General features: G+C 33.1%; 111 protein-coding genes and 1 tRNA gene (2 of these 112 only partly in view). 58 read left to right on the forward strand and 54 right to left on the reverse strand.

Annotated elements, in window-relative coordinates:
- The 5 genes in view from DFQ02_RS06495 to DFQ02_RS06515 are tightly spaced (at most 14 nt apart) and all read left to right on the forward strand, a layout consistent with a single transcriptional unit that may run on beyond the window.
- A protein-coding gene (locus tag DFQ02_RS06495) for a hypothetical protein (protein WP_116040190.1) crosses the window boundary here: on the forward strand, positions 1-277 show its end. The gene continues 347 nt to the left of window position 1, outside the view; only the last 277 of its 624 coding nucleotides appear in the window; its start codon lies beyond the left edge, outside the window; the stop codon is at positions 275-277.
- Positions 278-291: 14 nt separating this feature from the next.
- The gene (locus DFQ02_RS06500; protein ID WP_116040191.1) at positions 292-1,086 is read left to right on the forward strand and encodes a hypothetical protein; all 795 of its coding nucleotides are present in this window, start codon (positions 292-294) and stop codon (positions 1,084-1,086) included.
- Entirely contained in the window at positions 1,083-1,475 is a 393-nt protein-coding gene (locus tag DFQ02_RS06505) for a DoxX-like family protein (protein WP_116040192.1), read from the forward strand. The genes DFQ02_RS06500 and DFQ02_RS06505 overlap by 4 nt, the downstream gene beginning before the upstream one ends.
- A 1-nt stretch (position 1,476) precedes the next feature.
- A complete protein-coding gene (locus DFQ02_RS06510; RefSeq protein ID WP_116040193.1) occupies positions 1,477-2,214 on the forward strand; it encodes a DUF2071 domain-containing protein in 738 nt (245 codons plus the stop codon).
- Positions 2,211-2,957 (forward strand): class I SAM-dependent methyltransferase, encoded by a 747-nt coding sequence (locus DFQ02_RS06515; RefSeq protein WP_116040194.1) that lies wholly within the window; start codon positions 2,211-2,213, stop codon positions 2,955-2,957. Before DFQ02_RS06510 ends, DFQ02_RS06515 begins: the two co-directional genes overlap by 4 nt.
- Before the next feature lie 434 nt (positions 2,958-3,391).
- Here the strand turns inward: DFQ02_RS06515 and DFQ02_RS06525 are convergent, their stop codons facing one another.
- Together DFQ02_RS06525 and DFQ02_RS06530 are read right to left on the reverse strand one after the other, a co-directional pair.
- Positions 3,392-4,108 (reverse strand): phosphodiester glycosidase family protein, encoded by a 717-nt coding sequence (locus DFQ02_RS06525; protein ID WP_116040196.1) that lies wholly within the window; start codon positions 4,106-4,108, stop codon positions 3,392-3,394.
- Positions 4,108-7,329 (reverse strand): VIT domain-containing protein, encoded by a 3,222-nt coding sequence (locus DFQ02_RS06530; protein ID WP_116040197.1) that lies wholly within the window; start codon positions 7,327-7,329, stop codon positions 4,108-4,110. Before DFQ02_RS06530 ends, DFQ02_RS06525 begins: the two co-directional genes overlap by 1 nt.
- 252 nt (positions 7,330-7,581) lie before the next feature.
- Here DFQ02_RS06530 and DFQ02_RS06535 point away from each other — a divergent pair, with 252 nt between their 5' ends.
- The 4 genes from DFQ02_RS06535 to DFQ02_RS06550 all read left to right on the forward strand — a co-directional run bounded on the left by DFQ02_RS06535 (position 7,582) and on the right by DFQ02_RS06550 (position 9,665).
- Entirely contained in the window at positions 7,582-8,220 is a 639-nt protein-coding gene (locus DFQ02_RS06535; RefSeq protein ID WP_116040198.1) for a hypothetical protein, read from the forward strand.
- A 2-nt stretch (positions 8,221-8,222) separates the two neighbouring features.
- On the forward strand, positions 8,223-8,642 hold the full coding sequence (locus DFQ02_RS06540) for a hypothetical protein (protein WP_116040199.1): 420 nt from the start codon (positions 8,223-8,225) through the stop codon (positions 8,640-8,642).
- A gap of 21 nt (positions 8,643-8,663) precedes the next feature.
- Positions 8,664-9,149 (forward strand): hypothetical protein, encoded by a 486-nt coding sequence (locus DFQ02_RS06545; RefSeq protein WP_147297739.1) that lies wholly within the window; start codon positions 8,664-8,666, stop codon positions 9,147-9,149.
- Positions 9,150-9,377: 228 nt separating this feature from the next.
- A complete protein-coding gene (locus DFQ02_RS06550) occupies positions 9,378-9,665 on the forward strand; it encodes a helix-turn-helix domain-containing protein (protein ID WP_116040201.1) in 288 nt (95 codons plus the stop codon).
- An 87-nt stretch (positions 9,666-9,752) separates the two neighbouring features.
- Here the strand turns inward: DFQ02_RS06550 and DFQ02_RS06555 are convergent.
- Both DFQ02_RS06555 and rseP read right to left on the reverse strand, forming a co-directional pair.
- A tRNA-Asn gene (locus DFQ02_RS06555) sits at positions 9,753-9,826 on the reverse strand.
- Positions 9,827-9,899: 73 nt separating this feature from the next.
- Positions 9,900-11,243: an RIP metalloprotease RseP gene (rseP, locus tag DFQ02_RS06560; protein ID WP_116040202.1), complete on the reverse strand. Its 1,344-nt coding sequence runs from the start codon at positions 11,241-11,243 to the stop codon at positions 9,900-9,902.
- 167 nt (positions 11,244-11,410) lie between these two features.
- On the opposite strand from rseP, the gene DFQ02_RS06565 reads away from it, so the two are divergent.
- From DFQ02_RS06565 to DFQ02_RS06620, 11 genes are all read left to right on the forward strand, one after another.
- On the forward strand, positions 11,411-12,085 hold the full coding sequence (locus DFQ02_RS06565; protein ID WP_116040203.1) for an SCO family protein: 675 nt from the start codon (positions 11,411-11,413) through the stop codon (positions 12,083-12,085).
- Positions 12,086-12,210: 125 nt separating this feature from the next.
- Complete coding sequence (locus tag DFQ02_RS06570) at positions 12,211-12,447, forward strand: FeoA family protein (protein WP_116040204.1); 237 nt, start codon at positions 12,211-12,213, stop codon at positions 12,445-12,447.
- A complete protein-coding gene (gene feoB, locus DFQ02_RS06575) occupies positions 12,440-14,539 on the forward strand; it encodes a ferrous iron transport protein B (protein ID WP_116040205.1) in 2,100 nt (699 codons plus the stop codon). The genes DFQ02_RS06570 and feoB overlap by 8 nt, the downstream gene beginning before the upstream one ends.
- Positions 14,540-14,771: 232 nt before the next feature.
- A complete protein-coding gene (locus DFQ02_RS06585) occupies positions 14,772-15,656 on the forward strand; it encodes a 3-keto-disaccharide hydrolase (RefSeq protein ID WP_116040207.1) in 885 nt (294 codons plus the stop codon).
- A gap of 141 nt (positions 15,657-15,797) precedes the next feature.
- A complete protein-coding gene (locus DFQ02_RS06590) occupies positions 15,798-16,457 on the forward strand; it encodes a metal-dependent transcriptional regulator (RefSeq protein WP_116040208.1) in 660 nt (219 codons plus the stop codon).
- Positions 16,444-18,696 (forward strand): TonB-dependent receptor, encoded by a 2,253-nt coding sequence (locus DFQ02_RS06595; RefSeq protein WP_116040209.1) that lies wholly within the window; start codon positions 16,444-16,446, stop codon positions 18,694-18,696. The genes DFQ02_RS06590 and DFQ02_RS06595 overlap by 14 nt, the downstream gene beginning before the upstream one ends.
- Positions 18,697-18,706: 10 nt before the next feature.
- Positions 18,707-19,612 carry a metal ABC transporter solute-binding protein, Zn/Mn family gene (locus tag DFQ02_RS06600; protein WP_116040210.1) on the forward strand — a complete coding sequence of 302 codons (906 nt, stop codon included), beginning with the start codon at positions 18,707-18,709 and terminating at the stop codon, positions 19,610-19,612.
- On the forward strand, positions 19,612-20,349 hold the full coding sequence (locus DFQ02_RS06605; RefSeq protein WP_116040211.1) for a metal ABC transporter ATP-binding protein: 738 nt from the start codon (positions 19,612-19,614) through the stop codon (positions 20,347-20,349). Before DFQ02_RS06600 ends, DFQ02_RS06605 begins: the two co-directional genes overlap by 1 nt.
- A 283-nt stretch (positions 20,350-20,632) precedes the next feature.
- Positions 20,633-21,757 carry a metal ABC transporter permease gene (locus DFQ02_RS06610; RefSeq protein ID WP_116040212.1) on the forward strand — a complete coding sequence of 375 codons (1,125 nt, stop codon included), beginning with the start codon at positions 20,633-20,635 and terminating at the stop codon, positions 21,755-21,757.
- Entirely contained in the window at positions 21,750-22,910 is a 1,161-nt protein-coding gene (locus tag DFQ02_RS06615; protein WP_116523818.1) for a metal ABC transporter permease, read from the forward strand. The genes DFQ02_RS06610 and DFQ02_RS06615 overlap by 8 nt, the downstream gene beginning before the upstream one ends.
- Before the next feature lie 18 nt (positions 22,911-22,928).
- Positions 22,929-23,288 carry a YraN family protein gene (locus DFQ02_RS06620; protein WP_116040213.1) on the forward strand — a complete coding sequence of 120 codons (360 nt, stop codon included), beginning with the start codon at positions 22,929-22,931 and terminating at the stop codon, positions 23,286-23,288.
- A 158-nt stretch (positions 23,289-23,446) separates the two neighbouring features.
- On the opposite strand, the gene DFQ02_RS06625 is transcribed toward DFQ02_RS06620, so the two are convergent.
- Together DFQ02_RS06625 and mfd are read right to left on the reverse strand one after the other, a co-directional pair.
- On the reverse strand, positions 23,447-24,775 hold the full coding sequence (locus DFQ02_RS06625) for a TlpA family protein disulfide reductase (RefSeq protein WP_116040214.1): 1,329 nt from the start codon (positions 24,773-24,775) through the stop codon (positions 23,447-23,449).
- Positions 24,776-24,795: 20 nt separating this feature from the next.
- On the reverse strand, positions 24,796-28,167 hold the full coding sequence (gene mfd, locus DFQ02_RS06630) for a transcription-repair coupling factor (protein ID WP_116040215.1): 3,372 nt from the start codon (positions 28,165-28,167) through the stop codon (positions 24,796-24,798).
- Between the two features lie 278 nt (positions 28,168-28,445).
- Here mfd and DFQ02_RS06635 point away from each other — a divergent pair, with 278 nt between their 5' ends.
- From DFQ02_RS06635 to DFQ02_RS06645, 3 genes are all read left to right on the forward strand, one after another.
- Positions 28,446-28,877 (forward strand): TerB family tellurite resistance protein, encoded by a 432-nt coding sequence (locus tag DFQ02_RS06635; protein ID WP_116040216.1) that lies wholly within the window; start codon positions 28,446-28,448, stop codon positions 28,875-28,877.
- A 603-nt stretch (positions 28,878-29,480) separates the two neighbouring features.
- On the forward strand, positions 29,481-30,062 hold the full coding sequence (locus DFQ02_RS06640) for a tetratricopeptide repeat protein (RefSeq protein ID WP_116040217.1): 582 nt from the start codon (positions 29,481-29,483) through the stop codon (positions 30,060-30,062).
- A 161-nt stretch (positions 30,063-30,223) separates the two neighbouring features.
- Positions 30,224-31,519, forward strand: a complete 1,296-nt coding sequence (locus DFQ02_RS06645; protein ID WP_116040218.1) for an enolase C-terminal domain-like protein — start codon at positions 30,224-30,226, stop codon at positions 31,517-31,519.
- A gap of 76 nt (positions 31,520-31,595) precedes the next feature.
- On the opposite strand, the gene DFQ02_RS15180 is transcribed toward DFQ02_RS06645, so the two are convergent.
- The 7 genes from DFQ02_RS15180 to metG form a co-directional block, all read right to left on the reverse strand.
- Entirely contained in the window at positions 31,596-31,760 is a 165-nt protein-coding gene (locus DFQ02_RS15180) for a hypothetical protein (protein ID WP_181896366.1), read from the reverse strand.
- Positions 31,761-31,834: 74 nt separating this feature from the next.
- A complete protein-coding gene (locus DFQ02_RS06650) occupies positions 31,835-32,362 on the reverse strand; it encodes a ferritin (RefSeq protein ID WP_116040219.1) in 528 nt (175 codons plus the stop codon).
- 115 nt (positions 32,363-32,477) lie between these two features.
- Positions 32,478-32,867 (reverse strand): hypothetical protein, encoded by a 390-nt coding sequence (locus tag DFQ02_RS06655; protein WP_116040220.1) that lies wholly within the window; start codon positions 32,865-32,867, stop codon positions 32,478-32,480.
- A 52-nt stretch (positions 32,868-32,919) separates the two neighbouring features.
- Positions 32,920-33,468 carry a carboxymuconolactone decarboxylase family protein gene (locus DFQ02_RS06660; RefSeq protein ID WP_116040221.1) on the reverse strand — a complete coding sequence of 183 codons (549 nt, stop codon included), beginning with the start codon at positions 33,466-33,468 and terminating at the stop codon, positions 32,920-32,922.
- A gap of 125 nt (positions 33,469-33,593) precedes the next feature.
- Positions 33,594-33,746: a hypothetical protein gene (locus DFQ02_RS15185; protein ID WP_181896367.1), complete on the reverse strand. Its 153-nt coding sequence runs from the start codon at positions 33,744-33,746 to the stop codon at positions 33,594-33,596.
- 145 nt (positions 33,747-33,891) lie between these two features.
- Entirely contained in the window at positions 33,892-34,734 is an 843-nt protein-coding gene (locus tag DFQ02_RS06665) for a helix-turn-helix domain-containing protein (RefSeq protein ID WP_116040222.1), read from the reverse strand.
- Positions 34,735-35,139: 405 nt separating this feature from the next.
- Positions 35,140-37,206, reverse strand: a complete 2,067-nt coding sequence (gene metG / locus DFQ02_RS06670; RefSeq protein WP_116040223.1) for a methionine--tRNA ligase — start codon at positions 37,204-37,206, stop codon at positions 35,140-35,142.
- A gap of 78 nt (positions 37,207-37,284) precedes the next feature.
- Here metG and DFQ02_RS06675 point away from each other — a divergent pair, with 78 nt between their 5' ends.
- Complete coding sequence (locus DFQ02_RS06675) at positions 37,285-38,307, forward strand: S66 peptidase family protein (RefSeq protein ID WP_116040224.1); 1,023 nt, start codon at positions 37,285-37,287, stop codon at positions 38,305-38,307.
- A 39-nt stretch (positions 38,308-38,346) separates the two neighbouring features.
- Positions 38,347-38,601, forward strand: a complete 255-nt coding sequence (locus tag DFQ02_RS06680) for a hypothetical protein (protein ID WP_147297740.1) — start codon at positions 38,347-38,349, stop codon at positions 38,599-38,601.
- Positions 38,602-38,713: 112 nt separating this feature from the next.
- Here DFQ02_RS06680 and DFQ02_RS06685 read toward each other — a convergent pair whose 3' ends face one another.
- Complete coding sequence (locus tag DFQ02_RS06685; protein WP_116040226.1) at positions 38,714-39,481, reverse strand: TerB family tellurite resistance protein; 768 nt, start codon at positions 39,479-39,481, stop codon at positions 38,714-38,716.
- A 121-nt stretch (positions 39,482-39,602) separates the two neighbouring features.
- Here DFQ02_RS06685 and DFQ02_RS06690 point away from each other — a divergent pair, with 121 nt between their 5' ends.
- The 4 genes from DFQ02_RS06690 (at position 39,603) to DFQ02_RS06705 (ending at position 42,005) form a co-directional block, all read left to right on the forward strand.
- Positions 39,603-40,013 (forward strand): BrxA/BrxB family bacilliredoxin, encoded by a 411-nt coding sequence (locus DFQ02_RS06690; protein WP_116040227.1) that lies wholly within the window; start codon positions 39,603-39,605, stop codon positions 40,011-40,013.
- A gap of 106 nt (positions 40,014-40,119) precedes the next feature.
- Entirely contained in the window at positions 40,120-40,515 is a 396-nt protein-coding gene (locus DFQ02_RS06695) for a hypothetical protein (protein ID WP_116040228.1), read from the forward strand.
- A gap of 95 nt (positions 40,516-40,610) precedes the next feature.
- Entirely contained in the window at positions 40,611-41,348 is a 738-nt protein-coding gene (locus DFQ02_RS06700) for a lysophospholipid acyltransferase family protein (protein WP_116523819.1), read from the forward strand.
- Between the two features lie 9 nt (positions 41,349-41,357).
- Positions 41,358-42,005, forward strand: a complete 648-nt coding sequence (locus DFQ02_RS06705; RefSeq protein ID WP_394342996.1) for an HD domain-containing protein — start codon at positions 41,358-41,360, stop codon at positions 42,003-42,005.
- A 3-nt stretch (positions 42,006-42,008) separates the two neighbouring features.
- On the opposite strand, the gene DFQ02_RS06710 is transcribed toward DFQ02_RS06705, so the two are convergent.
- Positions 42,009-44,981 carry a carboxypeptidase-like regulatory domain-containing protein gene (locus DFQ02_RS06710; protein ID WP_116040230.1) on the reverse strand — a complete coding sequence of 991 codons (2,973 nt, stop codon included), beginning with the start codon at positions 44,979-44,981 and terminating at the stop codon, positions 42,009-42,011.
- Between the two features lie 170 nt (positions 44,982-45,151).
- On the reverse strand, positions 45,152-46,027 hold the full coding sequence (locus DFQ02_RS06715) for an AraC family transcriptional regulator (protein ID WP_116040231.1): 876 nt from the start codon (positions 46,025-46,027) through the stop codon (positions 45,152-45,154).
- Between the two features lie 649 nt (positions 46,028-46,676).
- Here DFQ02_RS06715 and DFQ02_RS06720 point away from each other — a divergent pair.
- On the forward strand, positions 46,677-47,261 hold the full coding sequence (locus DFQ02_RS06720) for a hypothetical protein (RefSeq protein ID WP_116040232.1): 585 nt from the start codon (positions 46,677-46,679) through the stop codon (positions 47,259-47,261).
- Positions 47,262-47,668: 407 nt separating this feature from the next.
- Positions 47,669-48,265: a hypothetical protein gene (locus DFQ02_RS06725; protein ID WP_116040233.1), complete on the forward strand. Its 597-nt coding sequence runs from the start codon at positions 47,669-47,671 to the stop codon at positions 48,263-48,265.
- Between the two features lie 68 nt (positions 48,266-48,333).
- On the opposite strand, the gene DFQ02_RS06730 is transcribed toward DFQ02_RS06725, so the two are convergent.
- Positions 48,334-49,407, reverse strand: coding sequence for a PA0069 family radical SAM protein (locus DFQ02_RS06730; RefSeq protein ID WP_116040234.1), 1,074 nt, complete (start codon positions 49,405-49,407; stop codon positions 48,334-48,336).
- A gap of 186 nt (positions 49,408-49,593) precedes the next feature.
- On the opposite strand from DFQ02_RS06730, the gene DFQ02_RS06735 reads away from it, so the two are divergent.
- Positions 49,594-51,045, forward strand: a complete 1,452-nt coding sequence (locus DFQ02_RS06735) for a TlpA family protein disulfide reductase (protein ID WP_116040235.1) — start codon at positions 49,594-49,596, stop codon at positions 51,043-51,045.
- Positions 51,046-51,182: 137 nt separating this feature from the next.
- Here DFQ02_RS06735 and DFQ02_RS06740 read toward each other — a convergent pair whose 3' ends face one another.
- The 6 genes from DFQ02_RS06740 to DFQ02_RS06760 form a co-directional block, all read right to left on the reverse strand.
- Entirely contained in the window at positions 51,183-51,965 is a 783-nt protein-coding gene (locus tag DFQ02_RS06740) for an enoyl-CoA hydratase/isomerase family protein (RefSeq protein WP_116040236.1), read from the reverse strand.
- Between the two features lie 38 nt (positions 51,966-52,003).
- Positions 52,004-53,488: a sensor histidine kinase gene (locus tag DFQ02_RS06745; protein WP_116040237.1), complete on the reverse strand. Its 1,485-nt coding sequence runs from the start codon at positions 53,486-53,488 to the stop codon at positions 52,004-52,006.
- Positions 53,489-53,621: 133 nt separating this feature from the next.
- Positions 53,622-54,170, reverse strand: a complete 549-nt coding sequence (locus DFQ02_RS06750; RefSeq protein WP_116040238.1) for a CopD family protein — start codon at positions 54,168-54,170, stop codon at positions 53,622-53,624.
- Between the two features lie 5 nt (positions 54,171-54,175).
- Entirely contained in the window at positions 54,176-55,195 is a 1,020-nt protein-coding gene (hemH, locus tag DFQ02_RS06755) for a ferrochelatase (protein ID WP_116040239.1), read from the reverse strand.
- A 188-nt stretch (positions 55,196-55,383) separates the two neighbouring features.
- Positions 55,384-55,551 (reverse strand): hypothetical protein, encoded by a 168-nt coding sequence (locus DFQ02_RS15190; protein ID WP_181896368.1) that lies wholly within the window; start codon positions 55,549-55,551, stop codon positions 55,384-55,386.
- Positions 55,552-55,648: 97 nt separating this feature from the next.
- Positions 55,649-56,533 carry a helix-turn-helix transcriptional regulator gene (locus tag DFQ02_RS06760; protein ID WP_116040240.1) on the reverse strand — a complete coding sequence of 295 codons (885 nt, stop codon included), beginning with the start codon at positions 56,531-56,533 and terminating at the stop codon, positions 55,649-55,651.
- 203 nt (positions 56,534-56,736) lie between these two features.
- Between DFQ02_RS06760 and hemA the strand changes: the two genes are divergently transcribed.
- The 10 genes from hemA (at position 56,737) to hemB (ending at position 66,386) form a co-directional block, all read left to right on the forward strand.
- A complete protein-coding gene (hemA, locus tag DFQ02_RS06765) occupies positions 56,737-58,002 on the forward strand; it encodes a glutamyl-tRNA reductase (RefSeq protein WP_116040241.1) in 1,266 nt (421 codons plus the stop codon).
- Positions 57,995-59,572, forward strand: coding sequence for a hydroxymethylbilane synthase (gene hemC, locus DFQ02_RS06770; RefSeq protein WP_116040242.1), 1,578 nt, complete (start codon positions 57,995-57,997; stop codon positions 59,570-59,572). The genes hemA and hemC overlap by 8 nt, the downstream gene beginning before the upstream one ends.
- 91 nt (positions 59,573-59,663) lie before the next feature.
- Complete coding sequence (locus DFQ02_RS06775) at positions 59,664-59,939, forward strand: four helix bundle protein (protein WP_317124691.1); 276 nt, start codon at positions 59,664-59,666, stop codon at positions 59,937-59,939.
- A 125-nt stretch (positions 59,940-60,064) separates the two neighbouring features.
- A complete protein-coding gene (gene hemE, locus DFQ02_RS06780; RefSeq protein ID WP_116040243.1) occupies positions 60,065-61,090 on the forward strand; it encodes a uroporphyrinogen decarboxylase in 1,026 nt (341 codons plus the stop codon).
- Between the two features lie 4 nt (positions 61,091-61,094).
- Complete coding sequence (locus DFQ02_RS06785) at positions 61,095-62,453, forward strand: TrkH family potassium uptake protein (RefSeq protein WP_116040244.1); 1,359 nt, start codon at positions 61,095-61,097, stop codon at positions 62,451-62,453.
- Positions 62,454-62,456: 3 nt separating this feature from the next.
- A complete protein-coding gene (locus DFQ02_RS06790; protein WP_116040245.1) occupies positions 62,457-63,215 on the forward strand; it encodes an EI24 domain-containing protein in 759 nt (252 codons plus the stop codon).
- Positions 63,205-63,747 (forward strand): GNAT family N-acetyltransferase, encoded by a 543-nt coding sequence (locus DFQ02_RS06795; protein ID WP_116040246.1) that lies wholly within the window; start codon positions 63,205-63,207, stop codon positions 63,745-63,747. The genes DFQ02_RS06790 and DFQ02_RS06795 overlap by 11 nt, the downstream gene beginning before the upstream one ends.
- Before the next feature lie 73 nt (positions 63,748-63,820).
- Positions 63,821-64,450, forward strand: coding sequence for a transposase (locus tag DFQ02_RS06800; protein ID WP_116040247.1), 630 nt, complete (start codon positions 63,821-63,823; stop codon positions 64,448-64,450).
- Entirely contained in the window at positions 64,440-65,369 is a 930-nt protein-coding gene (hemF, locus tag DFQ02_RS06805) for an oxygen-dependent coproporphyrinogen oxidase (RefSeq protein ID WP_116040248.1), read from the forward strand. Before DFQ02_RS06800 ends, hemF begins: the two co-directional genes overlap by 11 nt.
- A gap of 27 nt (positions 65,370-65,396) precedes the next feature.
- A complete protein-coding gene (gene hemB / locus DFQ02_RS06810; RefSeq protein WP_116040249.1) occupies positions 65,397-66,386 on the forward strand; it encodes a porphobilinogen synthase in 990 nt (329 codons plus the stop codon).
- 87 nt (positions 66,387-66,473) lie between these two features.
- Here the strand turns inward: hemB and DFQ02_RS06815 are convergent, their stop codons facing one another.
- Positions 66,474-69,308 (reverse strand): hypothetical protein, encoded by a 2,835-nt coding sequence (locus DFQ02_RS06815; RefSeq protein WP_116040250.1) that lies wholly within the window; start codon positions 69,306-69,308, stop codon positions 66,474-66,476.
- Between the two features lie 104 nt (positions 69,309-69,412).
- On the opposite strand from DFQ02_RS06815, the gene DFQ02_RS06820 reads away from it, so the two are divergent.
- Genes DFQ02_RS06820 through DFQ02_RS06845 form a run of 6 tightly spaced genes read left to right on the forward strand, consistent with a single transcriptional unit; the run spans position 69,413 to position 76,179 of the window.
- Positions 69,413-70,489, forward strand: coding sequence for a CNNM domain-containing protein (locus tag DFQ02_RS06820; protein WP_116040251.1), 1,077 nt, complete (start codon positions 69,413-69,415; stop codon positions 70,487-70,489).
- Positions 70,489-71,019 (forward strand): methylated-DNA--[protein]-cysteine S-methyltransferase, encoded by a 531-nt coding sequence (locus DFQ02_RS06825; RefSeq protein WP_116040252.1) that lies wholly within the window; start codon positions 70,489-70,491, stop codon positions 71,017-71,019. The genes DFQ02_RS06820 and DFQ02_RS06825 overlap by 1 nt, the downstream gene beginning before the upstream one ends.
- Complete coding sequence (locus DFQ02_RS06830; protein ID WP_116040253.1) at positions 71,020-73,431, forward strand: penicillin acylase family protein; 2,412 nt, start codon at positions 71,020-71,022, stop codon at positions 73,429-73,431. It begins immediately after the preceding gene.
- Complete coding sequence (locus DFQ02_RS06835) at positions 73,428-73,787, forward strand: hypothetical protein (RefSeq protein ID WP_116040254.1); 360 nt, start codon at positions 73,428-73,430, stop codon at positions 73,785-73,787. The genes DFQ02_RS06830 and DFQ02_RS06835 overlap by 4 nt, the downstream gene beginning before the upstream one ends.
- On the forward strand, positions 73,784-74,497 hold the full coding sequence (locus tag DFQ02_RS06840) for a 3'-5' exonuclease (RefSeq protein WP_116040255.1): 714 nt from the start codon (positions 73,784-73,786) through the stop codon (positions 74,495-74,497). The genes DFQ02_RS06835 and DFQ02_RS06840 overlap by 4 nt, the downstream gene beginning before the upstream one ends.
- Positions 74,497-76,179 (forward strand): ABC transporter ATP-binding protein, encoded by a 1,683-nt coding sequence (locus DFQ02_RS06845; protein ID WP_181896369.1) that lies wholly within the window; start codon positions 74,497-74,499, stop codon positions 76,177-76,179. The genes DFQ02_RS06840 and DFQ02_RS06845 overlap by 1 nt, the downstream gene beginning before the upstream one ends.
- Here the strand turns inward: DFQ02_RS06845 and DFQ02_RS15255 are convergent.
- Positions 76,174-76,326 carry a hypothetical protein gene (locus tag DFQ02_RS15255; RefSeq protein WP_220340231.1) on the reverse strand — a complete coding sequence of 51 codons (153 nt, stop codon included), beginning with the start codon at positions 76,324-76,326 and terminating at the stop codon, positions 76,174-76,176. The two genes, DFQ02_RS06845 and DFQ02_RS15255, sit on opposite strands and share 6 nt — an antisense overlap.
- A gap of 246 nt (positions 76,327-76,572) precedes the next feature.
- Between DFQ02_RS15255 and DFQ02_RS06850 the strand changes: the two genes are divergently transcribed.
- A complete protein-coding gene (locus tag DFQ02_RS06850) occupies positions 76,573-78,531 on the forward strand; it encodes an acetoacetate--CoA ligase (RefSeq protein WP_116040256.1) in 1,959 nt (652 codons plus the stop codon).
- 3 nt (positions 78,532-78,534) lie between these two features.
- Here the strand turns inward: DFQ02_RS06850 and DFQ02_RS06855 are convergent, their stop codons facing one another.
- From DFQ02_RS06855 to trhO, 6 genes are all read right to left on the reverse strand, one after another.
- Positions 78,535-80,874: a penicillin-binding protein 1A gene (locus DFQ02_RS06855; RefSeq protein ID WP_116040257.1), complete on the reverse strand. Its 2,340-nt coding sequence runs from the start codon at positions 80,872-80,874 to the stop codon at positions 78,535-78,537.
- Positions 80,875-80,926: 52 nt separating this feature from the next.
- Positions 80,927-81,421, reverse strand: a complete 495-nt coding sequence (locus DFQ02_RS06860) for a gliding motility lipoprotein GldH (protein WP_116040258.1) — start codon at positions 81,419-81,421, stop codon at positions 80,927-80,929.
- Positions 81,408-82,592: a PSP1 domain-containing protein gene (locus tag DFQ02_RS06865; protein ID WP_116040259.1), complete on the reverse strand. Its 1,185-nt coding sequence runs from the start codon at positions 82,590-82,592 to the stop codon at positions 81,408-81,410. Before DFQ02_RS06865 ends, DFQ02_RS06860 begins: the two co-directional genes overlap by 14 nt.
- 121 nt (positions 82,593-82,713) lie before the next feature.
- Entirely contained in the window at positions 82,714-82,944 is a 231-nt protein-coding gene (locus DFQ02_RS06870) for a ferredoxin (protein ID WP_116040260.1), read from the reverse strand.
- Complete coding sequence (locus DFQ02_RS06875) at positions 82,944-84,188, reverse strand: peptidase U32 family protein (protein ID WP_116040261.1); 1,245 nt, start codon at positions 84,186-84,188, stop codon at positions 82,944-82,946. Before DFQ02_RS06875 ends, DFQ02_RS06870 begins: the two co-directional genes overlap by 1 nt.
- Positions 84,189-84,192: 4 nt before the next feature.
- Positions 84,193-85,266 carry an oxygen-dependent tRNA uridine(34) hydroxylase TrhO gene (gene trhO, locus DFQ02_RS06880; protein ID WP_116040262.1) on the reverse strand — a complete coding sequence of 358 codons (1,074 nt, stop codon included), beginning with the start codon at positions 85,264-85,266 and terminating at the stop codon, positions 84,193-84,195.
- Positions 85,267-85,546: 280 nt separating this feature from the next.
- Between trhO and recA the strand changes: the two genes are divergently transcribed.
- The 4 genes from recA to DFQ02_RS06900 all read left to right on the forward strand — a co-directional run bounded on the left by recA (position 85,547) and on the right by DFQ02_RS06900 (position 89,163).
- Positions 85,547-86,545, forward strand: a complete 999-nt coding sequence (recA, locus tag DFQ02_RS06885) for a recombinase RecA (protein WP_116040263.1) — start codon at positions 85,547-85,549, stop codon at positions 86,543-86,545.
- Positions 86,546-86,656: 111 nt separating this feature from the next.
- Positions 86,657-87,067 carry a hypothetical protein gene (locus DFQ02_RS06890; protein WP_116040264.1) on the forward strand — a complete coding sequence of 137 codons (411 nt, stop codon included), beginning with the start codon at positions 86,657-86,659 and terminating at the stop codon, positions 87,065-87,067.
- Between the two features lie 32 nt (positions 87,068-87,099).
- The gene (locus DFQ02_RS06895; RefSeq protein ID WP_116040265.1) at positions 87,100-87,642 is read left to right on the forward strand and encodes an RNA polymerase sigma factor; all 543 of its coding nucleotides are present in this window, start codon (positions 87,100-87,102) and stop codon (positions 87,640-87,642) included.
- The gene (locus tag DFQ02_RS06900) at positions 87,643-89,163 is read left to right on the forward strand and encodes a porin family protein (protein WP_116040266.1); all 1,521 of its coding nucleotides are present in this window, start codon (positions 87,643-87,645) and stop codon (positions 89,161-89,163) included.
- An 82-nt stretch (positions 89,164-89,245) separates the two neighbouring features.
- Here the strand turns inward: DFQ02_RS06900 and DFQ02_RS06905 are convergent, their stop codons facing one another.
- Positions 89,246-89,983, reverse strand: a complete 738-nt coding sequence (locus tag DFQ02_RS06905) for a lysophospholipid acyltransferase family protein (protein ID WP_116040267.1) — start codon at positions 89,981-89,983, stop codon at positions 89,246-89,248.
- A 75-nt stretch (positions 89,984-90,058) separates the two neighbouring features.
- Here DFQ02_RS06905 and trpS point away from each other — a divergent pair, with 75 nt between their 5' ends.
- Complete coding sequence (gene trpS / locus DFQ02_RS06910) at positions 90,059-91,027, forward strand: tryptophan--tRNA ligase (RefSeq protein WP_116040268.1); 969 nt, start codon at positions 90,059-90,061, stop codon at positions 91,025-91,027.
- Here trpS and dprA read toward each other — a convergent pair.
- Complete coding sequence (gene dprA, locus DFQ02_RS06915) at positions 91,024-92,127, reverse strand: DNA-processing protein DprA (protein ID WP_116040269.1); 1,104 nt, start codon at positions 92,125-92,127, stop codon at positions 91,024-91,026. The genes trpS and dprA overlap by 4 nt on opposite strands.
- Before the next feature lie 167 nt (positions 92,128-92,294).
- Here dprA and DFQ02_RS06920 point away from each other — a divergent pair, with 167 nt between their 5' ends.
- Together DFQ02_RS06920 and DFQ02_RS06925 are read left to right on the forward strand one after the other, a co-directional pair.
- Positions 92,295-93,638 (forward strand): HU domain-containing protein, encoded by a 1,344-nt coding sequence (locus DFQ02_RS06920; RefSeq protein WP_116040270.1) that lies wholly within the window; start codon positions 92,295-92,297, stop codon positions 93,636-93,638.
- Between the two features lie 75 nt (positions 93,639-93,713).
- The gene (locus DFQ02_RS06925; protein WP_116040271.1) at positions 93,714-94,223 is read left to right on the forward strand and encodes an acyl-CoA thioesterase; all 510 of its coding nucleotides are present in this window, start codon (positions 93,714-93,716) and stop codon (positions 94,221-94,223) included.
- Positions 94,224-94,339: 116 nt separating this feature from the next.
- Here the strand turns inward: DFQ02_RS06925 and DFQ02_RS06930 are convergent, their stop codons facing one another.
- From DFQ02_RS06930 to DFQ02_RS07020, 19 genes are all read right to left on the reverse strand, one after another.
- Positions 94,340-95,569 carry a murein hydrolase activator EnvC family protein gene (locus DFQ02_RS06930; protein WP_116040272.1) on the reverse strand — a complete coding sequence of 410 codons (1,230 nt, stop codon included), beginning with the start codon at positions 95,567-95,569 and terminating at the stop codon, positions 94,340-94,342.
- Positions 95,569-96,336, reverse strand: a complete 768-nt coding sequence (locus DFQ02_RS06935; protein WP_116040273.1) for a DUF4292 domain-containing protein — start codon at positions 96,334-96,336, stop codon at positions 95,569-95,571. Before DFQ02_RS06935 ends, DFQ02_RS06930 begins: the two co-directional genes overlap by 1 nt.
- A complete protein-coding gene (locus DFQ02_RS06940) occupies positions 96,336-97,697 on the reverse strand; it encodes a tetratricopeptide repeat protein (RefSeq protein WP_116523821.1) in 1,362 nt (453 codons plus the stop codon). Before DFQ02_RS06940 ends, DFQ02_RS06935 begins: the two co-directional genes overlap by 1 nt.
- Before the next feature lie 65 nt (positions 97,698-97,762).
- On the reverse strand, positions 97,763-98,782 hold the full coding sequence (locus tag DFQ02_RS06945) for a sugar phosphate nucleotidyltransferase (RefSeq protein ID WP_116040274.1): 1,020 nt from the start codon (positions 98,780-98,782) through the stop codon (positions 97,763-97,765).
- Between the two features lie 22 nt (positions 98,783-98,804).
- Positions 98,805-99,239, reverse strand: coding sequence for a dUTP diphosphatase (dut, locus tag DFQ02_RS06950; RefSeq protein ID WP_116040275.1), 435 nt, complete (start codon positions 99,237-99,239; stop codon positions 98,805-98,807).
- Position 99,240: 1 nt separating this feature from the next.
- A complete protein-coding gene (locus DFQ02_RS06955) occupies positions 99,241-100,695 on the reverse strand; it encodes an oligosaccharide flippase family protein (protein ID WP_116040276.1) in 1,455 nt (484 codons plus the stop codon).
- Positions 100,696-100,842: 147 nt separating this feature from the next.
- Positions 100,843-101,703 (reverse strand): ATP synthase F1 subunit gamma, encoded by an 861-nt coding sequence (gene atpG, locus DFQ02_RS06960; protein ID WP_116040277.1) that lies wholly within the window; start codon positions 101,701-101,703, stop codon positions 100,843-100,845.
- A gap of 90 nt (positions 101,704-101,793) precedes the next feature.
- Positions 101,794-103,374, reverse strand: a complete 1,581-nt coding sequence (gene atpA / locus DFQ02_RS06965) for a F0F1 ATP synthase subunit alpha (RefSeq protein WP_116040278.1) — start codon at positions 103,372-103,374, stop codon at positions 101,794-101,796.
- Positions 103,375-103,402: 28 nt separating this feature from the next.
- Positions 103,403-103,939 carry an ATP synthase F1 subunit delta gene (gene atpH / locus DFQ02_RS06970; protein ID WP_116040279.1) on the reverse strand — a complete coding sequence of 179 codons (537 nt, stop codon included), beginning with the start codon at positions 103,937-103,939 and terminating at the stop codon, positions 103,403-103,405.
- 8 nt (positions 103,940-103,947) lie between these two features.
- Positions 103,948-104,448: a F0F1 ATP synthase subunit B gene (locus tag DFQ02_RS06975; RefSeq protein WP_116040280.1), complete on the reverse strand. Its 501-nt coding sequence runs from the start codon at positions 104,446-104,448 to the stop codon at positions 103,948-103,950.
- Positions 104,449-104,533: 85 nt separating this feature from the next.
- On the reverse strand, positions 104,534-104,725 hold the full coding sequence (gene atpE, locus DFQ02_RS06980) for an ATP synthase F0 subunit C (protein WP_076698954.1): 192 nt from the start codon (positions 104,723-104,725) through the stop codon (positions 104,534-104,536).
- A 42-nt stretch (positions 104,726-104,767) separates the two neighbouring features.
- Positions 104,768-105,844 (reverse strand): F0F1 ATP synthase subunit A, encoded by a 1,077-nt coding sequence (atpB, locus tag DFQ02_RS06985; RefSeq protein WP_116040281.1) that lies wholly within the window; start codon positions 105,842-105,844, stop codon positions 104,768-104,770.
- A 104-nt stretch (positions 105,845-105,948) separates the two neighbouring features.
- Complete coding sequence (locus DFQ02_RS06990; RefSeq protein ID WP_116040282.1) at positions 105,949-106,347, reverse strand: hypothetical protein; 399 nt, start codon at positions 106,345-106,347, stop codon at positions 105,949-105,951.
- Complete coding sequence (locus DFQ02_RS06995; protein ID WP_116040283.1) at positions 106,340-106,573, reverse strand: AtpZ/AtpI family protein; 234 nt, start codon at positions 106,571-106,573, stop codon at positions 106,340-106,342. The genes DFQ02_RS06990 and DFQ02_RS06995 overlap by 8 nt, the downstream gene beginning before the upstream one ends.
- Positions 106,533-106,946: a bactofilin family protein gene (locus DFQ02_RS07000; RefSeq protein ID WP_116040284.1), complete on the reverse strand. Its 414-nt coding sequence runs from the start codon at positions 106,944-106,946 to the stop codon at positions 106,533-106,535. Before DFQ02_RS07000 ends, DFQ02_RS06995 begins: the two co-directional genes overlap by 41 nt.
- A 15-nt stretch (positions 106,947-106,961) precedes the next feature.
- The gene (gene porW, locus DFQ02_RS07005) at positions 106,962-109,532 is read right to left on the reverse strand and encodes a type IX secretion system periplasmic lipoprotein PorW/SprE (protein ID WP_245940217.1); all 2,571 of its coding nucleotides are present in this window, start codon (positions 109,530-109,532) and stop codon (positions 106,962-106,964) included.
- Positions 109,533-109,650: 118 nt separating this feature from the next.
- Positions 109,651-110,346: an ABC transporter ATP-binding protein gene (locus DFQ02_RS07010; RefSeq protein ID WP_116040285.1), complete on the reverse strand. Its 696-nt coding sequence runs from the start codon at positions 110,344-110,346 to the stop codon at positions 109,651-109,653.
- Between the two features lie 12 nt (positions 110,347-110,358).
- On the reverse strand, positions 110,359-111,840 hold the full coding sequence (locus DFQ02_RS07015) for a DUF5687 family protein (protein ID WP_116040286.1): 1,482 nt from the start codon (positions 111,838-111,840) through the stop codon (positions 110,359-110,361).
- An 8-nt stretch (positions 111,841-111,848) separates the two neighbouring features.
- The gene (locus DFQ02_RS07020) at positions 111,849-112,250 is read right to left on the reverse strand and encodes a DUF2059 domain-containing protein (RefSeq protein WP_116040287.1); all 402 of its coding nucleotides are present in this window, start codon (positions 112,248-112,250) and stop codon (positions 111,849-111,851) included.
- A 122-nt stretch (positions 112,251-112,372) separates the two neighbouring features.
- On the opposite strand from DFQ02_RS07020, the gene DFQ02_RS07025 reads away from it, so the two are divergent.
- Entirely contained in the window at positions 112,373-113,431 is a 1,059-nt protein-coding gene (locus DFQ02_RS07025; RefSeq protein ID WP_116040288.1) for a ferredoxin--NADP reductase, read from the forward strand.
- 18 nt (positions 113,432-113,449) lie between these two features.
- Here DFQ02_RS07025 and DFQ02_RS07030 read toward each other — a convergent pair whose 3' ends face one another.
- Both DFQ02_RS07030 and DFQ02_RS07035 read right to left on the reverse strand, forming a co-directional pair.
- Positions 113,450-114,472, reverse strand: a complete 1,023-nt coding sequence (locus DFQ02_RS07030; RefSeq protein ID WP_245940218.1) for a glycosyltransferase family 9 protein — start codon at positions 114,470-114,472, stop codon at positions 113,450-113,452.
- Between the two features lie 45 nt (positions 114,473-114,517).
- Positions 114,518-115,123 (reverse strand): DUF4254 domain-containing protein, encoded by a 606-nt coding sequence (locus tag DFQ02_RS07035; RefSeq protein ID WP_116040289.1) that lies wholly within the window; start codon positions 115,121-115,123, stop codon positions 114,518-114,520.
- Positions 115,124-115,193: 70 nt separating this feature from the next.
- Here DFQ02_RS07035 and upp point away from each other — a divergent pair, with 70 nt between their 5' ends.
- Positions 115,194-115,343, forward strand: the start of a protein-coding gene (gene upp / locus DFQ02_RS07040) for a uracil phosphoribosyltransferase (protein ID WP_116040290.1). The gene runs 510 nt beyond the window's last position; only the first 150 of its 660 coding nucleotides appear in the window; it begins with the start codon at positions 115,194-115,196; its stop codon lies beyond the right edge, outside the window.

The raw sequence follows: 115,343 nt of genomic DNA on the forward strand, positions 1-115,343 counted from the left end.
GAAAGGATTAGTAGGTCATTATTCATTAGGAGCCTCTTATAAACCTGAAGTTAAAGATTCGTTTTTGGATTATAATATTGAAGGCTATACTAATATAGAACCTACATTCAATTTTTGGACGGACAAGGACCCATTGTTATCTAAAATATATTTTAAGCCCCATAAGTTTAAAAAGTTTAAGGCTTTATTCTTTTTTGCAATCATAAAGGACGCACCTATTCCAAATTTAGCTTTGTATTATGGAGATAATAAAGTAACGGACATAAGGGTTAAATAAATTGTTATTAGACATTGAAGAACCTTCTCCATATAGTAATCATTTTAATACTTACGGTTTTGACCCAAATAGGTGGGTTAGTTTATTTGATTGCATTACTCCTTATTAAAAAGTCTGTAAATCAGAGACGATTAAAGGGAATTTGTGTTTTTGTTTTTCTGTATTTACTTGTAACGTTTTTAATCGTACCATTTGTTGCTCCAATCTTTGGGCGTGAAAGAATAAAAGAAACTGAATTTGTTCAGGCACATTCATTCTTTTTTAAACTAGCTAATAGAAATTATGTAAAGTCAGAATTAAACAATGCCATTGAAGAAATTGCAAAGGGTTTTGAAAAGCAAAACGCAGGTATTAAGATAGTCTATTTGGATGCCAACTTCCCCTTTATTGACCAATTTCCTTTATTGCCACATTTAAGCCATAATGATGGAAAGAAAATTGACATTTCCTTAATCTATGAAAACCCAAACGGAAAGTTGACCAATAAGAAGCCTTCCACAAGTGGTTACGGAGTCTATGAAGATCCAAAACCAAGCGAATATGATCAAGTATCTGTTTGCCAGAGTAAAGGAAATTGGCAATACGATTTCCCAAAGTATTTAACTTTTGGCAGAATTAATAAAGACATTAAATTTTCGGAGAGAGGAACACGCAATTTGATAAACCTCATTGTAAAGCAACCTGAAATTGGGAAATTATTCATTGAACCCCACCTTAAAACGAGGCTGAATTTAACAAATAACAAAATACGTTTTCATGGTTGCCGGGCAGTTAGACATGACGACCATATACATTTACAGTTGAAATGATATCCAAGAGCAGAGCCCATAAAATGTTCAATTACCTTATTGCCTTGGTTTGGCTCGCAAATGGACTTTTCTGTAAAGTCTTAAACCTTGTTCCGAGACATGAACAAGTTGTAGGTAGAATTTTAAGTCATCAGTATTCAGGGGAATTAATATTTATAATTGGCATATTGGAAATTGGTATGGCAATTTGGATTATAGGTCGTATTAAAACAAAACTAAATGCAATCACACAGATTGTAATTGTCATGACCATGAATATTCTTGAATTTCTGCTGGTTCCTGAATTACTGCTATGGGGTAAAGCTAATATCCTATTTGCAATGCTTTTTGTTATATTGATTTACTATAATGAATTTGTTTTGGGCAAGAAATTAAACCAACAAAACTGATATGTTCAACACCTTAAAGAACCATCCCTTTGCCGTCGAAGCTTTTTTTAAAAGCTCTATTGTATTGACATTTGCCGTTCCTAAAAAACAACTCGAACATCTTATTCCGGAATGTTTGGAGTTGGATGCCTTTAATGATAAATGGGCATTTGTAGCTATGGCCATGGTACAAACCAAAGCTTTACGCCCCAAAGGTTTTCCTGAATTTACTGGTAATGATTTTTTCCTAATTGGCTATCGTGTGTTTGTGAGATATACCAATAATAAGGGAAAGAGGTTGAGAGGCTTATATATTCTTAAATCCGAAACCGATAAAAAGAAAATGGAATTTTTTGGTAATATATTTACTCATTATAATTATACCACAACAGACATTTTGCAAACCAAAAATGACAATATACAGACCATTGCATCTACACTTTCTAATTTCTGTATTCAATTAGAAGAAGTTGACGAAGATATTACATTGCCTTTAGGCTCCCCTTTTAAAGATTGGAAAGAAGCTAGACGGTTTGCAGGTCCGTTACCTTTTACGTTTACATATAATGAAGAAAACAAGGAGATCTTAATCATTGAAGGTGTAAGACAAAATTGGAAACCAAAGCCAATCAAGGTCATAGGTTATGATATTTCATTTTTAAAAGATTTAAGTCTCGAAAATGCTACTTTGGCAAATGCGTTTATAATCAAAGACATTCCATACTATTGGAAAAAAGGCAATATTGAACAGTTAAAATGAAACGAAGAAAATTCCAAGGAGTTTTAAATATTTTGAGCTTTAACAGGCACTTTTACTATTCTGGATTAGGGGTTTTAGCTTTAATCATTAGCAGTAAGTTGTTTTTTGATTGGCCAGATGTATTATTTTGGACAATTATTTTAGCGTTTCTCTACGGGCTTATAATGCCCTTAATAGTTTCTGCATATGTGTATGATTTTTCAGGATATTATAATTTTCTGTGGTTAAAAAACCTTGACATTGCCGATTCAAATGAAAACCAATTTATAAATATAAATGCCGGTTTTGATGAAACAAGCTTTATCATAAAAGACAAGTTTCCCCTTTCTAATTTAAAAGTATATGACTTTTACAATGCCAAACAGCATACCGAGGCTGCAATTATAAGAGCTAGAAAGGTAAGCCTGATATATCCTAACACGGAGCAAATAACTACAAATTTAATTCCTCTTGGTAACAAAAGTGTTGATGTTATTTTTCTGTTATCTGCTGTACATGAAATAAGGAATCATGAAGAAAAAATTCAATTTTTAAAGGAATGTAATCGCGTTTGTAAACCCGATGGAAAAGTTATCATGGTAGAGCATTTAAGGGATTTTCCAAACTTCTTGGCATTCTCGATTGGCTTTACCCACTTTTTCTCTTTAAACACATGGAGGCGTGCGTTTAAAAGTGCAGGTTTCTCTTCATTTGAAGAAACCAAGTTTACCTCATTTATGTCTATTATTAAATGCAAACTTTAACTTAAATCTCCTCTTTTAATATGCAAATACATTTAAAAATAATTGGTTCGCTTTTAATAGTTCTTTCTTTGATCCATATTATTTTTCCAAAGTATTTTAAATGGAAAGAAGAACTTAATTCGTTAAGCCTGATGAATCGGCAAATGACCTATATCCATACGCTATTCATTGCTGTAACGGTCTTGCTCATGGGTGTTTTGTGCCTGACATCTACAGATGATTTGATAAAAACCGAATTGGGCAATAAAATAGCTTTAGGCCTTGGGGTATTTTGGACGTTGAGGTTGTTCATTCAGTTTTTTGGGTACTCGTCTAAATTATGGAAAGGCAAAGTGTTTGAAACAGTTGTTCATGTATTGTTTTCAATATTGTGGGTATATATAAGTTTTGTTTTTCTGTGGATCTATTTGAATAGTATAAAAAGCTAAAACCTTTTATTTAGTCTCCCCTATGATTACCCCAAAGTTTCCATCTAATTGCTGCCAGTTTTTTGAAGGCAAATAGGTTTTTGATACAAATCCATCTAAATAAAGAGCATTCTTACACCCCATTTGTTTGAAGAAAGTTGCAAAGTCATAGAAATTAATCTTTGTTTTAGACATTGCAAAAAGAAGTTTACCGTTGGGTAGAACCCCAACCCCATTTCTAATATTTAGGTTTTTTGAACCTTGCCTAAATTTAGGGTGAATTTTTCCTTCTATCAGTAGTAACGGTCCTGATTGTGTGGCATATTTAATATTATCATTTCTAAAATCTTCGGTTTTACATACGACACCTTTGTTTTGGTTAGTAATGTAAAATATACCATTGGGTTGTAAATAAAAATTACCATAGCCATTTTTCATTGTATCGATTTCAGACAATGTTAGGCCTTCTTCAATATATAACCCTTGTGGGGATAGATTCTTATCATACATCCCTCCATTCATTGCGAAAACTAAAGTTTTATTCTTTGACACCAACCAATCCTTTAGATGTTTAAAATTCTTGAAATTTTCACCCAAATCATTTTTCCAATAGAACTTCAAATCTTGTTCTTTCCAGTTTACTTCATGAAAAAGTATATTGTCATTTTTGTTATGGTCTATATTGTTATAGGCAAGAAAGCCTAAAACTATTAAGACTAATAAAATTATTTTTGGAAACTTCATTATATACTCAATTTAGCAATCATTTCCTCATTATCCTTTTTAGTGAGACGAATTATTGTAATTTTCTTTTCCTCATTTTTAGTTCCATAATTTTTATACATGGTAACTTTCATGAAAGTAGGGTTCTCCTCTTTTTGATACCTGTCCCCGTAATATTTGATTTTAATATAATAATCCCCTTTTATGGCATTAATCAATGTGAACTCCTCTGGACCAAATCCTTGGGTCATATCTGGTGAAATATGTCCCCCAATATTAGTGGAAGTATGCTTATAAAAACACTCTTCAAGATTAGGGTCTATAACATGTAAGTCTATGTCCGTATCATTGTGATTCCAATCTACAACAACCCTTACATCATACACCACTTCATCTAACAATCGCTTATCCACTCTACTCAAATCTAAATCGTTTCTATATTTTTTGATGAGGTGTTTTATTTCATTTTCAGCTATTAATGCCACCCCTTTAAAAATACGTCTATAAGCATTCTCATATATCTTTCCGGTAATAATATCATTATATAAATCTAATGCTCTTTGACACTTACCAACGGCCTCATAAGCCAAAGCTAAATCTCTGTATGATTGGGAATCTTCAGGTCTTAAATCTAAAATGCGTTTAAAAATGAATAAGGCTAAACCATCATACTTGTTTTCTTGTAAATGATATCCATATACTTTTAAAAGCTCATAATTATCAAAGTCAGTTTCAGCAATATTAGAAGCTATTATCGATGAATATTTATGATCTTTAAATCGATTTTGAAAATAATTTGACACATCGATATAATATGCAGGGACATCTAAATAATTGTTTCGCTGTTTTAAATATAAAAGATAGGCTTCATCTTTATTATTAGCATGTTTTAATTGCGAAATATATTCTGCTTTAACCTTTCGATCACGCACCTCCAACTTTCCAGAATATTTCTTATAATCTATTACGGAAACAACAATACTGGTATCTATTGCTATACTTCCTCTTTCTCCTTTTAACTCAAACATTATAGGTAGTGAATAACGGACGTCCACAGGTTTCCCTCGTTGCTCACCTGGTTTCATCTTTGGAAGTAATCTAATCACTCTCATAATTTCATCGGTTATATCCGGGTGTGGAGATCTTACCCGAATATCGCCTATTTCGCCTTCTGCAGTAATATCAAATAAAACACTTACTCGCTGCCGACCTGAAAGCCCCAAATCATTGGCAAGTTCTAAATTGAATTTATCTCTAACATGATTACTAACATTTTCAGAAAGACACTTTTTCAAGGCTTCATTGTTACCCTGACATCCTGGAAATACTGGTGATTTTTCAATTGTCACAAAAGGAATTTGTTCTTCATATCTGGTAATATTATTTGATGGAATATATGCCCTATCCTCCGTTTCAACTACTTCATCTGAAACTTCAGAAGCAAGTATTCCAAATTGATGAACATTACCTACAACTTCCATTTCCTCAACCTCAACTATTTCAGAATCCATCTCAAATTGTGTTTCATCCCCAGCATTAAGCATTAGTGGGGATTCCAAAAAACCCTGATGCGCTGATTCGTAGCGCTTACTTTTCTCTGATTCAATTCTAGCCAACAAAGCATTATACTCATCCTTTAGTTCATCAGGCGGTGTTATTCTATAGGTAATATAATCCATGACATTCTCTAAAACTATAAGAGAAGTATAATCTGAAACCAAATCATATAGTACCCCATGTTTTTTTATTTGATTCTTGTTTGCCTTAGAATCTATTTCAAGATGGTCCAATTTCTTTTGAGCCCAAATACGCCTAACTTGATCACTTTGATTATTTGATTTATCAATACTTATTGCTATGCTTTCCTGAACTTGGTTGCCATATCCAAAATTCAACCTAATGGTTTCATTATTTTTTAAATATTTGCCCGAAATAGAGAAATCATTAGTTACACTTACAGGTGCTTTTGGATATACTTCTAAATTTTTTGATTGACTTTCATATCCTAAAAACTTATAATTCTCATATTTCAAAGAAGCCATAACATCCTCATTGGATTTAGTATTCAAATTAAGATAAGCTCCATTAGAAGATTCCGCTAAATGATTTAAAGCCGAATGATTGGATTTAGTAAGGCTATTAACAATAAATAATGGTTTACTTAAATCTAAAGAAGTAGTGCTTAACGATGTGATTCCTTCTGAAAACAAAAGTTTAGAATCTACATTGTTTTTACGATTATAGATAATATCATAATTCGTTCCTCCATCATAGATAGTTTCTATTATTACTTTTCTAAGATCATCCCATGCTCCATTTACAATTTCAAATTGTTCATCATGGATAACCACATTACTAAAGGACACATAATGAACCGTAACATTATTCAAGTGCTTAAAATAATTATCTAGTACCTCTGTTTCCTTTTTAATATCCCTATCCTTCATCGAGAGCGAAGCATCCCAAAACAGGGCAATATCCTTTGGTTTAGCTCTCAATCTCTTTTTAGGGTTTAGTGTTTTATAGATATAGAAATAGTTATCATATGTAAGTGTTTTTTCGGAATTTATTGGAACTGGAATTTTGATCAAAATATTCTTATTAGCCTTAAAATTCTTTTTAATCACCTTGGTACTATAGTTCTTATTCCATGTAGAAAATTCAAGACCAGAAATTTGACCTTCAGCAATAATAGGTTTGGATTTCTGATCGAATACTGTTATCTCCAAACTGAAATGTTCCAATACATTTTTGAAGCCTAATGGTAAATTATAAAAATGATCTCCCTTTCTATATACTAATTCCTGTTCATATGCCAATACCACTCTTTTATGACCAGTAGCAGGAATAGGATAAATTCGTGCCTTATAATTATTTCCAGTTCCTTTTTCCAATAAAGCTGGATCTACACGACGTCTAACAACTTGTTCAAAAGCAATTCTCCCTAACTCTTTATCAACAACAACAGCCTCTCTAAGTTTACCATTAACATCTAAAGCGAACCGAGATACATCATGTCCTTCACCTAATGGAAAAGAAAGCTCTCCCTCCAATACATTTTTGGTAGGATTATAAAATAGCATATCATAAGTTGTAGTAGCAATGTTTCCTACTACATCCACTTTTATATCCAGAGAGGTTAGACCCAATGGTTTGTCTTTTACTTTAACCGTTGGAATGTTTTGAGTGTATCCAAATGTCATTATCAATAACACAAGAATAAGGGGGAGTCTTGTTTTCATGAAGAGTTGTTTGTTAAATTAATAGCTGTAAGATATTTGATACAAATTTTATGCCATTAACAGGATTACTTAAAGCCTTAATTAGTTAACGACCTTGTTCTTCAATTATTCTTAATTACGCTTTCTCATAGCACATACTATATAACCCCCGCCCCATAGTTCATTTTTGGGGTAGGGGGCATCATATATATAAACTTCAAAAGAGAGTCTTTAAAAATTAATCAAAAAAGCCCTGGAAACAGGCAATTCATTATGGAAACAAATCAAGATGGACACATCGTAATTGTACTGTCCAACAAAGGCTATGTAGCCGTTGAAAACAATCAAATGTTCCAACTCTGGAAAAACAAATGTCTAAAGGATATCTACCAAGAGTTAAAAACAAGATATCCAAAATTCAAAATTTCATTGGGAAGCTTAGAAAAAATACACTTCAATAAAGTCGTTGAGGTATGTAATAAATATCTAAATAAAACTCCTGAAACAGAACTTATTACTGAAACAACAGAAGTTTCATCACAAAAATCAAATACTAATTCTAATAAAGACCTGGAAACAGGCAACAACAAAATGAAAGCAAATCAAAAAGTAAAAATCAAAGCAGCAACAGTTATCGGTATAAACATCACGGCCGGTGTATTCCATTTAGGGTTTCAATCCATGGCAGACCTCATTTGCTACGGTGAAGCTAAACTCATTGACCAACTTAATGTCTTCGATAAAACTGTAGAAGAAATCATGAAAGCCAGAAAAGATAAAACACTGGAAACGCAACAATATCTTCTAAAGACACCCGAAAAGGCAAAACAAAAAGCCAGTCAATTCTATTGTCGCATAAAAGAGATTAAGGACAATGCAAAATCAGAATATAATCAATTTCAAACCTCATAACTATGATACTATTTAAAGAAGAATTAAAGGAACTAATGAAGGCTCCTTCTAAAGAGAAGAAATCCAAAAAGAAATCAAGGCTAAAATTTAAGAAGGCTCCTAAGGTAAAACCAATATCATATACTAAAGGAGCTTTATTATTTATAGGTCTGTCGTGGTTTGGCATGTTACTAAGTGCTGCTATTGCTACCTATGTATTCTTTGGTATTGCAACCTTAGCTGGATTAATAGCAATCTCTGAAAACAGTACTTATATAAGGCATTGCATCATTAAGAGCAATAGATTAATAGACATCTTAATTTTTCTATTGACTATATACTCCACTTTAACATTAGGAGTGACCATTACGGCTTCATTAACCATTGCAGGCCTAGGCTATTCTTTAGTTTACGCTCCTTGGTTGAGGTCGAGATTTAAATAATTCATGTTAATTCAAATTATTATGGAAACAAATAATGAAACACAAGTTCTCTACTTGTTGGAATCTGTAGATCTTGTTAAGAAAACAGGTGTCCTCAAAATAAAGGAGGATAGAAAGTATGCCCATTGGATAAGACTAAAGGTGTCCATTTCCCCACTTTTACTCTATAGAATAAGAAAGAAGAGTTACAAAGGCTTAGGGAGAAATAAAACGTTTATAGGTACCGAATTCAAGAGTACACTAAATAGCCCCAAGTATTCTAAAAACCCCTTTAGATTGGTTGAATTTGTACCAGATGAGCATTCAGACATCCCTTTAAACTATCGTTTGGAATTAGTCTTTGAAATGTTCTCTGAAAGGATTGAAAAACTCAATGCTTTTCATAAACCGGTATTAATCGGTTATAGAAACAGGGTTTTAGAACCTTCAAAGTATATTAGGTTTATTCAAATAACAGTAACAAAGAAAAAGTCAGAGTGCAAACGCAAATTATCGTTTTCGAGTTAAAAGAACCTTTTATTATCCCTCTCGATTAGCTAATTTTCAGACACAACTTTACTGTCTAAAACAGGTAAATTTAGGCTTAAATACAGTAAACCATTCCTACAGTAGGGGATGTTTTTAGGATCTTCATGAAATATACTGTTTTAACTATCATGAAAACGCTCAAAAAATAACAATCTCTCATACATGATTTTAGGACGAACGATTTAAATAACTTAAAAACCATTAATTATGATAACAAAAACCATTCAAATCAACGAAATAACTTTTGATGAATTAGCAGAGAAAGTAGCTGACAAACTTTTAATTAAAATTGAAGATTATTTAAAGCAACTTAGCGAAAGTGAAGCTGATGTTTATTTAACCAGACATGAGACTGCTGCCCTATTTAAAGTTGATATTTCAACAATTCATAATTGGCGAGTAAAGGGAAAATTAAAATCTTATGGATTCGGAAATAGAATTTACTATAATAAGCAAGAACTACTCGATCAGTTAAGAGCAAATAGATTAAGTTAAAATCCATTTGCTGGATAAATGGTTGGATAAAACTTATCCATGATAAATGAAAAACCCTAACAAATCTATGTTAGGGTTTATTACTTGCTCCTCAGGTTGGGCTCGAACCAACGACCCTCTGATTAACAGTCAGATGCTCTAACCAACTGAGCTACTGAGGAAGGTTATCTTTCGCTTTTGCGAGCGCAAATATATATATATTTTTAATTACTGCAATGTAATTTTTAAAAATTTTTAATTGAAAATGGCTTTATAAATGTCGTTACCATTGGCAAATAAAACCAAAGCAATAAGGATAAAAAAACCAACCAATTGAGCATACTCCATAAACTTATCTCCTGGTTTTCTTCCAGATACCATTTCATAAAGTAAGAACATAACATGGCCCCCGTCTAAAGCTGGTATTGGTAATAAGTTTAAAATAGCTAACATAATAGATAAAAAGGCTGTTAAATTCCAGAAATCTTGCCAAATCCATTGGTCTGGAAAAATATCAAAAATAGCCTTAAAACCACCCACGCCTTTGTAAGCTCCTGTTTCAGGAGAAAATATTTTCCCTAATTGCTCCCAATAACTCGCAATTTGTTCAATGAACTTATTTAAACCACCACCAAAACTCTCCAAAAAGGTGTACTCTTTTCTGGTTATCTCAAAATAACCAAGTTCATCAAAACGCTCAGGGTGGCTGGCAGGTGCTATTCCAAATTTACCATTGGCATCAACTTTTAATTCTCTCGTAATCTTATCTGAACCTCTTAGAAATACAGAGGAAACGGTTTGGTTTTTATACTTCTCCAGTGTAGAGGATAATTGGTCAAAGTATCTAACCTCATCATCGTTAACTGTTAACAAAATATCGCCTTTTTCTAAATCTACGCCAGCGTTATGTAAGGTGTCAATAACATTATTTACCATAAAAGGTATCCTTAGTTTAAATAAACTACCTTTAATTTTTTTTGAAGATAACTGTCCCAAAAAGTCAACAGGCATTTCTATGGTTTCTGTAACACCATTTTTTTCTACCATGTACTTTTCACCACTAATAATCTTTTTTACTACATCAGAGTGGCTATGAACAGTTACATCATCAATAGCAATAATTTTATCTCCTGTTTCAAAGCCCAATTCGTTTAACAAGGGGTTGTCTATCCAGTAACCATCTTTTAAACTTTCACTTGAAAAATCGGTATCACCGTATACGAATGAAATCATTACGTATATGATGTAGGCCAAAACAAAATTAACAGTAACACCACCAAGCATAATAATTAAACGCTGCCATGCAGGTTTAGAACGAAACTCCCAAGGTTGCGGCTCTTTAGCCATTTGCTCGGTATCCATACTTTCATCTATCATCCCCGAAATTTTCACGTAACCACCTAAAGGCAACCAACCAATACCGTAAACAGTCTCGCCTATCTTCTTTTTAAATAGTGAAAACTTAACATCAAAAAACAAATAAAACTTTTCTACTCTAGTTTTAAAGGCTTTGGCGGGTACAAAGTGCCCAAGCTCATGTAATACAATTAGTAGTGAAAGACTCAATAAAAACTGAGATATTTTTATAACAAACTCCATAAATTTTCAATCAAAATTTTTGATAACCGCACAAAAGTAAACTTTTAAAACAAGTATAAAAAGACATTTATTCTTTGTACGGCTATTTAACACTAATTTAAGGGTATAAGCATCTGTAGATATTCTAATTTCGTTGTATTTTTGCTAAAATTTTCGCCTAATTTTTCATGTTGTCATTTTTTAAAGATTACAAGTTATTTGCTATTGTTTTTGTTGTTATTTCAATTATTATAATTGGCATTATTTATAACACCTTAAATGTATATCAGCCGCTTCCAGTATATCAACCGTCTATGGTTAGTACAGAGTTGGTAGATAGTACGCTTCAATACAAAAAAAAATATCATAAAATAGCCGATTTCTCCTTAATCAATCAAAACGGAAAAACAATTACCCAAAAAGACTATGAAAACAAAATTTATGTAGCTGATTTCTTTTTTACAACCTGTCCTACCATTTGCCCTATTATGACTAAAAATATGACGCTTATTCAAAAGGAAATTTTAAATGATGACGAGGTTATGCTACTATCTCATTCCGTAACTCCTGAAATTGACACCGTAGCACAGCTAAAAAAGTATGCCATCAAAAAAGGGGTAAACGACAAAAAATGGAATTTGGTAACAGGTGACAAAAAGCAAATTTATGCGTTAGCGAGAAAAAGCTATTTGGCAGTAAAAGACAATGGCGATGGTGGCCCTTTTGATATAATACATACCGAAAATTTTATGCTCATTGATAAAAAACGCCAAATTAGAGGGTTTTATGATGGCACCAATACTGAGGAAATAAAACGCTTGCTTGACGATATTACCATATTAAAAGAAGAGTACAATCAATAAATATCAAGGTGTTTACTACTAATTAGTAGCCTATTTATTATTAAACTCAAAACTTTGAACTTGAAACTTTTTTACTTAAAAACTTTTACACTACTTTTGCTTCTTTAAAATCAATCTAAATAAGCTTGCACGATACTTTAGCACATTTAAAAAAGGGTGAACGCGCAGTAATCATGGATGTTTCCTCTAACCTCATTCCGTTAAAACTTCTTGAAATGGGGTGCCTTCCAGGTAATTCTGTAGAGCTTGTTCAAGTAGCTCCTTTTTCAGATCCTATGTATTTAAATATAAATGGATCGCATTTAGCTATAAGAAAGGAAACCGCTATTCATATTTTAATTGAAAAAGTAGCCAATGAGTAAACAAATAAATGTAGCTCTAATAGGCAACCCTAACACAGGTAAAACTTCGGTTTTCAATGCGCTTACCGGTTTAAATCAAAAAGTAGGCAACTATCCAGGGATTACTGTTGAAAAAAAGGAAGGTATTTGCAAGTTACCTCGTGGTGTAAAAGCCCACATTATTGACTTACCCGGCACCTATAGCTTAAATGCATCGTCTCTTGATGAGAATGTAGTTATTGAATTGCTGTTAAACAAGAACGATAAAGATTTTCCAGATATAGCCGTTGTAGTTACAGACGTTGAAAACTTAAAACGGAACCTACTACTTTTTACTCAAATAAAAGACTTAGAAATACCAACCATATTGGTAATTAACATGGCCGATAGGATGTCTAGAAAAGGGATTTCATTAGATATTGCATATTTAGAAACACATTTAAAAACTAAAATAGCCTTAACAAGCACACGTAAAAAAGAAGGCATCGACAATTTGAAGGAGCTTATCTCAAATTATAAAGAAATTTCTACGCAACCTTGCTTAGATACTACAACCATAGACCTAAGCTACTTTGATAGTTTAAAAAAGGCATTCCCAAACCAATTACTTTATAAATTATGGTTGGTAATCACACAAGATGTTAACTTTGGAAAAACTGATAGAAAGGAAATTAATGCTGTTAATGATTTTAAAACGAAAAGTAAAACTGATTTAAAAAGATTACAGCAAAAAGAAACTATTAAACGATATCAGTTTATAAATAACGTTTTAAAAAAAGGGCAGACTATAGACTTGTCTCAAGCTAAAGATTTACGCATTAAATTAGACCGAATAATCACTCATAAGGTTTGGGGCTATCTTATTTTTGGTATTATATTACTGTTGATATTTCAAGCTATTTATGATTGGTCTGAAGTACCCATGGACTTTATTGATGGCATTTTTGCTTCCTTAAGTGAGTGGACAAAAAACATACTACCCAAAGGGGCATTTACCAACTTAATTGCAGAGGGTATTATTCCCGGTCTAGGAGGTATTGTCATCTTCATTCCACAAATTGCCTTTTTATTCCTATTCATTTCAGTACTGGAAGAAAGTGGTTATATGAGTCGCGTGGTGTTTTTAATGGATAGGGTGATGCGTCGTTTTGGATTGAGCGGAAAAAGTATTGTGCCCTTAATTTCTGGTACTGCTTGTGCTATTCCTGCTGTTATGGCAACACGCAATATAGAAAACTGGAAAGAGCGTTTAATTACCATTTTAGTTACGCCTTTTACTACGTGCTCTGCTAGGTTACCGGTTTACTTAATTATTATTTCATTAGTAATCCCTAAAGGACGCTTCTTAGGGTTAAGCTATCAAGCATTGACTTTAATGCTTCTTTACCTTATTGGCTTTGCTACAGCAGTATTTTCAGCATACATTTTAAACAAAATTCTCAAAATTAAAAGTAGGACATTTTTTGTAATTGAAATGCCCAACTACAAATTACCACTGTTAAAAAATGTTGCTTTAACTGTTGTTGAAAAAACAAAATCTTTTGTTTTTGGAGCCGGTAAAATAATTTTAGCTATATCAATCATATTATGGTTTTTAGCATCTTACGGCCCTGGTGAAAACTTTAATAATGCTGAAGATATTATTAGAACAAAATTTGCTACTGATAATTTAAGTGATAATGATTTACAGCAAAAAATAGCATCTTATAAATTAGAAAATTCCTTTATTGGCATTACAGGAAGAGCTATTGAACCTGTTATAAGACCATTGGGTTATGACTGGAAGATAGGTATTGCCATTATTAGTTCATTTGCAGCACGAGAAGTTTTTGTAGGCACACTGGCAACCATTTATAGTGTTGGAAATGATGATGAAGCAACTATTAAAAACCGAATGGCAGCAGAGGTAAATCCTATTTTGGGAGGACCGCTTTTTACCTTTGCGTCAGGTATATCACTGTTATTATTTTATGCGTTCGCTATGCAATGTATGAGTACTTTAGCTATTGTAAAACGTGAAACCAATAGTTGGAAGTGGCCTATTTTACAACTAACAATAATGTCTACTTTTGCATATATTGTGGCTCTATTAGCGTTTCAATTTTTGAAATGATACTATTTATTCTACTTTAGAGTATGAATCAAATTATTCAGAACATATTACTTTTTTTAGCTATAGTATTTGCTGTTGCCTTTTTATTTAAGAAGTTTTTTCCAAAAAACACAAAATCAAAGAAAAGTTGTGGTCATGATGACTGCGGTTGCCATTAATTTTAATGTGAATTAAATCTTCTCACATTCATTTTTACTATTTTAGTGGCTTACCTAATACTAAATATACCTTTATGAAACACTCAATTATTTCTGGTCTAATTTTAATATTCTTCACCAACAATATAAACGCTCAAAATAATGAAACAATTAAATTATTAGATGCTAACTTAACCCATTTTGAAAAATTTTTGGGAGTACCTCATACTACCGTTTTAGGGCTTCCTAAAGACACTCCACAGTCTGAAGATGTTACCAAAGGAACACCTTTAGGGCTAAATAACGACATAAAAAATGTGTTTACAACAACTAACATAAACGGAGAAACCATTCTCAATATATCTGGAGAAATCTATGGGAGCATCACCACTAAAGAGAACTTCAGCAACTATCATTTTAGTACAATGTTTAGATGGGGTAATAAAAAAAGGGAACCAAGACTTCATAGAAGAAAAGATACTGGTATTTTATATCATAGTTACGGAGACTACGGCAGGTTTTGGAACACTTGGAAGACCTGTTTAGAATTTCAGGTTCAGGAGACAGACTTAGGAGATTTCATTTCTCTGCCTGCTAATGCTGTGCAACCAAATCCTGGTGGACCTCAAGTAGTGATTAGAGGTACCGACACAAACAACAAAAAACAATACAACCCTAATTCAGACACCTACTTTGAAGGCAAAGGTTATATACACGCCTACCTTGAACCACAAGCCCCTCATGGTAATTGGAACCATTTAGAATTATATGTTATAGGAAACGATGCTGTTCATGTGGTTAACGGAGAAATTGTTATGGTAGTTGAAAATGCTATAAACCCTGAAACCAACAGACCTCTAACCGAAGGACAAATTCAAATTCAGTCTGAGGCTGCCGAGTGTTATTACAAAGACATGACTATTACTCCCATTACAAAATTTCCTCAATTTATTTTAGATCAGGTTAAATTTAAATCTTAGTTTGATTTAATTTCCTAGGCTCCTTATAAATTCTTTTTATAAATGTTCACTTTTTTTAGATTAAAAAGTGAACATTTATTTTTTTTAACTACATTTGAAAACTTTTTTAAGTTTACTTAAATATTTATTAAAGCAAATCTAATGTCTGTAGCCATAGAAAATTTTGTAAAGGCCATTTACAAAAACGGAAAACGTAATAACAACGATACCAAGCCGGGAAACATTGCTAAAGAATTAGGCATATCTAACGCTGCTGCCACAGATATGGCTAAAAATTTAGCGACTAAAGATTTATTGAAGTATCAAAAATATAAACCTTTAGAATTAACAGATAAGGGTACTAAAATGGCACTTTCGGTCATTAGGAAACATCGCCTTTGGGAAGCACTACTGTTTAAATTATTCGATATGTCTCTGCATGATATTCATCGAGAAGCTGAACTTTTAGAACATCAAACCTCCGATTTACTTGCAGAAAAAATAAGTGAATACCTTGGTAATCCAAAATTCGACCCCCATGGCGACCCGATCCCAAATGCCAATGGTGAAATCACCACATCAGACACCTCTATTTCGTTATCAAATGCTAATGAAGGAAAATCATATACCATTTCCAGATTAATGAGCGATGACAAGGAGTTTTTTGAATTTTGCGCTCAAAACGGATTAAAATATGGCAACACCCTTGTGGTATCAAAACAATTTACAAATAATAAAATGACCCAAATCCTGATAAACAACAACACCATTTTACTAAATCAGGATTTCACGAGTATCATCTACGTCAATGAAAACAATTAAATTATTCCTGTCTCTCGTTTTAATAGCTAATAGCGTTTTGTACGCCCAAAAAATCAGTGGTAAAGTAACATCTTCTGGAGAGTCACTCCCTTATGTGAATGTTTACCTAAAAGGCACTTCAAAAGGAAGTATTACAAACGAGTCTGGTTTTTTTACTATTGAAAATGTAAACAAAGGTACTTACACTATTGTTGCTTCTTTTACAGGCTATAAAAATGCTGAAAAAGAAATCACGGTAGAAGGCAATGTGGTTATTGTAAAACTTGAATTAGAAGAAGCCTTGAGCTTAAATGAGGTCATAGTTACGGGAACACTTAAAGCAGTTTCTAGATTAGAAAGTCCTGTGCCTGTTGAAGTTTATTCACCCACTTTCTTTAAAAAAAACCCAACACCCAATGTTTTTGAAGCACTTCAAAATGTTAATGGTGTGAGACCTCAACTAAATTGTAATGTATGTAATACTGGTGATATTCATATTAATGGCCTGGAGGGACCTTATACACTGGTGTTAATTGATGGTATGCCAATAGTGAGTGGGTTATCAACCGTTTATGGGTTATCAGGCATACCAAACTCATTAATTGAACAAGTGGAGGTCGTTAAAGGCCCTGCCTCCTCTCTTTATGGAAGTGAAGCTGTTGGTGGTTTAATTAATGTCATCACCAAATTACCCGAAAATGCTCCATTGGTTTTCGCAGATAGCTTTACCAGTGATTGGGGTGAAGCCAATTTAGATATTAGTTTTAAAACTAAAGTTGGTAAAAAAGCCAATATGCTCACAGGTATTAATTACTTTAACTACTCCAACCCCATAGATGATAATAACGACAACTTTACCGACGTCACCTTGCAAGACCGTATATCGGTATTCCAAAAATGGGATTTTAAAAGAAAAAGCAGACGTCAATTTTCTCTAGCAGGTCGTTATTTTTATGAAGATAGATGGGGGGGCGAAATGAACTGGAACCGCAGTTTTAGAGGAGGCAATAAAGTGTATGGTGAAAGTATTTATACATCACGATTTGAAATCATAGGAAACTACCAATTACCAATCGATGAAAAAGTAAACTTTCAGTTCTCTTATTCAGACCACGATCAAAACTCTGTTTACGGAGATACTCCCTACATTGCAAAACAGCGTATTGGTTTTGGTCAATTAATTTGGGATAAATCCCTTGAAAACCATGACTTACTTTTTGGTTTAGCGGCTCGCTTTAATTTCTATAATGATAATACACCAGCTACTTTAACGGCAGACAAAGTAACAATTCCATCCATATTTGTTCAAGATGAAATCAGACTTTCCGAAAAGCAGCGTTTATTATTAGGTGCTCGATATGATTATGACAGCAGACATGGTTCTATTTTTACACCAAGAATAGCCTACAGATATAAACCAACCGAAGATGACATCATACGATTAAATGCTGGTACTGGCTTTAGAGTCGTTAATTTATTTACCGAAGAACATGCAGCTCTCACTGGAGCTAGAGATGTTATTATTGAAGAGGCTTTAGATCCAGAACAATCCTACAATATTACACTTAATTACCTAAAAAAGATTTACTCCAAATCTGGTAAAATATTTACGTTAGATGCCTCTACTTGGTATACTTATTTTACCAATGCCATTATCCCAGATTATGATACTAATCCAAATCAAATTATTTATAATAATTTAGATGGTAATTCAACATCAAAAGGCGTTAGTTTAAATATTGATGCTGTTTTAGGGAGTGGTATTCAAGCCTCTGTTGGAGCTACCTTACAAGAGGTATCTCAAAAAGAAAATGATGTAAAAAGCAGACAAATATTAACCGAAAGATTCACAAGTGTTTGGTCATTTTCATATAAACATTATCCAACCAATCTAACTTTAGATTATACTGGAAATCTTTATGGCCCTATGAGACTACCAACCCTTGGAGATTTAGACCCTAGAAGCGAGTACTCTCCAACATGGAGTATTCAAAATGTTCAATTAACCTTTACTGGAATAAACAATATGGAACTATATGCTGGCTTAAAAAATTTATTGAATTGGACTCCAAATAAAGGAAATCCATTTATAATTGCAAGAAGTGAGGATCCGTTTGATGAAAATGTTCAGTTTGATAATAATGGAAATGTTGTCCCAACAGCAAATAATCCCTATGCACTGACCTTTGACCCATCTTATGTATATGCCCCTAACCAAGGCAGGCGATTATTTTTCGGATTAAGATATCAATTAAACTAGGTTTATAACTATGAAACGTATTATTCTTATTCTAACAATCATAAGTGTATTTTTAGGATGTAAAAACAACAAAAAAGACAACGGTAAACTAAATGTGGTTACAACTACCACAATGATTACCGATTTAGTTAAAAATATTGGAGATACCTTAGTTAATATTGAAGGCTTAATGGGAAGCGGGGTAGACCCACATCTATATAAAGCTAGCGAAGGAGATGTTACTAAACTCTCTAATGCGGATGTTATTTTCTATAATGGCCTTCACCTTGAAGGCAAACTTGTGGAAGTGTTTGAGAAAATGAAAAACAAAAAAACAGTTGCTATTTCCAATGTTTTAAACAAAAGTACCTTGATTGGATCTGATTATTTTGCCTCTAATTACGATCCGCATATTTGGTTTGATATTGATTACTGGAAACAAGCCGCAGAATATGTTATGAAAGTGCTTTCTGAAGAGCTTCCTGAACTTAAGGAAACATTTGAAATCAATGGAAATGCTTATCTTAATAAATTGGATGCTTTAAAACAAAATGTTTTAGCTCAAATTAATAGTTTACCAAAAGATCAACGCATATTGGTTACAGCACATGATGCCTTTAATTACTTCGGAAAATCATTTAACTTTGAAGTAGTTGGTTTGCAGGGACTTTCAACAGCTACCGAAGCAGGTGTGCAAGATGTACAAAACTTGGCAAAATTCATAATAGAAAAAAAAGTTAAAGCCATTTTTGTAGAGAGTTCAGTTCCAAAACGTACTATTGAAGCACTTCAAGCCGCAGTTAAATCAAAAGGACACAATGTGGCTATTGGCGGAACCTTGTATTCTGATGCTTTAGGTAATGCTGGAACTATTGAAGGGACGTACCTTGGTATGTATGAGTATAATGTAAACACTATTGTTAATGCATTAAAATAATGGATCAAAAAATTGCTATAAAAGTAGACGACCTTACCGTAGCATATAACTATAAACCAGTGCTATGGGATATTGATTTAGAAATTCCAGAAGGCGTCCTTATGGCAATTGTTGGACCCAACGGTGCTGGAAAATCCACCTTAATCAAGTCCATTTTAGGCATCTTAAAACCTATTGCTGGAAGTGTCAGTATTTATGGTAAACCTTATGAAAAACAACGTCAATTAGTCGCTTATGTCCCTCAAAAAGGCAGTGTAGATTGGGATTTTCCAACCACAGCTTTGGATGTGGTAATGATGGGTACCTATGGCAGTTTAGGTTGGATAAAACGGCCAGGGCAAAAACAAAAAAAGGCTGCACTAGAAGCACTTGAAAAAGTGGGTATGTTACCTTTTAAAAACCGACAAATTAGCCAGCTTTCCGGTGGTCAACAACAGCGTATATTTTTAGCTAGAGCATTGGTTCAAAACGCTTCTATTTATTTTATGGATGAGCCATTTCAAGGAGTTGATGCCACAACTGAAATAGCCATCATCAATATTTTGAAGGAGCTGAGAAAAGCAGGAAAAACGGTTATTGTTGTTCACCATGATTTACAAACAGTGCCAGAATATTTTGATTGGGTGACCTTCCTAAACGTAAAAAAGATAGCCACCGGACCTGTCAAGGATATATTCAACGATGACAATTTAACAAAGACTTACGGTATCAACTATAAAGTGAGTATACAGGAGTAGCCGTTAGCAAAAATGAATAAATAAAACATAAAAAAGTAAAAGAGCAGAAAACCAAGTCCCAATTTCCGACGCCGTCGGAATCATCAAATTTCAGAAATAACGAGTGAAGGAATGAAGATGCGAAACGAAGTTTCAAGCACGAAATTCCGTAATGAGTGATGCTTCAGCAATTTCCTAAATTTGATTTGATTTTTTGGTTCGTTTTGCATCAAGGCAAAATGAACAGAAAAAGTAAAGTAAAAAATCGCGAATAAAAGAAGAGATTCCTGAGTTCGTAGGAAGTATGGATATTTTAAAATACATAGAATTAGTCTTTTCAGACTACACCCTAAGAACCATTACATTGGGAACCGCCATACTTGGTGCGGCTACAGGCATGTTAGGCAGTTTTGCAGTACTTAGAAAACAAAGCTTACTGGGTGATGCCATTTCGCATGCCGCATTACCTGGAATAGCTTTAGCATTTTTAATAACGGGCGCCAAAGACAGTAATGTGCTTCTTTTAGGAGCTCTAATAAGTGGACTCATTGGCACCTTCTGGATTAGAGGTATTATTACCAAAACCCATATAAAGTCAGATACTGCTCTAGGATTAATTTTATCATTGTTTTTTGGATTTGGGATGTTATTACTAACCTTTATTCAAAAACAACCCAACGCAAATCAGGCTGGACTTGATAAATATTTATTTGGGCAAGCAGCCACATTAGTTGAAAAAGATGTTTGGGTGATGGCTTTAGTTACAGGTATTTGCCTTATCGTATTATTGCTGTTCTGGAAAGAATTCAAAATACTGCTATTTGACGCTGATTTTACAAAAACTTTGGGTTTCAATACCAAAACTATAGATGTTTTAATTACTACTTTTATAGTATTAGCCATTGTATTAGGGCTACAAACTGTTGGGGTTGTTTTAATGAGTGCTATGTTATTAGCTCCTGCGGCTGCGGCACGACAATGGACTAATAGCTTAGGAAAAATGGTGTTTTTAGCTGCTGTTTTTGGTGCCCTTTCAGGTGTTTTTGGCACTGCTGTAAGCGCCACACAAAACAATCTATCAACGGGTCCTGTAATTGTTATTATTGCCAGTGTTTTTGTATTGGTGTCTTTTGTGTTTTCACCAAGTCGCGGTCTTTTGTTTAAACAGATAAGATTTATAAAAAACCGTCGAGATTTAAAATTAAACAAGACTTTAGCTTTCATGTACCACATTGCCAAAACACATGATAATATTGCTCATCCGCATACTACCAAAATATTGAACAATTTTCAGGGGTTTACCAAAGGAACACTCCAAAAATTGGTTCATAAAAACTATGTAACCCTAGATGGCAACATGTGGAGTTTAACAAAAGAGGGATTTAATGCTGCTTCAAGCTTATATAATCAACAACAAAGTAATGAGTAATGCTCAAATAGAAATACAAATTATTGCAAGTATAGCGGCTATTGCTTGTGCCATTCCTGGTACGTTTTTGGTATTACGGAAAATGGCTATGATAAGTGATGCTATCAGTCATTCCATTCTACCGGGTATAGTTATTGGCTTTTTTATTACCCAAGACCTCAACTCACCATTATTAATTTTACTGGCAGCAGTTACAGGGATTATCACCGTGATTTTGGTAGAATACATTCAAAAAACAGGTTTGGTAAAAGAAGACACTGCCATTGGTTTGGTGTTTCCTGCCTTATTTAGTATGGGAGTTATTATGATTGCAAAAAATGCTAATGACGTACATTTAGATGTTGATGCCGTTTTATTAGGTGAACTCGCTTTTGCACCCTTTGATAGACTAGTAGTTTCAAATATAGACTTAGGTCCAAAATCGTTGTGGGTAATAGGGAGTATTTTAATACTTTCCATTGGCTTGTTATTTGCTTTCTTTAAAGAACTAAAGGTAAGCACATTTGACACTGGTTTAGCCGCTTCGCTTGGTTTTTCTCCTGCTATTTTGCATTATGGTTTAATGAGTATTTCATCGGTGACAACCGTTGGAGCTTTTGATGCAGTTGGTGCTATTTTGGTAGTAGCCCTTATGATTGCGCCTGCAGCAACAGCATACCTACTAACTAATAACCTAAAACGTATGCTTTTATATGCCGTTGGATTTGGTGTTTTCTCTGCTATTTCAGGGTATTGGGTAGCCCATTGGCTAGACGCCTCAATTGCAGGCTCTATCACTACCATGTTAGGTATTATCTTTTTATTGGTGTATTTGTTTGCTCCCAACAAAGGCATCATTGCCGTTTTGTACAGAGAAAAACAACAACGTACTGAAGTATCTTTGCTTACTTTTTTATTACACTTAAAAAACCATACCGAAGAACGAGAGCGTAATGTAAACCACCTAAATGAACACATCAATTGGCAAAAGGTACGCTCTAAAACGGTTTTAGATTTGGCATTTAAAAACAATATGATTGTAATAAAAAATAAAATAGTATCACTAACTGACAAAGGTGATGCATTTACTACTAAAGCTATTGATTATATCATTACTAACAAGGATACCCAAATTGAATACATGAAAGACGATTTCTTTTTGTTTAGGGGATAAGTTTGAATATATTGCTAAATGGCAAAACACAACGAACTTGGTAAAAAAGGGGAACAGCTAGCGGTTGATTTTTTAATTGAAAATCATTACGATATTGTAGAGCGCAACTATCGGTTTGATAAAGCTGAAGTTGATATTATGGCTCAAAAAAATGATACCCTTGCCATTATTGAAGTGAAAACACGTTCTACTGCCGATTTTGGCGACCCACAAGATTTTGTAAAACCAAAACAAATTAAAAACCTTGTGAAAGCAGTTGATGAGTATGTAACGGTTAATGGTTTAGATGTAGAAGTCCGTTTTGATATTATTGCAATTGTTAAAGAAAATAATCAATTCAAAATTGAGCATTTAGAAGATGCGTTTTATCACTTTTGACATTTTTTGTAACCCTGAACTGTCACACTAAAGGAGCGCTGTCGAAGTGTTGTTTCAGGTTCTATTAAAACTCATAATGAAATACTGAAATAATCACGATAGCTATCTTGACAGTATAACAAACGTTCTTGGTTTGTTCCTTCTTTTGTAATCACAAACTAGTCTTCGAAAAACACTTTTAAAACCTCCAAATCTGCTGGTTTTGCAATAATTTTTTTGTCCTTGTCTAGAATAAAGTATGTTGGTGTAGCAGTTACATTATAATCATTTCCAATAGGGTTTTCCCACTTTCCTAAGCCATACACATGAATAAAATCTGGGTAGTTCTCAATAATGGTTTTCCAATTATTTGGTTCTTCCTCTAAAGCTACAGCAATAACTTTAGTCCCTGCTTTAGATTTAATAAAATTTTGTAACTGCGGAATTTCGTCTAAACAATGTGAACAGGTGGTGCTCCAAAATACGATTACGTATTTTTCAAAACCCTTTAAATCACTTAGTTTCTTACTTGTTTTTTTACCACCTTCATCCACTTTAAAAGAAAAATCAGGAGCTATCTTCCCTATTGAAACATCCTTATATTTTATTAGTACATTTAGCAATTCTTGATCATTTAAGACTACGGCTAAATCCATTAAGTATTTTTCTGAGATGTAATTAGCTACTCTTTCAAAATTTAAGTCGGCCATTTGTTGCCACAGGCTCACTAACAAAATACGCTTTACTTCTTTTGGAGCAGATTCCATGGCTTTACAAACCACATCAATATTATGTTTGTAGTTTACTATTTCATCATCAGAATCTATGGTCATTCCAAACACGTAATTCACCATTTTCTCTTCCAAAAAATTTGAACTTTGTAGTGTTTTGTTTGTAAAATCTACATAATCAAAATAGTGCGCTTTTAAACTATTAACATAGGTTTTTACATCAACAAAGCTTTTAGGAATAAATGGTTTATTGGCCTTAATAAATTTTAGAACTATAAGATTTTTGGCTGCTTCTTCGTAATTTTTTTGAGTATTTTTCTGTGTTTCAAAAATCTTTTTCAATGCTAAGGTATCCGTACTCTGCTCATTAAAAAACTTACCAATACTATGTGTAATCATATACATGCTATTGGTGTAAGATGCCAATAATAAATTCTCCATAGACGAAAGGAATTTTACACCAGTTTCACTATTAAAGGACAGTTCAATATCCTCTGTACCATTATAAATAACATCAAAATTATAATCTTCTTGCGGAATGGCGTATACCAATCTGTACATGCCTTTTGTAGCCGTAGAATCTAATTTAATTTCGAAATAACCTTCAGCATCTATTTCAGCATTTGTGATGTATTCTGAAACGGTAGGTGTTACTTTATAAAGTAATACCACATTGTAATCTTTGGCAGGAGTAAATGTACCTTTAATAGTATGTTGCGCCCAAAACACCGTTGGGAGAAATATTAAAAATAATATGAGTTTTAAAACTTGTTTCATTTAGTTCACTAAGACAATAATTAAGCCACAATTGGTTTTAACAATGACAAAGCTTTATCAACCGATTTTACATTTCCAAAAGTAAGTAATAATCGTAAGCCTTGGCGGGTTTGTTTCTCTTTCATTTTACATAAATCAGGATTCTTTTGTACATAACTTAAAACTTTGGTAAAAGAGGCACTTTGATAAAAACTACTTTGTTGGTCACTTATAAAATACCCAATAAGCTTTCCTTGTTTCATAACTATTTTCTCAAAACCTATTTTAGTAGCCATCCATTTTATTTGGACACTATTTAACAAATCGGTCACCTGTAAAGGTAACTCCCCAAATCTATCAATGAGTTCTTTTTCAAATTGAAACAATTCTTCTTCCGTTTTTAACTCATTTAACTTAGTATAAAGATTTAATCTCTCTGCAATATTATTTACATAACTATCTGGAAACAGCAATTCAAAATCTGTGTCTATAGTTACATCTTTAACATAAACTTTATTCTCTTCAGGTTCATTATATAAATCTTTAAACTCATTGTCCTTGAGTTCTTCAATAGCTTCATTCAATATTTTTTGGTAGGTATCAAAACCAATTTCGTTTATGAATCCGCTTTGTTCGCCTCCAAGCAAATCTCCTGCACCTCTAATTTCTAAATCCTTCATAGCAATGTTAAAACCGCTACCCAGTTCTGTAAATTGTTCCAGTGCCGAAATACGTTTCCTGGCATCTTCTGTCATAGCAGAATACTCAGGAGTAATAAAATAGCAGAAGGCTTTTTTATTGCTTCTACCAACGCGCCCACGCATTTGGTGCAAGTCGCTCAATCCAAAATTATTGGCATTGTTGATAAAAATGGTATTGGCATTAGGAACATCCAATCCGCTTTCAACAATAGTAGTACTTACCAATACATCAAACTCTCCATTAATAAAGGATAGCATGAGTTGTTCTAGTTTTTTGCCTTCCATTTGCCCATGACCAATGGCTACCTTAGCATCGGGCACTAAACGTTGTACCATACCAGCTACTTCTTTAATGTTTTCTATACGGTTGTGAATAAAGAATATTTGCCCGCCACGTTCAATTTCGTAACTAACAGCATCTCGAATAGTCTCTTCATTAAACCTAATGACATGACTTTCTATTGGGTAACGGTTTGGTGGCGGAGTAGTGATTACCGATAAATCTCTAGCTGCCATTAAACTAAACTGTAATGTTCTAGGAATGGGCGTTGCTGTTAACGTAAGTACATCGACATTTTCCTTAATAGTCTTTAGTTTTTCTTTTACGGCTACGCCAAATTTTTGTTCTTCATCAACAATTAACAACCCTAAGTCCTTAAACTTCACGTTTTTGTTTACCAGTTGATGGGTTCCAATAATGATATCTACCTTTCCTTCTGCTAAGGCTTCTAATGTGAGTCTTCTTTCTTTGGCCGTTCTAAATCTATTTAGATAATCAACCACCACTGGAAAATCTTCCAGACGCTTTTTAAATGTTCTTGAATGTTGGTAGGCCAAAATGGTTGTTGGTACTAAAATGGCCACTTGCTTCCCATTATCAACTGCTTTGAAAGCAGCTCTTATAGCTACTTCGGTTTTTCCAAAACCTACATCACCACAGATTAGTCTGTCCATTGGACGCTCACTCTCCATATCAGCTTTTATATCTGCGGTGGCTGTACTTTGGTCTGGAGTGTCTTCGTAAATAAAAGAGGCTTCCAACTCATGCTGCATGTAACTATCAGGGTTGTACTGAAATCCTTTTTTAGTTTTTCGCTTTGCGTAAAGTTTAATTAAATTAAATGCAATATGCTTAACGCGAGCTTTTGTTTTCTGCTTAAGAGTCTTCCATGCAGAACTACCCAATTTATAGATTTTGGGAGGCTTACCGTCTTTACCATTGTATTTAGTGATTTTATGAAGCGAGTGAATGCTTAAATATAAAATATCGCGCTCCCCGTAAATAAGCTTAATAGCTTCTTGTTTCTTTCCTTCAACGTCAATTTTTTGAAGCCCTCCAAAACGACCGATGCCATGATCTATGTGTGTAACATAATCACCTACATCTAAATCGGTAAGTTCTTTTAAAGTTATGGCTTGCTTTTTAGCATAACCATTTTTGATGTGGAATTTATGGTAACGTTCAAATATTTGATGATCTGTATAACAAACTATTTTATTATCATGATCAATAAACCCCTGATGCAACGATAAAATTACGGTCTCATAACCTTTAACATCCAGTTGTGCATCATCAAAAATATCGTGAAACCGTTGGGCTTGTTGTTGGCTAATACAAGTAATATAGTTGGTATATCCGTTATCGTAATTGGCGTTTAAATCTTCAATTAATAAGTTGAATTGCTTATTGAAGGATGGTTGAGGCGTGGTATTAAATTCAATAATTTCGGTTCCGCCATTTTTAAATACACTCTGTGTCCCAAATTCAATAATCGTGAAGTCTAACAATTGCTTTTTAAGCAGCTCTGAATTACAAAAAAGTTCGTCTGGATTACTATGCTTTAATTCTGAAGACAGTTGTTTAAAAGTTTCTTCGGATTTAATGAAAAAGTCATCAATTCTAGAGAAAAACAAATCGGTATTTTTAAGACAGACAATTGTTTTTTGAGCGATATATTTTAAGAAACTCTGTCTACTTTCCTCTAAAAACTTATTGGCAACATTGGGTATGATATTAATTTTTTTAATCTGATCTACCGATAGTTGCGACTCTACATCAAAGGTTCTTATGCTATCTACCTCATCACCAAAAAACTCAATACGGTAAGGTTCATCATGTGAAAATGAAAACACATCAACAATACCACCTCTCACCGAAAACTCTCCGGGTTCTGTAACAAAATCAACGCGTTTAAATTGATACTCAAACAGGACTTCGTTAACAAAATCTATGGATAGATTATCACCAATAGTCACCTTTAAAGTGTTGCGCTCTAACTCTTTTCTAGTAACCACTTTTTCAAAGAGTGCATCAGGATAGGTAACAATGATAGCAGGCTTTTTACGAGAATTTATTCTATTTAAAACTTCCGCCCTAAGCAGTATATTAGCATTATCGGTTTCTTCTATTTGATAGGGCCTTCGGTAGCTACCAGGATAAAACAACACATCTTTATCATTAATAAGTTGTTCTAAATCGTTTAGGTAATGTGCCGCTTCTTCTTTGTCATTAAATATTAACAAAAATGGAGCTTCTGATGCTTTAAAAACATTTGAAATCACATAGGAAAAAGCAGAACCTACTAGGCCTTTTAAATGTATTTTTGTCTTGTCTTGGACAGAGTCGAAGGGTTGAGTTTGCGCAATAGAAGACAGCAGATTTTGCATTTGCAAAGCCTGTGTATAAGACTGCGAGAGATTTGAAGTACTCACTTAATCAACGTCATTTTAACGAATGCAAAAGTACATGAATTTTTTAATTTTAAAATTTAAAAAAGATTATGGTTTTATTTCCAAAACTATCTTTTGGTGTTTTTTGAGTTATTGACAAATGCCTTTGTTAGGGTTCCTCAAAAAGAGTTCTACTTAAGCCCGACACCTGTGGTAACCTGCCTAAAATAACATATATAAGCAAGTGCCCAAAAAATTGAATTTTGGGTTTATAATCTTAAAAATAATATGTACGTTTGCAGCAATAAACAACATTATTTATGTCGATTTCAGATTTATTTGATAGTGGATTTAAAAAGCGTAACGAAGATCATTTTGCTGCTATTGTAAGAGTAGCTATGGCCGATGGCGTTATTACCGATGAGGAAAAAGCCTTTTTAGATAGATTAGCACAACGGTTGAGTATTAATGAAGGTGATTACAAAGCCATTTTAAAGGATTATAATTCGCATCCTATCAATCCGCCTGTGGCTTATGACGATAGGTTAGAGCGCTTATATGATTTAGTACGTATGATTCATGTAGATACTATTACTGGAGAACCAGAAATGCTCCTGTTAAAGAAAATTGGTGTTGGACTTGGCTTTCATGCTGTAAACGTAAAGTATATTATTGACAAAGCAATGTCTCTTGTAAATCAAGGCGTTGATTTGGATACCTTTGTTGATGCTATAAAGAATATGAACAGATAGAAGTGGTTAAACTATTATATTCAAAGCGTCCAACAAATGTTGGACGCTTTTTTTTGGAGAAAATTTAGAGTTAAATGAATAAAATTTTTGAAAACTAAAATACAAGCCTTTGAAGTGTAAGCAACTGGTAGACAAACTTTTGCAAAAAACTTAAGCATCTGCTGAAAAGCGGACAGGATATTTTTTGCTTAAATTTTGTTTTAACTAATTGATTTTCAAGTATTTAAATTTTGAAAAGTTTTGTTTTTAAAAAAATAGTTCTGATATTTGCATCGCAGTTTTTTAAATAGCTGTAATAAGAAATAACAATCTTGAATTTATTTCAGGACAAAAAACAAGAAGCCATGTTAAAAAATAATATATCCTTTTCGGATAGGTTTAGTGACCTAAAGTCACTCATGAGGCTTCGGTATTTTCTACTCACCTGCTTTAAGTAGGTACGAATTTCAGAAAAAAAACCGAAGCACTATAACTGTTTTGGATTTTTATTTCTAGAGAATTTATTTCCGATTCCATTAAAATTTAGAATAACCCACGTAGGTTTAATTATTGGATGATTGTTAATTATAATTACACACATCATCCCAGAAAATATTTATAATAATGAAAACTAATTTATATAACTTGTATTTGTTTAGAGCTATTGAAGCCTACCCATACGAATTAGAAAAAGCTGCCGAAGCTTTAAACTATGCTTTAGCGTATGATCCTGAAAATGTAACAGCTTTATGTTTAATGGCTAAATTACAAAGTGAACAATTAGGTGATTATGAAACTGCAAAAGCATTTTACGAAAAGGCTATTGCAAGCAACATGGATATGCCTGATATATATCCAGATTACTCGAGACTTTTAGTAAATAACGGTGATTATGATGAAGCCCAAAAATTAATATATTTCGCTTTAACAATTAAAGGAATTGATAAAGCTGCTATTCAATTAAACCAAGGCTATTTATTTGAAGCACTAAATGAATTTGAAAAAGCCGAAGAAGCACTTGAAGATTCTAAAATGTTCGCATTAAATAATGACTTCGTCTATTTTATTGATGAAGTTATTAAGCGCGTAAGCAAAAAGAGGAAAACTCAAAACAATAAAAATCGAGTTAAAGAAACCCAAGAACCTGCAAAAGCAGAAACTTCAAAAACAAATTGGTTTCAAACTAGATTAAATAACTTGTTGTAAAAGATCGGCAATGTAATCCTGTACCTCGTAAAGGAGCTATACTTGCCGATTTTTAATTTATATCCAAATAAGAAACTTTCAATCACAATAAAAGATTTATACCCAAAAACATATTTTTTAAAATAGACAATACTTAGTATCTTGTTTGAAAACCAAACCATATGCAAATCAATCGCCGAAAGTTTTTAAAAAACGCTGCATTAACTGGTGCTGCAACAACCTTATTACCTGTTGCTTCCTGTAAAGCTGATAACACAGAAAAGCAAATAAACAGATCAACTGATTATTCAGCCATTGACAAATCTTTAAGTAAACCTGTTTTAAAAAGAGACTTATTTTCAACCCCCGTAATAATTGAAGCCATTGAATTGCTTCGGGACAGAGATAATTTTATATGTAGAGTTCGTTCTAAAGATGGGGCTGTTGGTATTTCCATAGGTCATCCATTTTATTCAAAAATTGGATATCCTATGTTTAATAATATAAAAAGACACTTTATTAATAAAGATGCTAGAGATTTAGATACTCTTATTTATGATGCCGCTGTAACCAATTACAGATTACATGGTATTGCTCTAAATGTACAAATGGCTACTCTAGAATTTGCAATTCTAGATATGTTGGGAAATCTAGCTAACAAATCTGTAGGGCAACTTATTGGAGATATTCATAACAGACAAGTATCCATTTATTTGGGTACCAGAATTAACGAACTCAGAAAAAAAGAACCTGAAGCATCTCTTGAATTGATGTATAAAGATTGGGAAGAAACCAAAGCCAAAGCCATAAAAATACGTGCTGGTTATGGCCATAATGTTGGTAATGATAAAGACAATGCTCCCGGAAGAACAGAGAAATTGGTAAAACTGGCTCGAGAAAAGTTTGGAGAAGAGATGAATTTAATGATTGATGGCAACGGTACTTATACCGTTAAAGGAGCTATTACATTGGGGAAACTATTAGAAGAATATAATTACTATTTTTATGAAGAACCTGTACCTTATGAATGGTACGAAGAACAAAAACAAGTACAGGAAGCTCTAAGTATTCCAATGGCTGGTGGTGAGCAAGAATCTCGTCTACATACCTTCCGTTGGTTGATAGCTAATGATGTATTTCAAATTGTTCAACCAGATATATTCTATTTTGGTGGGATGATTAGAACCAAACAAGTTTCACGAATGGCCCATGTTATGGGACAAACCGTTGCTCCTCATATGTCTAATGGCGGACTTGGTTATTTGTATATGTTACATATGGTTTCGGCTTGCCAAAATGCCGCAGAATTTCATGAATTTAAAATGTTTGCCACCAAAGATGCTAACGGTACCATAATACCCATTGAAAGTAAAACAGCTCCTTTTGAAAGTATTGATGGTGTTATTAAGGTACCCACCGGATCTGGTTTAGGTGTTATTATAGACCCAGATTATATTAAAACACACCAAGCTATTTGATGGTGATTTAGTATTTAAAAATACTTCTATATTTTTCTTTTAGTAATAGGAAAACAGGCACTAAACAGGTGTTAAACTAAGCTACTTTTTTTACAAGATCATAACAAGGGCATTTTTTACAACGCTTATTTTCGCCCTTTTTAAACTTTTTACAGCAACTACTTTTTACTTTACTTGGAAGTTCAACACCAGCTTCCCTTAGCTTTTTAATTGCTTTTTTTTGTTTCTTTTTTTTACCCATAGAACTAGTATGACTAAATATATAGGCAAAATTAATTTATTTTTATTAAATCTAAATAAGATTAAGTGTTAAAATTAAGCATCATTACTCAATCCATTAGCAGCAGCTGAACTTACGGTTAAATTTTCAATATCTCTATCAAACAAATACAAACCGCCTTTATCATCGCCAATAAGATTTATTTTATCTAAAATAGTACGTGCCATGGCTTCTTCTTCTATTTGTTCTGATACATACCACTGCAAAAAGTTGTGCGTTGCATAGTCTCTTTCCTGAAGTGTAATATGTACTAACTCATTAATACTGTTAGATACAAAAACTTCATGTTTAAAAAGTAATTCAAACATTTCTTTAAAAGACTCAAAAGTAACATCTGGTGCTTTTAAAGCCGAAATTTGAGCGTGACCACCGCGTTCATTTACAAATTTCACAAGCTTTAACATGTGGTCGCGTTCTTCATCAGATTGAGCATACATAAAATTAGCTATTCCCTCTAACCCCTTAACCTCAGCCCAACATGCCATAGCTAAATAAATTTGAGAAGATTCTGCTTCTATTCTAATTTGATTATTTAAGGCTTCTTCTATATTTTTTGACAACATAACTCTTTGTTTTTTGTAAAATTAAAAATTTATAATGGCTCATTTAAATTTTAGAATATAAAAAAGGTTACCCTAATAAAGAATAACCTTTTTAAGCTAACTAACTCTATTTCAACTACTCTACTATAAGTGTATATTGAGGTGTTTTGTTTAAAGGACAAAAATAGACATACTCTCCTTTTGTTAAAGTGGTAGTTTTTGATGATTCTACCTTACCTTCTTTAACAACAGCCGTAACATATGCGGTTTGAATATGATTTTCAGGCTTGCTAGCATCTTTACCTTTTGGAACAAGCACAAAACCTACGTCTGTACCAGAATTGGCATTACTTATTTCAAAAATATAAGACCCTTCGCTCACGGTTAATCCTTTTTGTGTAAACTCACCAGGAGTTTGCTCTAAAGCAATAGTTTTTACTGCTTTGTCTTTCATCATGTTGTCTTGCGCATTACTGTTTAAAGAAAAACTTAATGCTAAAATTAAAATTGCTACTATTTTTTTCATTTTTAAATTATTATGAGCATTTGCTCTGGTTATTGATTATTGGTTTCTATTATTATATGGTTATAGCTTCCAAAGGTTGAACTTCTGGAAAATCTACTGGTATTTGTGTGGTACTGTGAATGTAATTTGAAATGGTTTTTTCGCCTACTAAAGAAATAACATCAATTAAATTACCTTTTGTGTATCCTACACTAAAAAAGTTTTCTAAAACGATAGAATCTGTTCTTCCTCTATTTTCAGTAATGTTTTTAGCTAATCTTGCCAAAGCATCTAACTTATTATCAAAAGAAGCTTCTCCAGCTCGTAACTCTAGAATTTGTTCATCTGTAAATCCGTTCATTTTGCCAATAGTTGTGTGTGCCGATAAACAATAAATACAGCTGTTGACTTCACTAACGGCTAAGTTTACCACTTCTTTTTCTTTAGCCGATAAAGACGTTTTAGCATTAGCAAAGTTTAGGTAGTTTTGTAAAGCGGTATCGCTGTGCGCATAAGTGGCATATAAATTAGGAACAAAACCTAAAGCTTTGTTTAAATTATCGAAAATAGCTTGATTGTTTTCGCTTACTTCTTCTCTTGTTGGTACATTAAATGTGCTCATTATTTTAATTTTTTTTATTATTGTTAATTGATGGTACAAAGATGCGGTCTTAATTAACCCTAAACCATGTAACCATTTCCTTTTTAATTGTCAATTTTTCCCTTATTGTTTTATAACGATTTTGTTTAATTGACATGTGGCATTTCAGCATCACAATAGAAATCGTGAATATGCTTTTGCTCACAATGTGTTTTAGGCGAAATAGTACTAATTAAATTTTTATTTTTACCTCTAAAGATTTCAATGAGATTAAAAATTGATGTGTGTTTTAAATTCATAATTATATTGCTTTTAATTTTACAGTACAAAGATGAATGAAAAGCAAAAGCTATGAAATAGAGAGACTACCCTGTAACATGTCAATATTTCCCAAAATATAAAATAACCCTTGATGAATTATCAATGAAATACGAAATGTAAAACCTATGAAGCTTTTCTTAGTTGTTTCTTAAAGTCTGAAGGAGAGAGTTCGGTATGCTTTTTAAATAATCGACTTAAATGGGAGGCATCTTCAAAACCAATATCGTAGGCTATTTCTTTGGTAGTTTTGTCTGTATAAATCAATAAACGTTTTGCTTCTAGAATGATGCGCTCGTGAATAATTTGTAATGGACTGGTGTTTAATTTTGCAAAGGTATTAGATAAAGTTTTAGGCGATTTAAAGAGTTTTTCAGCATAAAACGACACGCTATGTTCATTTTTAAAATGTGCTTCTACCAAAAGATTAAAATCACGTAACAAGTCTATCTTGGTGTTTTTTGATGTTTCTGCAAATCCTTCTTTGGCTTTTAACAAACGAGTGCTTATAATGATAAAACGCGCCATAAGCATACGTAGCATTTCTGCTTGAATGGTATCTTTTGTTTCTAGCTCATCTAAAAACACTTCATGTAAAATATCTAACTTTCTTTGCTCCTTTTGGTCTAATTCAATAATGGGAATATGCACATTTCCAAAGAATAGCAAGCCTGCGCAACTTACCTCATGATCATGATCCTTTATACAGTAAAATTCTCTGTTGAATTGGTAAACCACTAAATCTTCACCAGAGATAAACTGAAAATACTGCACTACTGTTAATGCCAAAATACTGTTAGGTTCTATAATATACGGTATGCTATCTACAATAATTTCGGCTTTTGAATTTGTTGTACGAATGAAAGTATATAACTCTGGCTGTTTTGAAGTTAAAAAGGAATCTAGTAGTTCCTCATTCCCAATTTTAAGAACAGCATTGGTTGAAAATTCTGTGAATGTTTTTTGCATGATTTATAAGTCGGAAAACTTGCTACACATTACACAAGGAGTTAGAAATCAATCTATAAATTCTATTAAATAATAATTCCTATCAACAGTATATAAATATTCAAAAAAAATAAATGAATTAAACGCCTAAAATTACATTGTATTACTTTTCTTAGAATAATCGAAGGTGAATTTCGATTTTAACCCAAATTCCTCATCATAAAAATAGGCGTAAACCGTCTTTTTCCTCTGATAAGAATTGCAAAATCATTATTTAATCTATTTGAAAGTGAATAAGTGCGTTTATTTATCTGTCTAGATTTTTGCGGAACTTTAAAGTTCAATACATCTTTCTTGTCCAACTGAACTAATAAAACAGGTCAAAAAAAAGAATATATAAATACTAAAGGATTTCATAAATAAAAACTAACTTATCTTCAATCCATTATTGACAGAGGCATCATCTGGATTTACAAAAACCAATTTTCCTTCCGCAGTTTCGGTCATTAAAATCATCCCTTGGCTTTCTACACCACGTAATGCCCTTGGAGCTAAATTCACTAATACCGTTACACGCTTTCCAACAACTTCTTCAGCAGTATAGCTTTCGGCTATCCCAGAAACAATAGTTCTGGTATCAATGCCCGTATCAACCTTAAGCTTCAAGAGCTTTTTGGTTTTTGGCATTTTTTCAGCTTCCAGAATAGTGCCTACGCGTATATCTAACTTAGTGAAATCCTCATAAGAAATGGTGTCTTTTTGAGGCTCAACACTTTTGTTTGCAGCTTCATTGGCTTTTCTACTAGCTTCTAATTTATCTAATTGCTTCTGAATCGTTTCATCTTCAATTTTAGAAAACAGTAGTTCGGCTTTTCCTATTTGGTGACCTGCTGGAAGTAGTACTTCTTTTGTTGGGATGTCGTTCCATTGAGATTCTGAAACAAGTTCAGAATGACAAAGTATTTTTTTAAGTTTTTCTGAAGTAAACGGTAAAAAAGGTTCACTTAAAGTAGCTAAGGCAGAAGCTATTTGAAGCGCCACATACATTATAGTTTTGGTGCGTGCCTCATCTTCTTTAATTACTTTCCAAGGCTCTTCATCTGCTAGATATTTGTTACCTAAACGCGCTAAATTCATTAGCTCTTGTCCCGCCTCTCTAAAGCGGTAGCGTTCTATAGAGCTTGCAATAACATCAGGATATGCTTTTACTGTAGCTAAAGTTTCCTCATCTACTTTTGTAAACCTACTTGGTATTGGCACAACACCTTGATAATATTTATTGGTTAAAACCACCACGCGATTAATAAAATTCCCGAAAATAGCTACCAACTCATTGTTATTTCTAGCTTGAAAATCTTTCCAGGTGAAATCGTTATCCTTAGTTTCGGGAGCATTGGCGTTTAATGCATATCGCAATACATCTTGTTGCCCAGGAAAATCCTTTAAATACTCTGGTAACCAAACCGCCCAATTTTTAGATGTAGAGAGTTTATTGCCTTCTAAATTTAGAAACTCGTTTGCTGGCACATTATCTGGCAAAATATAACTGCCTTCAGCCTTTAACATAGATGGAAAAATAATACAATGGAACACGATATTATCCTTCCCTATAAAATGAACTAGTTTGGTGTCTTCATCTTTCCAATAAGGTTCCCAATCTTTTCCTTCGCGTTCTGCCCATTCAATAGTTGAGGAAATATATCCAATAGGGGCATCAAACCAAACATACAGCACTTTGCCTTCTCCACCTTCCACAGGCACAGGTATTCCCCAATCTAGATCACGAGTTACAGCACGAGGTCTTAAACCATCATCTATCCACGATTTAACCTGACCATACACATTGGGTTTCCAATCTTTTTTATGACCTTCTAAAATCCATGCTTTTAGAAAATCTTCATGTTTATCTAAGGGTAAAAACCAGTGCTTAGTTTGTTTTAATGTAGGTATATTACCAGTAATGGCAGACTTTGGATTTATTAAATCGGTTGCATTATGGCTAGTCCCACAGTTTTCACATTGGTCTCCATAACTTTCTTCATTCCCACACTTTGGGCACGTGCCTATCACAAACCTATCTGCTAAAAACTGTTTAGCTTCTTCATCATATAATTGCTCTGTGGTTTCTTCTATAAATTCACCCTTATCATACAACGTCTTGAAAAATTCAGAAGCTGTTTTATGATGAATGGGTGCCGAAGTACGCGAATAGTTATCATAAGTAATTCCAAATTCCTCAAATGATTTTTTAATGATGGCATGATACTTATCCACAATGTCTTGAGGAGACACACCTTCATTTTTCGCTTTAATGGTAATAGGTACTCCATGTTCATCACTCCCTCCAATAAAGGCAACGTCATTACCTGTTAAACGTAAATAGCGTACATAAATATCTGCAGGCACGTAAACACCTGCCAAATGCCCAATATGGATTGGTCCGTTAGTGTAGGGCAAAGCAGTGGTAACTGTATATCGTTTTGGTTTGTTCATAATTTAGAAGATGTCTTCACTAAGGCGCAAAAGTACATAATTTAAGGGCTTTTTAGAAAAAAAATGTACATTTACAATATGTCAAGAAACCTACTCATTTTATGTGTGTTTTGTGCTTCAATTTTACATGGAAAAAACATAGTTATAGCGCAAAACCCAGCTTCTATTAAACTTGAAAAAAACATGAAACAACCTCCATTTTTAAAACCTGGTGATACGGTAGCCATTGTAGCTCCTGCTGGTATTTTGAAGAATAAAACACATGAAATTAATCAGGCCCAAAAACTGCTAAAAGGTTGGGGACTAAATGTGGTTGTAGGAAAACATATATTTAATCAAAATAATCACTTTTCAGGAACAGATGAAGAACGATATGAGGATTTTCAAGATGCTTTAAATGATCCAAACATAAAAGCTATTTGGTGTGCACGTGGTGGGTACGGAAGTGTGAGGATTATAGATAAACTCGATTGGTCTGGTTTTATACAAAACCCAAAATGGATTATAGGCTATTCTGATATTACTACCTTTCACAATCACATACATAATTTAGGGTATGAAAGCATTCATGCTATGATGTGTACCAGTTTACAAGATGCTCCTAGTTCTATAAAAAAAACCATAGACTCGTTTAAGGCTGCCCTTTTTGGAACCCCATTACATTATACTTTTGAAGGCTCTACTTATAATAAAGAAGGTAGTGTATTAGCTCCTATAGTTGGAGGTAATTTGACCATTTTGCAAACTATGCTAGGTTCAAAAACCAGCATTGATACTTCTGGAAAAATCTTGTTTATTGAAGAAATTGGTGAGTATAAATACCATATTGACCGTATGTTGCAAAGTTTAAAACGTGCCGGTTATTTTGAAAACTGCAAAGGCGTCATTGTGGGCAATATGAGTAAACTAAAATCTAACACAACTAAATGGGGAAGTTCTACTGAACAACTTGTATTAGATGCGCTTTCAGACTATAATTTTCCAATAGCATTTAATATGCCTGCAGGCCATGAAAAAGACAATAGAGCATTAATATTTGGTAAAACTGTTGAGTTAATCGTTAAAAAGGAACAATCAACTATTATTTTCAAGGTTTTGTAGTATATATCATAGATTTGTTAATAATTTAAAACCCGTTCTATGATGAAAAAATTACATGTATTTTTAGCGGTTGTTATGCTATCTTTTTCTATTGGTTCAAATGCCGATACTATTAAGAATTCTGATTTAAACTTAAATAATCCTGATGTACGTAAGTGCTTGCTAGACGCTACTAAAGTTTCTGGATGGGAATTAGCATCTGTTTATTTAAATGCTGACAACAAAATAGTGATGATTTTTGACAAAGGTGATGACACTAGAATCTACACAAGTAAAGAAGTGTTTGTAAATTAAAAAATTATCATTTAAAAAAATTGAGGGCCAACTATTCTCTTTTGAATAGTTGGTTTTTTTATTTCAACATAAATTCTATCAAAAAAGGAACTCCGTGGTATTGTAATAATATCTAGTTAAATTTCAACTCCTTCTGCAAATGCTCATAAGCTTCCTGGACCTGTCGAAACTTTTCTTCGGCACCTTTTTGATGTTCTTCTCCTAAGTGGATAACCCTGTCTGGGTGGTATTTTTTAGCCATTTTCCTGTAAGCTCGCTTAATTTCATCAACCGAGGCACCTTTTTCTATTTCTAAAACTTTATAGGAGTTATCGCTACTGTTGTAAAACATAGCCTTGATACTCTCATAATCCCTTACATTTATTCCTAAATAACCCGCCATAATGTGTATTTCGTGTTCTTCATCTTGAGTAACAATACCATCGGCTTTAGCAATTCCAAATAAAAAATGAATAAGCTGTAAACGAGAGGCATGATCCATCATTTGTTTTATTTGCAGACAAACTTGTCGTTTAGACACTTTTTGCTTGCTTATGCCTTTAAACAACAGAAATGCATGATTTGCACGCTCCTTACCGTACATTGTAGCAAATTGTTGGCGCACATAATCTAACTCGCGTTGGTCTTGTTTTCCATCGGCTTTAATAACTATAGAAGCCAATACTAATAAGCTTACCTCAAAATCACCAGACTGTGTGCGAGGGCGTTGTGTTGTGTTATAGGAGGTCCTTTTTGTACGTTTACCTTCACCTAAAAACTTATCACCATTACCGTTAGACATAGCGTCAATGATACTACCTAAAGCAACACCAATGATTGCTCCAATAGGCCCTCCAAAAGACCAACCTAATGCACCCCCTATCCATTTTGAAAAACTCATGTAAGTAATAGATTTTAATTATGACCAAATATAAGATTAGTTAGTTGATTACATTACCGTTTTGTTACACAATTAATATCTTTGCATTTCTAAAAATTGTTAATTATTAAAATTTAAAAATATGTATCCAGCAGAATTAGTAAAACCAATGCGTGAAGATTTAACTAGCGTTGGTTTTGAAGAATTACAAACTCCAGAAGCAGTAGATGCTGCTTTGGCAAAAGAAGGTACTACCCTTGTTGTAGTGAACTCTGTATGCGGTTGTGCTGCTGCCAATGCACGTCCCGGGGCCAAAATAAGTCTACAAAACGAAAAAAGACCAGATCACGTAGTAACCGTTTTTGCTGGTGTTGATAAAGAAGCTGTAGCCAAGGCTCGTGAATATATGATTCCATTTCCTCCTAGTTCTCCAAGTATGGCTTTGTTTAAAAATGGCGAATTAGTACATATGCTAGAACGTCATCATATTGAAGGTCGACCCGCAGAACTTATAGCTGAAAATTTAGTTGATGCTTATAACGAATACTGCTAAGATCTCGAAATAAAAAGATTCAACATATAACCACGATTTATTTGTGGTTTTTTTATGTCTTTACGCAACCTTATAAAAAGATTGCATCTAGTAAGAAAATTTAAAAATGAAAAAAGTTTCTTCACATTTATTCCTATTTATAACCTGCCTGTTCTTATTTGCGTTTCAATGTGATGAAGAAAACATTACCCTAAGCGAGGAGGAACTAAAGGAACTTGCAGATTTAAAGACAGAAATTGAAACTCTAGCAAGCTCTTCAATTTGTAATGAATCAACCGAATGTAAATACATTGCCTTTGGAAGTAAACCTTGTGGTGGCCCATGGAGTTATTTAATTTACTCCACTTCAATTAATACTAACGTACTTGAAAATAAAGTAGAACAATATAATCAACTAGAGACTGTTTATAATGCTAAATGGGGCGTAGTTTCTGATTGTGCACTAGCACAAGAACCTTCAGATGTTATTTGTGAAGATAATAAGTGTGTTGCAGTGTTTTAATTATTTACCACCAAACTTTTATTAAACAAGAATTAAATTCTCTCATTTTGGTTTTTATCCATTTTTAAATGGGAAAATTTCATGTACTTTTGGGCATGATAAAAATTTTATCCTATCCCTTAACCGTAATTTATTACTTGCTTTTTTTAATAACTCTAGTAATTTTCCATCCGCTACAGTGGTTATGCTTTAATGTTTTTGGGTATCAAGCTCATAAAAAATGTGTGGACATCCTTCAGTTTTTCCTATTAAAATGCACGCACGTTTTAGGAACACGTTTCACTTTTAATAACCCACACAGTATTAATATAAACCAGCCTTTAATAATAGTGGCTAACCACCAAAGTATGTATGATATATCGCCCATAATGTGGTACATGCGTAGACATCATACAAAATTTATTAGTAAGATTGAACTTGGAAATGGCATCCCTAGTGTGTCATTCAACTTACGTCATGGAGGATCGGTTTTAATTGATAGAAAAAATCCTAGACAGTCCTTACCTGCTATCATGAAATTTGCAGAATATATTGAAACTAATAATCGTGCCGCCGTTATTTTTCCTGAAGGTACCCGAAGTAAAAATGGTGAGCCAAAACCGTTTCAAACCAAAGGTTTAGAGATTCTTTTAAAAAAAATCCCGTCTGCCTTAGTGGTTCCCATTTCTATAAATAACTCCTGGAAAATGCTTAGATATGGTAAATTCCCGATGGGTTTGGGTACCCATATTAAGTTTAAAGTTCATAAGCCTCTAAAAGCCTCAGATTTCAAAGACAAAAGTGCGCTAATAAACCTTGTTGAGACTACTATAAAATCGGCTATTCAACCTTAAATAAATCTTGTGAAATCTATCATTGATAAAACAAAAGAGTTTGTACAGGAAACACTTGCTAATGCAGAAGGCGGTCATGACTGTTTTCATACACTAAGAGTGTATAATAACGCTTTACTTATAGCCAAAGATGAACCTGTTGATATTTTTATAGTGTCATTAGGAGCCTTGTTACACGATATTGCAGATAGTAAATTTCACAATGGCGATGAAACCATTGGCCCTAAAGTAGCTAGAGAATTTCTTTTTAAATTGAATGTAGATTCGGTTGTAATTGAACATGTTGTTAAAATTATTGAAAACGTCTCATTTAAGGGTGGTAATGAGAAACAAGGCTTTAAGTCTCCCGAATTAGATGTTATTCAAGATGCCGATAGACTAGATGCCATTGGTGCCATTGGTATTGCAAGATGTTTTAATTACGGCGGATTTAAAAACAGGGCGCTTTACAATCCTGAAATTAAACCAAACCTTAATATGAGCAAAGAAGCCTATAAAGCTTCAACAGCCCCAACTATCAACCACTTTTACGAAAAACTTCTATTGTTAAAAGATAGAATGAATACTAAGACCGGAAAGAGAATAGCTGAAAACAGACACAACTTTATGCAACTATACCTAAAACAATTTTATAGCGAGTGGGAGGGCAAAAATTAATGATTAATTATAGATAAATTCATCTAGCGTAGCTTTGTTTTGCAGTTCAAACAATTTGATGACTCTTACAGTTTTTGTTTCATTAGGTTTTGCAAAGTTTTTATAAACCGTATACTTTAAATAGGTTGGATTTTGAGTATCCTCTTTTTTTAAGTTTTTAATATTAATAAGCCATTTCCCAGGTTTAGCATCATCAATAAAAAACTCTTCTGTTTGATACCCCTTTTGTAAGCCATCTAATATTCGTTCTTTTTTTGAAAATTCAGAGAGTTCCCAAGTAAAATATTTATTATCAGGGTTTACAAATTGTAATTCAAACTCTGCTAAAGGATTATTCCATTCAAAAACAAGGCGTATGTCTTTTTTAAATTTTAAACTTAACAAATCAGAAGACAAATCTTTATATTCAACTTTTGATTTATGTAACATAACTAAATGTCTTAGTTCATTTTCAATAACACTTCTCAACCCAGAAAAATCAACCTCAGGAATTGTGCCTAAGAGCATTTGTTTATACAATAACATGGCCTTATTATAAGCTCCTGTATTTTGATAAGCTAAAGCCATGTCTCTGAATGGCTGGGATTGTTTGGGGTTTAACTTCAGTATTCTTTTATATATCAGCCTAGCTTCTTCATATTTGTTTAATGCTTCTAACTTATAAGCCAACGTTTTTAAAGCTTTAACATTATTATAAGCAATGTCTGCAATACTCGTAAGAATGTTATAAGCTTTTGTAGAATCCCATCGTTCAAAATATTCTGAGGCATCAAAATAAAAGGAAATTGGTAGCTGTTTAAATCTGGTTTTTTGTGATTCATAAATTTGTAATGCTTCATTAAATGATGAGGCATTATGTAATTCACTTACAAAATGAGAAACTTTTGAGTTGGTTTCAGGATAAAGCTTTGTTTGATCATAATTGTTATCTGTTAATCTTGCCCAATTTTTTAATTGCTCTTCAGAACTAAATTGTGACGTTTTAGTAGTAACCAAAATGGCTCCGCCAGCGGCATCAGCTCCAAATCTATTGATAGCGGCCAATGACCTCAATACCGTAATCGACTGTATGTTTTGTGGAGATAAATTCAAATAATTTAAACTATACAGACCATCAACAAAAACAGCAGGTGGGGTTCTCCTATCTCTAATCCAAATATTAGCATTAATAGTAGCACCAGATACATTAACTCCAGGTGTTCTGCGTAAAATATCAACAAAATAAATATCTGAGGGACGAATATCGTTTTCCCCTATGTAGTTAGAGGCATACCCTAATTTTCTGTTTCCAAGCCTAGCAATATTATCATTTTCATTAGGTTTGTCGTTTATACCACTTACACTAACCTCTTCAAGAAACTCTATATTAAACTCTAAATCAATATCAATATTTTTTTTGTTTGATACAGCAATCTCTTTCTGTTTTACTCCAAAATAATTAATTAAAAGTATATCACCATAGTCTGCTTTTATTTCATATTTACCGTCTTTATCTGTAAAAACCTCATCATATGTATTTTTAATACTTACTGAGACCCCTTCTAGGGGTCCTGATTTACTTTGTACTATCCCGTAAATAGTACTTCTTTTGTTAGAATCACTTGTTTCATCATACACTGTTTTATCTAAAATATCAAACGCCATGTATCTTAAAGCTGAAGAAAGTGATGTTTTATTCAAATTCAAATAATTGGCATCGGTACTTTGAGAAATCTCTTGTAAAACTTTATGATTGGCTATATAACTTGAGCTAATACAAAATGTGGGGTTGCTAAAGTTATGATTGAAATCTGAAAAAGCTGAAACCCCATCACTAAAAAGCATCATGACATCAGAATGAGACCAATTGTTTGATAATACACTAGCAAAACTAGTTCCCGCTTCATAAGTTGTGTTTTTTAAATGATTTAATAATAACTTGGTATCTCCCTTTTTAACTTCAAATAATTTATCATCAATTATATCCATATTAAACTTTACAACCCTAACTTTAACATTTTTAATTGAGTTTAAATAAGCTTCTAAAAACTCAAGTTCTTTGTTAATATTTCTATTTAAAAGCATAGATTCAGAACTGTCCCAAAGAATAGTTATGGTATTTGGTATGATTCTTTTTTCAATTTTGTTATGCTTTTTTGGGAAAGACGTTAACACCTGAAAAGACATTGTAGCATCTTTTATTTCTTTCCACTTATCTTGGCTTATATAACGAGTATAGGTAGCTCCAGAACCACTACCAGCCACAACAAATCCTACCTTATCTCCAAACACCTCAACAAGTTCTATACTTACTATAATATCTTTATCAACTTTAATATTATAAGGTTTTAAATTAATAGTATCAATGCCTATTTTTTTGGTTACAACATGAAAAATATTGGTATTTAACAAGTTTTTATTAGGTAATTTTTTATTGGAATCATAAATATTAACTCTTAATTTAATACTATCGGAAATATTTTCTAAAATCCTTAGTTTTAGGTCTAGTAATTTAGAATCCTTTTTATTTATTTTAAGCTTTGTGGCAATTTCGCCTCCTAGTGCCATATCTTCTTTCCAATAACCTATAGTGTAACCATCATAATCTAAACTACCAACCTGCTTTTTATCAGTTTCTGGGGTTGTAATTATTAATTCCTCTAAACTTTGAATGTTTGGTTGTAAATATAATTTGTTGGTGTTTGATAGTTTTGAAAATAATTCTGATGATTTAATTTTTAAAGTTTTATATCCTAAAGAAGAAAATTGTAATACATCAAAATCTTTTATATAATCTTCTTGATATTGTATTTTAAAACGGCCTTTTTCATTGCTTGCCGTACCTACACTTTTACCTACAAAACCAATATTAACATACGGAACAGGTTCATTAGTTAACTTATCTAACACAAAAGCATCAATAGTTATAATATCCTGTGAAAATACTTGATTATAACCATACAAAAGAAGTAGTATAAGTACTAGTATCTTATTCATATTCCTACATAATTGAAAAATTCAACTTTAAAAATAAACTAATAAAATACCTTTACCATACTATAGTTGTTTTTTTAAGAAAATTATAGTATAAATAGGATGTAAGATAAGAACTCCTAAAGATATTGAGGGCTTTTAGGACTCAATAATATATAATATAAAGGTTAAATTTAACCAATAATTTGTTTTATCTCCTTTCGGTAATTGGAAGCACTTTTTCCTATAACCTCATTAAACTGTTTATTGAAATGTGAAAAGTTATTAAATCCACATTCAAAACAGATATCGGCAATACTCATCTGACTTTCATTAAGTAACTTTGTAGCATGTACAATTCTTATCTCATTAACTACTTGAGTAAATGTTTTTCCTGTAGTTTTCTTAAAATATCTACAAAACGCTGGAACTGTCATACTAACTTTATCGGCAATATCCTCTAAAGCTATGTGCTCTTTAAAATTGGCATTTACATATTTGTAGATAGTTTTAATCTTATCGGTGTCTTGAGGTTCTGCTTCAAATACAAAACCATCAGCATTTAAAATGGTGTAATCTTCAGTAGTGGCTAAATATTGTAATATTTCTAAGAGTTTCAAAACTCTTTCAAAGCCTGTATGATTTTCTAAATCTTCTATTTTTGTTCCTACTGCATCTTTGGCCTCTCTTCCAAACTTAATACCATTTTTGGCTTTTTCAAATAAAGACGCTATCGCAATAGCTTCGGGCACGTTATTTAGAAAATCTTCACCTAAAAAATCTGGTCTAAATTGAATAGTGGTTTCAATACCTGCAGCTGTTAATCTATCTGTAAAACCATTATGTGGTAAATTTGAGCCAATTAAAATAAGTTGGCTATTATTAAAATAAGACAAGTGATTGCCAATGTGTGTTTTTCCCTGCCCTCTGTTAACGTATATAAGTTCTATTTCTGGGTGAAAATGCCAGAACATTTCACTTCTATCTTGCTTGTCATTGTGTTGTTTCACCAAAATAGAATTACCAAAAGATGGTGACAACTTTTTAAATGTAGGTTTCTTCGTTATCATATTGGGTAATCTTTTAAAAGCAAAATTACAATATATTATGCGTACATTATATATTTTATTACCATAAACCTATGTTAAATTAACTTTTATGCTATTTAACATATCCTTAACTGTTAATATAGCATAGATAATAGCAAATATTGATGTTTTTTGAGCTTTATATCTGCCATATCTTTGTATCATAGTTTTAGTTAAGTTATGAAACGTTAATTGAAGCAAAAGAAAGTTAAAGGTCTTTCTTCAATTTAATAACATAAAGATTTCATAAATACATTAATAATTAGTTTAATGTCTTATTTAGTTTAGTTGGTAGAGTGGGCTGTGGTGGCCCACTTTTTTTTGCATTAAATCCAAACAGATATTAAAAGTACACACATAGTCTTATAAAAAACTTTGCTGATAGATTTTCTATTGTTACTCCTTTTGAGTTTCCAATTTAGGCGATTGAATTTTTCAAAATGGAGATACATATATTTAATTATAACTGTATTAACATATGTAATCTTATCTCCACAATATGCTATATTAACTTAACACAAACTTAGCATACATTTAACAGGTAATATAGCACATATATTAATCAATTTCAATGTTTTACAAACTATTAGTCTGCTATACATTTGTAGTGTAAAACGTTAAAAACCAAATCATGAAAAACGTATTATCAAACTTTAAAAAAGGAATCTTAATGGTAGCAATAATGGCTACGGTTACGGGTTATGCCAATGACGGTAAATTAATTGTTAAGGAGGCTAAAAGAACTTCACTAACGTTTAAGAATGTAAAACAAGGGAACTTACTGACTATAAAAGATGCAAACGGACTTACATTATATAAGGAGTTAATAGAAAAATCAGGAGTATACTCAAAAGGATTTGATTTTACTGCGCTTCCTGATGGTAATTACTTTTTTGAACTAGAAAAAGATGTTGAGATCAAAACCATCCCTTTTTCAGTATTAAGCAATAAGGTAACATTCAATAAAGAGCTAGAAACTCTATATCATAAGCCCGTGGCAATTGTTAAAAAAGACATGTTATACATAAGCAAAGTTGCTTCAGATTATGAACCTTTAACAGTAAGTTTATATGGTAAGGATAGTGGTGAATTATTATATACCGAGACCATTACTAATACATGCGTCATAGAAAAAGCTTATAAACTTAAAGCAGGAAATTACAGATTAGTTTTAAATTCAAATAACAAGTATTTTACAAAATTCATTAATAATTAGTTTTAATGTCTTATTTAGTTTAGTTGGTAGAGTGGGCTGTGGTGGCCCACTTTTTTTGGTTAAAAATTTAAGCACAGCGTCTTTGTTTTCTTTTTTTTTGGAAACCGCTCTCAAATAATCTCCTTTTCATTTAACTGTATAATTAGTAAAAGTAATTTATCAAGCACTAAAATTTTATAATACACTCTTCAATTTTAGTGAGTCAATCAAAAATAAATTACCACATCTTAAAATAAGCTTTTTTTTAAATATATGTGTTATTAACCCTACGTTATGCTATTTTAATTTAACACAAACTTAGCATACTTTTAACAGGTAATTTAGCATATAAATAAGTCAAAATCAATGTTTTACATGCCTTAAATCCACTATACATTTGTAGTATAAAACGTTAAAAAAACCAAATCATGAAAAACGTATTATCACACACTAAAAAAGGAATCTTAATGGTAGCAATAATGGCTACGGTTATGGGTTACGCAAACGAGATGTCTTTAATGAATTATGAAAGAGATCTTAGAGCTACAGCATTGACTATTGCTAATGCAAAAGAAGGAAACCTACTTTCTATTAAAGATGGTTACGGTATAACGCTATATAAAGAAATTATTAAACAGACAGGTACATATAATAAAGGTTTTGATTTAACCGATTTACCTGATGGCGATTATTTCTTTGAAATAGATAAGGATATGGAAATAAACACCTTTCCTTTTACTGTAACCTCTGGTGAAGTAACCTTCAACAAAGAAATGGAAACTACAGTTTTTAAACCTTTTGTAAGAGAGGAGAACGACTTAGTGTATGTCACTAAACTGGCCCCAAACAAAGAACCATTATCTGTTAAGATATATGGTATTTATAATGGTATTCCAGAATTGTTATACAAAGAAACTATTGAAGGTATTCAAAACATAGAAAGAGCATTTAAGCTTTATGAAGGAGAATACAAATTAGTTTTTGCTTCTAGCAATAAAGAATTTATCAGATACATTAATAAATAGTTTTTACTACTAGTTCTTATTTTGTTTAGTTTTGCTGAAAGCGAGCCCAATTAAGGCTCGCTTTCTTTTTAAAACAATTTTAGTTGTCCGCTTTTATATTGTTCATGTAAATCACAATTAAGTTTGGGCATGTGTTTATCCTTAAAATATTTGCGTTTAGCTATATGCACTAGGTTTGTAATCTGTTCTGCTATTTTACCTTCACCCCGCATTCTAGTTCCAAACCTACTATCGCTTAAAGTACCTCCGTGGCAATTTTCAATTTGATGCAACACTTTATCTGCACGTTCTGGTAACGTTTTCTTAATCCAATCTGTAAAAATACCACCAATGGCTCCGTTGAGCCGAACTACGGTATGTGCTATAGATTGGGCTCCATGATCTGAGGCTGCTTTTGCTAAAGGTAAAATTTCATGACTATTTATTGACGGAATGATTGGTGCCATCATCACATTTACTGGAACACCATTATCTGCAAGGGTTTTTACGGTTTCCAATCGCTTTTTAATGGTAGCTGTTCTAGGTTCTAAAACTCGTCTTGTTTTTTCTGAAAGTGATGTTATGGACACATTAACAGCTATCAAATCATCTTTAGCCAGTGCCTTTATAATCTCAAGATCACGTAAAATAAGTGAATTTTTAGTGATAATACCTACGGGATGTTTGTATTTTAAAAACACTTCTAAACACTGTCTGGTAATTTTATATAGCTGTTCTGCAGGTTGGTAACAATCCGTATTCCCAGACATGACTATAGGGTGTGCTTTCCAATGCTTCTTTTTTATGAAAGCTTCTAGTAATTTTGGAGTCTCTTTTTTCACCAAAATGCGTCTTTCAAAATCTAAACCAGCACTATAACCCCAATATTCATGAGTATTACGGGCATAACAGTAAATACAACCATGTTCACAACCTTGGTAAGCATTCATGCTATACATCATACCCGTATCTGGACTGTCTACTTTATTCACGATAGTCTTTGGAAAAACCTCTAAATAACGTGTTTTATTTTTATCGGCCTTCTCACCTTCTTTATAGCAAAACTCAAGAAAATCATCACGCGTTTCATGACTAAATTCGAAGAATCGATTGGGAACGTTAAGCTGTGCGCCACGTCCTTTTATAACAGACTTGGGGTTCATAATATGAATTTTAAAAGTTGTTGGGAATACCTGACTCTATAAAATTACCTTTTATTTAAACCCAAAAGTGTTAAAGTAATTTCGGTTTATTAACAATTTGACTTTGTCAGAAAAAAAAGATAAATTCGTTTAACAGTCGATAAACTCAATTAAAACTGACTTTATTTTGATTTTATATGCAAGCCGATGAAAAACATCCTAATAATATTTTTGTTCATTTCAATTTTTAGCTGTCAAGAGAAAAAGACAAAAAATAGTTCTGAAATTTCAATTGCTAAAGAAGAAAAAATCGAAAAGAGAAACGAAGTTTATATAAGCGTATATGACACTATAAGCTCTTTTTTTACAAATCTAAAATTAGATGAGATGCAGGATATGCCAAATATGTTGTATCTCGGACAAAAAGAAGATAGAACCTCAATAACTATCCCAACAGAAAATTCAATTAGTATTACAGGATTTGACTTAATAAACTCAATATTCTATAGCCTAAAACTTGAAAAAGGCGATAGTCTTTTGGTAAATACCAGAAATATATCTGTCAACGAATCCAAAAAAGCTGAATATCCAATCTTCAATATTCCGAATAGCGCTAAAACTTGGAGTGAAATAAACTTGGATTATATTTTATATAAAAAAAACATTAAAACCCGAGCAATAGTAATTGATGAAGAAGAGAAATTTGGAGGTAACACCCTTGATTTAGAAAAAATATATTTTAATTCAATTACAATATTAGATAGCTTAAAATCTAGTAATCGTATTTCTAACGAGTTCTACCTTAAAAACAAAATCAATCAAAAACTAAAGTTTGCAACCTCTAAATTAAGAAAAGCTAAAAATCAAAATACAGAATTGGATATTGATAGTTTAGGCATCAAAATAAATGATGAAGAATTATTAAATAATGAGACATATTTAAGCTTTTTAAAAAACCTAATTCTATATAAATACTTTAGAAAAAACAAAAGAGTAAAGTACTCTATTCAATTCGATTTCGTTAATGAGCAAGAAACATTTTTGAGTGAGGCTGGAAAACAGATTTTATTGGACTCATATCTTAAAGGCATATATTTTACTGAAAAAGCAAAATTCGATAAATATCTTACAAAGTTCAACGAGGTTAATGATAATCAAGAGTTTAAAAACAAATGGCGATCATTAGTAACTAAACAAAAAGCTAACAGAGATAAGTTAAATGCAAGTAACAAAACCATCGGAATTTTAACTAATCTGATCAATGATAATCAATTGACATTTGAAGAAGTACTTTCGAATTACAAAGGTAAAGTAGTCTTGGTAGATTTTTGGGCAAGTTGGTGTGCGCCTTGTCGAAAAGAAATGCCTCATTTAAAAGACTTAAAATCAAAGTTTAACGAGAATGAACTTAAAGTTATTGAAATTTCAATTGACAAAGACTTTTCAGCTTGGGTTAGAGCATTAAAATTAGAAAAAATATCAAATGAAAAAGATAGTTACATAATAGGGAATTGGGAAAAGTCTAGTCTTTATAAAAATTATGGTATCAAGACTATTCCAAGATACTTACTTTTTGGAAAAGATGGCAAAATTATTGATGAAAATGCACCAAGACCAAGTCAATTGGAACTAACTGAATTAATAAAGGCCAGCATATAACAAAGTATAAAATAATTGCTTGGTTCTAGACTACTCTGAAAATCCTACAGATTTTCCTTTGATCCGTTCCATTTTTGCTAAGCTAGTTGCTTAATCACGCAACGAATCATTCACAGACCGTTAAACGAACCGCTAAACTACCGCCCAGGAAACTTAGCCTTACGTTTTTCTAAAAAGGCGGTGGTGCCTTCTGCAAAATCTTCGGTTCCAAAGCATTCACCAAACCCTTTAATTTCCACCTCAAAACCATCAACACCATCTTGATAACAAGCATTAACCGCTTTTATGGCGGTGGCTATAGCTACTGACGAATTCTGTGTGATTTTTTTGGCTATTTTTTCGCAGAGAGGTAACAATTCCTCTTGAGACGTAACATGATTTACTAAGCCATAATCTAAAGCTTTGTTGGCGTCTATCATACCTGCAGTCATAATCATTTCCATGGCACGCCCTTTTCCTACCAATTGTGTTAAACGTTGCGTACCACCATAGCCAGGAATGACTCCTAAAGACACTTCTGGCAAACCCATTTTTGCATTATCACTAGCCACTCTAAAATGACAAGCCATGGCCAACTCCAATCCACCTCCCAGAGCAAAACCATTCACTGCAGCAATTACTGGTGTTGATAAATTCTCTACAAAATTGAAAAGTATTTTTTGCCCGTTAGCCGCTAAATACTCACCTTCTTCAACCGAATAATCTGCAAACTCACTAATATCGGCGCCAGCAACAAAGGCCTTTTCTCCACTACCAGTTACAATAATAACTTTTGTGTCTTGGTCTACATTGGCTTCTTTAAAAGCATGATGCAACTCATTTATGGTGTCTTGATTTAAAGCATTGAGCTTTTTGGGGCGATTGATAGTAATGGTTGTAATACCATCATCATACTCGGTTAGTATGTTGTTGAAATTCATAATTAATAGTTATATGAAGTCCTGCTTACACAGGGATTTTACTCTTTAGGAAACATTACCTTAAACGTAGTGCCTTTATCTTTAACAGACTCAAACGTTATGGACCCTTTATAAGTTTCTACAATGTTTTTTACCATAGCTAAGCCAAGACCCATACCACTGGTTTTGGTGGTAAATTTGGGCTCAAACACCTTGCTTTTGTTTTCCTCAGAAACACCAGAACCATTATCTGCTACCGTTAATAAAACATTATCGCCTTTAGTAGTAACATGTATGGCTATTCTTGGAATTTGATTTTCAGGCATTGCTTGAATACCATTTTTCACCAAATTGGTTACGACTCTTATGAGCTGAGTCCTATCAAATTTAGCGATAATTTCTTTGTAATCTGAAGTAAAAAAAATATAATCTTCATTAAAAATATCCAATGCCAACTTAATGATTTCAACCACATTCAAGGTTTCATTTTGTTGCGCTGGCATTTTGGCAAAATTTGAAAACGCCGATGCTATGGAGCTCATGGTATCAATTTGCTGAATTAAGGTTTTACTGTATTCATCTAATTTTTCATTGATATTAGGGTCTGTGGGGTCAAACTTTCTTTGAAAATTCTGTACCGTTAATCGCATAGGGGTTAACGGATTTTTAATTTCGTGCGCCACCTGTTTAGCCATTTCTCTCCAAGCTTGTTCCCGCTCACTTCTTGCCAATTGTACTGCACTTTCTTCAAGCTCATCAATCATACTATTATAGGAATTTACCAAAATGGATATTTCATCACTGGTATCACCAATCTCAATTTTTTTATTGTGTTTTTCTAATCTTGTAGAAATAATTTTATCACTTATATTTTGTAATGACTTTGTTATAAATTTAGATAGCAAAAAGGCAATAGCTATGGCTGCTAAGAGTATTAATATAAACGCAAACCCAATACGCTTTAAAAACTCCATAAGTTCCATTTCAAGAAAATCACTTTTCTCTAAGTAAGGAAGGTTTAATATGGCTAAGGGTTTGGAATTTTTATCTAACAGAAATGTATATGAAGACTGAAAATACTCTCCATTTTCGTTAAGGTTATGAACATATCTATGTCTTGATATTTCTAAGGTACTGTTAAATTCAACGGTATTGAAAATAGCATTTAATATTTCAGCATCTATACATTTTTCTTCAATATCGCCTTGTAAGTTTGCCTTTGATGAAATTAAAAGTCCTCCATCTAGGTCATAAAGATTAATTTGAAGTTTATGGATATTGGCTATGTTATAAATTTCATCTTTAAAGATATATGCAAGGTTTTCTGTTTTAATTTCCCAAGTGTTATAACGCCCATTTAAAAACTGCTTAAGATCTGTTTGAATACTTTGTTCTTTGCGCTCTAAACGCGCTTTGTGGTAATCATGACTTTGCTCTTTATACTGGTAAATAGCTACCGCAGAAATTAGTACCGATGCCATTAGTACCAGAAGTATCATGGCCAAAAAAATACGAGTCCGTAAAGAAAGCTTTTTTAAGTTCATTTAATGATTTAATGCTTAAATATAGCAATTATCACACCAAAAAACTCAATGTGCTAAATTCCAGTTTTTAAAAAAATAAAAATTTAAAATGAAGTTGCTCTGTTGGTAATTTGGCTTTGAAATTTCGAGTTTTTTAGGCGTCTGGATTTTTCTCTCTAAATTGTTTGTATAATTTAAATCCAAGCATGATTAAAACTGCTAGAATCAGCATTCCAATAATACCCCAAATCCAGTTAATACTACTTTTAAGAACAACTAAAAAGATAACTGCAAACAAGATAAAGGTAGCGCCCTCATTCCATATCCGCATGTAGCTCGACGATTTTTTACAAGTATCTGTCTGTAACTGTTTGTAATATTTATGTGTTAAAAAGTGATACACAAATAATAATACAATAAAAAATAGTTTAACATGCATCCATGATTGCTGCAATAAAGCCGGATTAATAATAAGTAATACAACAGCAAAAACTGTACACAAAATGGCCGATGGCCATGTAATAATATACCACAAGCGTTTTGCCATAATTTTAAGCTGCTTTCCTAAAATTTCTTTCTCTGGTGATGGTTTTTCAAAAGCTTCTATTTGATATACAAAAAGTCTTGGAATATAAAATAAACCTGCAAACCAAGTAATTACAAAAATGAGATGAAACGCTTTTAGATAGAAATAATAATCCATAGGCTTTATTTTGTATTCCAGTTTGTTATCCAGTTAGACAATAAATTCACAAAGTCATCATCATCATTTAAACAAGGAATTGTTGTAAACTCATGTCCACCCATTTCATGGAAAATTTCTTGACCTTCCATAGCAATTTCTTCTAGAGTCTCAAGACAATCACTAACAAAGGCAGGTGTAACAATAGCCATATTTTTTAAGCCCCCTTTCCCTAAACGCTCAATGGTTCTATCTGTGTAAGGCTGTAACCAGGGGTCAAAACCTAAACGAGATTGAAAAGATGTTGAGTAGGCACCTTCCTGTAGCTGAAGCTTCTCAGCCACCAAACGCGTAACTTCTAAACACTGGTGCCTGTAACAAAACTCATGCGCTTTACTTGGGGTTACACAGCAATTTCCATTTATTTTACAATGAGATTTTGTAATATCACTTTTTCTGATGTGTCGCTCAGGCACACCATGATAGGAGAACAATAAATGTTCATATGTCTTACCTTCTAAATGTCTTTTGATTGAGTTTGAAAGTACTTCTATATAATCTGATTTATTGTAAAATGCTGGAACAGATTCTATTTTTAAATTGGGAAAATGCATCTTTCTTATTTCCTCAGCTTTAACCAAAATGGTTTCAGTGGTAGCCATGGCAAATTGTGGATATAGTGGAAATAATAAAACCTCATCAACACCTTGATCAACCAATTCTCTTAACCCTTTTTCAATGGTCATACTACCATATCGCATTGCAAGGGCAACGGGAATATCAACCTGTTTTTTTATTTTGTCCTGAAGTCTTTTTGAGATTACAATAAGCGGAGAACCTTCTTCCCACCAAATTTTCTTGTAGGCTGCTGCCGAAGCTTTTGGACGTGTTTTTAAAATAATTCCTCTTACCAATAATGCCCTTGCAGCATAAGGAATATCAATAACTCTTTCGTCCATTAAAAATTCCCCTAAATATTTTTTGACGTCTTTAGGGTTTGGGCTATCTGGAGAACCCAAATTTACAAGTAAAACACCTTTTTTCATCTAATCGAAAAATTTTATTTCCTGATAATGAAACAAATAAAATTTTTCTGCTTAGATCAACCGCTATGCTTTCACAAAAAATTTAATACTTCGGTCGGCAAACAACAAATTAAACTTATTTGTGTTCATTTCATGTTGTAAAAATACAACACAAATTCTTAACTTAAAGCTAGCATCATAGATTTAAACTATGATTTCTTTTTTCTTTTCTGATAAAAAGGAAATGGTTTTTTCTTAGAATAGTTACAATCTTGAAAAATACCGCAAGAAGAACTTTGCCTTATCAAAGATTTTTCATTGGTGCTTCCATAATATAGCTTGTATAAAGCCTCGATTTCAGGTGATAGAAATTTCATTTTTATGTAGTTTTGGGTTATAGATTTATGCTATAAAAACCTAAATATAACAAAAAACACCTAAATAAAGAACACTTGCTTACAAAATACAACAAAATTAGTTTAAAGACATAATATACTTTTTGGGTGTGGTACCATATTTCTTTTTAAAAGCAGCTATAAAATGACTTGCGGTACTGTAACCAACTTTATGTCCAACTTCATTAACATTGTCTTCTCCAGCTTCCAATAATTTTCGTGCAACTTCCATTTTGTAATCAAACAAGAAACTAAATACCGAATCTCCATAAATTTGCTTGAATCCTTCTTTTAATTTCTTTAGGCTTAATCCAATTTCATCAGCTAATTCCTGTAAACTTGGTGGTTCTGCCATCCTAGAAACAATAATATCCTTAGCATTTCTAATCTTAATTACGTTAGCTTCGTCCACTAAAAAAGGACACTGTTCAACATTAGCATCTTCACTTCTATTGAAATACAAACTCAATAATTCATAAGCTTTTCCTTTGAAGTAAATATGCTTGATAGAACTGCTTAAATTATAATTAATTAATTGATTTAACACAATGGCCATGGAGGGTGTAATCACACCATCTTTATAATATTTTTTGTCTTTGTTATCTTCATTTAAAAACAAAATATGATCTGCTTCTGTTGAAAATAAACCGTGAAACTTTTTAATTGAAATCAAAATAGAGACTATCCATGAATTTGGTTCTACTTGTAAGTTAATAGGTAATTCCCGTTGCGGATTATATAACAGCAAAGAATTCTCCTCATAAATGTCTAACATATAGTGCCCTTGATTAAAAACAAATTTAGCGCTCCCTTTAACACAAAAATGAAATTGAATAAAAGAGCTATCTATCTCTTTTGTAGCGCTTTGAACGACATTTTTTTCGTTTTTAAAAGTTAAAACTAAAACTCCTTCATCAACATTTATTTCATCAAAAGTACTTTTGGCGACACTTTTTACACTCATTTTATTGTTTATTTTTTGACTCTTATTTAGAATCGTTCTACATTAAAGTCTTGAAAGTCGTTGATTATACTGTAAAAATATGACATTTATCATGTTTTTTTACAAAAAAACTTCAAAAAACTTAAAACGATACTAAAAGTTCTTTGAGCGTTATTTTTTTTTAAACTATGATTCTATTTTTGTTTCGTATAGTCGTATTAATTATGCACAGGTATAACATTTCTAGGAGCAAAAACTTTTACGCAATTGGTTTAAGTTACAAAAAAGCTGATGCTAAAATACGTGGTCACTTTAGTTTAAGTGATGATGCCAGACTTGATTTATTGCAACAGGCCAAAGATAGTCATATTGAAAGTTTAGTGGTAACATCCACCTGTAACCGTACAGAAATTTATGGTTTTTCAGAACATCCGTTTCAATTGATAAAATTATTATGTGATAATACTGAAGGTACCGTTGATGAGTTTCAAGAAGTAGCTTACGTTTATAAAAACAAAGAAGCTATTAATCATATGTTTAGAGTAGGCTCCGGACTTGACAGCCAGATTTTGGGTGATTTTGAAATTATTAGTCAGCTAAAGTCTAGTGCTAACCTTTCTAAAAAATATGATTTACTAAATCCATTCCTAGAGCGTTTAACAAACGCTGTTATTCAAGCTAGTAAGCGTATTAAAACTGAAACTGAGTTATCTTCTGGAGCAACATCGGTCTCTTTTGCTTCTGTTCAATACATTTTGAAAAACATTAAAAATGTTTCTAATAAGAATATTTTACTCTTCGGAACCGGTAAAATAGGAAGAAACACCTGTGAAAATTTGGTAAAGCATACCAAGAATGAGCATATTACTCTAATCAATAGAACAAAAGATAAAGCAGAACGTGTTGCAGGAAAATTCAATCTTATTGTTAAGGATTATGCCAATCTTCAAGAAGAACTTAGCAATTCTGACATTCTAATTGTAGCAACTGGAGCTCACAGACCAACCATTGATAAACATATTATTCAGTCTCAAAAACCACTGTTAATTCTTGATTTATCAATACCTAAAAATGTTAATGAAAACGTTGAGGAATTATCAAACGTGACCTTGGTGCATTTAGACTATTTATCTCAAATGACTGATGAGACTTTAGAAAAACGTAAGGAGTATATCCCTCAGGCAGAAGAAATTATCAATGAAGTCAATAACGAGTTCAACGCTTGGTTAGAAACCAGAAAATTTGCTCCTACTATCAAAGCTTTAAAACACAAGCTTGCTGATTTTGCATCTGCAGAATTAGACACTCAACGAAAAAAATTATCTGATTTTAATGAAGAGCAAGCGAATATCATTAGTAAAAATATCATTCAGAAAATAACAAATCACTTCGCTCATCATTTGAAGGATGACAATATTTCAACAGACGATAGTTTGGAACTCATAAAAAAAGTATTTCAACTAGAAGAATCTCCAAAAGTCAATGTCTAAAATCATAAAAATTGGTACACGCGATAGTGAATTAGCTCTATGGCAAGCTAAAACCGTACAACAACTTCTTGAAAACTTAGGATACAAAGCAGAACTAGTCCCCGTAAAATCTACTGGAGATATTGTTCTTGACAAGCCTCTTTACGAGTTAGGAATTACAGGTATTTTCACCAAAACCCTTGACATTGCTTTATTAAATCATGATATTGATATAGCGGTACATTCTCTTAAAGATGTACCTACCATTTTACCAAAAAGTATAAAACAAGTGGCTGTTTTAAAACGTGGTAATGTTAATGACACCCTCGTTTTTAAAAACAACGAAGAGTTTTTAAGTGCTAAAGAGGCTGTTGTTGCTACTGGAAGTTTACGTAGACGAGCACAATGGCTTAATCGATACCCAACACACACCATTGTAGATTTACGAGGCAATGTTAATTCCCGTCTTCAAAAATTAAAAGACAATAATTGGAACGGCGCTATTTTTGCAGCTGCGGGTATTGGTAGAATTGGTATTAGACCCGACGAATCTATCAACCTAGATTGGATGATACCTGCGCCTGCTCAGGGTGCCATTATGATTGCGGCACATCAAGACAATGATTTTGCCATAGAAGCTTGTGCCCAATTAAACCATGAAGAAACCGAAATATGCACTTCCATTGAGCGCGAGTTTCTAAACAAACTAGAGGGTGGTTGTACCGCCCCTATAGGTGCTTTGGCTAGAATTAAAGATGATGAAGTAACTTTTAAAGGGGTACTTTTAAGTAAAGATGGTTCCAAAAAAATTGAAGTAAAAAGTGTTCAAAAGTTAGGAAAACATCATGATATTGCAGAAAATGCATCCAACTATATCATTGAACGGGGTGGTAAACGTTTAATGGATTACATTAAAAGTGAAGGCAAAAAAACCAATGTGTATTCTACCAAATCTTTAACAGAAGACCAACGATTGTTGTTTAATGAAAAAGTAAACGTTGATAGTTCAGATTTCATAAAAACAAACCCCAATAGAATTCACAATCATATTGTAAAAGAAGAAATTCAAAATGTTATTATTACGAGTAAAAATGCTGTAGAGGCATTATTAACCAATTTTTCATCAGAAGAATTACGGTTTAAAAATATTTATTGTGTTGGCAGACGCACAAAACGCCTTGTTGAAAATAAAATTGGTAAGGTTACACATTCTGAAAAAAATGCGAAGGCCTTAGCAGAGTATTTAGTTGAATTTATTGAAGGAACTCAAGTAACTTACTTCTGTAGTAACTTAAGGTTGGATGATTTACCGAGTATTTTAGAAAAAAATCATATCAAGGTGAATGAGGTGGAAGCCTACCAAACCAAATTTGATGCGGTAGAACTTGACGATTCTATAGATAGTGTGATGTTTTACAGTCCGTCAACCGTTCAAAGTTACAAGCAGAAAAACGATAAAGACATTGTTGCGTTTTGCATTGGAGAAACCACGGCTAAGGAAGCTCGTAAGCACTTTAAAGAGGTTAAAATTGCTAAAGTCCCAACGGTTGAAAGTGTGATTGAATTAGTCAATGAGCACTACGTTTTGTAGCTATTAGCCATTGGCTTTTAGCTTTTGTTACTACTACTGTAACGTAAAATAGATCTAACAGCTAAAGGCCAACAACCAACAGCTTAGTACGATGAGAGATTTTAGAAAACTAGACATATGGAAGAACGGAATTGAACTGGTAAAGCAGATATACCAATTATCCAACAAATTACCTTCAGAAGAAAAGTTTGGTTTAAGAAGTCAGATTACAAGAGCGGCGGTTTCAGTTCCGTCAAATATTGCTGAAGGATGTAGCAGAAACAGCGAAGTAGAGTTTAAACGATTTCTTGAGATTGCAATTGGCTCTCTGTTTGAAGTAGAAACCCAACTTATAATTGTACAAGAATTAAAATTTATAGAAGAATAAGAACTAGAATCCATTTTTACTTTAGTCCAAAAAGAAGCAAAAATGATAAATAGTTTAATACATAAAATTAAAAACAGTTAATGCTTTTCAGCTAATAGCTAAAAGCCAAAAGCTAAACGCTAACTATGATAAAAAACGATTTATTTTTAAGAGCATTAAAAGGTGAAACCGTAGACCGTCCACCAGTATGGATGATGCGTCAAGCAGGGCGTTATTTGCCAGAATTCATGGCCATTCGTGAGAAATACGACTTTTTTACACGTTGCCAAACGCCAGAATTAGCAAGTGAAATTACCGTGCAACCTATTCGTAGGTACGGCATGGATGCTGCTATTTTATTCAGTGACATTTTGGTAATTCCTCAGGCCATGAATATTGAGGTGCAAATGAAACCTAATTTTGGCCCTTACCTACCTAATCCTGTCCGCTCTCAGAAAGATGTTGATAACGTTATCGTTCCAGATGTAAAAGTTGAATTAGATTATGTTTATCAAGCCATAAAAGCCACCAAGGAATTATTAAATGATGACATTCCACTAATTGGTTTTGCTGGTTCACCTTGGACGATTCTTTGCTACTGTGTGCAAGGTCAAGGTAGTAAAACGTTTGATAAAGCCAAAGAATTCTGTTTTACAAACCCAGTAGCAGCACACCAAATGCTTCAAAAAATAACCGATACCACCATTGCATATTTAAAAGAAAAGGTGAAAGCTGGGGTTAATGCTGTTCAAGTATTCGATTCTTGGGGGGGCATGTTGTCTCCTGTAGATTATCAAGAATTTTCTTGGCAATATATCAATCAAATTATTGAAGCGCTTAAAGATGATGCACCTGTTATTGCCTTTGGTAAAGGATGTTGGTTTGCGCTTGGAGACATGGCAAAGAGTAATGCTTCTGCTTTAGGGGTAGATTGGACCTGTTCTCCCCGAAACGCGCGTTATTTAACGGGTGGAAACATTACGTTACAAGGAAATTTTGACCCCGCTAGATTGTTATCACCTCCTGCAGACATTAAAAAAATGGTAACCCAAATGATTAATGAGTTTGGTAAAGATAAATACATTGTAAACTTAGGTCATGGTATTTTGCCAAACATTGGCTTAGACAATGCCAAGGCGTTTATTGATGCTGTAAAAGAGTATAATATGTAGAGTCATGCCTAATAAATTTCAGCAGCTTGCTAAAAAATATGCCTTATTAAAAAAGGGTTGGACACCACAACAAAATTTGTTTTATGGGTTTTCAACATATATTATTTTAGGTTTCATTCTACTATGCCTGCCGATTTTTCAAAAAGGAAATGCCTCTATTTTAGATCACTTATTTATTTCAACTTCGGCTGTCTCAACAACGGGATTAGTGACGGTTTCAATTTTTGATACTTACAATTTTTTTGGTCAGTTAATTATCATGATTTTGATTCAACTTGGTGGTATTGGTTACTTAACCTTTACTACATTTATGTTGCTATCTACCACCAGAAAAATGACCCTATGGCACAAAAAAATTCTCTCTACAGAATTTACATTACCAAAAACCATAAAGATTAACGACTTTATAAAATCCGTAATTCTCTTTACTTTAATTATGGAACTTATCGGAGCAATTCTATTTTTTATAGCTTTTGAAAGTAATGGTATGCCACTTTGGGAAGCTGTTTGGTCTTCAGTATTTCACAGTGTGAGCACGTTTTGTACCGCTGGTTTTAGCTTGTTCAACAATAGCTTTATGGATTATGTTGATGACCATTTCATCAATTTCATTATATCCATGCTTGCTATTTGTGGTTCTTTAGGGTTTATTGTGATTACCGACTTTGGTTTATGGATAAAGAAGAAAGCACACGAACTTAGTTTTACAACCAAAATTATTCTGTACGGTTTTTTAATACTGCTAACTTTCGGAACAACATTCTTTTATTTCTTTGAGCCTACTATTTCAGAGCTATCGGGTTCATCACGTTTTTTAGGCGCATTTTTTCAAACTATGACAGCAATGACAACGGTTGGATTTAACACTGTAGATTTTGGTTTGTTTACACAAGCTATTATGCTTATTTGTATCTTTTTAATGTATATAGGTGCATCACCTTCAGGAACTGCTGGAGGTATAAAAATAACAACATTAACCGCTGTATTCGCTATAATGAAAAGTCAGTTAACGGGCAGTAAAAACATATCATTCTTAGGGAGAATAATTCCGTTTGAAAGGCTATATATTGCCACATCAGCCTTTATTTTTTATACAGTTATTATTTTAATTGGTACATTTTTGATTACCATTACAAACGATTTTAAATTTGAAAACATATTATTTGAAGTAGCTTCAGCCTTAGGAACAGTAGGAATCAGCACAGGCATTACTGGAGACATTAATACATTTGGTAAAATTGTTATAATTGTATTAATGTTTATAGGGAGATTAGGTGTATTAACTTTTGGTTTGGCTATTTGGTCTAGAAGTACAAAAGACGAGAATGAAACTTCGTTTTTAAAGGATGATATAGCGGTTTAGACTATGATAAAAAACATCATTTCTGGAATTAAAGCATACTTCGGTGCTTTCAGTTTAATTTCAAAATTAAAACTCTGGAAGTATTTTGCTATTCCTATGCTTATTAGTTTTGTAACAGCGATTATTATTTTTGGATCAGCTTATGGATTATCAGATAATATAGGTGGCTTCATTTCAAAAATTTGGATTTGGGATTGGGGTAAGGACGCCTTTTCGTCTATTAGTAATTTTATAGGCGGACTTGTTATTATAGTTATCGGTCTTATTCTCTTTAAACACATCATAATGGCATTATCAGCGCCTTTTATGAGTCCCGTTTCAGAAAAAATTGAAGCTCACTTTACAGGAAACCCACTGCATTCACATAGAGACACTACCTTTATGCAACAACTTTGGCGTGGTATCCGCATTAATGGTAGAAACTTATTAATGGAATTACTACTTACTATTCCTATTTTACTTTTAAAGTTCATTCCTATTGTCAATATTTTTTCAACCGTTTTGTTGTTTATGGTGCAAGCCTATTATGCAGGTTTTGGTAATATGGATTATACATTAGAACGTCACTTTCAATATAAAGAAAGCCTACAATTTGTGCGCAAGCATCGTGGTTTAGCCATTGGCAATGGTATTGTGTTTATTCTGTTTTTATTAATTCCTGTTATTGGTGTTATTTTAGTATTACCATTATCGGTTACAGCAGCTTCAATACGAACAGTAGAAGTACTTCAACTTAAAAACAAACCTGTACATGCAGCTTAAATTTGGGTCGTATTACATATCACCAATAGAATTAAAAGACGCATGGAACATCTGTAATCTAATTGTAGCCAATGAAGACCGTTTAAAGCGCTATTTTCCTAAAACTTTAGAGCAAAATTTAACCCCAGATTTATCGAATATTTTTGTTCAAAAGAAAGTAAAACAATTCAACACTAAAGCAGAATTTCTATTTACTATTAAGAAAAATGAATCTAATAAGTTAGTCGGTTTAGTTTATATCAAAGCGCTTGATTGGACTAAAAAACAGGGCGAATTTGCTTATTGTATTGATTATAATGTTGAAGGCAAAGGCATCATGACGGAGGCTATTCAGCAACTATCAGAATATGCTTTTGAAAATTTAGGTATAGAAACACTTCAAATTATTGTACATAAAAGTAATATAGGCAGTGTGAAAGTTGCGGATAATTGTAATTTCACATACATTAAAACATTAAAAAACGAACATACACCTCCAGGAGAAGCGCCGTTGGATATGGATTTGTATGAATTGTATAAAGAGATTGAGTAAATATTTAACCTATAAGCTTAATTAAGACCTGCGAGGTTTTAAAAACCTTGTAGGTCTAAATCTAAAGATTAAAATGAACCTCGAAATATTAGAAAAAGATCATTATTATCATATTTTTAATCGAGGAATTAACAGCGATATTATTTTTCAGAATGAAGATAATATGTTTTATTTCTTAAAATTGATTGAAAAACATTTAAATAATAAAGTTGATATTATTGCATATTGTTTGATGAACAATCATTTTCATCTAGTTGTAAAAATTATTTCGGAAGAATCATTAGCAATCCAATCATTTTCAAATCTCTTTAATGCTTACGCTAAAGCTTATAATAAACAACAAAATAGAACTGGAAGCCTCTTTGAAAAACACTTCAAAAGAAAAAAAATACAAGATGAAAATTACCTGAAAAATTTAATTATCTATGTTCATAAAAACCCCGAAAATCATGGGTTAGTTGAAAATTTTGAAAACTATGAATTCACTTCTTTTCATTCTTATTTAGAAAACACAGTAGCTAAAGAAAAAGAATATATCTTAGGCTTATTTGAAGATATTGATAATTTTCAATACGCGCATAAAGAAGACCTACAAGGTTTTGAAAACCTTGCAGGTCATGAAAACTCTAATTCTTCACTTAACCTGAAAGGTCTCAAAGAACTTGTAGGTTTGAAAGACAATCAATCAATCAATGAAAGATAAATTCTACCAATACATACAAAACCTGCAAGACCGCATTACTTCTAAACTGGAAGACATTGATGGAAAAGCTAAATTTCAAGAAGATATTTGGAAACGACCAGAAGGCGGCGGTGGGCGTACTCGCGTGATTGAAAACGGTAACGTTTTTGAAAAAGGTGGTGTAAATATTTCAGGTGTTCATGGGAAACTTCCTAAATCTATGCAAGCATATTTTAAAGTAGGCGATGTCGATTTTTTTGCCTGTGGACTGAGTTTGGTGTTACATCCAAAAAATCCAATGGTGCCAACCGTTCATGCAAATTGGCGTTATTTTGAAATGTACCCTTCGACTCCGCTCAGGGCAGGTGAGCCAGGAGAAATTATAGACCAATGGTTTGGTGGCGGACAAGATTTAACACCTTATTATCTGTTTGAAGAAGATGCTAAACACTTTCATCAAATCTGTAAAACTGCTTGTGACAAACACAATCCGGAGTTTTATCCAATGTATAAAAAACGTTGTGATGAATACTTTTACAATGCTCACCGTAACGAAGGCAGAGGCATAGGCGGACTATTTTTCGATTATTGTAAAGTTTCAGAAACCATGACAATGGAAAATTGGTATAACTTTGTAACCGAAGTGGGCGATAGTTTCTTAGAGGCATATGTGCCTATTGTTGAAAAACGAAAAGCATTGCCATATACCGAAGCACAACGCGACTGGCAAGAAATCCGTCGCGGACGTTATGTAGAATTCAATTTAGTACATGACAAAGGCACATTATTTGGATTGAAAACCAACGGTCGTATAGAAAGTATTTTAATGAGTTTACCGCCGCATGTACAATGGGTGTACGACCACCACCCAGAAACTGGGAGTGATGAAGAAAAATTAATAGCCGTTTTACAAAATCCTGTTGATTGGGTTAACAAATAAACGTATTAACAAATAAACATTTACGCAATGTATCCACTTAGAAGAAATAGAAGATTAAGAACCAACGAAGCCATTCGCTCCTTAGTTCGTGAAACCATCATAACCCCAAACGATTTTTTAGTACCACTATTTGTGGTTGAAGGCAAAGGTGTGAAAGATGAAATTCCATCTATGCCCAACTACTTTCGGTATAGTTTAGATTTACTGGAAAACGAGGTAAAGGAACTTTGGAAATTGGGATTAAAATCGGTATTGCTTTTTGTAAAAGTACCAGACAACTTAAAAGACAATGCAGGAAAAGAAGCCCTAAATCCCAACGGACTCATGCAACGTGCCATCAAAACTGTTAAAAATGTGTGTCCGGATATGTTAGTAATGACCGATGTGGCTTTGGATCCTTATTCTGCTTATGGGCATGATGGCATTATTGAAAACGGACAAATTATTAACGATGAAACTGCTGAAGTCTTAGCCGAAATGAGTGTATCACATGCTCAAGCAGGAGCCGATTTTATAGCACCAAGCGATATGATGGATGGTCGTATTTTAACCATACGGGAGGCTTTAGAAGATGAAGGCTTTATCAATACAGGTATTATGAGTTATTCGGCTAAATACGCTTCGGCATTCTATGGGCCTTTCCGTGATGCTTTAGATTCTGCTCCTGTGGATATTCAAGATATTCCAAAAGACAAAAAAACCTACCAAATGGACTATGCCAACAGATTTGAAGCTGTACGTGAAACTGAAATGGATATCGACGAAGGTGCAGACATTGTTATGGTAAAACCTGGTATTTCATATTTAGATATTGTGAGAGAAATAAAAAATGATGTCGATGTACCTGTAGCTGTTTATCAGGTTTCTGGAGAGTATGCCATGATAAAAGCCGCTGCCGAAAAAGGTTGGTTAGACCACGACCAAATTATGATGGAAACTACTATGGCTTTTAAACGCGCTGGGGCAGACGTTATAGCATCTTACTTCGCCAAGGATGTCGTAAAATTAATTTATTAGTAAAAAATATAGTTAATACCCTGAGGGCCGTGTCTGCCTAAAGGTAAGCATTCAAAGGGATGCAAAAGATGTTGTGAAGTTGCTTTCTTAGTTATTATCTAATTTCTTCTCAACTGTGTATAAAGTTTCATAATACCCTATTTTACCATCGGGTGTAATGGCTTCAATAATTATTTTTTTGTCGCCAATACCATCGTCGTTATAAAATTCAATTTGCGCCTCTCCTTTTTTGTTGGTGTAGATTGAAGGCTCCCAGTGAATTAAAGAACGTAAATCTGGTATATCCCAATCTTCTGGTTTTAAAACATCATATTTAGGCGCATAAAACTCACGTTTAACTGAGAATCCAGAAATTTTTCCTTTGTATATCCCTTTTGGTGATGACAGAGCAGACATGCCAACACCTCCATAAGTATAAATACTTATAATCCCAACTAAAGGTATAGCAGGTCTATCAAAAAAACCATTTCTTGGAAAAGCCTCTTGAAAATAGTGTAAAACAGCTCCACTTGGTTTTCTTAATATTTCAACACTTTTAATGTTTTCTACGGAGAGGAAGGGCAACAATGGGTAGTCTATTCCTTCTACTATTTCCCCATCAATAAATACAAAAGCAACATTGGTTTCTGCAATTTTTGGAACTTCAAGAGATGGAACAATAGTATCTACTGGAGTAAAAGAAGGATCTTGTTTAAGCCCAAAAGCTTCAGAAGGATAACGTACATTTTCGAAATAAATATCGTCCGGAAATTTTACACGAAGTAGGTCGTAAAGGCCAGACATCCATTCCTCTTCCTCCTGTAACAGTTCTTCGTTCTCGATTACCACATCGGGAGGCCCGTGCAATTTGAATAGTTTTTCGCGTTCTGGGGTTACATTGTATCCTGTAAGTTCCACCGCATCGAGTTCTACCGTATCATCAGAGAGTTTAAAACCTGCTACTGCTCGTTTTTCTTCTCGTTTATCTATTATAAACTCAGTGACCACGGTATCAGGTAATACAGTCACTTCTTTTCTTTCATATGCTATTTTAGGTGAAGGGATTGGCTTGTCCAGTTCAATGTTGAAACTTTTGGCCTTGCCCCTACTATTGGTAGACTGAATAAGTACTTCCAGTTCATCGGCATAATGGTTTCCTAGATTAAAAGTAAACTTCCCTAAACTATCCGTTTCTTGTTTATACACCGCTAAAGGAGGTTTTGTAATCAAAGTCAGATCAACATTCTTTTTAGGTGGTTTGTTTTGATTAAAAATAGATCCAACACTTCCAGACAACAATAGATCTGATTCAGGTTTAAATTCAAAGTTTTTGTCTATCCTATTGTTATCATAAATATACTCCCGCCAACCCTGTGTGAGCATAAGCGCCTCTAAATCTCGTTTTTTTAGGGTGTTATCATCTTTAAAATAATAGTTGGGGTTCTCAATAAATCCTTTTAATTCTGAATTCAACAAAAAATAGGATAGTATATTGGGTTGATATTCTTGAAAAGCTCCCAATTTATTTTTATCTAATATCAATGCAGAAAAATTAGCCTCCACAGGGTTATGGTTATCAAAAACCGATATATTCAAAACTGTTTTATCACGTTGCTCATAAAGTTTTTTGTTAGTTTTTGCTGTTACGTTAAGTATTTTTTCTTCATCGAAATTAAAAAATAAGCGTTCTGAAATTGGGTTATACTTATCATTAAACAAAGTAATATTAACAATGCCATTGGGGAGTAGGCTTTTTTTAATTAGAGCTTCATGTGTTCCGTTCTTTAAAAGAAAAGCATGTTTTTGGACTAAAGCGCCTCGACTTCTTAATTGAACAAATAGGCTATCACTATTTTTTTCATTACTTCTTATCTTTAAATTTATAAATTCTTTGGTTTCTATGGTGTTTAACAAGTAACCCTGTGATTCTACTTTTGGCAACGGGTACTTATAAACAACTTTGTTATCTCCTATAATTTTCCCAAAATAGGTTTTACTTTTTTCAGGCTTAAAAAATGTAAATCCCATTCCTAGTTTATTAGTGGTAAAAGGTGTAATTATACTATCGGTTTCATCCACAATATAACCACTAACAACGGCTCCCAACCCTTTATAATTTATGGCCTTATAAGCTACTTTATTTACAAAGCCATCTATCATTTTTCCGCCTTCTGGAAAAAACTGCAAGTCTAAAAAGTCTTTATTTAAAGCAATGGTTTTAGAGTATGTACTTTCCGCCTTGTGTTTGAAGTTCTTCAATTTGGTGTCTTCTAACTTAACCTTTAGTTGTACATTTATTAGATCTTTAGGTAAGGTGTACTCAAAAGCGTATTGCTGGTTTTCTCTTTTAACGTCAATAGAGTCCTGAAATTTTTCTGATTGAAGGTAAACTTTTAACTCCTTATTATAGTTGTTTTTAATACTTTCAGGATGTATCGTAGCAGCTATTTTTAGTAGGTTCTCTTTCGTTTCTGTAATTACTATATCTGAGATAACCTCTTTTGAATTAGAAATCTTTAAGGAGACTACATCTATGTATTGTTTGAAAATAAAATCCTCTTTAAAATTTCTATTCCAAGTGGTGTAGGCTCTTATTAAATAACGTCCAGGAAATAACCTTTCATCAAGCTCAAAAAAACTATCTGTTATACCATTTTCTAGCTTAAGCTTTTTTGATTTCACAATATTTTCATCAAAATCAATAAGCTCCATATGTAAAATACCACTTATATTCGAGGGCTGATTTAAAGTATTGGTAACAATAGCTTTAAACCAAATAGTTTCACCTGTTGCAAAAATGGTGTTACTAAGTTGTAGGTATATTTTTTCAGCAAACGTATGTCTGGTATTTTGATGAAAAGATTTGTTATCTTGGGAATACCCCAACATAAAAACTAACAATAAAGCCCAATTTAAAAAACAGGAAATACTTTGTTTTTTCAAAATTTATGCACTTTTTTTATTAAAGATAAGTCAAAATCTAACTGGCTTATAAATATTTTGTATTAATTAACTTTTGTAAATTAGCCTAATCAAAACCCTATTGCATGAGCGCACTCATATTTTGGGCAACCATTTCTATTTTCTTTTCCTTTTTATGTTCTATTCTTGAGGCTGTTTTATTAAGCGTAACGCCTACATTTATTAATGTTAAAAAGCAAGAAGGCAAGGACTATGCCTCTACTTTAGAAATACTAAAAAAAGATGTTGACAAACCCCTGATAGCCATTCTTACGTTAAATACTATTGCACATACTTTAGGCGCAATGATGGTAGGTGTTGAGGCTGAAAGTTTAGATTATAAAATTGAACTTTTTGGTATCAATACCGTAGGTATTGTATCGGCAATTATGACCTTTTTAATTTTGGTTGCTTCAGAAATTATTCCAAAAACCATTGGTGCTACCTATTGGAAAGGGTTGGCAAATTTTGCGTCAAAAGCATTAATAATCATGATTTTCCCATTAAAATGGACAGGGATTTTATGGTTTTTACAACTCACTACCAAACTTATTGGTGGTAAAGGTCACGGTAGTATTTTAAGTAGAGAAGGTTTTATGGCCATGACCGATATGGCTCATGAAGAAGGGGTGTTTCAAAAAAACGAAAGTATTATTATAAAAAATCTGCTAACGTTTAAAGAGGTATCTGCAAAAGATGTCATGACCCCCAGAACTATCATGCAAATTGAGAATGGAACGACTACCGTTGAAAATTTCTTTAAAAGAAATTTGAATTTACGGTTTTCCAGAATACCTATATATTCAGGTAATACGGATAATATTACGGGACTCGTTTTAAAGGACGAAATTTTTAAAGAAATGGCTTTAGACAACGGTTCTAAAACCCTTTCAGACTTAAAACGACATATTATTGTAGTGCATAGAAACTTACCCATACCAACATTATTTGAAAAGCTAGTTGAAAGCAAAAACCACATGGCTTTGGTTGTAGATGAATACGGTTCTGTTAGTGGTTTGGTTACTATGGAAGATGTGATTGAAACCCTTCTAGGGCTTGAAATTATGGACGAAAGTGATAACGTATCCGATCTTCAAGTACAAGCCCGAAAAAACTGGGAAGCCCGAGCCAAAAAGTTAGGACTTCTTAAAGATGAAGACTAATGGAGGAATGCATCATCAATACGCCTTTAGGTTTTACCAAAATTACAGGTGATCTTGATGGCATTAATTCCGTTACTGTTTTAAACACAGAAGAAAAGACTACGGATATCATTCCTGAAATTTTGGAAGATTGTGTAATGCAATTAAATGAATACTTTGAAGGGTCACGTAAACAATTCAGTTTAAAACTCAACCCTCAGGGTACTGATTTTCAAAAAAAAGTTTGGAAACAATTAGAAAAAATCCCTTACGGAAAAACACTGTCATATCTAGAAATTTCTAAACTATTAGGCGATTCTAAGGCTATAAGAGCAGTGGCAAATGCTAACGGTAAAAATCCACTTTGGATCATTATACCTTGTCATCGCGTTATAGGTTCTGATGGTCGTTTAACAGGTTATGCGGGTGGATTACACCGAAAGCAATGGTTGCTTAATCATGAAAGTCCTTTTAAACAACTGTCTTTTTTTTTAAGGTCTCTAATAGTACAGAATTTTATTATCTTTAGTTTCAACATTAAACTTATGTAAATGAAATTTCTTAAGTTCATTATTTCTGCTTCATTCCTAGTAGTGGTTTTTTATGTTTTAAATAACCCAATAGGTTCCGTTCCTCCAATGGGTAAATTTTTAAATCCAACTACAGGGGTTTGGCAGAACGAACAGGACGATTTTGCTGTAAAAAACATTCAAATTGACGGCTTAAAGGACCCAGTAACAGTTCATTACGACAAGCATCTCATCCCTCATGTTTTTGCTCAAAATGATTTAGATTTATATAAAGCCCAAGGTTATATAACTGCCAAACATCGGTTATGGCAAATGGAATTTCAAACCCACGCGGCGGCTGGCAGACTATCTGAAATTGTTGGCGAAAAGGCTTTAGATTATGACAGGACTCAAAGACGAAAAGGATTAGGTTTTGGTGCAGAAAACAGCCTTGAAAAAATAAAAGAAGACCCAGAATCTTTAGCCGCTCTTCAGGCTTATAGTGATGGCGTAAATAGTTACATCAACAAATTGCAGCTTAAAGATTACCCCGTTGAATATAAACTTTTAAGTTATAGCCCCGAGCCGTGGTCTATTGAAAAAACCATGTATTTATTAATGTATATGACCGATATGTTATGTGGTCGTGATACCGATTTGGAATACACTAATGCACTTAGAAAACTAGGTAAGGAGCGCTTTGACTTTCTATATCCTGATTTCTACGATTTTGATGATCCTGTAATCCCAACAGAAACCGATTGGAGTTTTATCGATATACCAATTACTCAAATCCCCCATGGTGAGTTACCGTTGGATACTATTACTCAAATCATGGAAAAACCCCATCCTAATAACGGAAGTAATAATTGGGCGGTTGCTCCTAAAAAATCGTATTCAGGGAATCCTATTTTGGCTAATGATCCACATTTGGGACTTAACTTACCTTCTCTTTGGTTTATTATGCAATTGGCAACGCCTGAGCATAATGCCTTTGGCGCAACACTCCCCGGTACTTTAGCAATTATTTCAGGTTTTAACAATTACATAGCATGGGGTGAAACTAATGCCACAAGAGACGTAAAAGATTGGTACAAAATTGAATTTCAGAATGAAAATAGAACCCAATACAAATATGGGAACGAATGGAGAAACACTTCGTTAAGAATTGAAGAAATAAAAATAAAAGGTAAAGAAACCTTTTTAGATTCTGTTATTTACACGCATTATGGCCCCGTTAGTTATGACCAAAATTTTAAAGGCAATGGTAAAAAGAAAGTGGGTTATGCTATGAGATGGGCTGGTCATAACTCAGGAAATCTTCAAAACACATTTTTAAAGCTTAATAAAGCAAAAGATTATAATGATTATTTAGATGCTATTATAGGATGGGGCGCTCCAGCACAAAACTTTGTGTTTGCATCCGCTGACGGTGATATTGCACTTTGGGTTCAAGGTAAATTTCCCAATAAATGGAAAGGACAAGGCAAGTTTCTAATGGATGGCAGCAACCCTAATCACGATTGGCAAAGTTTTATTCCTCAAAATTATAATGCTCATACCAAAAATCCAGAACGTGGTTTTGTGAGTTCTGCAAATCAACATCCTGTAGATACATCGTATCCTTTTTATGTGTTTAATGATGGTTATGAAGCTTATAGAAACCGTGTGATTAATGACTTTTTCAGGTCTAAGGATAAGTTTGATATTCAAGATTTTAAAGACCTTCAGAATAACAATTTCAATTTAAAAGCTTCAGAACTATTACCCTATATGATTAAAAATATAGATGCTTCGGCGCTTTCAAGTGAAGAGAAAGAGCTTTTGAATATTGTTAAGTTTTGGGATTTCAATAATACTATTAACCAATTAGCCCCAAGTATTTGGGATACATGGTGGCGGGAGTTATTCAACTTGATTTGGCATGATATTGATGTTGAAGATGCAGAATTAGGAAGAACTTTTACCTATAATACCATTAATCTTTTAAAAAATTATCCAGACGATGACATCATGGATATCACTAACACCTCAGAAAAAGAAACATCACATGATTTATTTTTAATCAGTTTTAAACAAACGGTTAAAAAACTTTTAGACTGGAAATCTGAAAATGGCGATTTCAATTGGGCAGCTTACAAACAGCCTTATGTTGGACATTTATTGCAGGCGCTCCCTGCGTTTTCAAGATTTAACATTCCTATTGGTGGTGATAGAAATACAGTGAATGCCTCCGATGTAAATCATGGTCCCTCTTGGAGAATGATTGTAGAGATGAGTACTCCTCCTAAAGCTTTAGGTATTTATCCAGGAGGTCAATCAGGAAACCCTGGAAGTAAATTCTATGATAATTTTATTGATGATTGGGCTATGGGCAATTATTTAGATCTAAACTTTATTCAAGACCAAAATAACACAGATGGCATTGTAGTAACTCAAACCTTAACCCCATGAACCGAAAATTTTTAAACTTCATTACCACCATAATTTTGGCACTTATTTTGTCACAGTTTTTACCTTGGTGGTCAGTTATGGTAGCGGCTTTTATAACATCATTTATTTTTGGCCTAAAAAAAGGCTCTGTATTTTGTATTCCATTTATAGCCATTGCCCTTTTATGGATGCTTCATGCTTTTTGGTTAAGCACTAGCAATGATTTTACACTTGCAAGAAAGATTGCAGTATTATTGCCTTTGGGAGGTAACCCTCATACTTTAATTTTTGTTACAGGCATTATAGGAGGTATTGCAGCAGGGGTTTCTGGAATATTTGGTAAACAATGTTCACTTATTATAAACAGTAAAAAATGATTACTAAAGTAAACCTAGAAAATATACTATTCTTAGATATAGAAACCGTTCCCGAACATCAATATTTCTCAGATTTAGATGAAGAAAAACAAGCGCTTTGGGAAAACAAATCACAATATCAACGAAAAGACGACTTTACTGCTGAAGAGTTTTACGAGCGTGCAGGTATTTGGGCAGAATTTGGAAAAATTATCTGTATTTCTGTTGGGTATTTTAACATGCAAGGTGATATAAGAAAATTTAGAGTTACTTCTTTTTATGGTGATGAAATTAAAATTCTAAAAGATTTTAAAAACCTTTTGATTTCCCATTTCAGCCAAAATAAACATTTACTATGCGCCCACAATGGAAAAGAATTCGACTTTCCGTACATTGCTCGCCGAATGATCATCAATAACATAGAATTACCTTATAAGTTAAACCTCTTTGGCAAAAAACCTTGGGAAGTTCCTCATCTAGATACTTTAGAATTATGGAAGTTTGGCGATTATAAAACCTATACATCCCTGAAATTGCTAACCAATGTTTTAGGAATTCCTTCTCCAAAAGATGATATTGATGGTAGCGAAGTATATGGTGTTTACTATAAAGAGAAAAACATTGATAGAATCATTCAATATTGCGAAAAAGACACCATTGCTGTTGCGCAAATCTTTCTAAGGTTTCAAGGCGATGATATTTTAGATGACGATGAAATTATCCATATTTAATGCAAAAAAAGACCATTTTAAAAATTAAAGATCTTACTATTTCATTTGGTGAGAATGAAGTCATTCATAACATTTCCTATAGTCTTTTTGAAAACGAAATCTTAGGCATTGTAGGAGAGTCTGGTTCTGGAAAATCGGTATCATCATTATCCGTTTTAGGATTGCTCCCAAAAGGGGTTTCTAAAATCACATCTGGAAGTATTCTTTACGATCAAAAGGACTTAACAAAGCTACATCCTAAGGTATTTCAAAATATTCGTGGTAATAAAATTGGCATGATATTTCAAGAACCTATGAGTTCTTTAAACCCCTCAATGACCTGTGGTAAGCAGGTTCAAGAAATTTTATTTCAACATACCAAATTATCCAAATCTAAAACTAAATTGGAAGTCATTTCCCTGTTTGAAAAAGTTAAATTACCAGAACCAAATAGAATTTTTAAATCTTATCCTCATGAAATTTCTGGCGGACAAAAGCAACGTGTTATGATAGCCATGGCCATTGCTTGTAAACCGGATATCTTAATAGCAGATGAGCCAACAACCGCGTTGGATGTAACAGTTCAAAAAGAAATTATCAAATTACTAAAAGCACTTCAAGAAAAAACTAAAATGAGTGTTATTTTCATTACACATGATTTAGCATTAATTTCTGAAATAGCTGATAGAGTTTTAGTGATGTATAAAGGTGATATTGTTGAAGAAGGTAGTGTTTCTCAAATTTTCAATAAACCTCAGCATAATTATACCAAAGCACTCATTAATTCGCGACCTTCATTAGATACCAGATTAAAAGTATTGCCAACCATTCAAGATTATTTAGATGGTACCTTTTCTGAAGACATTGTAACTAATGAGCAACGTAAACTTAAACATGAAAAATTATATAATAAGCCTCCTTTATTAGAAGTCATAAATATTGAAAAAACTTACTTTTCAAAATCTGGTTGGTTTTCTAAACCTACTACTTTTAATGCTGTCAATAATGTAAGTTTTAAATTGTTCGAAGGTGAAACTTTAGGATTGGTAGGGGAGTCTGGCTGCGGAAAATCAACACTTGGAAATGCCATTCTTCAATTAGATAATGTAACAGCTGGACAAATTATATACAAAGGTATTGATATCACCAAGCTTTCAAAATATGAGATAAAAAAACTTCGGAAAGATATCCAGATTATTTTTCAAGACCCATATTCATCATTAAACCCAAGAATTCCAGTTGGAGAAGCTATCATGGAACCTATGCGTGTTCATAAGCTTTTTAAGTCTGAAAAAGAGCGAAAGAAAAAAGTACTTGAAATATTAGCTAATGTTGGACTTTCTAAAGACTATTTTAACCGCTATCCACACGAATTTTCAGGTGGACAAAGACAACGAATTGGCATTGCCAGAACCATTGCCTTACAACCTAAACTCATTGTTTGTGACGAATCAGTATCGGCTTTAGATATATCAGTACAAGCTCAAGTATTGAACTTACTTAATGAACTTAAAGAGACCTTTGGGTTTACCTATATTTTTATTTCACACGATTTAGCCGTGGTAAAATATATGTCTGACCAACTTCTGGTTATGAATCAAGGTAAAATCGAAGAACTTGATGATGCTGATGTAATCTATAATTCTCCCAAAAAAGATTATACTAAAAAATTAATTAATGCCATTCCAAAAGGGATATTATAGCATAAAAACCCGCTTTGTTAGATAAATTAAACTTTTAAAAAATCGTAAATTGTCTAGAAGCGTTTCTTTAAACTTCCATTCATTTAAAGGAAGTTCCTCAGGTAGGTTTGGTTCGAACGTAGGTAGTTCAGGTAGATTTGGTTCCATATTTCTGTAGGTTAAGTTCATGGTAGATTTGGAATGATCTATAATTTGATTTGGTAAATTTGGGGACTGCTAATATCAAATTATTTTTCAACAAATCAGATTAAAAACATATAATTTCGATGAAATACGTTTTATTTTAACATTTTTATCGGTTTGATTATAAATTCATCCAAAGTACCCATTTCCTAAAAATTAAAAACTGTAGTTAAATCTTTATCTTTGAAAGAAGACATTATATTGTAATCTATGAAAAAACTTTGGGAAGGCTCCAAAAAGTTCAAACAAGATAGTCAGTTAAATAATTATTGTATTTGGCTCAAAGAACAATACAATTTACCTTTTGAAAATTATCATGATTTATGGCAATGGTCTGTTGAGAATATTGAAACTTTTTGGGAAAGTATTTGGAAGTACTTTAAAATAAAATCACATTCACCTTATATCCAAGTATTGTCATCATACAATATGCCTCACTGTAAATGGTTTGAAGGTGCAACATTAAATTATGCTGAACACATTTTTAAGCAATCTCATCCAAATAAAACAGCTATTTTTTTTAGTAATGAATCTGGGTTAAATATTGAAATTACTTGGAATGAGTTGGAAAGAAAAGTAACTTCGGTAGTAAACTATTTGAAATCTCTAGGGGTAACCAAAGGCGACAGAGTAGTGGGGTATTTACCTAATGTACCAGAAGCAACCATCGCTTTTCTGGCAACCAATGCTCTTGGTGCTATTTGGTCTAGTACCTCACCAGATTTTGGTACCGAAAGTGTTGTAAATCGTTTTGCCCAAATAGAACCCAAAGTTTTGTTCGCAGTTGATGGCTATACCTACAACGGAAAGCCCTTTGATAAAACCGAAACGGTTAAAGACATTGTTTCGTTTTTACCCTCCTTACAAAAGGTAATTGTGCTACCTTATTTAAACAAAAAAGCTTTAGAGTATTTACCAAAAGACTATGTTAATATCAATGCGTTATACACAATAAATGGAGGTAAATTAGAATTTCAACTGGTAGACTTTAATCATCCCATTTGGGTATTATACTCATCTGGAACAACCGGGCTACCAAAAGCTATTGTACACTCACATGGAGGTATTTTATTGGAGCATTTTAAATACATGGCATTCCATAATAATGTTAGTGAGGGTGAGCGTTATTTTTGGTATACCACAACGGGTTGGATGATGTGGAATTTTTTACAATCTGCCTTACTCATGGGAGCCTCTATTGTACTTTATGACGGAAGTCCAACCTACCCTAAATTTGATTCACTCTGGAAAATATCAGATAATTTAAACATTAACCACTTTGGAACAAGTGCTCCATATTTGGTTGCTAATATGAAAAAGCAACTTGATATTAAGAGAGCACACAACCTTCAATCTATAAAATCTATAAGCTCTACAGGCGCCCCTTTACCCGCTGAGGCTTTTAATTATGTGTATGAAAATATAAAAACTGATGTTTGGTTATGCTCTATGGCTGGAGGAACAGATGTCTGTACAGCCTTTGTTGGTGGCACCCCTTTTTATGCAGTACACTCTGGTGAAATTCAATGTAGAGCTCTAGGAGTTTCTCTGTATGCTTTAGACGATTTAGGTAACCCTATTGAAGATGATTTAGGTGAAATGGTTATTGATAAACCTATGCCCTCAATGCCTATTTACTTTTGGAACGATACAAACAATGCCCGATATCTGTCAAGTTATTTTGAAGACTACCCCAGAAAGTGGCGCCATGGTGACTTTATAAAGATTAATTCCAAAACCAAGGGTTTAGTAATTTACGGACGCTCTGACGCTACATTAAACAGACATGGCATTAGAATTGGTACGAGTGAAATTTACAGTGCTGTGAACAAAATCAAAGCGGTTGAAGATTCTTTAATTATAAACCTAGAATTGGAAGGAGGTAAACATTACATGCCCCTATTTGTAAAACTAAAAACTGGAGGCTCATTGACAAACGACATTAAACAAGCTATAAATAATCAGTTAAAAAGTGATTATTCACCACGTCATGTACCTGATGAGATTATTGAAGTTACAGACATTCCTTATACTATTAGTGGTAAAAAAATGGAGGCTCCCGTAAAAAAGATACTGCTTAAAATGCCTATTGAAAAATCAATCAATATGGACGCCATGCGCAATCCTGAATCCATACAGTTTTTTGTTGAGTTTGCTAAAACCCTTTAGAATCTAAAATTCTAATTCTTCGGGAATAGCATCATTTAAGTTGTCATCAATAATATCTTCTTTGGTCATTTTAGAGCAATCAACTATAATTGATAGTTCTTCAGGTTCTTCAAATTCTTCCTTAGATATATTAAGCGTTTCATCATTATAACAACGCTTCATGTACAGTCCCCAAATAGGTAATGCCATAGAAGCGCCTTGTCCGTAGGTAATGCTCGCAAAATGAGCTGCTCTATCTTCGGCTCCAACCCAAACCCCCGTCACTAAATTTGGTACCATACCCATAAACCAACCATCACTTTGGTTTTGAGTTGTTCCTGTTTTCCCTGCTATGGGATTATCAAACTTATAGGGGTAACCTGTAATTATTTCTTTGTATTCTGGACTGATAGCACCTGAATGTCTTAATCTAGTACCTGAACCGCCTTCGGTAACGCCTTCTAAAAGCTTTACAGTAACATAAGCCGTTTCCGCACTTAAGACATCACGAGTTTCTGGTTGAAACTGATAAAGCACAGTTCCGTTTTTATCTTCAATAGTAGTGACCATAACAGGTTTTGTATACACTCCTTTATTAGCAAATGTAGCATAGGCTCCTACCATTTCATAAACACTTAAATCTGGTGTCCCTAAAGCAATTGATGGTACAGGCGGTATATCAGATTCTATTCCCAATTTTTTGGCTAAGTCTACTACGGGTTGTGGCCCTACCTTATCAATTAAGCGCGCTGTGATAGTATTTACCGAGTTTGCCAAAGCATTTTGTAACGTTCTTGTACCCCCGTAATCATCTTCTCCTCCTGAGTTTCTTGGACACCATTCTTCCATATTTCCATGCTTTAATTTTTCAATACAATAAGGTGTATCTGGAAACACATCACATGGAGAATAATGTAATTGATCTATGGCTGCCGTGTAAACTAATGGTTTAAACGTAGACCCTATTTGGCGCTTCCCTTGTTTTACCATGTCATATTGAAAATGTCTATAATTTATCCCACCCACCCAAGCTTTAACATGACCTGTTTGTGGATCCATAGACATCATGCCGGTTCGTAAAAACGATTTATAGTATCGCATAGAATCCCACGGTTTCATAATGGTATCAATCTCACTTGCTACACCATCTTTCCATTCAAAAACTTTCATTTCAACAGGTTTGTGAAACGACGCTTTTATCTCTTCATCCGACTTTTTCAAATCGTATTTCATGTGTCGCCAACGCTCCGACTGCTTCATTGAAGTACGCATCAAAGTATCAATAGCACCACGGGTTAAATCTAAAAATGGTGCTGTAGGATTACGTATTGGAGTATTTTGATGGAAAAACTCTGCTTGTAACCTTGGCATATGCTGTTGAACAGCATCTTCTGCATATTGTTGCATACGTGAATCTATAGTCGTATAAATTTTTAACCCATCATTATATAAGTTCCATTTTGTCCCGTCCGGCTTTGGATTCTCTTTTATCCAATCTTTCATAAAGCCATCTAAATAGCCTCTAAAATATGTTGCTAAACCTTCACGATGGGACTCTGGTGTATAGTTTAAATCTAGGTCTGTTTTTTGAAGTGAATCTTTAACTTGTACCGTAATATAACCATATTTCTCCATTTGCGACAACACCACATTGCGTCTAGTTCTAGTGAGTTCTGCTCTCCTTCTAGGATTGAATAAAGAAGAATTTTTAAACATCCCAACTAACATAGCAGATTCCTTTACAGACAATTCTTTGGGTTCTTTTCCGAAATAAATTCGAGCTGCACTTCTGATACCGTCAGCATTGTTTAAAAAATCGTAAATATTACAGTACTGAGTGATTATTTCTTCTTTAGTATATTGACGCTCTAATCTAGTAGCAATAATCCATTCTTTAACTTTTTGAAGTATTCTCCCTATAGTATTTTTTGAGCCCTCACCATGAAATAATTGTTTTGCTAATTGCTGTGAAATAGTACTGGCTCCACCTCCACTTCCTAATTTAACAACTGCCCTTAAAGTACCCCTAGCGTCTATTCCAGAATGATCATGAAAACGGGCATCCTCAGTGGCTATTAAAGCCTCTACTAAATGTTGCGGCAACTCATTATAACCCACGGGAGTTCTGTTATCATTAAAATAAAACTTGCCCAAGGTTTGTCCATCAGAAGAAATTATTTCGGTGGCTAAATTAGTTCTCGGATTTTCTAACACGGTATGATCTGGCATCTCGCCAAAGGCACCCCAAGAAGCCATTAGAAAAACACCCACTACGGATAAAACACCTATAGAAAACAATATCCAAAACCAACGAATGTATTTTGAAAAATCTGGAGCAGTCGTTTTTTTCTTTTTTGGTGTCATAGTTTAAGAGCCTTAAGTTTATGGGTTTGCTTAAGTATTTAAAGTTATGATGTTATTTAATCTCTAGTTTTTCTATTCTAAAACCAACATCGGTTATGCCTTCAAGTTCCACCACACCATTCACTTTTCCGTTTTCTCTCATAGCCTGTTGAATATTCACTGTATACTCTCCTCGCTCATGAAAAACCACTTGTTCTTTATACCAAAGTTTGTTTTCTTTTACATCGGTATATCCGGTTCCTAATAGCTTACCGCTAGGATCCGCCATTCTATATTCTAAAGTGTCTTTAATGGTTTTTCCATGCGGAAAAATCATTTCAACAATTACATGTAAATTATTGTATTTATAGGCATTTGTATTTCTTAAATTAACAAATAAATTATAAGCGTTTATTGAATCTGGAGGCGTAACCTTAAAGCTTACAATAGAATCTTTATGCCATTTATTAGGGATAGATTTATAAGTATCAAACACCCAGTTTGAATCACAAGAAACCACAACAAAAGAAAGTATTAAAAAAAATAGCCAACTGTTATTTTGTTGCATTTTTACTGTTTTGAGGTTTTCTTTTGTTTCTATTGCTGTTATTCTTTCTGTTCCTATTATTTTTACGACGCTTCTTGGGTTTTGGATTATCAAAGCGTGTTAAACTATCTTGACCTACAACGTTCTCAAACTCAGTTTTAGTATCTTCAATGAGGTCTGAGGCGTATTCTTCAAGACTTGAAATTTTTTCGTTTTTCTTATTTAAATCTATGATTTCTTTGACTTGATCAGTTGTTAATTTATGCCAATTAGTCCACTCACCTTCATAAGCGTACCATAAATGCCTTTTGAAAATATCTGTTTTTTGACACACCGCAACGCCTTTTTCCGTTTGAAGTTTTACATCGGTTTTTGGAAAATCTTTCAAAGCATCTAAATAAGTGTCCAATTCATAATTCAAGCAGCATTTTAGCTTACCACATTGACCAGCCAGTTTCTGAGGATTTAGTGATAATTGCTGATAACGAGCGGCTGATGTGCTTACCGATCTAAAATCTGTTAACCAGGTAGAGCAACACAATTCTCTACCACATGAACCAATACCGCCCAATCTGGAAGCTTCTTGACGAAAACCAACTTGTTTCATTTCAATACGTGTTCTAAACTCTCGGGCAAACACCTTAATAAGCTCTCTAAAATCTACACGGTCTTCTGCAGTATAATAAAACGTTGCTTTACTGGCATCTCCCTGAAACTCAATATCAGAAATTTTCATTTGCAACTTTAAATCGATGGCAAACTGGCGTGCTTTAACCTTCATAGGTTCTTCCCTGTCTCGAGCTTGTTGCCAAATATCAATATCTTTTTGGGTAGCTTTTCTGTAAATTTTAAGACCTTCTTCAATATTGTCTTTAATACTCTTACGTTTCATTTGAATACGCACTAATTCGCCCGTAAGGGTAACCATACCAATATCATGACCAGAGTTAGCTTGTGTAGCTACAATATCTCCAATACTAAGTGTTACATTATCTGGGTTGTAATAGTAGTCTTTTCTGCCGTTTTTAAAACGAACTTCAACCCAGTTAAACGGCTTTTCGCCGTTAGGAAGCGACATATTTGATAGCCAATCAAAAACGGTAAGTTTGTTACAACTATCCGTTCCGCAAGTACCATTATTTTTACAGCCTTTCGGTTGGCCGTCTTTTGTTGCACAGCTTGCACAAGCCATAGATTTATATATTGAATTCGTTAATAATTAAATTATTACGAATGATGGTTTATATTAAATTCGATTTGTAAAGATAAGATTATTATACTTACTTAAAAATTAGGGTAGTTAAAATAGTAAACTAAACATTTTTTACACTAATAATTTTTACAGGACATGCCTTAGCAGCTTTATCGCAATCATCAAAAATAAAATTGTCAGGAGATTTTATTGTATAAAAACCCTTTTTTTCTTGAGAACGTAATAGAACGCTTTTTCCGTCTTTTTTAGACATTTGAAACTGATTTGGTGCTAATTCTACGCAATAATTACAACCAATACACTTTTCACGTTGCAAAGTTACTACTACCATTAAGCTTCTACTTTGCTTTCAACAATTTTATAAAGCTTATCTGATGGTCTGATTCTAAAACCTAACGGAATAGTAACCGAGTCTCCTTTTGAAGCTGAAGACCGCTTTTCATCATTCACCAACATTTCCTCAACGTTCAATTCTTTAACTCCTGTTGTTGGACCTGTGATTAAAATGTTATCTCCTATCTTAAGATCAAATGCTTCTATTTTAAATTCGCCTATTTCTGGCTTAGGAAAATAATTCATGCCTTTACCTATATATACTTTTTTCTGTGTAGCATGAGACCCAGAACCTTTACTCCATTCACCCAGTTTTTGCCCCAAGTAATAACCACTCCAAAAACCTCGATTATAAACAGTCTCTAAAGTTTGCATCCATGAAATGACTTGTTCCTTTTTATACGTTCCTGCCTTAACAGCATCAATGGCTTGTCTGTAACAATCAATTACTTTAGCTACATATTCTGGTGCTCTTCCACGCCCTTCAATCTTTAAAACTTTAATACCTGCATCGGCTACCTGATCAAGGAAATCAATAGTGCATAAGTCTTTTGGTGACATAATATACTCATTATCCAATTCCATCTCAAAACCAGTTTCTTGGTCAATAACCGTATACTTTTTTCTGCAGTTTTGCTTACATGCACCTCTATTAGCTGATGAATTGTGGGAGTGTAAACTCATATAACATTTACCAGAAACTGCCATACATAGGGCTCCGTGTCCAAAAATTTCAATCTCAACCAATCTGCCTGATGGTCCCTTTATTTGTTCCTTTTCAATTTGTTCAGTTATTTTCTTTATTTGGCGCAAACTCAACTCTCTACTCAACACCATGGTATCTGCGAACATGGCATAAAACCTAACCGTTTCAATATTGGTTATATTAATTTGGGTAGAAATATGCACTTCCATATCCTGTTCTCTGGCCATACCAATAACCGCTTGATCCATAGCTATAACAGCTGTAATATCTGCCTCCTTGGCTCTTTTGATCAGGGTTTTTACAATGGATAAATCATGATCATAAATAATCGTATTGAGCGTAAGATAAGTACGAACATTTTTAGCTTTACACCTTGCCGATATTTCTTCAAGGTCATCTAAAGTGAAGTTTATAGAAGCCCTGGCTCTCATATTCAATTGCTCAACCCCAAAATATACCGAATCAGCACCACTATCCAATGCCGCCTGAAGCGATTCAAAATTTCCGGCGGGTGCCATTAATTCTATATGTTGCATAACGCTATTTTTTATCAGCCTTAAGGGTTTCGTAAATATTTCTTAGGTCCTTTTTAAATGGCAAATGGTCTGCACGCCCTTTCTTAAAAATATCATTGCTATTACCTTGTCCTTTTCTCAATGTTTTCTGCTCTTCGTATGGTAAAGCATTTATTTCCTGGCAAGTGGTTGAGCAGCAATTATCCATCTCCTTTTTACAATCATCACATTGAATGAATAATAAGTGACAAGCATCATTGGCACAATTGGTATGTATATCGGCTGGTTTTCCACATTGATGACATTGTGCAATAACATCATCGCTTATCTTTTCGGCACGTCGCTCATCAAACACAAAGTTTTTACCTATGAATTTATTTTCCAACTCTTGTTCCTTGACCTGACGCGTGTATTCTATAATCCCACCTTCTAACTGAAATACATTTTTAAAACCTTTATGTTTAAAATAGGCACTGGCTTTTTCGCACCGAATGCCTCCTGTACAATACATGACTAGGTTTTTATCTTCCTTGTGTTCCTTTAAATCTTCTTCAATGATATCTAAAGATTCCCTAAATGTGTCAACATCAGGTGTTACAGCGTTTTTAAAATGCCCAATCTCACTTTCGTAGTGATTACGCATGTCAACAAGAACGGTTTTTTCATCCTCGATTAACATATTGAATTTTTCAGCTCCTACATGAACACCTTTGTCAGTAACATCAAAGGTATCATCATTTAAACCATCGGCTACAATTTTATTGCGAACCTTAACCTTCAATTTTAAAAAAGACATGTTGTCCTGCTCAATGGCAATATTTAGTCTAATGTCTTTTAAGAAGTCAATAGTATCTATATGTTCTTTGAATTCATTGAACCTATCTGCTGGTAGTGATAATTGCCCATTAATACCTTCGGAGGCAACATAAATTCTGCCCAAAACATCTAACCTATCCCAAGCTACAAAAAGTTGGTCACGAAATTCTTTTGGATTGCTAATCTTGGCGTATTGATAGAAAGAAAGCGTTAAGCGGTCCTTTCCCGCTTGCTCAATTAACGCTGCTCTTTCTTTTGCACTTAATTTATTGTACAGTTGCATGCTATACTAATTTTATAAGTTTAAGAAATATTTCAGGTTGCAAAAGTACATTTTTTACTCTGAACCAACTATTTATGCAATAAAAAAGCACTTTAGGGGCCTAAAGTGCTTTTCAGTCAGAATTGAGTTAGTTTTAGTTTTACCAAGCAGGTATATTTCACAGCAAAGTTTTTCCCACTTTAATAGTAGATGCATATTGTTGAAAAAGGTTGCGTGATAAAATTGTATTGTGAAAAAAGTTGTCTTATTTTAGCAAGCATAACTTCAGAAAAAAAGATATATGAGTAAAGAACAAGAAGCTAAATTAAAAGCGTTAAAACTTACACTAGATAAACTAGATAAAGCCTACGGAAAAGGCACTGTAATGAAAATGAGTGATGCTGCTATTGAAGATATTGATGCTATTTCATCAGGCTCGTTAGGTTTAGATATTGCTTTAGGTGTTGGTGGATATCCTAGAGGCAGGGTCATTGAAATTTACGGTCCAGAATCTTCGGGTAAAACCACATTAACTTTACACGCTATAGCTGAAGCACAAAAGTCTGGTGGTATTGCTGCTTTTATTGATGCTGAACACGCATTTGATAGATTTTATGCCAAAAAATTAGGCGTTGATATTGATAACCTAATCATATCACAACCGGATAACGGAGAACAAGCTTTAGAAATTGCAGACAATTTGATTCGCTCTGGCGCTATTGATATTGTTGTTGTAGATTCGGTTGCTGCTTTAACACCTAAGAGTGAGATTGAAGGTGAAATGGGCGATTCTAAAATGGGACTTCATGCGCGTTTAATGTCTCAAGCCTTAAGAAAATTAACAGCTTCTATTAGCAAAACCCATTGTACCGTGATTTTTATTAACCAATTGCGTGAAAAAATTGGTGTTATGTTTGGTAACCCAGAAACTACAACGGGTGGTAATGCTCTTAAATTTTATGCTTCGGTAAGATTAGATATCAGGCGTTCTACACAAATCAAAGACACTAATGGTGAAGTATCTGGTAATAAAACTAGAGTTAAAGTAGTAAAAAATAAAGTAGCTCCACCTTTTAAAACGGCAGAGTTTGATATTATGTATGGTGAAGGTGTATCTAAAGTAGGTGAAATTTTAGATATTGCCGTAGATAACGAAATTATTAAAAAGAGTGGTTCTTGGTTTAGTTATCAAGACACCAAACTAGGGCAGGGTAGAGACGCTGTAAAAGCTCTCATAAAAGACAATCCAGAACTTATGGATGAACTTGAAGCCAAGGTCAGAGAAATTGTAACCTCATAATTATTAAAAAGATCCCGAAATTATCGGGATTTTTTATTTTTTATACGCAACCTTTCGAATTATATAACATCTACAGGTTATAAACATGTATTTAACCCTAAAAAAACTGCTATGAAAAGAGTTATTATGCTATGTTTAACACTGTTGCTTTTTACAGCTTGTAGTGTTAACGATGATGATGTAAATTATAGTTTTGAGATTTTACCTGTTGAGAGTGTAGATATACCCTCAGAATTTGTGTTAGGAGAAGTTTATCCGATTACTATTTCTTATTTTAGACCCTCAACATGTTATGCTTTCAATGATTTTTATTATCAAAAGGAACTTAATGAGCGTACAGTGGCACCCGTCAACTATGTGTTTGATAGAAATGATTGTAAAAACCTAAATGATGAATTAGTAGAAGCTACTTTTAATTTTATAGTAACCAGTAATGGTTCTTATCTCTTTAAATTTTGGCAGGGTGAAGACAGTAATGGTGAAAGCATATTCTTGACGGTAGAAGTACCAGTAGTTGAGTAAAAAGTAAGTAACTAATTAATACATGTTTAAGTTTGAGTTTAAATCAACTCATAGAAAATTGTAAGCTTAATGATACCAAAGCTCAAGGAGAATTGTATAAACTTTTTTCAAGTAAACTATTCTCTATCTGCTTAAAGTATTCGCGTAATTATGCTGAAGCGGAAGATAATTTACAAGATGCATTTCTTACAATTTTCAATAAAATAGAACAGTTTAAACATAAAGGTTCTTTTGAAGGGTGGTTAAAACGCATAACCATCAACACGGTTTTGCAACGTTATAGGAACGAAAAAGTATTTGATATTGTCAACGAAAAAAATGTTGAAGACACACAAGTAGAAGTTGACGAAGATTCTTTTTCAATAGATTTTCTTTTAAAAATCATTCAAGAGTTACCAGATAGGTACCGATTGGTTTTTAACCTATATGTATTGGATGGTTATTCGCATAAAGATATAGCAGACATGCTAAATATTAATACAGGAACCTCAAAATCTAATTTAGCAAGGGCAAGACAGATTTTGAAACAGAATATTAAAGATTATAAATTATCCCAAAGTTTACAGTCATTATAAATGGGTGAAAAAAAACATATTGATAGGTTATTTCAAGAAGGCTTAAAAGATTTTGAAGCCTCTCCGAGCAGAGCTGTTTGGAAAAATATTGAAGCTAACCTTAACAAGAAAAAGAAAAGGCGAGTTATTCCAATCTGGTGGCGTTATGCAGGTGTAGCCGCATTGCTCTTACTTCTGTTAACTATTGCTGGTATTTTTAAAGGCGACTCTAATACCATTATTCCTGCCAAAATAGTAACTGAAGATATAATAAACACTACCAATACAAACACCAAGACTCCAGATAGTTTTGATAATAATAATACGGTTATCGTAAATTCTGGTGAAGGTGAACAAGTGATTTCAGAAAGTAACTTTAAAAACACAGAACCTCCTTTAAATAATGTTGTTTCGCAAAGCGAAACAACTATCGCAGGAACTGCGGCTTCTAAGAATGTAAATGAAAGTATAATAGTTAACAAGTTGAAAGGCAATCTTAATAAAGAGCAAAACACACTTGTTACCGTTAAAAATAAAACAGAAACGGGTATTTCAAATAACTTAACCAATAACAATGCAGTGGCTTTAGCACAGTCTGAAGACAATAGCAAAAAACTTATTCAAAACAAAGCGGCTGAAACCAACTCTGTTTTAAATAATAATTTGGTTGTACAAAATGAAAATGACCCAAATGAAAATAAAAGCGAAGCTATAGCCGAAAACAAAAAAGAGGATATAGAAACGCATCTAACCATTGAAGAGGCTTTAGAGGAAAGCCGAGAACTTTTAGAAGATACTAAAAAAACAAACAGATGGGCCGTTGTACCTAATGCAGCGCCTGTTTATTTTAACACTTTAGGAGAAGGATCCTCAATAGATCAACAATTTAACGGTAATCCAAAAAGTGGGGATGTAAATATGAGCTATGGAATTACAGCCAGCTATGCACTCAACGATAAAATTAGTATTCGTTCAGGAATTAACAAGGTTAATTTGGGATACAACACTAATAATGTGGTAGTTTTTCAAACTACTGGTTTAAGTAGTTCTGTTAATAATTCTCTACAAAACATTAGCACTAAAAGCAACTCTAATCAATTTGCTACATCAGAAAACATATCTTTTGTTAGTGGTGAGAGTTTAAACAAAAGTTCTGTTCCAGAATCTTTTGCTTTAACTAACAGTTCTATTAATCAATCATTTGGGTTCATAGAAGTTCCTTTAGAAATTCAATACGCCTTATCTAATAATAAATTTGGGGTTAATGTTATTGGTGGGTTTAGTTCTTTCTTTTTAAACAGTAATGAAATATTTTCTGAAGCTGAAAATGGCTCCAGAACTTTTTTAGGAGAAGCCACTAACCTAAATAAAATTAGTTATAGTGCTAATTTTGGTTTTGGATTCCGTTATAAGTTTTCAGAAAAAATAGATTTGAATTTAGAACCCATGTTTAAATATCAAATTAATACATTTAACAATACTTCCGGAAATTTTACACCTATTATTATCGGGGTTTATACCGGATTTGCTATTAAATTCTAGGTTTTTGGTTAGATCTGGATAATGGTTTTCATTAAGCTCGGAAACCATTATCAAAAAAACTGCTCTGGTAAAGAGCAGTTTTTTATTTGTTAAATGTTATCAATTGTTTATAAATTATTTCCCTAGCCTTTTCATTCAAACGTTTAGTGTCTTCAATTCTTAAACCTTCAGTTAAAAGGAACTTGTGAATTTTAACACGTAAAATTCCAGGGCCTCCACTAAATAATGTATAAGAAAAACGTTTTTTATTATCGGCAAAAGTAATTGGCACTATAGGTATTTGATGATTAATAGCCAACCTGAAAGCACCATCTTTAAACTCATCTAAATCTAAATGTTCCTCTGGAACGCCCCCTTCAGGAAAAATACAAATACTCAAACCAGATTGTAATCTTTTTTGAGCTCTTATAAAAACGGCTTGCCTGCTTTTGGCAGAACTTCTATCTACCAAAATACAAGTGCGTTTGTAGAAAAAACCAAATAACGGAATTTTAGCCAATTCTTTCTTACCAACAAAAACAAATGGATTTTTTATAGATACTAGCATGAGCATGATATCTATCATTGATGTATGATTGGCAATAAACATGTAGCTATTACCCTTTTCAGGGGATTGTTCCTTTAGAAAAACACATCTAAATCCCATCCCACTTAAAATAAATTTGGCCCAAAACCTAGCTAGTTTAAAAAAGAAAGGATACCATGATTCTCGAGAAATAGATACCAAAAGTACCGGGAACAAAACAATAATGGGAATAGTTACAAGAACATAAAACCAAATACGATATAAAACCCAGAAAGAATATTTAAATAATTTCATTAATACCAAAAATAAACAATTGTATTGAGCAATTCTATTAAAAAAATTACCTTTGTCGCTTCATAAAGGCATACTATGGCAAGAATACTAACGGGAATACAAAGTACAGGCACCCCACATTTAGGAAACATTTTAGGCGCTATTATTCCAGCCATAAAAATGGCTGAAAAACCTGAGAATGATTCCTATTTATTTATTGCAAACCTACATTCCTTAACGCAGATTAAGGACGCAGACACATTAAGGGAAAACACTTATTCTACCGCTGCTGTTTGGTTAGCTTTTGGTTTAGATATTGAAAAAAGTGTATTTTACAGACAGAGTGATGTGCCACAAGTTACTGAATTGACGTGGTATTTAAATTGTTTCTTCCCCTATCAAAGATTAACTCTTGCACATAGTTTTAAGGATAAAGCTGATAGACTGGAGGATGTTAATTCTGGCTTGTTTACATACCCTATGCTTATGGCTGCCGATATTTTAATGTATGATGCTGAGATTATTCCTGTGGGAAAAGACCAAGAACAACATATTGAAATGACACGTGATGTAGCCTCTCGTTTTCACTCTAAAGTTGGAGAAACCTTTGTATTGCCTAAAGCAGAGATTCAAAAAGAAACTATGCTTATTCCTGGTACCGATGGTGAGAAGATGAGCAAGAGCAAAGGAAACATCATTAACATATTTTTGCCAGATAAGAAACTGCGCAAACAAATCATGTCTATTAAAACAGATAGCACCCCACTTGAAGATCCAAAAAACTGGAAAACTTGTAATTGTTTCGCAATTTACAGTTTACTTGCCACAGATGAACAAAAGGAAATCATGAAAGCCAACTATGAAAAAGGAAATTATGGCTACGGTCATGCAAAACAAGCTTTGTTTGAGTTAATTATTGAAAGGTTTGCTGTAGAACGCGAAAAATATAATTACTATATGAACAATCTTGCTGAACTTGACAAAGCACTCTTAATAGGTGCAGAAAAAGCTAAATTAGTTGCCAATAATGTTTTAGATAGGGTTAGGAAAAAAATTGGGTATTAAACAAGCTCGAACAATTTACCAGGAAGTGGCCGGATAACGCCTTTTAACTCCATATTTAAAAGAGCACTAGACACCTTGAAAATTGGCATATTACAAGTAATAGCAATAGTATCCAATTGCTGTTTATTGTTTTCTTTTAAATACTCATATATCTTTTTTTCTTCTGTATTTAATTCCACAAACAATTGCTTTTGAACTACTGGTTTACTTGCCTTTTCTAATTCCCAATTTAAGATATAAGGTACATCCAATGGATTAGAAAGCATCATGGCCTTTTGATGTTTAATTAAATTATTACAGCCTAAACTTAACGAATCTGTTACCCTACCTGGAACTGCAAAAACATCTCTATCGTATGAATTGGCAATATCTGCAGTTACCAAACTACCTCCTTTTTCGGCAGATTCTATGACAATTGTTGCTTCACTTAAACCAGCAATAATTCTATTTCTTTTTAAAAAATTGTTTCGATCAAAAACATCTGTACTCCAAAAATCTGAAAAAAAACCTCCATGCTTTTCAACATCAACCATGTATTTTTTGTGAACCTTAGGATAAATTTGATTCAACCCATGAGCTAAACAACCAATAGTTTGCAAATTATATTTCAACGCTGCTTTATGGGCTGTGATATCTGTTCCGTAAGCAAATCCAGAAACTACTACTGGATTATAAGGAGCGAGCTGTTCTATCAAATTTTCACAAAACGCCATACCATTTGTTGTTATTTTTCTTGTTCCTACAATACTGATAACTCTTTGGTTTTTTAAATTGATATTACCTGTTTGAAATAGTAGAATTGGACCATCTATACAATGCTTTAATCGTTCTGGGTAGTTATCATCTGTAAAATATGAAACCTTAACTTCATTTTTGTTTATAAAAACAATTTCCTCCTCTGCGGCCTTTAAATGTTCAATGTTATGAATGTCTGCTAAAGTGGCTTGTCCAATCCCATCAATTTTAGCAAGATTTTGCTTTTTCTCTTTTAAAACGGCTTCAGCAGACCCACAAAAAGCAATGAGCCTTTTTGCAGTAATATCTCCTATATTAGATACGTGCTGTAGTGCCAAGGTATATAGCAAATCGTTTTCGGTCATTATTTACAATTCAAATTTAGTGAACCTACAAGAAACACATTTTTAACCAATAATCACCAATAAATTTAACTCAAAACCTTTTTGTTACTTGATAAGATATGATTGTTTGTTAATAAATAGTTATCTACAGATTTTCATTAGAAACATATTTTTTTAACTTTGTTTTCATGCAACTTGAAACCTACATTAGCGACTTATTATATCGATACGAATGTGTTACTATTCCTGAGTTTGGAGCCTTTTTAACCCAGCGTGTATCGGTTTCAATTAATGATTCAACCAATACATTTTATCCTCCTAGTAAAAGTGTAGCATTTAATGAACAAATTCAAACAAATGATGGTTTACTGGCGCATTACATTGCTGATGTTGAAAAAATTCCTTTTGAAGTTGCTAACAAGAAAATAGCAAAACGTGTTAAAATTTTAAAGTCTTATTTAACGCAAGGCGAAACACTTACTTTTAAAAATATAGGTGATATTAGTTTAAATAATGAAAGTAAAATTTTATTTGAACCCACCTATAATCTTAATTACTTAACAGATTCTTTTGGTTTATCTCAGTTTGTATCACCTGCTGTGAACAGAGAGATTTACAAGACAGATGTTGAAAATATTGAAAAGGTTGTCCCTATTGCTATTACCTCAAAACAGCGTAAAGCCAGACCTTATTTAAGGTATGCTGCTGTTGCTTTAATAGCATTGGCATTAGGAGGGTTTGCTGCTTCTAATTACCATATTAATAATATTAAAGCTCACAATCAATTAGCGCAAGAAGAGGCCGAACTACAATTAGATAATCAAATTCAGCAAGCAACCTTTAGTTTAAACCCCTTACCTACAGTAACCTTGAATGTTAGTAAACAAACTGGCAACTATCATATTGTAGCAGGAGCATTTAGAGTTGAAGAAAATAGTATTAAAAAAATTAAGCAGCTTAAAGCCGAAGGATTTAAAGCCAGAAAGTTAGGTGTTAACAAATACGGATTGCATGAAGTTGTTTATGGTAGCTATGAAGATAGGCTTGAAGCTTTGAAAGCTCTAAGAACTATTAAAAACACTCATAATAAAGATGCTTGGTTAAAGGTTAAAAACGTTGCCCAAACAACTGTTGTTAAAAACACTCCTAAAAAAGTTTCTCAAGAAAGTATAGAGCAATTTGAGCAATCTAGCCTAATAACCAACCCTGGTAAAGGGCAATTAATTTCAAAAGATACCTTTTTTAATCAAAGCCCTAATATTACTCCTATAATTAAAGAAGTAGATAATTTAAAAAGTGGTTTTTATACAATAATTGGTGTGTTCTCTAATATTTCAGATAGAGAAGAATTTATAAGCAATCTTTCAGAAACTGGCCAAGAAAACCTTGGTTTTTTCTTTGATAAGAAAAGTCAAAACTACCTTATATACAATGAAAGATTTAATGATTTAAGCACTGCCAAAGCTGCTCTATTATCAGAAAAAAACACGGTGTTTAATGGTGAAATTGCTGTTGTAAAAGTAGAAAATTAAGGTACTTACATTCTAGGTCATTTTCTTTCTTAAATCCTTAAAAGCATACATTTGCTTTTTTTAAATCATTTAGTTATGGACGCATATACGCCAGAACAATCCAAAACCATACTCACAGATATGGTTTTGCCCGGTGAAACCAACCCTTTGAATAATTTGTTTGGTGGTGAACTATTGGCAAGAATGGACAGAGCGGCTAGTATAGCTGCTAGACGTCATAGCAGACGTATTGTAGTAACAGCCTCTGTTAACCATGTTGCTTTTACAAGAGCTGTACCGTTGGGTAGTGTAGTGACTGTGGAAGCCAAAGTATCTAGAGCCTTTAAAACCTCTATGGAGGTGTTTATAGATGTTTGGATTGAAGACCGCGAATCTGGTGAAAAAACCAAAGCCAATGAAGCCATTTACACTTTTGTAGCTGTTGATGAAACCGGGTGCCCCATAAGTATACCAGAAGTTATTCCTGAAACCAATCTGGAGAAAGAACGGTTTGATGCTGCCTTAAGACGTAAGCAATTAAGCTTATTACTTGCTGGAAAAATAAAACCAAATGAAGCAACTGAATTAAAAGCTTTATTTGAGTAAACAGCTAATTTATCTGAGAATTCTCTTATCAATATCTTAAAATACTTAAATCTATCTAATATAATTAGATCTTAAAAAGGCTAAATGAACCTAAAAATTTGTAGTAATATCTAGTGTCACATTTTATCAATCCAATTTGCGGGATTTTCTTTATTCAAACCTTTTGAAATCACGAAGGTTAAAACAGTTTCTCCATTTGACGGATTGGTATAAACCTCACCAATAGCTTGACGAGTTGTAACTTTGTCTCCTTTTTTTACGTAAATCTTAGAAAGGTTTTGGTAAATAGTAAGATAATTTCCGTGACGAATCATTACCATTGGATTAGAATTTTTAATTTTAATAATACCGCTCACTTCACCGTTAAACACAGCAAATACTTGAGCACCTTTATTAGTAGATATGCCAACGCCGCTACTATTAATAGTTAAAGACCTGTCTATTTGCGAAGGCTGACTTCCATATCTTCTGCTTACTCTACCACGTTCCACAGGCCAAGGTAATCTGCCTTTATTGGCAATAAAATTGGAGGCTAAAACTTTTTCTGCTGGTGTTAATGCAAAACTTGTTGACGAATTAGATTTACCCGCCGCCTTATTGGAACTTGCAATGGCTTCCTTAATAATCTTATCAATTTCTCTATCTATTCGTGCTGCTTCTTTTTGTTTTTGCCTAATTTGTAATGTATATTTTGATAAGTTTTGTCTTATAGATTTCATTAAATCTTCATGCAACCTGCGCTCAGATTCCAGTGCTTTTTGTGTTACTCTATTTTCAGCTATAAGTTTCTTTTTTTCTTCCTGTTGCTTAAATAAATCATTATTTAATTCCTGTAACTCAACCGTCTTAGCCTTTATAGTTTCTCCCTGTTGCCTTTGGTGATTTGAATATTGCTTAATATACTGTAAGCGTTTATAAGCCTGTTTAAAGTCTTTTGATGACAACAAAAACATAATTCTGCTGTGCTGGTTTTTACTCTTATAAGACTTAACCACCATAGCGGCATAATCTTCTTTTAACTGCTTTAATTCATCACGTAAATGGGATATTTTATTTTGATTCGAATTAATTTCTCTATTGATATAATTAGCTTGCTGATTGGTTACCTTAATTAAATTATCCAATACACTAATCTTATAATTATATTCTTCAATTTGCGAAAGTTCAGAACGCTCTTTAGATCTATCCTCGGCTCTTAACTGACTTATTTTTTGTATTTCCCTTTGCAGTTCTTGTCGTCTAGTTTCAAGTTCTTTCCTTTTGTTACTTGTTTGTGAAAAAGCCACAAAGCCACATAATAACACTGTTAAGAATACTATTTTATGTGAGATGATTCTTTTTATCATTAAAGTTTAATCTCTTTAAAACCTGATGGGATTTTGAATGGAAATCTTAAATCTTCATTCAATGAAACATTTTTAAACTCTAAACCAATAATAAGTTCTTCATTGGCTTCTACGGCAATTACTTTTACTTTTTCTGGTAGAATTTGTTTATCAACTTCCTGATGACTCAAATAATCTATTTGTAAATGCCTATGGTCTCTTGGTTGTGAAATCTGTTGTGATTTCACCTTAAAAAGTGACGGGTCTAACAAAAAGAAAATCTCAAATAATTCTCGTTGCTTTTTAGGTTGAAGTATATAAGAACCTTCATCTACAGAAACCTTATAATTATCTTCCTTTAAATCAAAAATAGCATCGCCCAATAATAAATTCTGAACTTTTTTAAAATCAAACTCTGTCCCCAGTAATTTACTTAAATAGGTATAATCTCCCTCAAAAAAGGTATTATCAAGTTTATTATAAAAACTAACTTTTTCTGGTGTTACTAATGCTTTTACCACTGAAAATGTAGCACTCATCCACAAAGCCTCATCTTTTTTTGCTCTAAAACTTACGGAATGACTTTGGGTATTTTTGCCATCATCATAGGTTATTTTAAGCGTTGATTTTAAGGTTTTGAAATTAGGGCTTTTCCTTGTGTTTTCCTTTATTAATTGACGTGATGACAAGTTATAATTGGCTTCACCTACGGCAACTGTTTTGGTAGATTTACAGTTAAAAAGTAAAGCTGAAAATAAAATGATATAGATTGGGGTTCTAAATGTCATTAATTAGTGTTTTGTAATTGTTTTGCTTTATCACTAAACGTTTTGGCTTTTGTGGTATTGCCTAAAAGTGCGTGAGCTTTACTCAATTGAGTATAAAAATCAGATTCCATTTTTGTGTCATCAATTATGTAATCTAAGCCAATTTCTAAAATTTCTATAGCTTCCTGAGGCTTATTTAACTCGTTATAAGACACCCCACACATTAAATACAGTAAAGGTTGTGATGGGTAATTTTCAAGTGCTTTACGAGTCTTTTCATTAGCCAAATCAAACTTATTTAAATCTAAATAGAGAAGCATAACATTTTTAGATAGTCCAAAATTGTTGGGTTCTAATTTTAAGGCTGCTTCAAAGTTCTCTAAAGCCTTGGCTTTATTCCCTTTTGCTAAATAATATTGTCCCAACCCTGATAAGGTTTTGCTATTGTTTGTTCCTTCAACTAAAGTAGTAGCCTCCATTAAATCTGGCTCATACTCTGGGTTTTCTCCTGCAAAATTCACAAAATCTGTCAATACTTTTAATTTTGCTTCTGGTTTTATTTGAGTGCTTTTAACTACTATTTTCATAGACTCAATAGCTTTTTCAGGTTCATCTTCATCTAAATAAAACTTATAAAGTGCTAGATGAACTTTTTGAGAGTTTGGATTGATTTTCAGAAGCTCTTTTGCTGTTTCAAATGCTTTTTCTTTTTGATTGTTTTGACTATAACGATAAATGAGGGCTAAATAATTAGACTCCTTCTCTGGGTTGTCATCAATTCGTTGCTCTAGGTTTTTAATTTGATCTTTTTTTCTTCCTGTAAGTTCGTAAATACTATTTCTTTTTATGTCTCTAGACAAAGAAATACCATGAACTGCATCTAACTCATCCAGAATCTTTAAAGCATCATTATATTTTTCCATTCTCATGTAAAGCGATGCCAAATCTTCTTTATAGTCTGGATGATACTTTACTAACTGTTTAACAATCTTCAAGGCCTTATCATACTCGTTTTGTAAAATGTAAAAACCATATAATTCGTCTAAAAACCATTCATTATCAGGATCTTTATCTATTGCTTTTTTAAGAGCATCTTCGGCAGCTCCAAAGTTTTTTAGTTTGCTATAGCTTTTCCCTAGTTCAAAATACAAAACAGGTACAGATTGATCTAACTCTATGCATTTCAATAATGATTCTACAGCCCTATCATAGTTTTCAATACCTTTTTGTTTCATGGCTTCATAAAAGCACTCTTGAAATTGGTCTTCAACATTGCCTAAGTCATCATCAGGTGTTTTGTTAAAATCTACTTGAGCATAATAACCTTGTGGAACTAAAAAAATTCCAAAAAAGAAAAGCACTATGTAAAGCCTATGCTTCATTATTAACATAAGGAAAGAGTCATATGGCCCTTCTGTTTCTCGCAATGACAAATTTGTTTGTGGTTTTATTCCAAAACTGAATAATCACCAATACTTACGCTTGTAAAATTACCATCGTATTTTACATGGTTGCCAATCATAGCGTTATCTAAATTAGCATTTTTAATTGATGTATTGGTTTGTATTAAACTGTTTTTAACAGTTGCGTTCTCAATAATGGTGCCATTGCCTATAGATACATGGGGGCCAATAGTAGCATTTTTAAGCACCACATTATCACCTATAAAGCATGGTTCAATTATTTGAGAGTTTTCTATCTTCACCGAAGAAGCAACCAATAATTCATCACCATCAGCTTTTAAAAAGTCAAGCATTTTACCATTAGTTTCAACTGTAATAGCTTTGTTCCCACAGTCCATCCATTCATCAACAGTACCAGTTTTAAACACGTTGCCTTCTGCCATCATGCGTTTAATACCATCATTTATTTGGTATTCACCACCATTAGTGATGTTTTCATCTAGAATTTCTTGTAATTTATCTTTTAAAACACCAACATTTTTAAAATAGTAAATGCCAATAACTGCTTGATTGCTCACAAAAGTCTCTGGCTTTTCAACCAATTCTATTATTTCATTATTTGCATTTAATTTAACAACACCATATGCTTCCGGATTTTGAACTTGTTTCGTCCATATTACACTATCGGCAAGGGGATCTAAATCAAATTCCGCACGTATTAAAGTATCTGCATATGCAATTACGGCTGGTCCTGATAATGAAGGTTTCGCACACATGATAGCGTGACCTGTACCCAAAGGTTGGTCTTGCCTATAAATGGAAGCTTTAGCGCCTAAACTATTGGCTAATGCTTTTAAACTTTCAACCACATCATCTCCAAACCAAGCGGGGTCACCCAATACAAAAGCGACTTCATCAATGGGCTGTTTTAAAACTTTGGCAATATCTTTTACCAAACGATGCACAATAGGTTGTCCAGCAACTGGAATTAATGGCTTTGGAACCGTTAAGCTGTGTGGGCGTAGTCGAGAACCTCGACCTGCCATTGGGACTATTATTTTCATGATATAAAGTTAGTTGATTTGGTTATTTTATTCCTGTGCTTCCAAAGCCTCCTTCGCCTCTTGAGGTTTCAGATAAAATTTCTACTAAATTCCATTCAGCACGTTCGTGTTTTGCAATTACTAACTGCGCAATACGCTCTCCATTTTCAATAGTGAAATCATCATTTGAAAGATTTACTAAAATCACACCTATTTCGCCTCTATAATCAGCATCTACAGTTCCAGGAGCATTGAGTACGGTAATTCCTTTTTTAGCCGCTAAACCGCTTCTAGGACGCACTTGAGCCTCGTATCCAATAGGCAATTCAATAAACAAACCCGTTTTAACAATGGTTCTCTCTAAAGGTTTCAAAGTAATGGCTTCTTCAATATTTGCTCTTAAGTCCATTCCTGCCGAAGCCATGGTTTCGTAATGCGGTAAATTATGACTTGATTTATTAATTATTCTAATCTGCATATTATCTTTTTAATAATTGTTTAAGCTGATTCCGTTCTGAAAATGATATAACGCCCAAAAATACAATTAACAGTGAAATTCCAATAAAATAATTCCCTCTAAATTGGTAGAACGAGAGTCCCGAGAAAAGAATTGATACAATAAAATACAGGCCTATTTTTTTTAGGTTATAGGGAATGGGGTAATACTTCTTTCCATAATAATAAGACAACAGCATCATAAGGCCGTAAGCTATCAAAGTTGCAACTGCAGAAGCCTTGTAACTATATAACTTAATGAATGTAAAATTTATGATAAGTGTTACTATAGCGCCAACAATAGAAATATAAGCTCCAAATTTGGTTCTATCGGTAATTTTATACCATACTGATAGATTGTGATAAATGCCTAAGCAAAAGTTAGCTAATAGTATAATTGGAACGACCCACATGGCTTCCCAATAGTCTTCTCTTCTAACAATAATAGGTTTCAAAATATCTGCAAATACAACTACACTTAAAAAAATAACTGCACCTAAGGCGACGAAAAACTCTAGTATTCTAGCATAATTCTTTTGTGGGTTTTCTGTATTTGCATGACTAAAAAAGAATGGTTCAATACCTAATCTATAGGCGGTAGCAAATAAGGTCATGAACAAAGCTAACTTGTAACATGCAGAATACATCCCTATTTGTGTTTTTGCTATGTTTTCTGGTAATAAATAGTCTAATAAAATTCTGTCAAACGTTTCATTTATTGAAAATGCTACACCTGCTATCAATACTGGAAATGCATATTTTATCATACGTTTCCATAAAGCAGAATTGAAACTGTATTTTACCTTGGCATAGAATGGCAGCATTAAAAAAAGCGTGACGGCACTTGCTACTAAATTGGATATGAAAATGTAACCGATTTCAAAGTTGGGTTGATATATTCTTTCAAAAAAGGAGCTATTAAAAGCTAAATTTTTTAAAGCCAATAGGAAGAATAAATTTAATCCGATATTAATGGCTACATTCAAAATTTTAATAATAGCATATCTAAAAGGTTTTTGAGTAGCCCTTAACCATGCGAATGGAATAATAACTAAGGCATCTAAAAGTAAAATCCAAATGACAAGATTAATGTATTTAACATGAATGTTAATTAATGAGGCTATTTGCTCTTGACAAAATAGAGCAATAAGAAAAAAGCTAATGGAAGAAATAATTAATGAAATAGTTGAAGTACCAACTACATTATTTTTATTTTTTTCTTTATTAAAGAATCTAAAAAAAGCTGTTTCCATGCCATAGGCAAGCACTACATTAAATAAAACAAAATAGGAAAAGATAACAGAAACCTCGCCATACTCAGCAACCGATGGTAAAACGGCTGTATATAATGGCACAAGTAAAAAACTCAACATTCTAGGAAGCACCGTGGCTAAACCATAAATAAATGTTTGCTTGAATAATGTTTTTAAACCGCTCAACTACCGAATGTTTATCCTGCTAAAAATACGTTTTTAGCTAACGCAAAACAAACTAGTTAACGTGTGATTTTGTAATAAAAAAAGCCTTATCAAATTAGATAAGGCTTCTCTATATTCTGAGATGCTGAAACGAGTTCAGTATGACCATTAATTATTTAACGCTTCTGCACCACCAACAATTTCTAAAATTTCGTTGGTAATGGCTGCTTGACGCGCTTTATTGTAAGTTAATTTTAACTGGTCTCTTAATTCTGTGGCGTTATCCGTTGCTTTGTGCATGGCCGTCATACGAGCTCCATGCTCACTTGCAAAAGAGTCTCTAACGGCTTTGTATAACTGGGTCTTTAAAGATTTTGGTATCAATTGCTCAACAATCTCTACTTTTGAGGGTTCAAAAATATAGTCGGCATTGGTATTTGATGCGTCTTCAACTGGTACAATTGGTAAAAATTGTTCAGTTGTTACTAATTGAGTAGCAGCGTTTTTAAATCTATTGTAAACCAATTCAATTTTATCAAAATCACCATCAACAAACTTATCCATAATAGATTGTGCAATTGAAGCCACATTATCAAAAGTTAAATCATCAAAAACCGCACTGTGATTCGCAATAATTTTACCTGATTTCTTAAAAGCATCATTAGTTTTCTTACCAATTGCTAGATAAGAAACTTCCTTATTAGCATACGTCTCATTTGATAATCTGATAACCTCCTTAATTATATTTGAGTTGAAGGCACCACATAACCCTCTATTAGAAGTAATACCAACAATAAGTACTTTATTTACCTCTCTTTGAGTTGAAAATTTGCTTCCAGAATCTGCATCTAAAGTAGCACTTAAACTTTGTAAAAGTTCGGTTAACTTATCTGCATAAGGACGCATAGCAGTAATGGCATCTTGTGCCTTCTTTAACTTTGCAGCCGATACCATTTTCATGGCACTGGTAATCTGCATGGTTGAAGACACCGATGATATTCTGTTACGTATTTCTTTTAAATTCGCCATAATCTCTATTTGTCATTCTGAATTTATTTCAGAATCTATATTGAATGAATTATGAGGTCCTGAATCCAGTTCAGGATGACATATCTTTGATTAAGCTTTATACTTTCCAGTAAGGTCTTTACACACACTTGTTAAAGTATCTGTAACCTCATCAGTTAATTTGCCTGCCTTCAAGGTGTTTAAAACATCTCTATGTTTAGCATTTAAGAATTCTATAAAATCTCTTTCAAATTCTTTCACTTTTTCAACAGGAACATCTCTTAATAAGTTTTTAGAACCCGCATAAATAATAGCAATTTGATCTTCTACAGTAAACGGATCGTTTTGAGCTTGTTTCAAAATTTCCACGTTACGTTTACCTTTTTCAATTACGTTAAGAGTAGCAGCATCAAGGTCTGATCCAAACTTAGCAAATGCTTCTAACTCACGAAACTGAGCTTGATCTAATTTTAAAGTACCTGCTACTTTTTTCATAGATTTAATCTGCGCGTTACCACCCACACGAGATACCGAAATACCAACGTTAATTGCAGGACGCACACCAGAGTTAAATAAATCTCCATCTAAGAAAATCTGTCCGTCTGTAATAGAAATTACGTTTGTTGGAATATACGCAGATACGTCTCCTGCTTGTGTTTCAATAATTGGTAAAGCTGTTAAAGAACCTCCACCCTTAACCATTGGCTTAATGCTTTCTGGCAAATCGTTCATTTCTTTAGCAATACTATCATCATTAATTACTTTTGCAGAACGTTCTAATAAACGAGAGTGTAAGTAGAAAACGTCACCTGGATATGCCTCACGTCCTGGTGGACGACGTAATAATAATGACACCTCACGATACGCTACTGCTTGTTTAGACAAATCATCATATATAATTAAAGCTGGACGACCAGTATCTCTAAAATATTCTCCAATAGCAGCTCCTGCCATTGGTGCATACACTTGCATTGGTGCAGGATCTGATGCATTTGCCGCTACAATAGTAGTGTAGGCTAATGCCCCTTTTTCTTCTAATACTTTAGAAATATTTGCTACGGTAGAGGCTTTTTGCCCTACAGCAACATAGATACAATATACAGGCTCACCTGCATCGTAAAATTCTTTTTGATTTAAGATGGTATCAATACAAACTGTTGTTTTACCAGTTTGTCTATCTCCAATTACCAGCTCACGTTGTCCTCTACCAACAGGAATCATCGCATCAATAGATTTAATACCTGTCTGTAATGGTTCTGTTACTGGCTCACGGAAAATAACCCCTGGTGCTTTACGCTCTAATGGCATTTGGTAAGTTTCTCCTGCTATAGGCCCCTTACCATCAATTGGATTACCAAGTGTATCAACAACACGACCAACAATACCTTCACCTACATTAATAGATGCGATACGTCCGGTACGCTTAACTGTAGAACCTTCAGCAACTGCTTTTGAATGTCCTAATAATACAATACCTACGTTATCTTCTTCAAGGTTAAGTACAATTCCTTCTAAACCTCCGTCAAATTCAACTAGCTCACCATATTGAGCATTTGAAAGTCCATACGCACGAACAATACCATCACCAACAGTTAAAACAGTTCCTACTTCTTCTAACGAAGCAGACGCTTCAAATCCTGCTAGTTGTTGCTTTAAGATTGCTGATACTTCAGCTGGTTTTACTTCTGCCATCTTTTAATTTATTTAAAAAACTATCTTTTTAGTTTATTGAAAATTCTCTTTTTAATCTATTTAGTTTGTTTTGAACACTAGCGTTATACTGCTTGTCTCCTATACGTAAAATAAAGCCTCCTATTATGCTTTCATCTACAATATTCTCTAATTCTACAGCCTTATTTGTTAACTGTTTAACCTTAGCTAATACCTTGATTTCAAGAGCTTTAGTCATAGGGATTGCTGTAGTAACTTGTGCTATTTCTTTACCGTTAAGTTCATCGAATAACTCAGTGTATTTTTGCGCAACATCTCCTAAAATTCCAATTCTTTTATTGTCTATTAACAAGTTGAATAAACTAGAACTCACTTTAGTGAGTTTTGGAAAAATTTTAGATAAAACTGCACTTTTAACCTCTGTTTTAACAACAGAACTTTTAAGAACTTGGTCTAATTCCTCGTTTTCAGAAATGGTTTTTGCAATAGCAATCATATCATTATTTACAGCTTCAGCTGCTTTTTGATCGCTAGCTAAACTGAGTGCTGCTTTTGCATAACGGATTGCTGCTCTAGTTCCTGCCATTATAAATATTAATTTAAAGTTGCTTCACCTAACATAGACTCTACTAACTTCTCTTGCTTGCCTTTGTTAGATAATTCATCCTGAACTACTTTTTCTGCAATCTCAATAGATAAGCTTGCTACTTGAGACTTTAGCTCTAAAATAGCAGCTTTCTTTTCTGTTTGAATTGTTGCTTGAGCTTGAGCCATTAACTTTGCAGCTGCTTCATTAGCTTCTTCCTTAGCATCTTCTATCATTTTATTTTTGATATCACGAGCTTCTTTTAACATAGCTTCACGCTCTGCCCTGGCTTCCTTTAATAATTTTTGATTATCAGCTTGAAGGTTTTCCATCTCTTTTTTAGCATTTTCAGCAGCCTCTAGAGCATTTTTGATACCTTCTTCTCTATTGTTTACAGAATCTAAAATTGGTTTCCATGCAAATTTCTTCAACAAGAATACTAAAGCCAAAAATAGTACCGCTTGCCAAAAAAATAACCCTAAAGAAAACCCTCCAAATAATTCTTCCATAATTACCTAATATATAATTCTTAAAAAACTGTTTAATTCTAAAAAGAACAGCTATAACCAACCGTTATAGCTGTTTCTTTGTTTGTTACACTGCAAATAAAGCAGCAAATCCAATACCTTCAATAAGCGCTGCTGCAATAAGCATTGCTGTTTGAATTTTACCTGTAGCCTCTGGTTGACGAGCGATTGCTTCCATTGCAGAACCACCAATCTTACCGATTCCGATACCTGCTCCAATTACTACTAAACCTGCTCCTACGATAGCTGGAATTTCCATAATAAATATATTTAAAAATTAAACGTTCAACTTGTTAAACACTTAATGATGGTCATGGTCTTCTACTGCCATTCCAAAATAAAGCGCTGATAATACTGTAAAAATGTATGCTTGTAAAGCTGCTACTAACAACTCTAAAATACCCAATACAAATGCTAACAAAAATGATAACGAACTACCTAACCAATTATTAAATATGAACATCATACCAATAATACTCATCAATACCACGTGTCCCGCAGTAATGTTAGCGTACAAACGAATCATTAAAGCAAACGGTTTAATAATAGTACCTAATAATTCAATAGGTGCTAAAATTATTTTCATGGGAACAGGAACACCTGGCATCCAGAAAATATGTTTCCAATAATTCTTGTTTCCAGAAAATGTTGTTATTAAATAAGTAATAAGCGCTAAACATAATGTAACAGCAATGTTATTTGTTACATTCATCCCTATTGGTGTTAAACCAAATAGGTTTACAATCCAAACGAAGAAAAACACTGTTAACAAGTAACTCATATATTTCTTGTATTTCTTTTCACCAATATTTGGTATAGCAATCTCATCACGAACATAAAGCACAATAGGCTCTAAGAAACGGCCGGTTCCTTTTGGCATACCGTTATTCTTTTTGTAAGATTTAGCCATTCTACTAAACATGAAGAACATGATAGCAAAAACCATGGCTATTAAAACCACATTTTTAGTGATTGAAAAATCTAACGGCTTCTCGTTTGTAGCATGATGATGGTCACCTTCAATTATCTCTCCATTAGGGCCATCTACTTTATAAATTTTACCGTGGTGTAGCTTATAATAACTTCCGCCTGCTTCTGCAACAGTTTCTCCATGATGAAATTTAGAAGACGAAAATACTTTTAAGCCGTTATCCCAAAGGATAACTGGTAGAGGGAATCCAAAATGCTTTTCTCCATTATCATAAGAAAACAGATTAAAATCATATGAATCCAATAAGTGATGTTGAATGTATTCTTTAATTTCAGTCTTTAAATCAGACCCAGATTCTTCATGTTTTACATCTTCTTTGGCAAAAGACATGAAGGTAATTAGAAGTAGCAATAATGTAACTGGCTTGAAAGCTATTTTTTTTCGCATATCACTTTAAATAATAGTGGCTTAAAAATCGCTGCAAAGGTATGCTTTTATCTCAAAAACAAAAACAATTTTGCTTTTTATTTCAATAGATGTGTTTCAAGGGGTTACGAGGTGGTTTCGTCTAATTTATTTAACCATTTGCTTAGACTAATAGTTTCAATTAAAAGGCCCAGTAAATAGGGCACAAAGAAAGAGGCAAATTCTAGACTAGAAATATCTCCATCTTGTTTAAAAAGTGGCTGAAACACAATAAAGAATACTGCAAATTTTACAAGACTACCTGCTAAAAACAAGAAACCTAATTGACTTTTGTATTTTTTTCTAAGCAGATATAATACTCCGAAAACTATGACTACTAATATCAAGTTTATGGAATAAGAGAGGACAATATAATTTTCAAATAAATGTAATTGTAATACATAAAGTAAACCTATATGTAGCAGAAAGGCTGTTATAAATAGTATAACCGATTTAATTACAAAACGAATAAATGGATTAGTCATTATTTAATCTATTAAGCTGTTTTACCACAGCATAAAGAGAAATAGCAACACCAGCTAGTGTTGTGATTATTATGAATAGTTTTTCACCGTGGTTGTATTTAGTATCTAGCCACTTACCCAAAAGCACAAATAAGTATATGGTAACACCCATTTGAATAGCCACTCCTGTTAATACGGCTGCGTTTTTAAGCTGTTTTTTCGGTTTCTGGTTTTCGTTGTCCGCCATTATTCATTTCTTTAACCGTTCCTTTCATAACGCAAGTTACGTTAAAGTTTGCTCCCGGTTCTACGGCTAGTTTGCCAACTACAACTTCACCTTCAATATGTGCTGAAGACTTTAAAGTCAATGTGCCAGACAATGCTAGTTTTCCTGAAAATTTACCTTCAAAATAGGCATCGGTACCTTGTAAGGTGCCTTTTATTAGTCCTGATTTACCAACTACAACTTTACCAGTAGTTTTAACATTACCTTCAATCATACCATCAACTCTAAAATCGCCTTCACTATTTAGGTCACCTGTTAGTTTGGTTCCTTTGGAAATAATATTTTGGCTAGATGTATTTTCTACCATTTTATCTTTTTTATTATCTGAAAACATAGTCCCAATTAAAATTTAATTATTATCAACACTCAAATAAGCATCCAAGTTTTTATGAATTTGGATGATTTGATAATTTTCAGAGGCTATAGCGAAATAAGGCTTTTTAATTTTTATTTTATCTTGTTTATTTAAAAGTTGGTCAAATGTTTTTGCTACTTGAGCATTTTTTAAACCATGAACCACCACAAAAGTAGTATTCTCATTATATAGGTCAACTGAAGACGTTAAACTGTAATATTTAATATTTTTGAGAACCTCATCTAGTGTTTTTTGAAACTCTATAATTTTTCCTTTTTCGGAATTGTCAAATCTAAAAACCACTTTGAAATGACCTGAAACCTCTACAATCTCTTCTACAAAGTCCTTATTAGCTAATTTTGGTAACACATTCGATTCGATATTTTGCGCCTTTTGACCTTCTTCTGTATTAGCATAAGTAATTGCTAAATAATTGATGGCCTTTTTATATACATCATAACCGTATAACCTCCCCATTGCTGTAGCCTTTAGAAGCTCAAATTTTGGCACAATAGGTTCACCATCAAAAAAACTGATATATTCTTCACTTTTGTCAATGACTGAAGCATATTCTTGGTTTTCAAACTTTACATAAAGTGCTTCATACAAACTTTCAGGACTATCTTTATCATACTGCGAAACTGATTCCGGATTAGTCAAAATAGTGGCATAGCGAGAGTCTGGGTAATTTTTGATAATATCAGCTTTAGCAACAGAAGCCTCTCCATTTTCACCCAAAGCTTCATATATTTTAAACAGATTGTACTTTGAAGGTAGTATTAATCGATCTTCAGGGTTACTCCTTAACAAATCCTGAAACTTATCTTTTGCTAAATTAAGCTCCTTAAATTTTTCTTTATAAATAAGACCCAACTGATAGTATGCATAGTTTCTTTCTTTCGAAATGCTATCAATTACCTTTTCATCTGTAGGTATTTTAGAAATATAAAATTGTGGATCATAAAGTTCTTCTTCAGTAGCAATAGCTAAAACATCAGCCGTTGAAATAGAAGAAGCGTTTACAGAAGCACCTTTATTAGACCAACGCCAATTATCCTCTAAAGGTCTATCTCCCCAAATTTTCACAAATTCATTTTTTCCATAAGCAACCGTGGTTGGGTTATAGAAATAGAATAAAGCTTCCTGACCTGGTAAACCAAGTTGAGCAGATGGTGGGCCTCCAAATTTATTATTAACTGTAACTAGACCTTTGTTTCGGTCTATAGCCTCCTGCCTTTCTTGTGCTTCTTGTTCCTCTTCAGCCTTTTGTTTTAGTTTTTCAATAAATGCTTCAAAAAAAGCAACCCTCTTTGTTTCTGACAGATTTACTAAGTTTAAAATACTATCGTTCACCTGAGCAATGTCTTCATAATAGATAACATCCTCTAAATTATCCCTCTTGCGTTTTATAATTCTGTAAGATTTAGAATTTAACTCTAAACTTATCATTGTACTATCATAATACAAACCAGCATCTCTGTATAAAGATTTATCAAAATTTATATCACCTAAAATTTCATAGTTTTTGGCATTTAGAATTTTGTCTTTTGATCTAGTTCTTAAAGATTTATTGAAATAAGAAACAGCTAAAGAATCAGATTGATTTTTAAGATGATAGGTGCCTATCTGATGATAAATTTTATCTAAAAATGGTCTATTCTCTCTATTTTCTTCTAACTCTGTTAGTAATTTAGACACTTCTAGCTTATTACCCTTATCGTAATCAAAGTTTTTAATTTTTTCAAGATGAGCACTAATCATATAGATTCTTGGCGTTTTTCTATTAAGTTCAATAACTTTATCAAACGCCAAATTAGCACTGTCTTTATATCCTAATTCATTATATAACTGCCCTTGAATAAACCTGTAACGACCTCGTTCTTCATTACTTTTTGTAGCCTTTGAAGCCATTTCTAACTGAGTAATGGCGCTATCTATTGATTTTGTATTTAAATACGCCTGAGCTAATATAGAAGTGGCATCGGCTAAATCTTGCCCTTTCAATGTTTCTTGAAAAAGGAGACGTTTTAAATTTTTAATAGCCAGTTCATTGTTTTCTAAACGAATATTAGCTTTTTCTCTCCAAATTTTAGCTTGATTAATTTTGTCACTAGCGGGGTACTTATACAATATATGATTAAAAGCTTCTAGAGCTGGTATAAAGCGTTGGTCAAAATACCTAGCTTTCCCTAGGAGTAAATATGCTTCATCTATTTGAGGGTTTCTTTCCTTACCACCAATGGTCATACTATGCTTTTGAATGGCTTTTACCGCTTTTTCTTCAGCAATAGTAAAATCTTCATTCTTAGATTGTCCAGGAAGCATGATTTCATCAGTTAATTCCATGCGTTCTACAGGAAGGATATCCCAATAATCATCAAAGTAATTTTCATTGAGATTATTTCTTCCTTGTTCTAAAGCGTTATATCCATTATAAAGCGCATTGAATTCAGCAGTAATCGCATGATAATTTCTACTAATGAATTTATCCTTTTTCCTAGAACAACCCAATATGGTAAAAGCAGTAAAAATAAAGACAAATATGCTCCTAAAAGATGTGTTCAAAGTTGGTATTTTTAGTCCTTTAAATAACTGAAAAGTCTAGTTATTATTATATAACAGACGTAAAAATAAACATCTTTTCTTATAAACCTAACAAATTAAAACAGCTTTTAAATAGGTTTTAACCAGCAAAGTGCGCTTCTAATTCTTTTAAAGTAGCCTCACTGGTTACCAAGTCTTTAACTATCCTCCCCTTTTCAAGAACAACAATACGGTCACAAACATCAGTTACATGCATTAAATCATGACTTGAAATTAAAATGGTAACACCTTGTTTTTCGGCTAGATCTTTAATAATTCCTTTTAGTCTAATTTGAGTTGTTGGATCTAGATTGGCAAAAGGTTCATCCAGAATTATAACCTCTGGATTTCCAATTAAAGCAGCTACAATACCCACCTTTTTTTGATTTCCTTTACTTAGGTCTCTGAGATATTTTTTCTGTCCTAAAATTTCGCCATGAAAAAAGTCTTCGAACTGAGCCACTAAAGTATCTATATCAGCTTTATTCTGTCCGCGCAACTCACCAATAAAGTAAAAATATTCCTCTGGAGTGAGATAACCTATTAAAAAACTTTCATCTATAAATGCCGAAGTAAATGGTTTCCAATCTTCGCCTTCATTAACTTGAATGCTATTATTTATTATATGACCAGTAGTTGGTTGAATTAAGTCGAGTAATAAACTAAAATAGGTAGTTTTACCGGCTCCATTGTTTCCAACCAAACCAAAACTTTGACCTTTGGGGATTTCCAAAGATTCTATATTTAAAACTTCGTTATTTTTATACTTTTTTGAAAGATTTAATGTTGTTATCATGATTTCTTAAGATTAATTTTCCTGATCGAAAGCATCAATCATTTTATATTTTGATTTTGTGTATTTATCAGTAATAGATTTCATCAACTTCTGATGAAATACAATACCTATTACTCCAAACAATGATAAAATGGCACAAGCTATTTCAAAATTTGTAATGAAGTAAAGAAGTGCAAATAGTCCCATTGGAAATAATAATAAAGGAATACCTATAAGCCACTGCACAGCACCAGTACCTTGATAATTGAAGGCTGCTTTTTGATCTAAATTTATCTTTTTTCGATTAAATGACCCTCCATACAAAATCACGTGTGTATTCACTCCAATATTATAAATAGCCGCTACAAAATGTGCTATTAAAACTTTCCAACCAAAATATACATAAGGAATTCCCAGAATAAAAAGCACAACCACACTAAATGCCATTAGTGTAAATTTGGATTTTAAATATTGTTCATACTTAATGTTTTGACTCATTAAAAGCTTATAATAACCACTATCCCAAGCTGGGATAAACTGACCAAAACTTATGAGGAAAATCCCTGTTGAAAAGACCCCTATGAGCATGAAAAACCAAGGCAAATCTTGATAGGTAGGTTGTGGGTAAAAAAACAAGCCATAAAACAAGCCCATTAATAAAATCCAAACCGATGATTTGGTGCGTTTGTTTCTCCAAATCATTTTTAAATCTAACTGCAAAAATGGGGCAATATCTCCAAAACTTTTTGTCCATTCTAAATTAGCTGCATTAACCTCTTTTACTTTTCCTCTTAAACCACTATCTAAATAGAGTTTCTTAATGAGTATATTAAAGTTGAATCCGTATAACACTCCCAAAATAGCTATAGGTGTTATTAGATAATAAGGGTTTTTAGAAATACCTGTTACTGCTTTAGACATTAAACTGGCTAAATCAATAACATCAAAATAATTTAATCCGTAAAGTATACTTGTTAAAAGAATTATGGGTAAAAACGATAATTCTCTTTCTGCCGAAAGACTTTCAATTATAAAATTTAAAAAGTTATTGATGAGTATAAGTAATATTAACATAACCCACCACGAAATAACAACTGATGCACTTGTGTATCCTTTTACTATTAACAAAATACCAAAAGGTATTATAGTAAGTAAGGGCAAGAAATTAACAAATGAAACCATAGACTTTTTAAGTACATAGTTAACAATCTGACCCCTATTTACAGGGAGTGTTAAAAAGGGTTTCACAGTCATTACCGGGAGCTTCTGAAAGAAAAATCTAATTAATAAATCTCCTAAAAACCAAAAGAATATTAAACCATTAAAGAATAAGAATGGGTCCGTTTCAGGTTGTTTCCTTTCTAAATAGAGCATTAACAAAAATCCAGAACTCGCAAAAATCAGTGCTAAATACGAGGCAAAAAAGCCCATGAAAATTTTTATAGCTAAACTTTTTCCAAACGAAGCCGACCTAAAAAATGATTTCCATTCTAAGCTTATAAAGTGCTTTACCATTGCAAAATCTATTTATATTTTTGTGCTATAGCCTGTACTTCCATTCCCCATGTTTGTCCAGCCATCATAGATTTTTGTGCCAAACCTAATTGTTTTTCAGCTAATTTCTTTCCAAGGTCGGTATTGTAGAAGGCTGTTAATTCCTTTATTTCTTCCTTGGTAAACTCTTCCATGTAAAGTTCTGCTATTTTATTATAGATTCCACCTAATGTGGCTTCTGCTTCTTTTAAATAGGCTTCTTTGTTGGTTTCTGAAACCATCATGCCTAATTGATCGATAGCATTTTCAAATGCTGCTCCAGACCCGGTAAGCTTAATAAATTCAATAGTCTCAATTTTAAAATCTTCGCTGTCTTGTGCTTGAAGGAATAATGTGAAAATTAGTGCAAATACTAGAATTGTCTTTTTCATAATTAAATAGAAATTTGATGAATACTTGATACAACACAAATGTTTGTAAAGCTTTTTGTATAAATGTTACAATTAAATTAAAATTACAGACATACTTCATTATTTTTGTCAAAAATTCTCATATGTCTTCATTCTATAAACTTAGCGTTAAAAATATAAAAAGGGAAACTAATAAAGCGGTTAGTATAAGTTTTAATGTTCCTGATAATTTAAAAGAAGCATTTACCTTTAAAGCAGGTCAATATATTACCCTAAAAACAATTATAAACGGCGATGAGGTAAGACGCGATTACTCTTTGTGTGTTTCACCCAAAAGTACCGAACTAAAAGTTGCAGTTAAAGAAGTAGAGGATGGGACGTTTTCTGCTTATGCCAATAAGCAACTACAAGTAGGTGACTCCTTAGAGGTTGCACCCCCAAAAGGACGGTTTGTATTTGAGCCTAATGATAAAGTAACCAAAAATATTGCCCTTTTTGCTGCTGGTAGTGGTATTACCCCAATATTGAGTATTATTAAATGTGCTTTAGAAGAAGAAATTCACAGCAAAGTTATTCTGGTTTATGGAAATAAAACGACTGCTGACACCATGTTCTTAAATGAACTTTTAGAACTTCAGCATCAGTATAAAGACCGTTTTTCAATTCAGTTTGTATTTAGTCAAAAAGACGAAGATAATGCGCTTTTTGGACGCATAGAGAAAAGTACTGTTAACTACGTAATGAAAAATAAGCACAAAGAAATTGATGTTGATGCTTTTTACCTTTGCGGACCCGAAGCTATGATTCATACTGTTAAAGACGTACTTACCGAAAATGGTATAGCACAAGACCGTATTTATTTTGAACTTTTTAAGGCTGCTAAACCCGACGAGGTGGGTCATGAAACTACCACAACAGATGGTAAAACCAAAATCACCGTAATTGTTGATGATGAAGAAACCACCTTTGAAATGTCTCAAAAACAAACTATTCTGGAAGCTGCACTAGATGAAGACCTAGATGCTCCATATTCTTGTCAAGGGGGTATTTGCAGCAGCTGCTTGGCTAGAATTAAAGAGGGTGATGCTACCATGAGACAAAACAATATTTTAACCGATAATGAAGTGGCTGAAGGTTTAATACTTACCTGTCAAGCCATTCCAACATCTCCTGTTTTGGTAGTAGATTATGATGATGTATAATTTCTAAAAGACTGAAAATTAAAGTATAGATCTTGTTTTTTCTACAACAACATTTGGCGGAATACTTCCCGATGCTTTCTCATAACCTTCTGGGTATTTATTTCCATATATAGAAGTAGGGATTGCTGGATATAGATTTTTATCTGCCAACAGCATGTAATCATTTGGTTGATTGAAAGGAGCAAAACCCGCATAAGGATGTGTTACTCCCCAGATAGTTATCGTTTTTACACCAAACATGGCAGCTATGTGGCCATTCCCAGAATCCATAGATAACATCACATCTAAATTAGAAATTACATCTAATTCTTCGTTTAACGAAAGTTTACCAGCAACACTTGTAACGTTTTCAAATTTACGTTCAAAACTGTCTAGAATTTCAATTTCTTGCCTCCCTCCTCCAAAAAGAATAATGTGATATGCTTTAGATAATGTTTCAATAACTTGTTCCATTAAATCTAACGGATACATTTTACTTTCATGAGCTGCAAAAGGTGCTATACCAATAATCTTTTTAGAGTTTCCAACTATAAATTTTTGAGTTTTATCATTTAGGCTCGCTTTTTCGGGAAAACTTGGGTTTGATAAATCTATTGTGTAACCAAGTTTTTGGAAAACATCAGCATAACGTTGGTGTGTAGTTTTTAATTGCTCACAAATTTTACCAGAGACTAGTGCTTTTTTTTCTTTTCGCCCTTTATCTATTTGAACAAAGGGCATTCCTGATAGAAAAATTTTTAACGTATTACTCCTCAAAACATCATGCAAATCGGCTAAAGCATCAACTTTTAATCTTTTTAATTCCTTAGATAGCTTATACAAACCAATAATACCTTTGTGCTTTCCTTTAACCTCTGCGGAAAAAACCGAAACATTAGGTAAATCTCTAAAAAAAGGACTAAAAAAAGATTTTGTGAGAACAGTAACTTTTATGTTAGGGTATTGCTCTGTTAGTGCTCTTAAAACGGGAACGCTCATAGCTACATCTCCCATGGCGGAAAGACGGATTACTAGGATATGTTTAGCTAATTTTGGGTTCATCCATGTAAATGAAGGGACCCTGAAACACGAACAGGGTAGTAAAAGTTATTTTTGAGAACGTAGCACCGGGTTTAGCTCGTCATCATTGTACATTTTCATCTGTTTATACACTTTCATATACTTGTCTCCTTTTTCTATATCATTTAAAAGCGTATCAATAGCCGTTGATAAATCTACACGTTGCTCCAACAAAACATCAAGTTTTTTTTGGCAAGCTTTTCTATGAGCCTCAGATGCATCAGTACGGTTAGCTTCTTCATTCATGTGATAAACTTTTAATGCTAAAATTGATAATCTATCAATACCCCAAGCCGGACTTTCGGTATTAATGGTAGCATTATCTTTTACAATAACATCTTTATATTTTTCTAAAAAATAACTGTCAATGTATTCAACCATATCTGTTCTATCCTGATTAGAGGCATCAATTTGTCGCTTCAAAGTTAACGCAGCCACTGGATCTATTTGCGGGTCTCTGATAATATCTTCATAGTGCCATTGTACAGTATCAATCCAACACTTTCTGTATAACAAATGCTCAATTAAGCTGTCTTTCCCGTAAGGGTTTTTAAACGGTTGATCTACAGTGTCTATTTTGTGATATTCTTCAATAACTTCTTGAAAAATTTTATTGGCTTTACTAGTAAACATAATATGATATTTTAATGAGCAAATATACTTTAATTTAATAACTTTACTTGAGAAACAAGACTCACTTTTTATGCAAGTTCACAACATTTCTAAGCAAAATTCGGTACTTAATACCTTCCTTTCTGAAATTAGAGATAAGAGTATTCAAACAGATGCCATGCGTTTTAGAAGAAATATAGAACGTATAGGTGAAATTCTAGGTTATGAGTTGAGTAAATCT

It is taken from the genome of Seonamhaeicola aphaedonensis (assembly GCF_003386195.1).
Lineage (GTDB): Bacteria > Bacteroidota > Bacteroidia > Flavobacteriales > Flavobacteriaceae > Seonamhaeicola > Seonamhaeicola aphaedonensis.

Excerpts from the sequence above, each read along its gene's own strand:
- DFQ02_RS06720 (WP_116040232.1), top strand. The coding sequence starts at position 46,677 with ATGAAAAACGTATTATCAAACTTTAAAAAAGGAATCTTAATGGTAGCA.
- DFQ02_RS07015 (WP_116040286.1), bottom strand. The coding sequence starts at position 111,840 with ATGGTAAAGCACTTTATAAGCTTAGAATGGAAATCATTTTTTAGGTCG.
- DFQ02_RS06625 (WP_116040214.1), bottom strand. The coding sequence starts at position 24,775 with ATGAAACAAGTTTTAAAACTCATATTATTTTTAATATTTCTCCCAACG.
- DFQ02_RS06655 (WP_116040220.1), bottom strand. The coding sequence starts at position 32,867 with ATGAAAAAAATAGTAGCAATTTTAATTTTAGCATTAAGTTTTTCTTTA.
- DFQ02_RS06930 (WP_116040272.1), bottom strand. The coding sequence starts at position 95,569 with ATGATAAAAAGAATCATCTCACATAAAATAGTATTCTTAACAGTGTTA.
- DFQ02_RS06695 (WP_116040228.1), top strand. The coding sequence starts at position 40,120 with ATGAAAAAAGTTTCTTCACATTTATTCCTATTTATAACCTGCCTGTTC.
- DFQ02_RS06665 (WP_116040222.1), bottom strand. The coding sequence starts at position 34,734 with ATGCAAAAAACATTCACAGAATTTTCAACCAATGCTGTTCTTAAAATT.
- DFQ02_RS06865 (WP_116040259.1), bottom strand. The coding sequence starts at position 82,592 with ATGGCTTGTGCAAGCTGTGCAACAAAAGACGGCCAACCGAAAGGCTGT.
- DFQ02_RS07020 (WP_116040287.1), bottom strand. The coding sequence starts at position 112,250 with ATGAAAAAGACAATTCTAGTATTTGCACTAATTTTCACATTATTCCTT.
- DFQ02_RS06940 (WP_116523821.1), bottom strand. The coding sequence starts at position 97,697 with ATGAAGCATAGGCTTTACATAGTGCTTTTCTTTTTTGGAATTTTTTTA.
- DFQ02_RS06515 (WP_116040194.1), top strand. The coding sequence starts at position 2,211 with ATGAAACGAAGAAAATTCCAAGGAGTTTTAAATATTTTGAGCTTTAAC.
- DFQ02_RS06820 (WP_116040251.1), top strand. The coding sequence starts at position 69,413 with ATGAGCGCACTCATATTTTGGGCAACCATTTCTATTTTCTTTTCCTTT.
- DFQ02_RS06835 (WP_116040254.1), top strand. The coding sequence starts at position 73,428 with ATGAACCGAAAATTTTTAAACTTCATTACCACCATAATTTTGGCACTT.
- DFQ02_RS06620 (WP_116040213.1), top strand. The coding sequence starts at position 22,929 with ATGGCAAAACACAACGAACTTGGTAAAAAAGGGGAACAGCTAGCGGTT.
- DFQ02_RS15180 (WP_181896366.1), bottom strand. The coding sequence starts at position 31,760 with ATGGGTAAAAAAAAGAAACAAAAAAAAGCAATTAAAAAGCTAAGGGAA.
- rseP (WP_116040202.1), bottom strand. The coding sequence starts at position 11,243 with ATGGAGTTTGTTATAAAAATATCTCAGTTTTTATTGAGTCTTTCACTA.
- atpH (WP_116040279.1), bottom strand. The coding sequence starts at position 103,939 with ATGGCAGGAACTAGAGCAGCAATCCGTTATGCAAAAGCAGCACTCAGT.
- hemF (WP_116040248.1), top strand. The coding sequence starts at position 64,440 with ATGAAAGATAAATTCTACCAATACATACAAAACCTGCAAGACCGCATT.
- DFQ02_RS06870 (WP_116040260.1), bottom strand. The coding sequence starts at position 82,944 with ATGGTAGTAGTAACTTTGCAACGTGAAAAGTGTATTGGTTGTAATTAT.
- DFQ02_RS06610 (WP_116040212.1), top strand. The coding sequence starts at position 20,633 with ATGGATATTTTAAAATACATAGAATTAGTCTTTTCAGACTACACCCTA.
- DFQ02_RS06710 (WP_116040230.1), bottom strand. The coding sequence starts at position 44,981 with ATGAATAAGATACTAGTACTTATACTACTTCTTTTGTATGGTTATAAT.
- DFQ02_RS06900 (WP_116040266.1), top strand. The coding sequence starts at position 87,643 with ATGGGTGAAAAAAAACATATTGATAGGTTATTTCAAGAAGGCTTAAAA.
- DFQ02_RS06760 (WP_116040240.1), bottom strand. The coding sequence starts at position 56,533 with ATGAGTGTAAAAAGTGTCGCCAAAAGTACTTTTGATGAAATAAATGTT.
- DFQ02_RS06790 (WP_116040245.1), top strand. The coding sequence starts at position 62,457 with ATGATAAAAAACATCATTTCTGGAATTAAAGCATACTTCGGTGCTTTC.
- DFQ02_RS06845 (WP_181896369.1), top strand. The coding sequence starts at position 74,497 with ATGCAAAAAAAGACCATTTTAAAAATTAAAGATCTTACTATTTCATTT.
- DFQ02_RS06530 (WP_116040197.1), bottom strand. The coding sequence starts at position 7,329 with ATGAAAACAAGACTCCCCCTTATTCTTGTGTTATTGATAATGACATTT.
- recA (WP_116040263.1), top strand. The coding sequence starts at position 85,547 with ATGAGTAAAGAACAAGAAGCTAAATTAAAAGCGTTAAAACTTACACTA.
- DFQ02_RS06905 (WP_116040267.1), bottom strand. The coding sequence starts at position 89,983 with ATGAAATTATTTAAATATTCTTTCTGGGTTTTATATCGTATTTGGTTT.
- hemE (WP_116040243.1), top strand. The coding sequence starts at position 60,065 with ATGATAAAAAACGATTTATTTTTAAGAGCATTAAAAGGTGAAACCGTA.
- DFQ02_RS06585 (WP_116040207.1), top strand. The coding sequence starts at position 14,772 with ATGAAACACTCAATTATTTCTGGTCTAATTTTAATATTCTTCACCAAC.
- DFQ02_RS06800 (WP_116040247.1), top strand. The coding sequence starts at position 63,821 with ATGAACCTCGAAATATTAGAAAAAGATCATTATTATCATATTTTTAAT.
- hemH (WP_116040239.1), bottom strand. The coding sequence starts at position 55,195 with ATGAAAAAAGGTGTTTTACTTGTAAATTTGGGTTCTCCAGATAGCCCA.
- DFQ02_RS06730 (WP_116040234.1), bottom strand. The coding sequence starts at position 49,407 with ATGAACCCCAAGTCTGTTATAAAAGGACGTGGCGCACAGCTTAACGTT.
- DFQ02_RS06595 (WP_116040209.1), top strand. The coding sequence starts at position 16,444 with ATGAAAACAATTAAATTATTCCTGTCTCTCGTTTTAATAGCTAATAGC.
- DFQ02_RS06680 (WP_147297740.1), top strand. The coding sequence starts at position 38,347 with ATGATGAAAAAATTACATGTATTTTTAGCGGTTGTTATGCTATCTTTT.
- DFQ02_RS06855 (WP_116040257.1), bottom strand. The coding sequence starts at position 80,874 with ATGACACCAAAAAAGAAAAAAACGACTGCTCCAGATTTTTCAAAATAC.
- DFQ02_RS06750 (WP_116040238.1), bottom strand. The coding sequence starts at position 54,170 with ATGGATTATTATTTCTATCTAAAAGCGTTTCATCTCATTTTTGTAATT.
- DFQ02_RS06785 (WP_116040244.1), top strand. The coding sequence starts at position 61,095 with ATGCCTAATAAATTTCAGCAGCTTGCTAAAAAATATGCCTTATTAAAA.
- DFQ02_RS06590 (WP_116040208.1), top strand. The coding sequence starts at position 15,798 with ATGTCTGTAGCCATAGAAAATTTTGTAAAGGCCATTTACAAAAACGGA.
- dprA (WP_116040269.1), bottom strand. The coding sequence starts at position 92,127 with ATGACCGAAAACGATTTGCTATATACCTTGGCACTACAGCACGTATCT.
- DFQ02_RS06840 (WP_116040255.1), top strand. The coding sequence starts at position 73,784 with ATGATTACTAAAGTAAACCTAGAAAATATACTATTCTTAGATATAGAA.
- metG (WP_116040223.1), bottom strand. The coding sequence starts at position 37,206 with ATGAACAAACCAAAACGATATACAGTTACCACTGCTTTGCCCTACACT.
- DFQ02_RS06735 (WP_116040235.1), top strand. The coding sequence starts at position 49,594 with ATGAAAAACATCCTAATAATATTTTTGTTCATTTCAATTTTTAGCTGT.
- DFQ02_RS06850 (WP_116040256.1), top strand. The coding sequence starts at position 76,573 with ATGAAAAAACTTTGGGAAGGCTCCAAAAAGTTCAAACAAGATAGTCAG.
- DFQ02_RS07025 (WP_116040288.1), top strand. The coding sequence starts at position 112,373 with ATGTCTTCATTCTATAAACTTAGCGTTAAAAATATAAAAAGGGAAACT.
- DFQ02_RS06685 (WP_116040226.1), bottom strand. The coding sequence starts at position 39,481 with ATGAGTTTTTCAAAATGGATAGGGGGTGCATTAGGTTGGTCTTTTGGA.
- dut (WP_116040275.1), bottom strand. The coding sequence starts at position 99,239 with ATGCAGATTAGAATAATTAATAAATCAAGTCATAATTTACCGCATTAC.
- DFQ02_RS06510 (WP_116040193.1), top strand. The coding sequence starts at position 1,477 with ATGTTCAACACCTTAAAGAACCATCCCTTTGCCGTCGAAGCTTTTTTT.
- DFQ02_RS06715 (WP_116040231.1), bottom strand. The coding sequence starts at position 46,027 with ATGATAACGAAGAAACCTACATTTAAAAAGTTGTCACCATCTTTTGGT.
- DFQ02_RS06605 (WP_116040211.1), top strand. The coding sequence starts at position 19,612 with ATGGATCAAAAAATTGCTATAAAAGTAGACGACCTTACCGTAGCATAT.
- DFQ02_RS06920 (WP_116040270.1), top strand. The coding sequence starts at position 92,295 with ATGCAACTTGAAACCTACATTAGCGACTTATTATATCGATACGAATGT.
- DFQ02_RS06640 (WP_116040217.1), top strand. The coding sequence starts at position 29,481 with ATGAAAACTAATTTATATAACTTGTATTTGTTTAGAGCTATTGAAGCC.
- DFQ02_RS06875 (WP_116040261.1), bottom strand. The coding sequence starts at position 84,188 with ATGCAACATATAGAATTAATGGCACCCGCCGGAAATTTTGAATCGCTT.
- DFQ02_RS06860 (WP_116040258.1), bottom strand. The coding sequence starts at position 81,421 with ATGCAACAAAATAACAGTTGGCTATTTTTTTTAATACTTTCTTTTGTT.
- DFQ02_RS06825 (WP_116040252.1), top strand. The coding sequence starts at position 70,489 with ATGGAGGAATGCATCATCAATACGCCTTTAGGTTTTACCAAAATTACA.
- DFQ02_RS06660 (WP_116040221.1), bottom strand. The coding sequence starts at position 33,468 with ATGAGCACATTTAATGTACCAACAAGAGAAGAAGTAAGCGAAAACAAT.
- DFQ02_RS06990 (WP_116040282.1), bottom strand. The coding sequence starts at position 106,347 with ATGACTAATCCATTTATTCGTTTTGTAATTAAATCGGTTATACTATTT.
- DFQ02_RS06600 (WP_116040210.1), top strand. The coding sequence starts at position 18,707 with ATGAAACGTATTATTCTTATTCTAACAATCATAAGTGTATTTTTAGGA.
- DFQ02_RS15255 (WP_220340231.1), bottom strand. The coding sequence starts at position 76,326 with ATGGAACCAAATCTACCTGAACTACCTACGTTCGAACCAAACCTACCT.
- DFQ02_RS06505 (WP_116040192.1), top strand. The coding sequence starts at position 1,083 with ATGATATCCAAGAGCAGAGCCCATAAAATGTTCAATTACCTTATTGCC.
- DFQ02_RS06545 (WP_147297739.1), top strand. The coding sequence starts at position 8,664 with ATGGAAACAAATAATGAAACACAAGTTCTCTACTTGTTGGAATCTGTA.
- DFQ02_RS06725 (WP_116040233.1), top strand. The coding sequence starts at position 47,669 with ATGAAAAACGTATTATCACACACTAAAAAAGGAATCTTAATGGTAGCA.
- DFQ02_RS06890 (WP_116040264.1), top strand. The coding sequence starts at position 86,657 with ATGAAAAGAGTTATTATGCTATGTTTAACACTGTTGCTTTTTACAGCT.
- DFQ02_RS06935 (WP_116040273.1), bottom strand. The coding sequence starts at position 96,336 with ATGACATTTAGAACCCCAATCTATATCATTTTATTTTCAGCTTTACTT.
- atpB (WP_116040281.1), bottom strand. The coding sequence starts at position 105,844 with ATGCGAAAAAAAATAGCTTTCAAGCCAGTTACATTATTGCTACTTCTA.
- DFQ02_RS06550 (WP_116040201.1), top strand. The coding sequence starts at position 9,378 with ATGATAACAAAAACCATTCAAATCAACGAAATAACTTTTGATGAATTA.
- DFQ02_RS06775 (WP_317124691.1), top strand. The coding sequence starts at position 59,664 with ATGAGAGATTTTAGAAAACTAGACATATGGAAGAACGGAATTGAACTG.
- DFQ02_RS06650 (WP_116040219.1), bottom strand. The coding sequence starts at position 32,362 with ATGTTGTCAAAAAATATAGAAGAAGCCTTAAATAATCAAATTAGAATA.
- DFQ02_RS06945 (WP_116040274.1), bottom strand. The coding sequence starts at position 98,782 with ATGAAAATAATAGTCCCAATGGCAGGTCGAGGTTCTCGACTACGCCCA.
- feoB (WP_116040205.1), top strand. The coding sequence starts at position 12,440 with ATGAGTAAACAAATAAATGTAGCTCTAATAGGCAACCCTAACACAGGT.
- DFQ02_RS07000 (WP_116040284.1), bottom strand. The coding sequence starts at position 106,946 with ATGTTTTCAGATAATAAAAAAGATAAAATGGTAGAAAATACATCTAGC.
- DFQ02_RS06975 (WP_116040280.1), bottom strand. The coding sequence starts at position 104,448 with ATGGAAGAATTATTTGGAGGGTTTTCTTTAGGGTTATTTTTTTGGCAA.
- DFQ02_RS15185 (WP_181896367.1), bottom strand. The coding sequence starts at position 33,746 with ATGAATTTAAAACACACATCAATTTTTAATCTCATTGAAATCTTTAGA.
- DFQ02_RS06700 (WP_116523819.1), top strand. The coding sequence starts at position 40,611 with ATGATAAAAATTTTATCCTATCCCTTAACCGTAATTTATTACTTGCTT.
- trhO (WP_116040262.1), bottom strand. The coding sequence starts at position 85,266 with ATGCAACTGTACAATAAATTAAGTGCAAAAGAAAGAGCAGCGTTAATT.
- atpG (WP_116040277.1), bottom strand. The coding sequence starts at position 101,703 with ATGGCGAATTTAAAAGAAATACGTAACAGAATATCATCGGTGTCTTCA.
- DFQ02_RS06615 (WP_116523818.1), top strand. The coding sequence starts at position 21,750 with ATGAGTAATGCTCAAATAGAAATACAAATTATTGCAAGTATAGCGGCT.
- DFQ02_RS06745 (WP_116040237.1), bottom strand. The coding sequence starts at position 53,488 with ATGAACTTAAAAAAGCTTTCTTTACGGACTCGTATTTTTTTGGCCATG.
- DFQ02_RS06925 (WP_116040271.1), top strand. The coding sequence starts at position 93,714 with ATGGACGCATATACGCCAGAACAATCCAAAACCATACTCACAGATATG.
- DFQ02_RS15190 (WP_181896368.1), bottom strand. The coding sequence starts at position 55,551 with ATGAAATTTCTATCACCTGAAATCGAGGCTTTATACAAGCTATATTAT.
- atpA (WP_116040278.1), bottom strand. The coding sequence starts at position 103,374 with ATGGCAGAAGTAAAACCAGCTGAAGTATCAGCAATCTTAAAGCAACAA.
- hemB (WP_116040249.1), top strand. The coding sequence starts at position 65,397 with ATGTATCCACTTAGAAGAAATAGAAGATTAAGAACCAACGAAGCCATT.
- DFQ02_RS06675 (WP_116040224.1), top strand. The coding sequence starts at position 37,285 with ATGTCAAGAAACCTACTCATTTTATGTGTGTTTTGTGCTTCAATTTTA.
- DFQ02_RS06635 (WP_116040216.1), top strand. The coding sequence starts at position 28,446 with ATGTCGATTTCAGATTTATTTGATAGTGGATTTAAAAAGCGTAACGAA.
- DFQ02_RS06995 (WP_116040283.1), bottom strand. The coding sequence starts at position 106,573 with ATGGCGGACAACGAAAACCAGAAACCGAAAAAACAGCTTAAAAACGCA.
- DFQ02_RS06645 (WP_116040218.1), top strand. The coding sequence starts at position 30,224 with ATGCAAATCAATCGCCGAAAGTTTTTAAAAAACGCTGCATTAACTGGT.
- DFQ02_RS06540 (WP_116040199.1), top strand. The coding sequence starts at position 8,223 with ATGATACTATTTAAAGAAGAATTAAAGGAACTAATGAAGGCTCCTTCT.
- hemA (WP_116040241.1), top strand. The coding sequence starts at position 56,737 with ATGCACAGGTATAACATTTCTAGGAGCAAAAACTTTTACGCAATTGGT.
- DFQ02_RS06525 (WP_116040196.1), bottom strand. The coding sequence starts at position 4,108 with ATGAAGTTTCCAAAAATAATTTTATTAGTCTTAATAGTTTTAGGCTTT.
- DFQ02_RS07010 (WP_116040285.1), bottom strand. The coding sequence starts at position 110,346 with ATGATAACAACATTAAATCTTTCAAAAAAGTATAAAAATAACGAAGTT.
- DFQ02_RS07030 (WP_245940218.1), bottom strand. The coding sequence starts at position 114,472 with ATGAACCCAAAATTAGCTAAACATATCCTAGTAATCCGTCTTTCCGCC.
- DFQ02_RS06795 (WP_116040246.1), top strand. The coding sequence starts at position 63,205 with ATGCAGCTTAAATTTGGGTCGTATTACATATCACCAATAGAATTAAAA.
- atpE (WP_076698954.1), bottom strand. The coding sequence starts at position 104,725 with ATGGAAATTCCAGCTATCGTAGGAGCAGGTTTAGTAGTAATTGGAGCA.
- DFQ02_RS07035 (WP_116040289.1), bottom strand. The coding sequence starts at position 115,123 with ATGTTTACTAGTAAAGCCAATAAAATTTTTCAAGAAGTTATTGAAGAA.
- DFQ02_RS06830 (WP_116040253.1), top strand. The coding sequence starts at position 71,020 with ATGAAATTTCTTAAGTTCATTATTTCTGCTTCATTCCTAGTAGTGGTT.
- DFQ02_RS06740 (WP_116040236.1), bottom strand. The coding sequence starts at position 51,965 with ATGAATTTCAACAACATACTAACCGAGTATGATGATGGTATTACAACC.
- trpS (WP_116040268.1), top strand. The coding sequence starts at position 90,059 with ATGGCAAGAATACTAACGGGAATACAAAGTACAGGCACCCCACATTTA.
- DFQ02_RS06535 (WP_116040198.1), top strand. The coding sequence starts at position 7,582 with ATGGAAACAAATCAAGATGGACACATCGTAATTGTACTGTCCAACAAA.
- hemC (WP_116040242.1), top strand. The coding sequence starts at position 57,995 with ATGTCTAAAATCATAAAAATTGGTACACGCGATAGTGAATTAGCTCTA.
- DFQ02_RS06565 (WP_116040203.1), top strand. The coding sequence starts at position 11,411 with ATGTTGTCATTTTTTAAAGATTACAAGTTATTTGCTATTGTTTTTGTT.
- DFQ02_RS06690 (WP_116040227.1), top strand. The coding sequence starts at position 39,603 with ATGTATCCAGCAGAATTAGTAAAACCAATGCGTGAAGATTTAACTAGC.